Genomic DNA, 115,343 nt, shown 5'->3' on the forward strand with positions numbered 1-115,343 from the left:
TTGAGCGCCGAACAACTCATGACCCCGCCGTCGTGTTCTGCCAGCCACTGGCCCACGGCGGCCAACCAGGGAAATCGGTCGTCGTCGTCGAGCGGCGTACCGGCCGACATTTTCGCGACATTGGCCGCAGGGTGAAAGGTGTCGGCGTCGGCAAAAGGTACACCGAGGCAACCGGCGAGCGCCGCGCCGACGGTGGACTTGCCGGAGCCGGACACGCCCATCACCACGATGGGCGTACCTGCTGCACAGTACTTTTCGTCAGGCACCGGGCAGATTGCGGTTCCATTCCAGCCAGCCCACACCGGCCCGGCCGTCTGCGGTGCTCACCGTCGCCCACACCCGCGGAAATTGGCTGACCCGACCGTCTGTGGAGACCAGACGGAGCGGCCCGTGTCCCAGCACGTCGATGGTCGCCGTGATTCCGCCGGGATTGACGGCCAGCGTCGCGGTGACCGGAAGCCCGTCGGTGTCGAATGTCTGTATCGGAGAGATGGTTTCCAGTTCGGTGACCGTTCCGCTGCGGTCTTGGACGTATCCGACGCTCATCGGCGGAACGCCTGGGATTTTGAGGTCCACCCCGTGTACATGCGTGCCGTCGTCGAGGTGCAACGCACTCCAGAGCCAGTCCATACTCCACCAGTCGCGGACTCCCCACGAGTGGTCCCGCTGTCCGGGCACCGCGTCAAGGGTATAGCGGCGGCCGTCGACAGTCACCGATCCGGTTACGGTGCAAGGGATCTCGTATCGGGTGGCGATCCGGTACTGATAAGGCGTACCGTCGGTGACCCATTCGAGCTCGAGGGTGACGTCCGTTGGCTCGCCCTGTTCACCGCGTAGCAACGCTGCCGGGTCGAGGTAGGACTGGCCGCGCCCGGTCAGCGCCACCCGATAGGTGCGCAGCGGGTTGTCCGCCGAGTGCGTGAAATCGATTGTCCCGGTGCCTACCTGCCACGGATCGGCGGGCGACGGCACATCGAAGTCCACGACGGCGACGGTGGGGATCCCGGGCCCGCAGAACACGGCATGCAGCCACGCCGTCTGCTGGTTGGGGATCAAACCGAGCCGGATCCAGCCGCCGAATCCCTGTGCGGCGTCGACGAAGTCGGCATACCAGCTTTCGTTCCACAGCGACTCGTCGGTCGGGGTGTGCGCCGACTCGTCATCCGCCGACGGGCGAGTCGAGTCTCCCGTGGTCGGTTCCGCCAGAATCGCCAGTGCGTCGGTGTCCAGTACATGCTCGCAGTGCCGCTGCAGCATGGTCATGAACATCGCGTCACCGCGCTCGGTGCGCTCCACCAGCATCGACGAGACGATGGCCATCATCACCCCGAAGAAACTCTGCCGGCGTACGCCTTCGCGAACATCGGCGAGGCTGAGCGGCGTGTCCGGGCCGAGCGCACGATGGTAACCGTCGAGCAGCACGTCGTAGTGCTCACGCCGATCCGCCACCGGCAGCGCGCAACCGAGGAAGTAGGCCAGGTCGGTCATCGCCGGCCCCCAGGTGACCGTCTGCCAATCGACAACGGTCAGTGGACGATCGGCGCCTTCAGCGCCGAACAGCATGTTGTCCAAGCGATAGTCGCCGTGGACCAGTCCGTGAATGCGGTCCTCGGCTGCCTCGGCTGACAGGTAGTCGTCGAACCCGCCGACCAGTCGCTCGCACACCGTGTGATGTCGCGGGGAGATCTGGTCGCCGTAGCGGTCGACGAAGCCGGCGAACAGCGCGGCGATCAGACCCTGATTGACCGGCGTATCGCGATTGAGCCACGCGGCGTCGGCCAGCGTGGGGTCGCCCAGTAGCGGGCCTTGCAGACGGCCGAGTTCGGTGACGGCGGTGTGCGCCTGCGCCGTCGTCGCACCGCGGATCTCGTCACCGACCACCGCCGGGTCGGCGTCGCCGAGCAAGACGTCGAAGATTCCGGACTCCGCGTCGAAACCATTGTGGTAGCAGGGCGCAACCGGACCGTGCAGGCGCGGAGCGATGTCGCGATAGAAGCACACTTCACGCTCGTAGAGACCCAACGTCATTCCGGTCTGACGGCTCATCTGATCGGTGGCCGCGACCTTGAGCACCACCGAGTCCGGACGGCCGTCCGCTGCGGTGTCGGCATACGTCAGCTGAACCCGGTAGCACTCACTCATCTGGCCGGTGCCGATTCGTTCGGTGGTGAAGTCGGTGACGGTGCCGGCGCCGAGGGCGGCGGTCAGCCAGTCGGCGGTGAGGTCAGCCGGCCGCTCGACGACATTGTCGGGGTGAGATGTCATGGCTTGTTCACGAAATCACATCCACCGTCATCGCGCCAGCGAAAAGCCTTCCCAAGCCAGTCGCCGTTCGGGGTGCGGGTCGTACTCGAGATGGGACTTGCGGTCGAACACCAACACCGCGCGGTCGGCCTCGGTGTAGGCCGGCCAGTCGTCACCGGGGTCACCGGTGCGACTGAATGACCGCCAGCGCCTTTGCACTTCGCGGGTCACCCGCAGTGCCGAGCGTCGGTCGACGGGCGCTGTCAACAACGCGCCGACCCGGGTGCGGTAGAAACCGAAGACCGCGAGCAACTCGGTGGCGTGAGTGGCCCCCAGACCCGACCAGCGCAGCACCCGCGGCGCGTAGTCGTACCGATACAGGTAGGTCGGTGCGTACCGGCCGTGGGCCTCGGCCATCCCCCACGCCGCCGAGCCGAAGGCGAAGTCACCGCCCAGCCGGATGCACGCCGACCGCCCGGGGTAGTCCGGGTAGGCCCCGGTGATGCGTTCCCGCTCGGCCGGCTCGACCTCAGCCAGGAGTGCCTCGATCATCGGCTCGTTCGTCGGCAGCAACTGCAGGAAGCGGGTGAACAGGCGTCCCTCGTCGGCGTTGGTCCCGACGATCAGGGGAACGCGATGCGCTTTGCCCTGCTGCATGGCGTCGATGGGATCCAGTGGCAACACGTCGTCACCGAACACCGGGCCAATCGGGAACGCGCCCAACATCTCTCGCACGCCGTCGTTGATCAGCCGGTTCTGCGTCGCAACCAGCTCCGCCGGCGTCGCCGTCATCAGTCGCTGAGTGGCATCGCCAGCCCCGGCACCCAGCAGGGTGGCGAATCGACTGGCGAACTCCGCCGCGATATCGGTGGACCGGGTCATGCCACTGGCGGGACTCTCCGAAATTGCTTGCGCAAAAAGCCCTTCGGCATCGGGCGCAGTCAGCAACGCGCCGACGGCATGGGCCCCGGCGCTCTCACCGAAGATCGTGACATTGGCGGGATCGCCGCCGAACGCCGCCACGTTGTCCTTCACCCAGCGCAGCGCCAGGATCAGGTCGCGGAGGAACAGGTTGCTGTCGATCGACACGTCGGGTGTCGACAACGAGGACAAGTCGAGGCACCCCAGCGCGCCGAGCCGGTAGTTCACCGAGACGTAGACGCAGCCCCGCTTGGCCAGCGCGACCCCGTCGTAGATCGGTGTCGCCGAGCTGCCCATGATGTATCCGCCGCCGTGCACGAAAACCATCACCGGCAACGGCTCGGAACGCGGCGCCTCCGGCGCGGTGACGTTGAGGGTGAGGCAGTCCTCCCCCATCGCCTGATATTTGCCGACGCCGAGTATGGCGTAGCGGTGCTCCTGCGGGGAGCATTTGGTGAAGCCGTGGCAATAACGCACGCCCCGCCAGGGCTGGGCCGGCTCGGGTGCCCGGAATCGCAGCGCACCCACCGGCGGCTTGGCGTACGGGATGGATCGCCAGCGGTGAACGCCGTCGCGGGTGAAACCTTCGACGGTGCCCGCGGCGGTAGTCACGCGGACCGTGTGTTCGTGCATCTACCCGACGTTAGCGAACGTCAGGAGGTGACGCTCGGCAGGTACGATTCGAGGACCTCGATCGTCCCGGTTGTGCCGTCGACCTCGATCAGCGCGCCGGGCGGCAGCCGCCGGGTGGCGTCGTGCACGTCGACCACGCAGGGAATACCGAATTCGCGCGCCACCACCGCCGCGTGCGACATCGGCCCGCCGAGTTCGGTGACGACGGCGCCCGCGTAGGAGAACGCCGCGGTGTAGCCGACGTCGGTGACCTCGGCGACCAGGATCTCACCGGCTTGCAGGTCGTCGATGGTCTGCGGCCGGACGATGCGGACCCGGCCGCGGACCCGGCCGGCACTGACCCCGGCGCCGGTCAGGGTCTGCCCCGGCGACAGGACGGCCGCCGCGACCGATGTCGGCTGCCAGTCGCCGCTGAAGACGGCGGGCGGCAGCACGTCGGCGAGCCGGCGCTGATCGGCACGGCGGCGAGCCACCACGTCCGCGGTGTCGGGGGGCAGCGCATCGAGCTCGTCGACCAAGAGATAGAACACGTCGTCGACGGTCTCGATCGTCCCCGAATCCACCAGTCGTCGACCGAGCTCGCGAAGCAAGTTGCGCAGCAACCAGTTTGCCCGCACCAGACGGTCACGACGGATCTCGCGATCGCGAACCTGATGTGCGACGAGCAGCGCCAGCGGGCGTGCCTGCACCGGGATCGTCGGCCGGCTCGTCTCCGAACGCAGCGGCGTGTCAACGGCTTTCGCCACCATGCGGAGTAGCAACTCTGGGTCGTCGGCATAGCTTGACGACCGCATCTCCAGCTCGGCGGGCCCGCGGTGCCCACACGCTTCCAATTCGGTGAGCAGGGTCCGGTAGAACTCCGGCGTCTTGGTGGACAGCTCATCGAGGTGGTCGCCGGTCGCGCCAAGGATCCGCAGCACCTCGGGATCACGGCGCGCGGCGTCGGCGATGCGATAGACCGCGCTCAGCAGGCCCGCACTGGCCAGTTCCTGACCGACCGGCAACACCATGTCGCGCCCGCTCAGTCCGCGCAGGATCGTGTTGAGCGCCGCGAACGCCATGAACGACCCGGAGGCCAGCACCCAGCCGTCGATGACGTGGTCCCGCGCCAACAGGATGAGGCTCTGCAGGCGTGTTTCGGTGAGCTGCGAAAGATCGCCCTTGGCAATCTCTTCCAGCCACGCGACGTCGTCGACGAAGTCGTCGGTGTCCCGATTTGCGCCCGCTACCAGCCCGGCCAGGTTCACTCCGAAGACGCCGAGGTTGCGAATGGTGCGCAACGGGCCGGTGGCGCTGCGTGCTTCGGGGGGAAGCTGCTGCTCGCCGTGTATCGGCATGGCGGTCAGGCTCGGGCCGAAGAACTGGCTCTGCCGAACCACCGTCTCGGGTTTGACGAAGGGCACGACTTCGGCGGTGTAGTGCGCGGTCGTGATGGCGCCGTAGAGCCGGTGGCCGAACACTCCGACTGTGCGGGTAGCCATTTCGCGCTGGATCAGGCCGCCAGGACGAAGGCGTCGGGCGATGACGGCACCGGAGGCGCGCAGGCCTTTGACGGTCGCCGACGCCGACGACGGGGAAAACGGCCCGGGCAGGGCTTCGGAGAGATTGGTGGCCAGATACGTCGGGAAACGTGGGTCGATCGGGGTGTCGAACTCGCCGTTGCCGCCGTCCGGGCCGGCCAGCTGTGTCGCCTCGCCGTCGGCGGCCGGGATGTCGACCGCGGGGATGTCCTGGACATGGGTCAACCGCCACGGCAGCGATGTCGACCAGGGGCCGACGCTGACGTGACCGCGGACCGCCAGGGCGAGATCGTGCAGGCAGTCGCGTCCGGTCCAGCCGGGTTCGACGTTCCAGGTGTCCTGCAGCAGAGCGGTATCGAGCGACGGAGCGCTCAGCAGCAGGTCGAGTTCGGCCGCCGGGCTCAGCTTGCGGAGCAGCCGCGGTGTCAGCGGCCGGCCGAGTGTCTCGGCGATCTCGCCGAGGGTGAGTTCACCGGCCGCGGCGAGGTTCACCGCCCCGCTGACGACGTCCCGGTCGACGGCTGCGCGGACGAAGACGCGGTGCGCGTCGTCGGTGTGCACGACCTGCAGGGTGCGATTCGACGACTCGGGGAAAAACGCCGAGGCAAGCGCTCGTCGCACCCAGTTGTCGACGCCACGACCGACGATCGCCGCGGCACGGATCGTCACCCACTCCACGCCCGAGTCGGCGATCAGGTCCTCGGCGCGGGCCTTGTCCCGACCGAACGGCGACACCGGTTGCAGCGGTTGAACTTCCGTCAGCAGCCTGCCAGGACCGTAGACATGGGCCGACGACGCGAAGACGACACGCCGGGTGCCGCTGCGCGCGACGGCGTCGAGCACGTTCTGAGTACCACCGATCGTGACCTCGACGTCCGAGGGTCGATCGGCGGCCGGGTTGACGGCCCATGCGCAATGCACGACGACCTCGGCGCCCGCGACCGCTCGGCGTACCGCGGAGAGGTCGCGGATATCGCCTGGAACGAACGTCGCCTGGCTGGGCCAGCTTTCGGGCCGGCGACGAGCCAGCCCTGCGACGTCGTGACCCGCACTGAGCAGGCGCCCGACGAGGCCGCGGCCGAGCACTCCGCTGGCCCCGGTGACAGCAATCCTCATGGGTTAGTCGTCGTCGTCGAGGAACGCGGCATTGACCAGGTCGTCGAGATCCATTGTCGCGAGGTCTTTTTCCTTGTCCAGGTCGGTGTCGGCACCATTGGTCTCGTTGGCCAGGCCGAGCAGAAGGTCCAGGACTCCGGCTTGACGCAGACGCTTGACCGGAATGGACGCCACCACGCGCTGGATCTCCGCCTCCCCGGGTGCGGCTTTGGCCGTCACTTCGGCCGAGGCGCCGACCAATTCCTGGCGGAAGTAGCCGGCCAGGGCCGTCGAGTTCGGGTAGTCGAAGATCAGCGTCGGCGAAAGTGGCAGCCCGGTGGCGGCTTTGAGCCGGTTACGCATCTCGACAGCGGTCAGCGAGTCGAAGCCCAACTCCTGGAACGCCTTGTCCGGATCGATCGCCTCCGGCGTGCTGCTGCCCAGCACCGTCGCGATGTGCGAGCGGACCAGATCCAGCAGCACCGCCTGCTGCTCGTCCTCTGGCAGGCCGTCCAGGCGTTGCAGCAGCGCCGACTTCGACTTGGCCGCGGCCAACGAATCGTCGACCTGACGTCGTGCCGGCGCGTTGATCAGATCGACGAACATCGGCGGCAGGGTGCCACCGTCGAATTTCGTTCGCAGCGCGGCGATGTCGATGTGGGCCGGCAGCAGGAACGGCTCGTCGATCACCATCGCGGTGTCGAGCAGTTGCAACGCCTGCGTGGACGTCATCGCGATGATGCCGTCACGCGCGAACCGGGCGAAGTCGACGGCGCCGAGCTCACCGGTCATGCTGCTGGTCTGATCCCACAGACCCCAGCCGAGCGACAGCGCCGGCAGACCGCGGTTGCGGCGGTGCACCGCGAGGCCGTCCAAGAAGCTGTTGGCGGCCGCGTAGTTGGCCTGACCCGACGAGCCGACCAGGCCGGCCATCGAGGAGAACATCACGAAGGCCGACAGGTTCGTATCCTTGGTCAACTCATGCAGATTCCACGCTGTGTCCACTTTGGCCCGCAGTACCGCGTCCACCCGCTCGGGCGTCAGCGACGTGACCACCGCGTCGTCCAGGACACCCGCGGTGTGAATGACCGCCGACAACGGATGCTGCACCGGGATGTCGGCCAGCACCTTGGCCAGTGCCGCCCGATCGGAGGCATCGCAGGCGACGACCGACACCTCGGCCCCATCGGCGGACAGCTCCGCGGCCAGTTCGCCCGCGCCCGGAGCGTCCGGCCCACGGCGGCCGATCAGCACCAGGTTGCGCACACCGTGGTTCGCGACCACGTGCCGTGCCAGCGCCGAGCCGGCCATACCGGTACCGCCGGTGATCACCACCGTGCCCAGCGCCCACGCGTCCGGCATCGTCAAGACGACCTTGCCGGTGTGGCGGGCCTGGCTGAGGTACCGCAGTGCCGCGGGCGCCCGCCGCACGTCGAAAGTGGTCACCGGCAGCGGTCGTAACGTCGCGTCCTCGAACAGCGCCGTCAATTCGGTCAGCATCCGCTCGATGTGATCGGCGCCCGCCTCGAACAGGTCGAAGGCGCGGTAGCGCACACCGCTGTACTCCGCGGCGACCTCCGCGACCTCGCGGATGTCGGTCTTACCCATCTCGAGGAACACCCCGCCCGGGGCAACCAGCCGCAGCGACGCGTCGACGAAATCGCCGGCCAGCGAGTCCAACACCACGTCCACGCCGCGACCATCCGTTGCGGCCCGGAACTTGCCCTCGAAGTCCAGCGACCGGGAGTCGCCGATGTGAGCGTCATCAAAGCCCATCGCCCGCAACGTGTCCCACTTACCCTGGCTGGCGGTGGCGAACACTTCCAGCCCGAAGTGGCGAGCCAACTGCACCGCGGCCATTCCGACTCCGCCGGCTCCGGCGTGGATCAGGATCCGCTGGCCCGCCTGCACCTCGGCCAGCGCCGTGAGCGCGTAGTAGGCGGTCGCGAACACCACCGGCGCGGTCGCCGCTTCGGTGTACGACCATCCCGACGGAATGTCCATCAGCAGACGCGCGTCTGTGACGGCTTGGGTGCCGGTGCCCTCGGGGAACAGGCCGGTCACCCGGTCACCGACTGCGAAACGGCGGACATCCGGGGCGGTTTCGATCACGACGCCGGATGCCTCGACACCCATCACCGCGTCCTCGTCCGGATAGAGGCCGAGTGCGATCATGACGTCGCGGAAGTTGGCCGGCATGGTGCGCACGGCGATCCGCACCTGGCCGGCGTCCAGTGGCGCGTCGGCGTCGGGGATCGGCTCGAGCACCAGGTTCTCGAAGGTGCCCTTGCTGGACATGCCCAGTCGCCACGCGCCATCACCCGGCGGCACCAGCAGGGCGTCCACCGCCCGGCTGCCGTGCACCCGTCCCGTGTAGACGGTGTCGTCGCGCACCAGTACCTGCGGTTCGCCGGCCGCCAGCAGCGCCGCGATCGTCGTATCGTTCAGTGGCGCATCGGAATCCGCCAACACGATCCGGCCCGGATGCTCCGTCTGTGCGGAACGCACCAGACCCCAGACGGCGGCGCCGGCCAGATCGGTGACGTCCTCCCCCGGTCGTCCGACCGCGCCGCGCGTCGACACCACGAGAGTCCCGGAGTCGTGCTCGGCAAGCCACGTCTGCAACGCGGCCAGTGCCTCGTGCGTGCGAAGGTACGTGGACGCCAGCGCATCGTCGTCGCCGGGCTGAGATTCGAAAACGTCGTACGACGGTGTCTCGACGTGAGATCCGGCTGCCGCCGGCGCCCAGACCACTTCGAAGATCCGGTCGGGGCCGGAGCCGGAGACGGCGGCCATCAACTGCTGCCGCGACACCGGCCGCGCCACCATGGACGCCACCGACAGCACCGGAAGGCCCAGCGCGTCGGCGAGTTCCAACGACACCGAGGACGGGCCGGACGGCGCGATCCGTACTCGTACCGACGAAGCCCCGGACGCGTGCAACGACACGCCCTGCCACGAGAATGGCACCAGGACACCGTCTTTGCCGTCGTGGTCGGCTTCGGTCGCGACGATCACCGCGTGCAACGCCGAGTCGAGAACCGCGGGGTGGACCCCGAATCCGGTTGGCGACACACCGGCGTCGGCGGGCAGCGACACATCGGCGAAGATCTCGTCACCGCGACGCCACATCGCGGTCAGGCCCTGGAACGCCGGGCCGTAGCCGTATCCGCTCGCCGCCAGCCGGTCATAGAGACCGTCGATGTCGACCGATGTCGCGCCCGGTGGCGGCCAGGCGGCCAGGTCGGCATGCGGCTCGGCCGAACCGGGCCGCACGATGCCCTCGGCGTGCAGCGTCCAGCCCGAGTGCGCGTCGGCGCGGGAAAGCACCGACACCGCACGGCTGCCCGACTCGTCGGCACCGTCGACGACGACCTGTACCGCCACCGATCCGGTCGCGGGAATCACCAGCGGGGCGGCCAGCGTCAGTTCGTCGACGACCGAGCAGCCGACCTCGTCACCCGCGCGGATCGCCATCTCGACGAAGCCCGCTCCCGGGAAGATGACGACGCCACCGACCGCGTGATCGGACAGCCACGTCTGGGATCCCGCGGCGAGCCGACCGGTCAGCACGACGCCGCCGGACCTCGGCAGATCCACCACCGCACCCAGTAACGCGTGCTCGCTGGCCGACAAGCCCAAGCCCTCCGCGTCGACCGCGGCGTCGTCCGCGGACAGCCAGAAACGACGCCGCTCGAATGCATAGGTCGGCAACTCGACGAACCCCGCGCCGGGCAGCATGGCCTGCCAATCCACCCCGACACCCGATACGAATGCCTGCGCCACTCCGTTCGTCAGGCTGTCCGGTTCGGGACGGTCCTTGCGCAGCAACGGGACCGACGCCACGCCTGCCTCCGGCAACGACTCCTCGATGGATGCCGTCAGGCCGCCACCGGGTCCGACTTCGAGGAATCGGGTGGCGCCAGTCGAATTCGCGAAGCGGATGCTGTCGGCGAATCGGACCGCGGCGCGGATGTGCCGAGTCCAGTAGTCGGCCGAGGCGAAGTCGTCGCCGACGAGTTCGCCGGTCACGTTGGAGATCACCGGGACGGTGACCGGGTTGACCGTCAGTTCCCTTGCCGCCGCTTTGAATTCGTCGATCATCGGCTCCATCAGCGGCGAGTGGAACGCGTGCGACACCGCCAGCCGGTGAACGCGACGACCCTGTGCCCGCAGCTGCTCGCCGATCGCGGTGACGGCGCTCTCGTCCCCGGACACCACCACCGACGACGGGCCGTTGACCGCTGCGATGCCGACTGCCTCGCTCAGCAGCGGGGCCAGCTCGTCCTCGGTGGCCTGCACCGCGACCATGGCACCACCGGGCGGCAGTGCCTGCATGAAGCGGCCGCGGGCGACCACCAGCAGCGCGGCGTTCTCCAGCGACAGTGCACCGGCGACATGTGCCGCGGTCAATTCACCGACCGAATGGCCCATCACGAAGTCCGGTCGCACTCCCCACGACTGCAGCAGGCGGTACAGCGCCACCTCGACGGCGAACAACGCAGGCTGGGCGAATTCGGTGGTATTCAAGAGGTTTTCATCGTGGCCCCACATCACTTCACGCAGCGGGCGCAGCAGGTGGCGATCCAGCTCACCGACCACGGTGTTGAACGCCTCCGCGAAGACCGGGTAGGTGGCGTGCAGTCCCATGCCCATGCCGAGCCATTGCGAGCCCTGGCCGGGGAAGACGAAAACAGTCTTGCCCGGCAACGACGTGCCGGTGACCACCGATCCACCGGGCAGGCCGTCGGCCAGCTCGGCCAGACCGGCCAGCAGGTGGTCGCGGTCGGCCCCCAGCGCGACGGCACGGTGCTCGAACGCGGTGCGGCCGGCCAGTGACCAACCGACGTCGGTGGCCGCCAACTCGTCTCGGGCACCGATGAAGTGGGCCAACCGCGACGACTGCGACGCCAGCGCCGTCGTCGACTTGGCGCTGAGCACCCACGGGACGACCGCCGGCGGCGCGACCACGGGGTCGGCGGCCTGATCGGCCGGCGGAGCCGACTCGATGATCACGTGCGCGTTGGTGCCGCTGATGCCGAACGACGACACCCCGGCACGGCGTGGCCGGCCGGTGGCCGAGTCGGCCCGCCACGGCTGTGGTTCTGTGAGCAGTTGCACCGAACCCATCGACCAGTCCACGTGCGGGCTGGGCGCATCCACATGCAGGGTCGCCGGCAGCACCTCGTGGCGCATCGCCAGGATCATCTTCATCACCCCGGCCACGCCCGCCGCGGCCTGGGTGTGGCCCATGTTCGACTTGATCGACCCCAACCACAGCGGCTGGGGGCGGTCCTGTCCGTAGGTCGCCAGAATCGCCTGCGCCTCAATCGGATCGCCGAGCGTAGTCCCGGTTCCGTGGCCCTCGACCACGTCGACGTCGGCGCCGGTCAGACCCGCGCTGGCCAAGGCCGAGCGCACCACTCGCTGCTGCGATGGACCGTTGGGCGCGGTCAGCCCGTTCGAGGCGCCGTCCTGGTTGATCGCCGAACCGCTGACGACGGCGAGTACCGGGTGGCCGAGACGCTTGGCGTCGGAAAGGCGTTCCAGGACCAGCATTCCGCCGCCCTCGGAGAATCCGGTGCCGTCGGCAGCACCGGCGAACGCCTTGCAGCGTCCGTCGGTGGAGAGTCCGCGCCAGCGGCTGAATTCCACGTAGATGTCCGGCGTGGCATTGATCGTCACACCTCCGGCCAAAGCCAGGTCCGACTCTCCGGTTCGCAGTGACTGCGCGGCCATGTGCAGGGTCACCAACGACGTCGAGCAGGCGGTGTCCACCGACACCGCCGGGCCTTCCAGTCCCAGGACATAGGACACCCGGCCGGACGCGACGCTGGACAGCTGGCCGGTCAGGCGGAACCCTTCCACCGGCTTGGCGGAGAACATGCCGTAACCCTGTGTCATCAGGCCGGCGAACACACCGGTGGCGCTGCCCCGCAGCGTGGTCGGGTCGATTCCGGCCCGCTCCAACGCTTCCCAGGTCAACTCGAGGAACATCCGCTGCTGAGGATCCATCGCCAGCGCCTCGGACGGACCGATGCCGAAGAAAGCGGGGTCGAAGTCACCGACGTCGTCGACGAACCCGCCGACACGGGTGTAGCAGGTCTCGGCGACATCGGGGTCGGGGTTGTACAGGTTCGCCAGGTCCCAGCCGCGGTCGTTGGGGAATTCGGAGATGACGTCGCGGCCCTGAATGACCATGTCCCACAGGTCTTCCGGCGAGTTCACCCCGCCCGGGTACCGGCACGCCATGCCGACGATCGCGATCTGCTCGTCACCGGTGATCCGCATGGCGGGCACCTGCTTGACCTCTTGCGGAACGCCGGCGAGCTCGGTGCGGAAGTAGGACGCCAGCCGGCTCGGTGTCGGGTAGTCGAAGATCAGCGTCGGCGAGAGCGCCAGACCGGTGGCGGCCTTCAGCCGGTTGCGCATCTCGACTGCGGTCAGCGAGTCGAAGCCCAACTCCTGGAACGCCTTGTCCGGATCGATCGCCTCCGGCGTGGTGGTGCCCAGCACGGTGGCGATGTGCGAACGCACCAGGTCCAGCAGCACCGCGTGCTGCTCCTCCTCGGGTAGGCCGTGGATGCGTTGCGCAAGAGCCGATTTGGACTTACTGGCCGCCAGCGAGTCGTCGACCCGTCGGCGGGTGGGTGCATTGATCAGATCGATGAACATCGGCGGCACGACGGCGGCGTTGGCCCGCAGCGCGGCGGTGTCGATGTGGGCCGGCAGCAGGAACGGCTCGTCGATGACCATCGCGGTGTCGAAAAGCTGTAGCGCGTCGGCAGACGCCAGTGCCTTGACTCCGGTGCGGGCCAGACGGGCGCGGCCGGCGTCGTCGAGTCCGCCGGTCATCTCGCTGGCCTGATCCCACAGGCCCCAACCCAGCGAGGTGGCCGGCAAGCCGTGTGCCCGGCGGTGGGCGGCCAGGCCGTCGAGGAAGGTGTTGGCCGCGGCGTAATTCGCCTGGCCCGAGGACCCGACCAGACCCGCCATCGAGGAGAACATCACGAACGCCGACAGCTTCGAATCCTGGCTCAGCTCATGCAGATTCCAGGCCGCATCGATCTTGGCCCGCAGCACCGGGTCCACCCGCTCCGGCGTCAGCGAGGTCAGCACCGCGTCGTCGAGCACACCCGCGGCGTGAATCACCGCCGACAGCGGATGCCGAGCCGGGATGTCGGCGATCACCTTGGCCAACGCGGCGCGGTCGGCGGCGTCGCACGCCACCACCGACACCTCGGCGCCGGCGGCCGACAGCTCCGCCGTCAGTTCCGCCGCACCCGGCGCCTCCGGGCCGCGGCGGCCCAGCAGCAACAGGTTTCGCACACCATGATTGGCCACCAGGTGACGGGCCACCGCCGACCCGGCCATGCCGGTGCCGCCGGTGATCAACACGGTTCCGGACGCCCACGCGTCCGGCATGTTCAGCACCACCTTGCCGGTGTGACGCGCCTGACTGAGGTAGCGCAGCGCGGCGGGTGCGCGCCGGATGTCGAAGGTGGTCACCGGCAACGGGCGCAGCACGCCGGCGTCGAAGAGCTCACCGAGTTCCAGCATGTACTGATGCATCCGGTTACGGCCGGGCTCGAACAGGTCGAAGGCACGGTACCGGACGCCGGGGTATTCCTCGGCGATCTTCCCAGGATCGCGGATGTCGGTCTTGCCCATCTCGAGGAACACCCCGCCGGGCTTCACCAGGCGCAGCGACGCGTCGACGAATTCACCGGCCAGCGAGTCGAGCACGATGTCGAAGCCGCGGTCGCCGACGATGGCGCGGAACTTGTCCTCGAATTCCAGGGTGCGCGAATCGCCGATGTGATCGTCGTCGAAACCCATGGCCCGCAACGTGTCCCACTTGGGCCGGCTGGCGGTCGCAAAGACCTCCAGCCCGAAGTGGCGGGCCAGTTGTGCGGCCGCCATGCCCACACCACCGGTTCCGGCGTGCAGCAGTAGTCGCTGGCCCGGCTTGACGTCGGCGAGGTGGACGAAAGCGTAGTAGGCGGTGGTGAACACGGCCGAGATCGCGGCGGCTTCGGCATAGGACCAGTCCGACGGCATCGGCAGCAGCAGCCGGATGTCGCCGGCGACCAGCGTGCCGCTGCCGTCCGGGAAGAAGCCGTATACGTCGTCGCCGACCGAGAATTCGGTGACGCCGGGGCCGACTTCGACCACCACGCCCGCGCCCTCACCACCGATCAGCGCGTCGTGGGTGAACATCCCCAGCGTGATCATGATGTCGCGGAAGTTGGTGGAGATGGACCGCAGAGCGACCCGCACCTGCCCGGATTCCAGTGGCGCATCGGCGTTGGGCACCGGTTCCAGTTGCAGATTTTCGAAGGTGCCCGCGGTGGACAGGCCCAGGCGCCATGGCCCGTCGGCGGGTGGCACCAGCACGCTGTCGACAGCTCTGCTGCCCCGTACCCGTGCGGTGTAGATCGTCTCGCCGCGCACGACCAGCTGCGGCTCTCCCACCGCCAGCACCTCGGCGGCGGTCGAATCACTCAGTGGTGCATCCGAATCCACCAACACGATGCGGCCCGGGTTCTCGGTCTGCGCCGAGCGCACCAGGCCCCACACGGCTGCGCCGGCCAGATCGGTGACGTCCTCGCGCGGCAACCCCACGGCGCCGTGGGTCGACACGAGTAGGACACCCGACTCGTGTTCGGCCAGCCAGGACTGCAGCGCCGCCAGCGCGGTGTGCACCCGCTGGTAGCTTGCGGTGACGGAATCGACTGTCGTCGAGGCGGATTCGAACACCTCGTAGGACGGTGTCTCGGCGTGCGACGCGGACGACGCCGGCGACCACACCAGCTCGAACAGCCGGTCGCCGTTGGCGCCCGACATCGCCGCCGTCAACTGCTGCTGGGAGATCGGGCGCGCCACCATCGACGACACGGTCAGCACCGGCAGCCCCAGCCCGTCGGCCAGTTCCACGGAGACCGCCGACGGCCCCGACGGCGCGATCCGCGCCCGCACCGCGGACGCCCCCGCCGCGTGCAACGACACGCCCTGCCACGAGAACGGAAGCACCACGTCGGCACCGCCGGAGTGGGTGACCGCGGCCGCATGCAGCGCCGCGTCCAACAGCACGGGGTGCACACCGAAGCCGCTGACACCGCCGGCCGACTGGGGCAGAGTCACCTCAGCGAAGTACTCCTCGCCGCGCCGCCACAACGCGGTCAGGCCCTGGAATGCCGGGCCGTACTGGTAGCCCCGCTCGGCAAGCCGCTGATAGCCGTCGGTGACGTCGACAGCGACCGCCCCTTCGGGTGGCCACACCGACAGATCGGCGACCGGCTCGACCGTGCGTGAGGACAGGATGCCCGTCGCATGGCAGTTCCAGGCGGAATCTGTGGTCTCCCTGGAGAACACCGACATGGTGCGCTGACCGGACTCGTCGGCGGCGCCCACCACCACTTGCACTGACACCGATCCGGACGCGGGTAACAGCAACGGCGCTTGCAGGTTCAGTTCGTCGACACTCCCGCAGCCGACCTCGTCGCCGGCACGGATCGCCAGCTCCACGAAGCCGGCACCCGGGAACACCGCCACTCCGTCGACAGCGTGGTCGGTCAGCCAGCCTTGGGTGGCCGACGACAGCCGACCGGTCAGCAGCACGCCGCCGGAGTCCGGCAGTTCCACGACCGCACCCAGCAGGGCATGCTCACTGGCGCCGAGACCGAGTCCGGCGGCGTCCACCGCGGCACCGTCACCGGAAAGCCAAAAGCGCTTGCGCTCAAAGGCATACGTCGGTAACTCGACGAAGCCGGCCGCCGGCACGGTGGCGCGCCAGTCGATTTTGACGCCCGCCACGAAGGCCTGGGCGGCCGAGCTGAGGAAGCGGTCCAGGCCACCGTCGTCGCGGCCGAGGGTCGGGACGACGACTGCGTCCGCTCCCCCGTCGGTGGCGGTGTCTTCGATGCCGGCGATCAGCGCGGGGTGCGGGCTGGTTTCGATGAAGGTCCGGTAGCCGCTCTGAGCCGCGGTGCGCACCGCTTGATCGAACTCCACGGTCTGACGGATGTTGCGGAACCAGTAGTCGGCGTTGAGGTCCGCGGTGTCCTGGACGGCACCGGTCACGGTGGAGAAGAACACCGTGCGCGCCGATTGCGGTTGGATCCCGCGCAGCGCCTCGCCGAGTTCATCGCGGATCTCGTCGACAGCAATCGAATGCGACGCGTAGTCGACGTCGATGCGACGGGCGCGGGTTTCGCGCTCGAGGCACAGCGCCACGATCTCGTCGAGCGAAGCTGCCTCGCCGGAGAGGACGACGGCCGATCGGCCGTTGACGGCGGCGATGCTGACCCGATCGCCATACGGCGCCAACAGGTCTCGTGCTTCGTCGGCTCCGCATGCCAGCGACGCCATTCCGCCTCGGCCGGACAGTGCCAGCAGCAGCTTGCTGCGCAGCGTCACCACCCGCGCGGCGTCGCGCAGCGACAGCGCACCGGCGACGTAAGCGGCGGCGATCTCGCCCTGGGAATGCCCGATCACCGCGTCCGGGCGGACCCCGATCGATCGCCACAACTCGGCCAGCGAGACCATCACCGCGAACAACGCGGGCTGCACTACGTCAACACGGTCCAGCCCGGGTGCGCCCGGCGCACCGCGCAAGACGTCGATCAACGACCAGTCGACGAATTCGCTGAAGGCTTCCGCACAGGCGTTGATGTGCTCGGCGAAAACCGGTGCGGCGTCGAATAGTTCGACACCCATGCCGATCCACTGCGAGCCCTGGCCGGGAAACACGAACACGGTTTTGGCGGCCGGTACGGCCCGGCCGGTGATCACCGATGCGCCCGGCGCGCCGTGCACCACTTCACCCAGACCGGTCAGCAGTTGGTCGCGGTCGTTGCCGAGAACGACGGCCCGGTGCTCGAAGGTCGACCGCCCGGCCAATGACCAGGCCACGTCACCGGCGTCCAATTGCTCACGGCTGCTGACGAATTCAGCGAGACGCTGCGCCTGCGACTGAAGCGCCGCGGCGCTCTTGGCCGACAGCACCCACGGCAGTACGGACGGTTGCGGCTCCGCGCTCTGGAGCGTTTCGACCGACGGGGACTCCTCGATGATCACGTGGGCGTTGGTGCCGCTGATCCCGAACGACGACACCGCCGCACGACGGGCATGACCATTGGCCGCCCATGGCTGTTCCTCGGTGAGCAGGGATACCGAGCCGGCCGTCCAATCCACATGGGGGCTGGGCTCATCCACATGCAGCGTCGCCGGCAGCGTCTCGTGGCGCATGGCCTGCACCATCTTGATCACGCCCGCCACGCCTGCGGCGGCCTGCGTGTGACCTATGTTCGACTTGATCGAACCCAGCCACAGCGGTGCGTCGGCCCGGTCCTGGCCATAGGTGGCGAGCAGGGCCTGGGCTTCGATCGGATCGCCCAGAGTCGTTCCGGTGCCGTGGCCTTCGACCACGTCCACGTCGCCTGCGCTCAGTCCGGCGTTGGCCAGCGCGGTGCGCACCACCCGCTGCTGGGAGGGACCGTTGGGTGCGGTCAGCCCGTTGGAGGCGCCATCCTGGTTGACCGCCGTGCCGCGTACCACCGCGAGTACCCGATGTCCCAGCCGCTGGGCGTCGGACAGTCGCTCCACCACCAGCATTCCGCCGCCCTCGGACCAGCCGACGCCGTCGGCCGCGCCCGAGAAGGGTTTGCAGCGGCCGTCCGGCGACAGCCCGCGGTGTCTGCTGAATTCGACGAACACGGTCGGGGTGGCGTTCACGGTCGCGCCACCGGCCAGCGCGAGGTCGCACTCTCCGGATCGCAGCGACTGCACCGCCATATGCAGGGCGACCAGCGACGACGAGCACGCGGTGTCCACCGACACCGCCGGGCCTTCCAGCCCCAGCACATAGGCCACGCGACCGGTGGCCACGCTCGAGGTCATACCCGTCAGCCGGTAACCCTCGATCTCTTCGGCGAGCATGCCGTAGCCCTGCACGATGATGCCGGCGAAAACTCCGGTCGCGCTGCCGCGCAACGACGTCGGGTCGATTCCACCCCGCTCCAACGCTTCCCACGACAGCTCCAGCAGCATGCGGTGCTGCGGGTCGGTGGCCAGCGCCTCACTGGGGGCCACGCCGAAGAATCCAGCGTCGAACCCGGCCACGTCGTCGACGAAACCACCAGACCGCGCGTAGCACTTGTGCGGAGCGTCGGGGTCGTCGTCGAACAACCCACCCAGATCCCAGCCGCGATCGGTGGGGAACTCCGACATGACGTCCCGCTTGTCAGCCACCATGTCCCACAAGCTGTCCGGCGAATCGACGCCACCGGGGAACCGGCACGACATACCGACAATGGCGATCGCCTCACCGGAGCGCTCCAGCAGCGCGCGGTTCTTGGTCTTCAGCCGCTCGACCTGGACCAGCGCTTTACGCAACGCCTCGGTTGCGTGCTGGAGTTGGTCAGCCATGTCGTTACCCCTCGCCTAACGTCGGTCGTCGCTCACTCAGAAATGCGGGCCTGGATGAGGAGCAGTCACTCGCCGCGCGAATGGCGGCTTACCTGCCCTTCGGCCCGAGAACATCGTCGGCGGGCGCCGACTCGCCCACCCCGCCCATGGCCCGGCTCCGCACCCGATCCCGGTGCCCAGCGATCCATGGCGAGACTGTACCCGCCACAAGTCAGCCGAGCCTAAGCCCGGTCAGCGCCATCCGTCGGCTGCCGTGGCAGCCCGCATCAGGGCGGCACACAGCTCGCGGAGCTCCGGCGTGCCCGCACCTTCATCCAGGGCGGTGGCAACGTCTTCGGCAGCGCATCGCACCTGGTAGACCCGGTCGGACAGGTCGGCGGCCTCGTCGGCGGAGAGCACCACGGCATCGGCGGGCAGAACGGCGCCTTTGGCTCCGTTGATCGACGCCCGCTGCTCGTAAGCCCGCTGTCGGCAGGACTGTCGGCAGTACTGCCGGCGCCGGCCCAGCCCACTGTCGGCGACGTCACGGCCGCACCAGCGGCACGGCTGCGGGTGGGCACGGCGTGTCACGGGGCCGACTTTAGTCGGGGTGCCCGGCGAATCCCGGTAGCATGGACCGTTGGGTCACCCGCATGACTGGGAACTACCTTGCTGGGTCGAACGTTGATCACTGCGCCCAGCTACTGAGAAGACATTAAGAGGGAGTGCTAACCAATGGCCGATCGCGTCTTGAGAGGCAGTCGCCTTGGAGCCGTCAGCTACGAGACCGACCGCAACCACGACTTGGCGCCGCGACAGGTCGCGCGCTACCGCACCGAAAACGGCGAGGAATTCGACGTTCCGTTCGCCGATGACGCCGAAATCCCCGGCACCTGGCTGTGCCGCAATGGCCTGGAGGGCACCCTGCTCGAGGGTGACCTGCCCGAGCCCAAAAAGGTCAAGCCGCCGCGCACGCACTGGGACATGCTGCTGGAGCGCCGTTCGGTCGAAGAACTCGAGGAACTGCTCAAGGAGCGGCTCGAGCTGATCAAGACCCGCCGGCGCGGCAGCGGCGCCTAGGTCAGAACAAGAAGGACAACGTCGGCGGGATCAGGTCATCCATCGGGAATGCGCCGATGTCGAAGTAGTTCGGGTCGAAGACCTGGGCCGCCAGGCTCGCCCACGGTGACACGTCGATGTCGCCGAACGGTGTCTGCAGCCATGCTCCAATCGCATCGGTGGTGGTGCCCGCGGTGCCGGTGCCGGCCAGATCGAGGCCGATGGAGTCGTAGCTGAAGCCGGGTCCGAGGACCTGCGTTGTGATCACAGCGTTGTCGATGCCGGCGAGGTCGGACAGGAACAGCTGCTGTGACCCGAAGCCGTTACCGATACCGGTGTAGCTGAGGGTGTTGATGATGTTGGCCTGAGCATCGTCGTTCAGCGCAGTGCCGAAGGCCTGGACATTGACTCCGTTGTCTTCCAGGAAGTCCTTCGCAAAGGTCGTCAGGTTCTCAGGGTTGAACTCGACGTCCTGCGTGCCGTACGCGGTGTTGCCGAACACACCCGCGGTCTGATAGTCGAAGTCGGGAGTCCCGGTCACCTCGATGCCGAACGGGTTCTCCGGAGGGTTGGAGAAGTCGAACAGCTGGCTCTCCAGGTAGGCCAGGCCGCCGTAGTCACCGCCGTTTTCCACGTTCGACACGTCGAAGGTGCCGTAGGGGGTCACCAGGAAGGCGCCGACGGCATGGTCGACGCCGTTGCTGTTCAGCGACTCGAAACCGGGGCCGACCATGTCGATGTAGGCGTAACCGTAGCCGGCGCCGAAGTCATGGATGCCAATGACGCCGCTCTCGATATTGGTGTTCGGGATGGCATCGAAGATGAGCTGCTGCTGGGTTCCCATGCCGTCTTGCAGCTTGTTGACGATGTCGCCTTCGATGCTCGTGACCAGGGGGTTGCTGATGCTCAGCGGATCGCCGTTGACTTCCACGTACTTCTCGAAGAACTGTTGCACCGGGGCCGCGAGTTCTCCCGAATTCACGTCGATGGTGCCGTTGCCGTACGCGATCGACTGCATCGGCGTGAGCGCCTGGTAGGTGAAGTCCGGGTCGGTAAAGCCGAAACCGAACGGGTCGGGAACCATAAGAGTGGTCGGGTCCCCTGGCTCTGCGGCTGCGATGCCAGCGGACAGACACGTTGCTACCGCGGCCCCACCAACCACGACGGACGAGATCAAGCGCTTCATTACGGTCCTCCCCGATTTGCAGACCGCAAGTACGCAACACGGCTGAAAACTGAGATTACGGTATGAGCTGATAATTCTCTATGGGAAATCTCAGTTACCGAGTGACGGTGGTCACACTCTTGCGGTGCAGGCGCCCGTTGATCCCCCACTGCGCCACCTTGACCACGGCTTCGCGGATATTGGAGCCGCTCATCTTCGACACGCCGAGTTCGCGCTCGGTGAAGGTGATCGGTACCTCGGCGACGACGAAACCGTTGGTGATGGTCCGCCACGTCAGGTCGATCTGAAAGCAGTAGCCCTTCGAGTCGACGTGGTCGAGGTCGATCTTCTCCAGCACGTCGCGGCGGTAGGCGCGATAGCCGGCGGTGATGTCGTGGATGCCGATGCCCAGCGCCAGCCTGGCGTAGGTGTTGGCGGTCCAGGACAGTGCCCAGCGCCGCCAGGGCCAGTTCTTCACGTCGCCACCGTCGACGTAACGCGACCCGATTACCAGGTCGGCGCCGCCGTCGACGGCCTCGAGTAGCCGATGCAGTTGCTCGGGCGCGTGGCTGCCGTCGGCGTCCATCTCGACCAGCGTGGTGTAACCGCGGGAAAGACCCCAGGCGAAGCCCGCCAGATACGCCGCGCCGAGTCCGTCTTTGACGGTGCGGTGCATGACGTGGATCAGGCCGGAGTTGGCCGCAGACAAGTCGTCGGCCAGCTGACCGGTGCCGTCCGGGCTGTTGTCGTCGACGATCAACAGGTGCACCTCGGGGAGCGCCGCGCGGAGTCGCTGCACGATGAGTGGGAGGTTCTCCCGCTCGTTAAAGGTGGGGATGATCACCAGGGTGTGCAGGCTGGGGCGATCGCCCGCAGCCCGGGGCACCGAGTCACCGCCGCTCATGCGCGCCGCTCCTCCTCATCCCTCAGCTCTGCATCGTCGCCGGCGCCGCTCATAGGTCTCCTTCTTCTGGCCCTGTGCGGGCGGAATCTCTGCCGTCCTCGTCGACTCCGTGCTCGGACGGCGGGTCGTCACCGTCGGCCACCGCGTCGTCAGCAGGCGGGTCGTCGTCGGATTTCTCCGACGCGGGAGCGCCTCTGTTCGCCAACTCGGACAGCCGTCGGTGGATATCCGTTAGCCAACCATTGTGCAGTATCCCGGCTGAAAGGACCGCGAGAGCGGCGACGAGCAGGGCGCCCTGCAGCAGTGGACCCCACTTGGCAGCCGGTGTCATCGTCGTCTTCAGGCGGACCTGACTGTCCAGATAGCCCGGCGTGAAGAAGCGTGTCCGGTGTAGCTCGCGGCCATCGGGAGTAACCACCGCCGAGATTCCGACGTTGCTGGCGACAAGGGCGTAGCGGTCCAGCTCGACGGCGCGCAGCTTGGAGAACGCCAACTGCTGCTCGCTCATCGTCTGGTTGAAGTTGGCGTTGTTCGCCGGGACGGCGATCAGCTGAGCGCCGTTGCGGACCGAGTGCTGCAGCGCGCGGTCGAAACTGACCTCCCAGCATGTCGCGATACCGATCGGGGTGCCCGCGGCGTGCACGACACCGGAGCCCCGGCCGGGAACGATGTAGCCGGCCATGTCCGCCAATCCGGACAGGTGCCGGAAGAACCCGCGCCAGGGCAGGTACTCGCCGAACGGTTGCACGATCCTCTTGTCGTGCCGGTCGCCGGGACCCGAACCGGGGTTCCAGACGATCACGGTGTTGGTCTGCGCCGGCTCGCCGGACGGCCGGTTCGCGAGGTCGAGCACCGTGCCCACCAGGATCGGCGCCCCGATCGCCTCGACGGCAACGGAGATCTCTTGAGCAGCCTCGGGATTGGCGGTGGGATCTATTTCAGACGCGTCTTCGGGCCACACCACGAAGTCGGGGTGCGGGGCGCGACCGGCGCGCACGTCGTCGGCGAGTCGGCGGGTTTCCCGGAGGTCGTTGCCGAGCACAGCCAGGCGTTGAGCATTGAACTCCAGCCCCAGTCGGGGCACGTTGCCCTGCACCACGGCCGCGGTGACGGTCGGCTCGTTGCCCGACCCGGTCCCGGAGTGGCGCACCTGCGGCCACACCGCGGCGGCAAGGAAGAACATCAGGCAGATGCAGAGCGCCGGCAACACGACCGCGGGTGGGGCGTCAGCCGTGCGGGCGGCTTCGGCGTCATGCCGGCGCTGCGACGCCCGCCACCACGTCGCCGTCTCCAGCACCAACGCGGCTGCCGCGCAGCCGGTGAGCACGATCGCCAGCGAGAGCAGCGGGACACCGCCCAGCCGGGCCAGCGGCAGGAACGGCCCCGACGTCTGACCGGCGGCCACCACTCCCCACGGGAAACCGCCGAACGGGATGGTGCATTTCAGCCACTCCTGCGCGGTCCACAACAGCGCGAACCAGATCGGCCAGCCCGGCAGCCGCCGCACGGTGACCGCTGCCAGCCCGAACACTGCCGGGAAGAACGCACAGAGCAGCACCAGCGCCAACAGCGGAACGCCGCCCACCAGAATGCTGATCCAACGGATCAGCGGTAGGTAGAACACCACCCCGAACAGGAGCCCGTAGCCGAAACCGCCGAGGAGCGTGGTGGCCGGCCGGGTCAGCACCCAGGCCAGCACTCCGAAGGCGAGGATCGCCGCCCACCACCAGTTGAACCGCGGGTAGCTCGCGAACAGCAGCAGCCCGGCGACGACTGTCGCGCCCAGTCGCGTCAGCCGCGGCCGGAGCCACCGACCTGCCTGCGGCACCCGTACCCGCGTTTCGCGAGCCAACCAGAAGGCCAGCGCCGCGGCCAGGTAAGCCAGCCGCCGCCACAGATACTTCCCCGCCCGGGCGGCCCGGTCGCGGACCTCCGCCAGCCACTCACTGCTGCGCGATTCGGTCCCAGGGTCCGGCGGGGCGAGGTCGCTCACCTCGTCGTCGGCGTCGTCGTCGGCGCCGATCTCGTCGCCGGTGTCCGGGTCGACGTCGGGAATCGGCGGAATCTCCCCGGTGACCTCGGTCTCCGCCGGGACCGGGATTTCCCCGGTGACCGCCGCCTCCGGCACCGGGATCTCACCGGTGATCGCGTCGTCGTCCTTGACCGGATCGGTGATCGCCGGGATGACCTCGGTGCGCTCCCCCGGACGCTGCCGGCGGTCGAATCGCCGCAGTCCCTTAGCCATGGAGCACCGCGCCTCGATGCACGGTCTGCCGGCATCGCGGCAACCGGTCGCCGGCGTCCAGTCGCGGGAGCGCCGGTGTCCGAGACCGCGGATCGGTCGACCATCGCCGTGCGGCGTCGCTACTACTCGCAGTCGATTCCAGCTCGTCGACGTCCCACACCGCGTACGAGGCCGGAGCGCCTGGAACCAGCGTGCCCAGAACACCGTCGCCGGCCCCGCCGGCCCGCCAGCCGCCCCGGGTCGCGGCCGCGAAAGCCGCCCGTGCGGAGATCGAACTCTCGGGGGTGTGGTGATGGACGGCCGCCCGGATCGTCGCCCACGGGTCGAGGCCGGTCACCGGGGCGTCGGATCCGAACGCGAGGGCCACGCCTTGGGATGCTAGCAGCGCAAACGGGTTGAGCAGCGTCGCCCGATCGGTACCCAGACGACGCGCGTACATACCGTGCCGACCGCCCCAGAGGGCGTCGAAATTGGGTTGCATGCTGGCCAGCACTCCCCACCCGCCGAGCTTGGCCGCTTGCTCACCGGTGACCATCTCCAGGTGCTCCAGGCGGTGGCCGCAGCGGGCCACCGCAGGCACTCCGAGGTCATCGACGATGCGTTCGAGAGCGTCGACGACGGACGCGACCGCGGCGTCGCCGATGACGTGGAATCCGGCCGTCACACCGGCTTGGGTGCATGCGCGCAGATGCGCGGCGACGGCCTCGGCGTCGAGATAGCAGGTTCCGCAGTGATCGGGGGCGTCGTCGTAGGGGTTGTGCAGCCACGCGGTGCGCGACCCGACAGCTCCGTCGACGAACAGGTCGCCGGCCAGCCCGGCCGCGCCGGTGTCGTCGAGCAGCGCCCGGGCCTGGGCCGGGCTGGTGACCGCCTCACCCCAGTAGCCGGTCACCTCGACGCCGTGGTCGAGCGCGTGCACGGCCTTCCAGTCGTCCAGGCCGCCGATCTGCGGCCCGGCGCATTCGTGAACGGCGACAATGCCGTTCGCGGCGGCGGCACCCAGCGCGGCCAGCCGGGCGTCGGCGCGTTGGGCGTCGGTCAAAAGGTCGCGCGCAGCGGCGCGGACCCGGTGATGCGCGTCGGCAACCAGCGGTCGCTGTTCGTCGAATCCGGTGGCCGAGGCCAGCCCGTCGACCCGCTGCCGCAGACCGGTCGACGCCAGTGCCGAGTGCACGTCGACGCGGGCCAGGTAGGCGGGTCGGCCGCCGAGCACGGCGTCGAGGTCGGCGGTGCTCGGCGCGGCGTTGCCGGGCCACGACGACTCGTCCCAGCCGTGGCCCCAGACCGGTTCACCGGGACGGTCGGCCGCGTAGTCGGCAACCAGCCGCAGGCAGTGTTCCAGCGACGAGGCGGCGCGCAGGTCGAGGCCGGTGAGGGTCAGACCCGTCGCGGTGAGGTGGATGTGGCTGTCGACGAATGCCGGCGCGACGAAGCCTCCGGCCAGGTCGACGACGTCCGCCCGGGCGAACTGGTCGCGGCCGACGTCGTCGCTGCCCAGCCAGGCCACGGCACCGTCGCGCACCGCCATCGCGGTGGCGTCGGGATGGCTCGGGCTGTGCACCCTGCCGTTGATCAGCAGGGTGGTCGGGACGTCGGTCACGCCGATAGAACCTACGGGGTCGGGTGTGGTGACTATTCGGGCCGCAGCCGCAGGGCGGGCCGGTTGAGATCCTCGGTGACGTCGGAGACGTCCACGACCGCACCGTCGATGTAATCGGGCCGCGGCGGACGGCGATACCCACCGATGTCGGCGACGGTGATCAGCGGAATACGCCGGCCGAGGCCGCGGACCGCCATCGCGCCGAGCAGCGGACGCGCCGCGGCCCGCGTCGGCGGCAGCAACAGCAGCAGCCCCGCCACGCTGGTCAACAGGCCCGGCACCACGACGAGCAGCGTGCCCAGCGCGACGGCCATGCCGTCGGCGGCCAGCCTCGACTGGCTCCCGTTCACCCCGGACCGCAGCCGGTTCAGCTGCACCTTCAGCTGCGAGCCCGCCAGTGCGAGTCCGCCGGCGAACCCGACCAGCAGCAGCACCAGGGTCCAGCCGAGCCCGATCGTCGAGGCCAGCGCGACGACGACCGCCAGCTCGGCGACGACGTAGAGCAGAAACAGTCGCGACACCATGAGATGGAAACGTCGCGGACCGCCGCGAGAGTTCCGCAGACCGACACCGCGGGGTTAGATGGCGTGGTGACGACAATCGAGATCGACACCCCGACCGGCCCGATCGACGCCCTGCTGGACGTCCCCCCGGGGCAGGGCCCGTGGCCCGCCGTGGTGATCATCCACGACGCGCTGGGTTACCAGGCGGACAAAGAGTCGATCAACCGCCACATCGCCACGGCCGGATACCTGGCGCTGACGCCCAACCTGTTCTCCCGTGGCGGCTGGGCACGCTGCGTCACCAAGGTGATGCGCCAGCTGCAGAGCAAGCAGGGGCAGGCACTGGACGACGTGCTCGCGGCACGGGACCATCTGAAGTCCTTGCCGGACTGCACCGGCCGGGTCGGCATCGCCGGCTTCTGCATGGGCGGCGGATTCGCACTTGTCATGTCGCCCAAGGGTTTCGATGCCTCGGCACCGTTCTACGGCGCGCCGTTGCCGACGCACCTCAGCGAGACGCTCGACGGCGCCTGCCCGATCGTCGCCAGTTACGGCAGCCGCGACCCGATCGGTATCGGAGCGTCCAAGAAGCTGCAGCGGGTGCTCGACCACAAGGGCATTCCCAACGACGTCAAGGCGTACAAGGCCGGACACAGCTTCGCCAACAAGCTGCCCGCCCAGCCGCTACTGCGGATCACGGGATTCGGCTACAACGAAGAGGCCACCGAGGACGCCTGGGCGCGGGTGTTCGCGTTCTTCGGCGAGCACCTAGGAAGCAGCGCGTAACTCCAGGCCGACGTTGTTCGCCATTCCGCCGCGCAACTTGCTGAACAGTCCGAACACCCAGCCGACGATGCCGTACTCGTGCTTGATGGCGTCGTAGACCCGGCCGGTCTGTGACGAGTCGAGGATGGTGGCGGTCGCTTCGATGGCTTCGCTTTTCGGGTTTCCCCGCCGGTCGCAGATCGCCAGCGTGACTCGAGGCGTGTTACGAATCCGCTTGACCTTCCACGATTTTGCCTGCGTGATGACCAGCAGACGGTCCCCGTCGTCGGCGGCCCAGATTGCCGTGGGCTTGGGCCGGCCGTCTTTGGTGAAGGTGGTCAGCAGGACGAATTCAGCTTTGGCGACATCTGCGAAAGTGGTGGCCACGCCGCCAGTCTAGCGGCCGGAATCGGCGCAGCGGCCGGTCGAATCTGCCGCAGTGGCGCCGGGCCGAGAGCGGTCCGGAAGCGGCGGCTCGGTGACCCTCAGCCGGGTCGCACGTCGAAGTCGGCGAGTTGCGGTTGGCGCAGTAGTTTGTGGTGGGTCTCCGGGGTCCAGGGAAAGAGCTCCGGCAGACCGTCTTCGCCGAGATACCAACTGTTGCATCCACTCACCCAGATAGTTTGTGGCATAGCCTCTTTCATGCTTTCGTTGTATTCCTTCGTGGCCGCCTCCGTAGGCGCGGCAGCGCGCACCACACCGTCGCGGATCTTGGTGATCCACCACAACGCGTAGTCGGCCTGGTCCTCGGCAACGGGGATCAGCGATTGGTTGCCGATCGGCGAGTGGGGACCCATCAGCATGAACAGATTCGGAAAACCGGGCACCGCGACCGACCGGTAGGCCTTGGGGCCGCCGGCCCACGCCTCGGCCAACGTCAGCCCGCCCTCGCCGACGACCGCCAGCGGCCGCACATAGGCACGGGCATCGAATCCGGTGGCATAGACCAACAGATCCAGTTCGTGCAGGGTGCCGTCGGCGGTGACCACACCGCGGGGTTCGACGTGGTCGATCCGGTCGGTGATGACCTCGACTCCGGGTTGCTGCACCGAGCGGTAGAAGTGCCCGGCCATGATCATCCGCTTGCACATCGGCTGGTCCGCCGGCGTCAGCTTGGCTCGAAGTTCCGGGTTGCGCACCGACAGACGCAGATTCAGCCGGCACTCCGCCTGCACCAGGCGACGCCGCAAACCCGGACGGATCGGCGCGCGGCCGAAGATGGCCCTGAACAGCGTCCCCCAGAACCAGTACCCGAGTGCGTTCAACCGCGGCCATCGGGACAAGGCGGTCTTGGTCAGCGTCGAATACCGGACGTTGGGCAGCGGGTAGACCCACTGCGCAGTGCGCTGGAAGATCGACAGCTGGCGCACGGCGCCGCCCAATCGGGCAACGATCTGCACGCCGGTGGACCCTGTCCCGATCAAGCCGATCCGCTTGTCCGCCAACGAGATCGAATGATCCCACTGCGACGAGTGGAACGACGGGCCGGCGAAGGTCTCCAGTCCGGCGATGTCGGGATGTCGAGGAACCCGCAGGACCCCGGTGGCGGTGATCAGCACATCGAAGACCTCCTCGCCGCCGTCGGTGGTGAGCCGCCACTTCTCGTCGTCATACACAGCGGAGACGACTTCGACGCCGAACCGGATGTGCCGTCGGATGCCGTACTCGTCGGCCACCTGCTGGAAGTAGGCCTGTATCTCGGGTCCCGGCGGCAGCACGTGGGACCAACCGGGATTGGGCCGAAACGAGTAGGAGTAGTAGCGGGACGGCACATCACAGGTGAGGCCGGGATAGGTGTTGTCGCGCCAGGTGCCCCCGACGTCGTCGGCCTTCTCGAAGATCGTGTACGAATCGATGCCGGCCTGCTGCAACTTGATGGCCATGCAGAGGCCCGACATCCCGGCGCCGATGATCGCGACTTTCGGTGACTTCGCCTGCGTCATGAGAACCCTCCGGCCTCTCGCTGGCCAGGATGCTACGCCCGGCTGCGCAGCGGCGTCGGGGGTTGGCGTTTATCGCGGCATCCGGCGCCAGAAGAATTGCGGCAGCAGCCTGAAACCGAAGAACACCGGCCGCAATGTCCATGGGATCCACACCGTCCGTCTGCCCCTGGTCAGGGCACGCTCGGTCGCCGCGGCCACCTGTGCCGGGGTGCTCGACAAGGGAGCAGGCGTCATCCCTTCCGTCATTCGCCCGATCACGAAACCCGGCCGCACCAGCAGCAGCCGCACCCCGCTGCCGTGCAGCGAGTCGGCCAGTCCGCTGGCGAAGCCGTCCAGGCCCGCCTTGGCCGACCCGTAGACGTAGTTGGCACGACGCACCCGAACACCGGCCACCGACGAGAACACCACCAGCGCCCCATGACCGGATCGGCGCATCGCCGCGGCCAGATGGGTGAGCAGGCTGACCTGCGCGACGTAGTCGGTGTGCACGACGGCGACCGCATGGGCGGCATCCGTTTCGGCGCGGTGTTGATCGCCCAGAATCCCGAAGGCCAGCACCGCCGTGTCGATCGGCCCGTGCTCAGCGATGACCGAATCGACCAGCGGGCCGTGGGATTCGAGGTCGTCGGCGTCGAATTCGACGCATGCCACGCGCGCCGCGCCGGCCGCCCGCAGAGCCGCGACCTGTTCGTCGAGACGGTCGGCGTTACGGGCCGCCAGCACGATCGACGCCCCGGGGGCGAGCCGGACCGCGAGTTCGCTGCCGATTTCGCTGCGGCCGCCCAGAACAAGGACCGTCGGTGTGCCCGTGTCATCCACGGCTGCGATTATCTCCTGCGCTAGCGTGGCGGTGATGGCGAACTCCACAGCCCGGCTGACCAACGACGCGCTGGCATTTCTGACCGAGCGTCACCTCGCGATGCTGACGACGTTGCGGGCCGACAATTCGCCGCACGTCGTGGCGGTCGGATTCACCTTCGACCCCAAAACGCATATCGCCCGGGTCATCACGACGGGTGGCTCACAGAAGGCGGTGAACGCCGACCGCGGCGGGGTCGCCGTTCTCAGTCAGGTGGACGGCGCCCGATGGCTGTCGCTGGAGGGGCGGGCGAGCGTCAACGGGGAGACCGATGCCGTCCGTGACGCGGAACTCCGGTATGCGCAGCGCTACCGCACGCCGCGGGAGAACCCGCGACGCGTCGTGATCGAAGTCCAGATCGAAAGGGTGCTCGGATCTTCGGATCTGTTGACCCGCAAAGCGGACTAGCCCGCTAGACCAGCGTGGCGCCGGGCGCGCGGATCACCAGCGGTACTGCCGGAAAATACGCCGCGAGCTCCGGACGCGACTTGGACAGCGCCGCAGTGCCGTAACCACGGTGCCGGTAGTCCGGGTGAATCCAGATACGCACGTGCACCTCGTGGCCGTCGAGCTCGCCGAACACCATACCGACCTTCTCCTCGCCGTCGACCGCGACGAACCAGGCCGCCTCTTCGGCCTCGAATCGCTCTTGCGCGGCACGGATTTCGTCCTCGAGGCCGCCCGCCGGCGCGCCGGAGCCGTCGCCCTTGGCGCCGATCTCCTGGGTCCGCGCGGCGAAGATGTCTTGGTCGGACTCGCCGGAGAAGGCGCGCAGCGCCATGCTCTCCCCCGAGCTGGCCGGCCGGTCCTTGAAAGTGAAGCTCAGGATGTTGTTGAGGTCTTCGAGTTCCGCGGCGATGATCTTGCGGGAATCCTTGGTGAGCTGATCGAACGACATGCCGATGACTGCTTCGGCTCCCAGCCGCGAAGTGTCCAGCAACTCGACGATGCCGTTGACCGCTGAGGGCCGATCGTCGGCTTGCACGATGAGGTCCAGCACTTCGTGTCGACGTTCCAGCGCGGTCATCAGGGCGTTGGTGATTTCTCGGCGGGCGGCGGTGCGATCGTGATCGGTCATCGCCTGAGCCTAATACTCAAAGCGGTCCCAGCGCTTGACTTGTTACGGCCTGACAGGGACCACGATCAGCTCGTGCGGGCGGTGATTCACCGACTCCGCGCCGCCTTCGCCGACCACCACGATGTCTTCGATGCGGGCACCCCATTGACCCGGAAAGTAGATCCCCGGCTCGACCGAGAACGCCATGCCCGCCTGCAGCACGAGATCGTTGCCCGCGACGATGTAGGGCTCCTCGTGCACCGACAGCCCGATGCCGTGGCCGGTGCGGTGGACGAAGTATTCGGCCAGCCCGGCCTCGGCCAGTACGTCGCGCGCGGCAGCGTCGACCTGTTCGGCGGTGACTCCGGGACGCACCGCCTCGACCGCCGCCCGTTGCGCCCGCTGCAGCACCGAATAGTGCTGCGCTACCTCAGGACTCGGCTCGCCGATGCTGTAGGTCCGCGTGGAGTCGGAATTGTAGCCGGGGGCGTATGGGCCGCCGATGTCGACGACCACGACATCACCCGTCTGGAGCTCGCGGTCGGAGTATTCATGGTGCGGGTCGGCACCGTGCGGCCCGGACCCGACGATGACGAACGCCACCTCCGAATGTCCTTCGGCAACAATGGCTTCGGCGATATCGGCCGCCACGTCAGCCTCGGTGCGGCCGGGCGTCAAGAACTCGGGAACCCGGGCATGCACCCGGTCGATCGCCGCGCCCGCCTTGCGCAGCGCGTCGACCTCCGCGGCGTCTTTGACCATTCGGAGTTCGCGCAACACGTCCGTGGCCAGCACCGGCGACACCCCGAGCACCTCGGCCAACGGCAGCAGATGCAGGGCCGGCATGGAATCGGTCACCGCCGTCGCCGCCGGAGCGCCGCCTACGGCCTCGGCAACCCAGAGGTAGGGGTTTTCGCCGTCGACCCAATCCCGCACCACCACGCCGAGATCGGCGACCGCGGACTGCCGCAACGCGGCCAGCTCCAAGCGCGGCACGACGATGGTCGGGTCGCCGGAGACCGGCAGCACCAGCGCGGTGAGACGTTCGAAGGTCTGTGCGCGCGAGCCGATCAGATAGCGAAGGTCGTAACCCGGTGTGATCACCAGGCCGGCCAGACCCGCCTTCTCGGTGGCGGCGACAGCGGCGGCCACGCGGCGGCGATAGACCTCGGCATCGAAGCGGTCAGCACCCATGAGGTTCAGGCTACTGGGACGTGTCGTCTCCGCGCTCTGGGCGAAGAAGTTCGAGTTGCACACGCCTTCGACACAGGATCGACGACGCATATGCTCACGGTCATGTCTGCACCGGTGCTGCTGCTCGACGGCGCCAGCATGTGGTTCCGCTCGTTCTTCGGCGTCCCGTCATCGATCACCTCGCCCGACGGTCGGCCGGTCAACGCGGTCCGCGGCTTCATCGACTCGGTCGCCACGGTGATCACCCGGCACAAACCGGGCCGGCTGGTGGTGTGCCTGGATCTGGACTGGCGTCCGCAATTTCGGGTCGACCGCATCCCGTCCTACAAGGCGCATCGGGTCGAGGAGGAAAACCCAAGCGGGCAAGCCGATGTCGAGGAAGTACCGGACGATCTGTCGCCGCAGGTCGACATGATCATCGAGATCCTGGAGGCGTTCGGCATCTGCACGGGCGGCGCAGAGGGATACGAAGCCGACGACGTGATCGGCACGCTGGCCGCCCAGGAGCGACGCGATCCGGTGATCGTCGTCAGCGGTGACCGCGATCTGCTGCAGGTGGTCCGCGACGAGCCGGTCGAGATCCGGGTGCTCTATCTCGGCCGCGGTCTGACCAACGCGACGCTGATGGGCCCGGTCGAGGTGGCGGAGAAATACGGCGTACCCGTCGAGCGCGCCGGCGAAGGCTACGCCGAGCTGGCGTTGCTGCGCGGTGATCCGTCCGACGGTCTGCCGGGCGTTCCCGGTATCGGCGAGAAGACCGCCGCGACGCTGCTCGCCCAGCACGGCTCACTGGAGGCGATCCTCGCCGCCGTGCCCGAGCCGAAATCCGCACTGGCCAAAGGGGTGCGGAACAAGCTGCGATCAGCGGCCGACTACATCGAGGTGGCCGGGCCGGTGGTGCGGGTGGCCACCGACGCCCCGATCACATTCTCGACGGCCGACGACGCGCTGCCACTGGTTGCCGCTGACCCGCCGCGGGTCGCCGATCTCGCGACCCGACTCGGCGTCGGGTCCTCGATCGCCCGGCTGCAGAAAGCGCTCGACGCCCTACCCGGCTCGTGACCTACTTGGGCCGGCCGACCTCGTAGGTGCCCTTGTTGTCCTGGAACGTCACCGTCACCGACCGCTTGGTGCCGTCGATGCTGACGTCGCAGTCGAAGCTGGCACCCTTTTTCACCGTCGGGTTCTGGCCGTTGTTGCACTTGACGTCTTTGACGTTCTTCGCGCCGTAGCCGTTGGTGCCGTCAGTGAGGATCTGCTGCACTCCGGCCTCGGCCTTGCCGACATCCAGCTTGGTGGTGACGAAGAACCCGGGGGCCCAGAAGCCCAGCACCAGGATCACCGCGACGATGGCGGCGGCCACCAGCCCGACGACCGTGCCGATGGTCTTCTTCGACCGCGCCGGGCGGGCCGGCGGCTGACTGTAGGGCCCGGGGTACTGGCCGTACTGACCGGGCTGCGGGTACTGGCCCGGCTGGCCGTATTGGCCTGGCTGACCCGGTTGGCCCGGCTGACCATATTGACCCGGCTGGCCCGGCTGACCGTACTGTCCCGGCTGCTGGCCGTAGGCCGCGGTTTGATCGGGGTACTGCCCCTGCTGCGGGTAGCCCTGCGGGTACGACTGCGACGGCGGGTAGTACTGCGCGGGCGGCTGCTGGTACTGGCCGTACTCGGTCGGCGTGTACGCCGGCGCCTGCCAGGTCTGCTGCTCGCCGCCCGAGGCCTGCCAGCCCTGCTCACTGCCCGGTTGATGCTGCCACGGTGAGGCCTGCTGGGTCTGATCCTCGCCGGATTTCTGACCTTCGCCCTGAGGCGGCTGCCACCCCTGCGTCGGGTCGGATCCTTGCGGTCCGCTCATCGTGTCTCAGTCCTCCTGAATTGAAGTCCTCGCATCGGTCGCCGTAGGCAACCGTAACCTCGGCTCAGCCTACCCGGCATCAACTGCCACGACGCCGCGCCGAATCGCGTCGATCGCCCGCTTGGCGGCCGCCCGCAGCTCCGGCTGCGGGGCCGCGTTCCGCACCTGGTCCAGCAGGTCAAGCACCTGACGGCACCACCTGACGAAATCCCCGGGCGACAGCGTCGAGCCGGTGCCCTCGTTGTCGGCGGCCGCCAGCGCGGTGACCAGGTCGCCGCTGCTGGCCCACCGGTAGATGGCGGCGACGAAGCCGTCGTCGGGCTCGCGGGTCGGGGTGATGCGGTGACGATGCTCGTCGGCGCGCAACTGCCCCGACAGGCGTCGCGTCTGCGCCAGCGCCTGCCGCAACCGTGGGGTCGGGATCTGCTCGTGCCGCGGCGCCCCCGGGCCATCGCTGCCGCGGGTCTCGTAAAGCACGGCCGAGAGCACCGCGGCCAACTCGGCGTCCTTGAGTCCGGTCCACGCGTCGGTCCGCAGGCATTCGGCGACCAGAAGGTCGCTCTCGCTGTAGATCCGGGCCAGCAACCGCCCGTCGTCGGTGACAGTGGGAGTGCCGTCCTGGACAGCGATGTAGCCACGCTCGGTCAGCAGCCCGACGATGCGGTCGAAGGTGCGGGCCAACGAGTTGGTGGCGGCGGCGACCTTCTTCTCCAACGCCGCGTTGTCACGCTCGATCCTCAGGTACCGCTCGGCCACCCGCACGCGGGTCTCTCGATCGGCGTCGCGGTGGGCCGGGTGGCGGCGCATCTTGTCCCGCAGCGCCGCCAACTCCGGGTCGGCGTCGCGGCCTTCGGCGTGCTTGCCGCGACGGTCACCGGATGCCGACAGGCCGGCCGCCGCCGAGCGCAGCGCCGACGCCAGGTCACGCCGCACCCGGGGTTGCCGGTGTTCGATGCGCTTTGGCAGCGTCATCGATCCCACCGGTGCCGACTCACCGGAATAGTCCGCCGAGGAAATCCTTCCGGCCCAACGATTTTCAGTCAGCACCAGCGGCCGCGGGTCGGATTCGTCGCGGGCCGGCTCCAAGACGACGGCCAGCCCGCCGCGCCGGCCGTGGGTGATCGTGATGATGTCACCCTTACGCAGAGCCGAGAGCGCAGTGTTGATCGCCTGCCTGCGCTGCAGCCGCGACGCCCGGGCCTGCGCGCGTTCCTGCTGGCTGATCTGGTCACGCAGCCGGGCGTATTCGAGGATCGGTGCCCGGTGGCCGCCGAATTCGGCGGCGACTTCGTCGAGCATCTGCCGCCCCCGCTCGACCCCGCGGACCAGGCTCACCACCGACCGGTCTGCCTGGTATTGCGCGAACGACTGCTCCAGTAGCCGGTGCGCCTGCTGGGTGCCCACCCGGTTCACCAGGTTGATCGTCATGTTGTAAGACGGCGCGAACGAACTGCGCAGGGGAAAGGTTCGGGTCGATGCCAGGCCTGCGACCTCGGCCGGCTCGGTGGTCTCGTCGCCGGGGCTCCACAGCACCACGGCGTGACCTTCAACGTCGATGCCGCGCCGTCCGGCCCGCCCGGTGAGTTGGGTGTACTCCCCGGGCGTCAACGGCAGATGCTGTTCGCCGTTGAATTTCACCAGCCGCTCCAACACCACGGTGCGGGCCGGCATGTTGATGCCCAAAGCCAGTGTCTCGGTGGCAAATACGGCCCGGATCAGGCCGGCCGTGAAGAGCTCTTCGACCGTGTGACGGAACACCGGCAGCAGGCCGGCATGGTGGGCCGCGATGCCGCGCATCAACCCCTCACGCCATTCGTAGTAGCCGAGCACGGCGAGATCGGAGTCCTCCAGATCACCGCAGCGGTGATCAATCACCTCCGCGATCTGCGCCCGCTCCTCCTCGGTGGTCAACCGCAGCGACGACCGCAGGCATTGCGATACCGCGGCGTCGCAGCCGACGCGGGAGAAGATGAAGGTGATCGCCGGCAGCAGACCGTCCGCATCCAGCATCTGGATCACGTCCGGCCGTGACGGCGGGCGGTAGAAGCCGCGATGATCCGAACGCCCCGGCCCTCCCCGGCCCCCGCCACGGCGCGGGCCGCGCCAGTCGGACAGCCGATCGGCCTCACGGCGATGAGCGATGTGCCGCAACAGGTTTGGGTCGACGATCGCGTGCCGCCGATCCCCCGGCTCGTGAGCGTCATAGTCGAACAGGTCGAACAGTCGCTTGCCGACCAGCATGTGCTGCCACAGTGGGACCGGCCGGTGGTCGTCGACCACCACCGAGGTGTCGCCGCGCACGGTCTGGATCCAGCCGCCGAACTCCTCGGCGTTGCTCACCGTCGCGGACAGGCTGACCAGTCGCACGTCGCCGGGCAGATGCAGGATCACCTCTTCCCACACCGCGCCCCGCATCCGGTCGGCGAGAAAATGCACTTCATCCATCACGACGTACGAAAGTCCGCGCAGCGCAGGGGAATCGGCGTAGAGCATATTGCGCAGTACCTCGGTGGTCATCACCACCACCGGGGCGTCGGCGTTCACCGACAGGTCACCGGTGAGCAACCCGATCTGTTCTCTGCCGTAGCGCGCCACGAAGTCGTTGTGCTTCTGGTTGCTCAGCGCCTTGATCGGCGTGGTGTAGAAGCATTTTCCGCCGGACTTCAGGGCCAGGTGGACGGCGAATTCGCCGACGATGGTCTTGCCGGCGCCGGTCGGCGCGCACACCAGCACCCCATGACCGCTCTCCAGCGCCACACAGGCCCGCAGCTGGAAGGGGTCGAGTTCGAACGCCAATTCCGCGGCGAATCCAGCCAATTCGCCCGCAGCGGGTGCTCCCCCGCTGGGCGCCTCAGGTGATGTCGTCATGAGGTCCGGTGATGCTCGACGGCGCACCGACCGTCGACGGCGAGTCCACGGCGGACGGCGGATCGATCACCGAGGCTTCGTCGTCGTCGAGGGCGGTCAGGGCTTCGCGCCTGGCTTTGCGTCTGTCGTGCACGCGGGCGATCTGGATGGCCAGTTCCAGCAGTAACGTCAGTGCCAGACCCAGCGCCGTCATCGAGAACGGGTCGGAGCCGGGCGTGAAAACGGCGGCGAACACGAACATCGCGAAGATTAGGCCGCGCCGCCACGATTTCAGGCGCTCGTAGGGCAGCACGCCGACGAAGTTGAGCATCACGACCAGCAGTGGAAATTCGAAGCTGGCCCCGAACACCAGCAGCAGGTTGATCAGAAACCCGAAATAGCGGTCGCCGGACAGGGCCGTCACCTGCACGTCGCTGCCGACGGTCAGCAGGAAGTGCAGCGCCTTGGCCAGCACGAGATAGGCCAACACCGCGCCGGTGACGAACAGCAGCGCCGCCGGCACCACGAATGCGACGGCGAAACGCTTCTCCTTCTTGTACAGCCCCGGAGTGATGAACGCCCAGACTTGGTACAGCCACACCGGGCAGGCCATCACCACGCCCGCCGTCAGCGCGACTTTCAGCCGCAGCATGAACTGGTCGAAGGGCGCGGTGGCCAGCAGCCGGCACTGGCCGTTCGCGATGTCCGCCCGCGCGGACGGCGGCAACGCGCAGTACGGGTGGCGCAGCCACTCGCCCAAGCTTTCCATGCCGAACAGCGGGTGCGAGTACCAGACGAACCCGAGAGCGGTGGTCAAGGCGATGGTGGCCAGCGCGGTCAGCAGACGCGTCCGCAGCTCGGTGAGATGAGCGACCAACGACATGGTCGCGTCCGGGTTGGTGCGGCTGCGGCGGGAACGCGGATCGAACCGCCTGAATAGACCGGTGGTGCGCACAGTGAATAGGCGCTCGGGCGCCGTGGCGGCGGGGCCGGGCTAGGCCGAGCGACCGTCAGCCGCCGGCGGCTCCACCCGCTCGGAATGCACCGGCTGTGCCGGAGCGGCTTGGGTGGCGGACGCGTCGGGCTTGTGGTCGCTCTGCAGCTCGCGGACTTCGGACTTGAAAATCCGCAGCGACTTGCCCAATGAGCGCGCGGCGTCGGGCAGCCGCTTGGCACCGAACAAAACGACCACCAGGACCGCGATGATTGCCAGGTGACCCGGAGTCAGAGCATTCACTTTTGTTTACCTCCAGATGTCTTCACGATGCTACCGCAGCATGGGGTTCATCAGCTGGACCGCGCCGCGGCCTGGTAAGCCTCGAGCGCGGCCTCGGCATTCCCGGCCACCCGGGCGGCCAGCGAATCCGGACCCAGCACCTGCACGGCGGACCCCATCCCCAGAACCTGGCGGGCCATCCAGTCTTCGGAGGCATACGTCATGGCGGCTTCGCAGTAGCCCTCGGGCAGTTCCTGCAACAGCCGCATCGGGTAGTACTCGAACATCCACGACGCCGCGGGTGACAGCCGCAGGGTTGCCGACGGCAGCGCCGGGTCCGCGTCGAACAGGGAGGTGTCCGGCGGCGCCTGGATCGCGGGTTCCGGTGGCGCAGAAGGCTCGTCGAGCACCGAGGCGTCGACGATGCGGTCGAACCGGAACAGCCGCACACCCTCGGATTCGCGCGACCACGCCTCCAGGTAGCTCTGGTCGCCGACCAGCACGATCCGGATCGGGTCGACGAGCCGGGTGGCCAACGTGTCGTGCGAGGCGGCGTAGTAGTCGATGCTCAGCGCCCGGTTGTCGCGGACCGCTGCCCGCACGGCTGCCGACGCCGCACTCTCGACCGGCGCCGGTTCGTCGACCGCGGAGACGTCGTTGCCGTGCCCGGCAGCGCCCGCGGCGGTCTCGATCTTGGCGATGGCGCTCCGCGCCGCTTCGGGATCCAGCACGCCGGGGATGTCGGCGAGTGCGCGCAACGCCACCAGAAGGCTGGTGGCCTCGGGCGAGGTCAGCTGCAGTGGAGTGTCGATACCGGCGGAGAACGTCACCTCGATGGTGTCGCCGGTGAATTCGAAGTCGATCAGGTCGCCGGGTCCGTAGCCGGGCAGCCCGCACAGCCACAGCTGGTCGAGGTCCTCACCCAACTGCTTGACCGAAACGCCCAGCTCAGAGGCGGCCTGTGCGCGGGTGACCCGCGGATTCGCCTGGAAATACGGGACCATGTTCAGCAGCCGGACCAGCCGCGTCGAGACGGGGGTCATCTGCGCCACTCCTCCTCATCGCTTCGCTCTGCATCGTCGCCGGCGCGTGTCATCCGCGCCACTCCTCCCCCGCGTGGGCGCGCAACAGCGTCAGCACGTCGTCGCGCAGCGACTCGGGTTCCAGCACCACCGCGTCGGCGGCATACCCGGCAATGTCGCGCGTCAGCCGTCCGGTGGAGCCGATGTCGACTTCGATGACCTCGCCGTCGCGGCCGCCGATCTGCCGGGCACCCAGCGAAGTTCCGGCGCGCCGCAGCGCGGTGGCCCGCCCGTCGGCCACCCAGACCTGGGCCCGGACTCCGGTGGGCGCGTCGCCGACGGCCTTGGCGACGATCTCGCGCAGGTCGGTGTTCTGGGGCCGGGAGACCGCCCCGGCCGGACCGGTGAGAGTGACCTCGGCGCCGATACGGGACAGCCGGAACGTCCGGGTGGCGTCGCGGTCGCGGTCATGGCCGACGAGATACCAGCGGCCCTTCTCGGTGATCACTCCCCACGGCTCGACGGTCCGCGTGGTGTACGGCTCACTGCGCGACGGCCGGTGCTGGAACTGCACGGCCTGGCGTGCCGTCACCGCGGCGAGCAGCGCGTTCAGCACGTCCTCGGATCCGCGCAGCCCGACTCCCCCCGCCGGCGATGCGATGGCGATCGGGGCGTCCGGGTCGACGTCGACGCCGGCCGCGCGCAGCTTGAGCAGCGCGCCCTGCGTCGCGGTGATCAACTCGGGTGACTCCCACAGCTGGGTGGCCACCGCGACCGCGGCCGCCTCGTCACCGGTCAGCCCGACAGCGGGCAGCGCATAGGCATCGCGGTTGATCCGGTAGCCCTCCACCGGGTCGTAGGACGACACCCGGCCGGTTTCCAGGGGGATGCCCAGATCGCGGAGCTCGTTCTTGTCGCGCTCGAACATCCGCGAGAATGCCTCGTCGCTGGTGCTGTCCGCGTATCCGGCGACACTGGACCGGATTTTCTCCGCGGTGATGAAGCTGCGGGTGGACAGCAGTGCGATGACGAGATTCATCAACCGCTCGACTTTGGAAACCGCCACTCGTAACAGGTTAGGGCAACGGGTGACGCGCCACCGTCATCGGCACGGCGTCGACGCCGACCACTGCGGACAGCGACGCGACGATCGCGTCACTCGCCGAGATCTCGCTTGCCGTGAGCGACGAGGGATCGCAGCTGACGCATCGCGAAGGTGCGACCGCGTCCGTATTCGGGAATGTGCACCCCCGACCACATGCCCTGGGCGTGCGGGGTGTCCAACGCTTCCTCGGCGCAGAGCCAACGCCGTGGGCACGCGCGGCACAGCGCCTTCAATTCGGGGTCGTCCCCGCCGTCGAGCCAGCGGTCGGCGTCATCGAGGCACGGCGGAGACGTCAGTGTGCGCGAAGTGTCGAGCATCGCTGGCACGGAAATCCTTTCGGGTCGTGACGTGCAACGGTATGAACCTACCGAACAGCAATATGGTCGTATTGTCACACCGTACTGCTAAATTGCGTTCATCGCCGACACAGCCCCGCAGCAGCTCTTCGCGCCTCGCCCTGCCCTTCCGCCCGAGCCGTCCAGCAGGGAACGAATACGCGCCGCCGCGCTGCGCTGCTTCGCCGTCTCGGGCATCGCGGCGACGTCGCTGCGGACGGTCGCCGAGGCCGCCGGCGCGTCGATTGGATTGCTGCAGCACTACTTCGGCACCAAAGCGGCGCTCGTTGCCGAGGTCGACGACCACGTCATCCGCGTGTTCAGTGATGCGCTCGAATCCGAACCGCTGCCCGACGCACCCCAGGACGCGCTGGCCGAAATGGGCCGAAGGTTGATCGGGGTCATGGCCGAGCAGGACGACGTCGTCGCCTACATAGGTCGCGCGCTCGTCGAGGGTGACTCGATCGGCACCGAGATCTTCGACGCTCTGCTCAAGATCAGCACCTCACAGCGGGATCTGCTCGTCGAACGCGACCAGGCCCGACAGGACCTGGACCTGGTCTGGGGGGCGCTGAATCCACTGATACTGCGCTTGGGGCCGATGATCCTGCGCTCGCACATCGAGCGCCACCTGCCCGCGCCGTTCGGTGCGCCGAGCCAACTCCAGCGCTGGAACAACGCGGTGACCGGGCTCATCCACCACGGCCAGATGCAGCCCAAGCCAACGGCGTAGCCACCGGGGCGGGATTCGATCGCGACGGCGGCGCCGTCGAGCTACATGCTGGCGATCAGGCGCTTGACCCGCTCGTCCACCGAGCGGAAAGGGTCCTTGCACAGCACCGTGCGCTGGGCTTGGTCATTGAGCTTGAGGTGCACCCAGTCGACCGTGAAATCGCGCCCGGCCGCCTGCGCGGCGCTGATGAACTCTCCGCGAAGCCGGGCCCGGGTGGTCTGCGGCGGCTGGTCGACCGCGGCGTCGATCTCTTCGTCGGTCGTGATCCGGGCGGCCAAGCCCTTGCGTTGCAGCAGGTCGAAGACACCGCGGCCGCGCTTGATGTCGTGGTACGCCAGGTCGAGTTGGGCGATCTTAGGGTCGGACAGCTCCATGTCGTAGCGATCCTGGTAGCGCTGGAACAGCTTTCGCTTGATCACCCAGTCGATTTCGGTGTCGACCTTCGCGAAATCCTGGCTCTCCACCGCGTCGAGCTGGCGACCCCACAGGTCGACGACCTGCTCGATCTGCGCGTTGGGCTCGCGGGTCTGCAGGTGCTCGACGGCCCGCGAGTAGTACTCCCGCTGGATGTCCAGTGCGCTGGCCTGACGCCCGCCGGCCAGCCGGACCGGGCGCCGTCCCGTCGAATCGTGGCTGACCTCGCGGATGGCGCGGATCGGGTTGTCCAGCGAGAAGTCGCGGAACGCCACGCCGGCTTCGATCATCTCCAGCACCAGCGCGGCGGTGCCCACCTTGAGCATCGTGGTCGACTCGCACATGTTGGAGTCGCCGACGATGACGTGCAGCCGCCGGTACTTCTCCGCGTCCGCATGCGGCTCGTCGCGGGTGTTGATGATCGGCCGGCTGCGCGTGGTGGCCGAGGAGACGCCCTCCCAGATGTGCTCCGCGCGCTGCGACAGGCAGAAGGTGGCGGCCTTGGGTGTCTGCAACACCTTTCCAGCCCCGCAGATCAGCTGCCGGGTGACCAGGAAAGGCAGCAGCACATCGGAAATCCGCGAAAATTCGCCGGCCCGCACGATCAGGTAGTTCTCGTGACAGCCGTAGGAGTTGCCGGCCGAGTCGGTGTTGTTCTTGAACAGGTAGATGTCGCCGCCGATGCCTTCGTCGGCCAGCCGCTGCTCGGCGTCGATCAGCAGGTCCTCGAGCACGCGCTCGCCGGCGCGGTCGTGGGTGACGAGCTGGATCAGGCTGTCGCATTCGGCGGTCGCGTACTCCGGATGGCTGCCGACATCCAGGTACAACCGGGCGCCGTTACGCAGGAAAACGTTGGAGCTGCGCCCCCAGGAGACCACCCGTCGAAACAGGTAGCGGGCTACTTCGTCGGGCGATAGCCGACGGTGGCCGTGGAATGTGCAGGTGACACCGAATTCGGTTTCGATGCCCATGATTCGCCGCTGCACAATTCGAGCGTACTTGCTGAACGCGCAACCCGTGCGCAACCCCCGCCGATGGGTCGGCAAGCTGCCGCATCAACCACGTCCCCGGTGCGGTCGCCGGATCGACGGCGGTGCGAAACCGGTTGCCGTCGAAATAGTTCACGCCTCGGAAGGCTCGGGCGCCTCCCCGAACCGGCTCAGGGCCAGCGCCGCGATGACGGCGACGACGAATCCGACCTCGACCATCCAGCCCAGGCCGGGACGGGTCTGGTCGCCCAGCCAGAACACGCCGACCAGCGCGGGGCCGACCGTTTCACCGATCACCATTCCGGCAACCGCCGTGGTCACCGATCCGCGGCTCAGCGCGGACGTCAGCAACATGAACCCGGCCGCCCCGCCGGCGATCAATGCGTAGACGGCCGGATTGGTCCAGAATGAGGCTTCGGTCAGGTCGATCGAATCGATCAGCCGCACCGCGATCTCGTCGACCCCGAATCCGGCGCCGGCCCCGAATCCCAGCACCAGCGCGCGGGTTCGGTCACTCAGCCGGCCCGCCGCCGCACCGGCGACGAACACGACGGCGACGATCACCAGCAGCGCCCAACCCAGCCCGGGCGGGCCGTGCCCGGTGCCCTCGGGCCCCGCGGCGATGCCCAGCATCGCCAGGCTGGCGCACACCACGGCGACGGCGGCCCACTCCATCGCCGACAACCGGGTGGACAGCACCCAGGCGGCCACGATCGCCGTGACCGCCAGCGACGCGGCGATCGCGGCGGCGACGACGTAGATCGGAACCAGACGAAGCGCGGCGACCTGCAGCAGGAAGCCCACGCCGTCCAGGGCGATTCCCACCAGGTACCGCCACTGCTGAAGGGCCCGCAGCACCAACGCGGCATTGACTCCGGAATTGCTGTCGCCGGTATCGACCGAACGGGTCGCTGCGGCTTGCAGCACAGTCGCGGTGCCGTAACAGACCGAGCAGCCCAGCGCGAGCAGTAATCCGATCAGCACCGGATGTCGCCTAAGTCGACGATTTCTCCGCTGAGTCGTCCGCCGACTCAGCGACCGTGCGTTCGGGCAGCAGATGCTCCAGCGCGGCGCCGGCGATACGACGGAACGCCCGCCGCGGCCGGTTGGCGTCGAGGATCGCGACCTCGAGGTTCGACACCCCCAACGGCGGCTGGTCGTTGTTGGGGCCCTCGGCGCGACCCACCTCGAGCGCGTTGACCGCGATGTGCACCGCATCGGCCAAGTTGGCGTTCTCGGCGAAGGTGTCCTTCAACGCGGTGCTGATCGGCTCGGTCGTCCCGCCCATCACCACGTAGTGCGGCTCGTCGTTGATCGACCCGTCGTAGGTGATCCGGTACAGCTCAGGCGCTTTGGTCTCGCCGTGGTGAGCCACTTCGGCGACACACAACTCGACCTCGTACGGCTTGGCCTGCTCGGTGAAGATGGTGCCCAGCGTCTGCGCGTAGACGTTGGCCAGCTGCCGGCCGGTGACGTCGCGGCGGTCATAGGCGTAGCCGCGGGTGTCGGCGAATTGGATACCGCCGCGTCGCAGGTTCTCGAACTCGTTGAACTTTCCTACCGCGGCGAAGCCGACCCGGTCGTAGAGCTCGCTGATCTTCTGTAGCGAGCGCGACGGGTTCTCCGCGACGAACAGCACCCCGCCGGAGTAGGCCAGGGCCACCACGCTGCGGCCGCGGCCGATGCCTTTGCGCGCGAGCTCACTGCGCTCACGCATCGCCTGCTCAGGCGAGATGAAATACGGAAAACTCATGAGTCACTTCCCGCACGATCGGCGTCGGGTCCGAAAGTGTCTGCCCGGGAACGTCTTTGAACGACCTCCCGGGCCAGCTCGGCGATGCGCGGCTCGGCCACGTGGATCGCGCCGTCGGCGCCGATGGTGACGGCGGTCGGGAAGATCCCACGCACCAGGTCCGGGCCGCCGGTGGCCGAGTCGTCGTCGGCAGCGTCGTACAGCGCTTCCACCGCCACCCGCAGTGCCGAATCCGCGTCCGTCACTTGCGAATACAGCTTCTTGACCGACGACTTGGCAAAGATCGAGCCGGAGCCCACCGATTGATAGCCCTCTTCCTCGAGGTTCCAGCCGCCCGCGGCGTCGAACGAGACGATGCGACCGGCCTTCGTCGGATCGGGATCGTCGATGTCGAAACCGACGAGCAGCGGAAGCGCCACCAGACCCTGCATCGCCGCAGGGAGGTTGCCGCGCACCATGATTGCGAGCCGGTTCACCTTGCCCGCGAACGTCAGCGGGACACCTTCGAGCTTCTCGTAGTGCTCGAGTTCGACGGCGTAGAGACGGGCGAACTCGACCGCGATGGCCGCGGTCCCGGCGATCCCGGTCGCGGTGTAGTCGTCGGTGATGTAAACCTTCTGCACGTCGCGCCCGGCGATCATGTTGCCCTGGGTGGAACGTCGGTCGCCGGCCAGCAGTACGCCGCCCGGATACTTCAGCGCGACGATCGTGGTGCCGTGCGGCAGTGCCGAACTCGGCGTGATCGCGTCGCCGCCGCCGGCGCTGACGGGAAGCAGCTCCGGCGCCTCGCGGCGCAAATAATCAGAGAAAGAGGAAAGTCCGCCAGAGGCGGTTCCGGGAAGGACAGAGTGGGTGGCCAGGCGATCGCGGTCAGGCCAGGTCACTGTCCGCCCTTTTGGACGTATGCGCGGACGAAGTCTTCGGCGTTCTCTTCCAGAACATCGTCGATTTCATCGAGCAGGTCGTCGGTCTCCTCGGTCAGCTTCTCGCGACGCTCCTGGCCCGCGGCCGTGCTGGAGGTGGGGTCGTCGTCATCGCCGCCGCCACCACCGCGCTTGGTCTGCTCTTGGGCCATTACTGCCTCCTGCATCGTCATCGGACGTGAGACACGTCCGTCGTTTCTCCACCCTACCGGTCGACGCCGGTTATGCCCTGGCTTGAACGCTCATGTCCGGGCGCGGCCGACGCCTCAGTTGGTGAGCTGTTCGACCAACTCCACGGCGCTGTCCACCGAGTCCAGGAGCGCCCCGACGTGCGCTTTGCTACCGCGCAACGGCTCCAGCGTGGGGATGCGCACCAACGAGTCACCACCGAGATCGAAAATCACCGAGTCCCAGCTGGCCGCGGCGATGTCGGCACCGAAGCGCCGCAGGCATTCGCCGCGGAAGTAGGCACGGGTATCGGTCGGCGGGTTGTCGACCGCGTCGATCACCTGCTGCTCGGTGACCAGACGCTTCATCGACCCGCGGGCCACCAGCCGGTTGTAGAGGCCCTTGTCGAGCCGAACGTCGGAGTACTGCAGGTCGACGAGGTGGAGTCGCGGCGCCGACCAGCCCAGGTTCTCGCGGTGTCGGAAGCCCTCGAGCAGCCGCAGCTTGGCCGGCCAATCCAGCAGCTCGGCGCATTCCATGGGATCGCGCTCGAGCAGATCCAGCACGTGCGCCCAGGTTTCCACCACCTTGATCGCGCGCGGGTCGGGGTCGCGGCTGTCCACCAGTTTCGCCACCCGGTCGAGGTAAATCCGTTGCAGCGCAAGGGCCGTCAATTCACGGCCGTCGGCCAGTGCAACGGTCGCGCGCAGTGCCGGGTCGCGACTGACCGCGTGCACGGCGTGCACCGGCCGGGCCAGCGCCAGATCGCTGAGATCAATTCCCTGTGCCGGCCCGTCCTCGATCAGGTCGAGCACCAGCGCGGTGGTGCCCAGCTTCAGGTAGGTCGACGTCTCGGAGAGATTCGCGTCGCCGATGATGACGTGCAGCCGCCGATAGCGGTCGGCGTCGGCGTGCGGCTCGTCGCGGGTGTTGATGATCCCCCGCTTCAGCGTGGTCTCGAGCCCGACCTCGACCTCGATGTAGTCGGAGCGCTGCGAGAGCTGGAAGCCGGGCTCGTCGCCGGACGGCCCGATGCCGACCCGGCCGGAGCCGGTGACCACCTGGCGCGACACCAGGAACGGGGTCAGCCCGGCGATGACCGACGAGAACGGAGTCTGACGGCTCATCAGGTAGTTCTCGTGCGAGCCGTAAGACGCACCCTTGCCGTCGACGTTGTTCTTGTACAGCTGCAGCTTGGCCGCGCCGGGAACGCTCGCGACGTGGCGGGCGGCGGCCTCCATCACCCGCTCGCCGGCCTTGTCCCAGATCACCGCGTCCAGGGGGTCGGTGCACTCGGGCGCGGAGTACTCCGGGTGCGCGTGGTCGACGTAGAGCCTCGCCCCGTTGGTCAGGATCATGTTGGCGGCCCCGACCTCGTCGGCGTCCACCACCGGCGGCGGGCCCGCCGAGCGGCTCAGGTCGAAGCCGCGGGCATCCCGCAACGGGGATTCCACCTCGTAGTCCCAGCGGGTGCGCTTGGCCCGCTGGATCCCGGCGGCGGCGGCGTAGGCCAGTACTGCCTGCGTCGAAGTCAGGATCGGGTTGGCGGTCGGGTCCGACGGCGACGAAATACCGTATTCGACCTCCGTACCGATAATTCGTTGCATCCCTCGAGCTTAGGCGCGGTGGCCGAAGCGCCGCGCCGCGGGCGCTGCCGAAGTGGGGTGAGACGGAGCGACGGAGGTGCTGCGAGAAGGCGATTGCCGGGTCACAGCCGGCCGCATTGCGGGCAGGTGAACTCGGCTGACCGGCCATTGACGCAGGTGACGGAAGTCGTTACCTTCACCCTGGTGTCTGCCGAACCCCTCACCGGCCTGTCCGGAAAGCGCTACGGCGAAGTCCTTCTGGTGACGCCGGGCGAGGTGGGACCGCAGGCCGCGGTCTACAGCAGCTTCGGTCTCAACGACCTGCCCGCCGAATTGTGGTCGGCGCTCGACGCGAAAGCCGTCGCAACCGAAAACGGTGCTGCCACAGCCTTACTCGACGGCCCGCGGTACTGGCTGATGAACGAGATCGAGCGCCCGGCCCAGGGCATGAAGATCGTGAAGAACTTCGGCGGGATCGACATGGCGCTGCAGTCCCAAACACTGCTGCCGGGCCTGCACCCGGCGCCGTATACCGCCAATCAGGTGCACCGACACAGCGTCTCGACGTTCGACACCGGCGAAGAGGTCTACGAGCTGCACGATCCGGCGATGCGCCGCTGGGTGATGCAGACGTGGAGCCAGATCGTCGACCCGAACCTGTCCAGAGCAGATCTGCCGGGGCTCGGCAGCCGACTCGAGTTGCCGGACGGGTGGACCTATCAGACCCGGACGCTCACCAGCCCGCTGCGCATCGACACCACGACGCACGCCGCGCAGGTGCTGCAGGACGACCTGACCAACAGCTATTCGCTGCTGGCCGGCTGAGTCTGGCTCTGGTCGCCGGCCTGTGGCTACAGGTACTGGCCGAGGTTGGACTCGGTGTCGATCGCCCGTGAGGCGCTCGAGCTCTTGCCGGTGACCAAGGTCCGGATGTAGACGATCCGCTCGCCCTTCTTGCCCGAAATCCGCGCCCAGTCATCGGGGTTGGTGGTGTTGGGCAGGTCCTCGTTCTCGGCGAACTCGTCGACGATCGAGTCCAGCAGGTGCTGGATCCGCAGACCGCGCTGGCCGCTTTCCAGCACCGCCTTGATGGCGTTCTTCTTCGCGCGGTCGACGACGTTCTGGATCATCGCGCCGGAGTTGAAGTCCTTGAAGTACATCACCTCTTTGTCGCCGTTGGCGTAGGTGACTTCGAGGAACCGGTTGTCGTCGATCTCGGCGTACATCCGGTCGACGACCTTCTCGATCATCGCCTTGATGCACAACGAACGGTCGCCGGAGAATTCGGCGAGATCGTCGGCGTTGACCGGCAGCGCGTCGGTCAGGTACTTCGAGAAGATGTCCTGAGCCGATTCGGCGTCCGGGCGCTCGATCTTGATCTTCACGTCCAGACGACCGGGTCGCAGGATGGCGGGGTCGATCATGTCCTCGCGGTTGGAGGCGCCGATCACGATGACGTTCTCCAAGCCTTCGACACCGTCGATCTCGCTCAACAGCTGCGGGACGACCGTGGTCTCGACGTCGGAGGAAACCCCGGTGCCACGGGTGCGGAAGATCGAGTCCATCTCGTCGAAGAACACGATCACCGGCGTGCCCTCGGATGCCTTTTCACGGGCCCGCTGGAAGATCAGCCGGATGTGCCGCTCGGTCTCACCGACGAACTTGTTGAGCAGCTCGGGACCCTTGATGTTGAGGAAGTACGACTTGGCTTCGCGCGCATCGTCGCCGCGGACCTCGGCCATCTTCTTGGCCAGCGAGTTGGCGACGGCCTTGGCGATCAAGGTCTTTCCGCACCCGGGCGGGCCATAGAGCAGCACACCCTTGGGTGGCCGCAGCGCGTACTCGCGGTAGAGGTCTTTGTGCAGGAACGGCAGCTCGACCGCGTCGCGGATCTGCTCGATCTGGCGGCCGAGGCCACCGATGTCGTTGTAGGTGACGTCGGGGACCTCTTCGAGCACCAGGTCCTCGACCTCGGCCTTGGGGATGCGCTCGAAGGCGTAGCCGGCCTTGGTGTCCACCAACAGCGAGTCACCGGGACGCAGCTTGCGGGGACGCAGGTCGTCGTCGCTCGAGTCGTACACGCCCTCGGGCAGATCCGGCGCCACCAGCGGCTCGGCGAGCCACACGATGCGCTCCTCGTCGGCGTGGCCGACCACGAGCGCGCGGTGACCGTCGGCCAATACCTCACGCAGCGACGAGATCTCGCCGACCGATTCGTAGGTGCCCGCCTCGACGACAGTTAAAGCCTCGTTGAGGCGAACCGTCTGGCCTTTGCGCAACGAACTCACGTCGATGTTGGGCGAGCACGTCAGGCGCATCTTGCGTCCGGAGGTGAACACGTCGAGGGTGTCGTCCTCGAAGGTGGCCAACAGCACGCCGTAACCGCTGGGCGGCTGCCCCAGCCGGTCGACCTCCTCGCGCAGCGCCAGCAGCTGCTGGCGAGCTTCTTTGAGCGTCTCCATCAGTTTGGAGTTACGCGACGCCAGCGAGTCGATCCGCGCCTCTAGCTGGTGAATGTCACGTGGACTGCGCGCGGCGCCGTGCGATCCCGCAGCGGTGTCCAGCTGCTCGCGCAGGACGGCGGCTTCGCGTCGAAGCTCTTCCAGCTCGGCGGCGTCCTCACTGGACAGGTCCGGCTCGCGTGGGCTGCCGAACGGTTCGCGCTCAAATTCACCCATGTTGCGCCCCTTTCCCGCCCCGAGACGGTCGTGCGGTGGATACCTCAACGCTACCGGCGATTTCCGAATCATGCGGGAACTCGAAATGGGGCACACAGGCAACAGCGTTAACATCTTGTTTAGCCAGCTTTACCGAGAGGACGCTCGTGACCATGAAATCCCTAGCCACAGGCATGGCGGCGTTCGCCGCCATCAGTGCGGCCGCCGCGGGTGTGACCTGTATTGCATCGGTGGCCTCCGCGGCACCGGGCGTCCAACCCGCCGCCGTCGGTGCGCCGCTGCCGCTGGACCCGCCGCTGCCCGCCACCGTCGACGTGCCCACCGCCGCCCAATTGGCGACCGTTCTCAACACGTTGCAGGACCCGAGCGTGTCGTTCGCCAGCAAGGGCGACCTCATCGAGGGCGGCATCCCGGTTCCGATCGGTATTGCCGACCACGAGCTGCAGAAGGCCGCGTCCAAGGGCAGCTTGCCGTTGACGTTCGACATCACCAACATCGTGCCCTCCGGACCCGGTGCCGCGACGGCCACCATCACCGCATCGGGGCCGCGGCTCAAGCCGACCCCCGAGTACCTGCGGTTCGTCAATCAGGGCGGCTGGAAGCTGTCGCACGACTCGGCGAACACGCTCATCTCGGCCGTGCGTTCGTCAGGGCACTGACGGCCGCTGAATGCGCCATCGCCTGACCGCTGTCCTGAGCACCGCCGCGATTGTGGCGGTGCTCGGTCTTCCGGGGTGTTCGAACGACGACGACGATGCCGCGCCGCCGCCGCCGTCGGCGGCGCCGTCCACCACATCGGCGGCGCTGAGCGCGGCGGCCCCGCAAGCCGCCCCCCTACCGGCTCCCGACGCGCTCGCGGGGGTGCTGTACCGGCTGGCCGACGCCGCGGTTCCGGGCCAGCAGAAGTTGAGTTTGGTCGAGGGGTCCACCCCGGAGAGCGCCGGCGTCTTCGACCAGTTCGCCAACGCGTTGATCAACGGTGGGTACGCGCCGGTGAAATTCGATGTGCGCGATGTCAATTGGTCTGACCGCGACCCTGCCGACGTGGTGGCCAACGTCGACATCAGTTCGACCAACGCACGCGGTCCCCACTTCGGCTTCCCGATGGAATTCAAGCCGATTCAAGCGGGTTGGCAGCTCTCGGCGCGAACCGCCGACGTCCTGCTGGCCTTTCGTTCCGATGCCACCGAACCCCCGACCCCACCGGGTCGCTGACTTCGCGTGTGGATCGGCTGGCTCGAGTTCGACCTGCTGCTCGGTGACGTGCATTCGCTGAAGCAGAAGAGGTCGCTGGTTCGGCCCGTAATCGCCGAGCTGCGAAGGAAGTTCAACGTCTCGGCCGCCGAGACGGGATCGCAGGACCTGCACCGGCGGGCCGGGATCGGTGTCGCGATGACCGCCGCCGATCGCGCGCACGTGGTCGAGGTGCTCGATGCTGCCGAACGCTTGGTCGCCGGACGCCCGGAACTCGAATTGCTCTCGGCGCGAAGAGATCTGCGCCGCAGCGATGACTAGTCGTCGATCATGCCGGCGACGACGGCTGGGTCGGACGCTGCTTTCGGTTCAGCGGCGTCGGCGGGACCGCGCCCGGAGCCAGCTTGCGGGTGAACACCAGAAAAGCCGTGTGCCCGCGCATATTGTGCTGCGGGCGCACCGCCAGACCAACGACGTTCCAGCCGCGCTGCATCGTCTCCCACGCGCGCGGCTCGGTCCAGCACTGCTGAGCGCGCAGCGCCTCCACCACCTTGGACAACTGAGTCACCGTCGCCACGTAGACCATCAGAACACCGCCGGCGACCAGCGCCCGCGAAATGCGGTCCAGTACGTCCCACGGCGCGAGCATGTCCAGCACCACTCGGTCGATCGAGCCGTCGGCCAGATCGGCGTCGACGACGTCGGCGACCACCAGCTGCCAGTTCTGCGGAAGGTGGCCGAAGAAGGTCTCCACGTTGCGACGCGCGTGCTCGGCATGGTCGGCCCGCACGTCGTAGGAGATGACCCGTCCCTCCGGTCCGACCGCGCGCAGCAGCGAACAGCTCAGGGCTCCGGACCCGGCGCCGGCCTCCAACACGCGAGCACCCGGGAAGATGTCTCCTTCGTGCACGATCTGCGCGGCGTCCTTCGGGTAGACCACCTGCGCGCCGCGCGGCATCGACAACACGTAGTCCACCAGTAGCGGTCGCAGCACCAGGAATTGGTCGCCGTTGGCGGATTTGACCACGCTGCCTTCCGGCTGCCCGATCACCGTGTCGTGGGCGATCGCGCCGCGGTGGGTGTGGAACTCCCCGCCCGCGCTGAGCACCATCGTGTAGTGCCGGCCCTTGGCGTCGGTGAGCTGCACGCGATCGCCGCTGACGAACGGGCCGGTTGCAGACACAGCGGACAAGCCTGCCAGCAGACGCGCCGCCGAAGGTGCGCGGGGTTGTCCGACCCTCCTTCTAGGCTGCGGAATATGAGCGACCCGTCCGGCACACCCGCCAGGAGGCGGCCGGCCCTGTCACCATCGCGGGCGGCCGACTTCAAGCAGTGTCCGCTGCTCTATCGCTTCCGCGCCATCGACCGACTCCCCGAACCTTCGTCCACCGCTCAGGTCCGCGGGTCGGTGGTGCACGCGGCACTGGAACAGCTCTACGGCCTGCCGGCAGCCGAACGCGGCCCGCAGACCGCCGACGCGCTGGTCGGCCCGGCCTGGGAACAGGTGATCTCGGCCGAACCCGAGCTGACCGAACAGCTGGATGCCGCGCAGCAGACGCACCTGCTCGACGAGGCGCGCAAGCTGCTGTCCGGTTACTACCGTCTGGAAGACCCGACCCGCTTCGACCCGCAGAGCTGCGAGCAGCGAATCGAGGTCGAACTCGCCGACGGGACGCTGCTGCGCGGGATCATCGACCGCATCGACGTCGCGCCCACCGGCGAGTTGCGGGTGGTGGATTACAAGACCGGGAAGGCCCCGCCCGAGGCGCGGGCGCTGGCCGAGTTCAAGGCCATGTTCCAGATGAAGTTCTATGCGGTCGCGTTGTTGCGCTCGCGGGGAGTGCCGCCCACCCGGCTGCGACTGATCTACCTGTCCGATGGGCAGCTGTTGGACTACTCCCCCGACGAGGCCGAGCTCATCCGCTTCGAAAAGACATTGATGGCCATGTGGCATGCCATTCAATCTGCAGGCGCCACAGGCGATTTCAGGCCGCGTCCGTCGCGGTTGTGCGACTGGTGCGCGCATCACTCGCACTGTCCGGTCTTCGGCGGTACGCCGCCGCCGTACCCGGGCTGGCCGGATGTTCCGGACGAAGGCAACGCCGACACGGTCTTGCAGCACACGGCCGAACCGGCCGCCTGAGCCGGTCGCTACTTCAGTGGCGACATGTCCTGCAGCATGGTGGGAATCAGCTCGCTGACGGTCGGGTGGATGTGCATGGTGCGGGCCAGCGTGGTGTAGGGCGCCTTGGCCGACATGATGTCGAGGATGCCGTGGATGACTTCGTCGCCACCGACCCCCAGGATGGCCGCACCGAGGATCTGCTCCGTCTCGGCGTCCACTATGACCTTCATAAAGCCTTGCGTCTCACCCTTTTCCACCGCTCGTCCGACGCGGGTCATCGGTCGCTGACCGACCAGTGCGGGGCGACCGGACGCACGCACCTGTTCGACGGTCATCCCCGCGCGGCCCAGCGGCGGGTCGATGTAGAGCGCGTACGTCGTGATCCGGTCGCTCACCCGGCGCGGGTCGTCGTCGAGAAGGTTGGCGGCGACGATCTCGAAATCGTTGTACGAGGTGTGCGTGAACGCACCTTTGCCGTTGCAGTCGCCCAGCGCCCAGATGTGCTCGACGCTGGTCTGCAGCTGATCGTCGACGACGATGTTGCCGCGGTCGTCGGTGTCGACCCCGGCGTGCTCGAGGCCGAGGTCGTCGGTGTTGGGGCGGCGGCCCACCGCGAGCAACAGGTGACTGCCCTCGACGGGCGCGTGACCGGCTTGAGTTGTCAGTTCGAAGCCGTTGTCGCGCGCAGAGATTCGGATGTCACCGGCTTCGACGATGATGTCGATGCCTTCGTTCTCCAGGATCGACCGGATGGCGTCCGAGATGTCGTGATCTTCGCGCGACGCCAGGCGTGGGCCTTTTTCGACCACCGTCACCCGGGCGCCGAAGCGGCGGTACATCTGCGCGAATTCGAGCGCGATGTAGCTACCGCCGACCACGACGAGATGTTCGGGCACCGTGTCGAGTTCGAGAATCGAGACATTGGTGAGGTAGTCGACGTCGGCCAGCCCGGGAATGTCGGGCACCACCGCGCGACCACCGACATTGAGGAAAATCCGGTCGGCCTGCAGCGTGTCGTCACCGACCTGCACGGTGTGCGGGTCGACAAACTGCGCGTGGCCGCGAAACACGGTGCAGCCGTCCATGCCGTCGAGCCAGTCCTCGATGCCCGCACGGTCGTCGGAGACAATACTGTCCTTGCGCGCCTTGACTTTTGACATGTCGACACTGACCGGGCCGGTGCTGACGCCGAAATCCGCGCCGCGCCGGGCCAGATGCGCTGCGTGCGCACTGGCCACCAGCGTCTTGGTCGGGATGCAACCGGTGTTGACGCAGGTGCCGCCGAAGAGTTTGCGCTCCACCACCGCAACGGTCTGGCCGGCAGCGGTCAACCGTCCGGCCAACGGGGGCCCGGCCTGACCGGCCCCCACGATGATCGCGTCGAAACGCTGTGTCACAGAGCGGCAGTGAGAGCGGCGAGCGCGAATCCACCGCCGACCGCGACAACGTCTTCGATCAGGGCGGCCGGCAGGTCGCGACCGAAGGACGTCGCCAGCCGGGCGCGTGCCTGGTAGCCGCCGAGGGTGCCCAGGACCGCACCGACCACACCGGCACCGAGCGCACCCCAGGTGACTCCCCAGGCAGTCCCGATGACCGCACCGGCGAACCCGCCGGAGATGAGTCGTCCGATGAATGCCGGCGGTGCGGTGCGGGGCGGCGTCTTGGGCTGCTGGTCGAGATAGAGCTCACCGACCGCCAGCACGGTGAACACGACGGCGGTGATGGTGTTGCCCACCCAGGATGCCCACGTGCCGTTCAGGTTGATCCAGTGCAACACCGCGGCCCACGCGACCACAGTCGGAGCGGTGAAGGTTCGCAAACCGGCGATCACGCCGATTCCGAGAGCAAGAAGCAGAACATAAAAGTGCGTCATGTGCGACATTGCTACCCCTCCTCAGGGTCAGGCAAACAACCGCTGCTGTAGCCGGACGCTAACACAGCCCGGCCGCCTGAGGGAGGCGGGCGAATCAGAATCGGAAGAAGCGGACGTTCGATGCCAGGATCGCTTTGGCGCCGATGGCCGCCAACTGGTCCATGATCGCGTTGACGCCGCGGCGCGGCACCAGCGCGCGTACCGCCGCCCAGTCGGGGTCGGCCAGCGGAGAGATGGTGGGCGACTCCAAACCCGGCGTGATCAGGGTCGCGTCGTCGAGAACCGAACGCGGACAGTCGTAGTCGAGCATCAGATACTGCTGCCCGAACACCACGCCCTGCACTCGCGCCACCAGCTGATCGCGGGCGGCGGCATCCGGGCGCTCGGCGGCGCGCGGATCGATCTGCTCGATCAGGACTGCTTGTGAGTCACACAGCGTTTCGCCGAACGCGACCAGGTTGTGCAGGTTCAGCGTGCGCCCGGAGCCCACCACGTCGGCGATCGCGTCTGCGACTCCGAGCTGCACCGAGATCTCGACCGCGCCGTCGAGCCGGATGACTGTCGCCTCAATACCGCGGGCCGCCAAGTCTTCTCGGACGATGTTCGGGTAGGCGGTGGCGATGCGCCGTCCTGCCAGGTCGTCGATGGTCCAGTCCCGTCCGGCCGGAGCGGCGTAGCGGAAAGTGGAGGAGCCGAAGCCCAGCGCGAGCCGCTCGTGGACGGGCGCACGGGACTCACGCGCCAAATCCCGTCCGGTGATACCGAAGTCGAGTTCACCGGAGCCGACATAGATGGCGATGTCTTTGGGCCGCAGGAAAAAGAACTCGACGTTGTTGTGCGGGTCGATGACGGTGAGGTCTTTGGGATCGGTGCGACGCCGGTAACCGGCCTCGGAGAGGATCTCGACGGCCGTCTCGCTGAGCGCACCCTTGTTGGGGACGGCGACGCGCAGGTTGTCCGAGCCGTCGCGGTTCGAGGTCATCAGAGTTTCCGGTAAACGTCGTCGAGGGTGAGGCCGCGGGCGATCATCAGCACCTGCGCCCAGTACAGCAACTGGCTGATCTCTTCGGCCAGCGCCTCATCGGACTCGTGCTCGGCGGCCAGCCACACCTCGCCGGCCTCTTCGAGGATCTTCTTGCCCAGGGTGTGCACACCGCTGTCCAGCGCGGCGACGGTGCCGCTGCCGGGCGGACGGGTGCGGGCGCGTTCGCCGAGTTCGGCGAACAAATCCTCGAAGGTCTTCACGGCCAGGGATTCTGTCATGCGTAGCTGGTCGAAGTCACGGCGGTTTCAGTCCGTCGCGGATGAGCCGGCGGCCGGAGACACCTCGTCGGGCATGTCTTCCAGCGACACCCCGTTGGTCTCCCGCACCCATCGCCAGACGAAAACAAACGACAGCACGGCGCACAACGTGTAGATGGCGTAGGCCACCGGCAGCGCGTGCCGCAGCGCCGGAAACGACACCGCGATGGTCCAGTTGGCCATCCACTGGACGCCGGAGGCCAAACCCAGCGCGGCCGAGCGAATGCGATTAGGGAACATCTCACCCAGCAGCACCCACAGGACCGGCCCCCAGGAGACCGCGAAGGAGACCACGAACAGATCGGCCGCCACCAGCGCGACGATCCCGGATGGCCCGTCGAGTTCAGGGCGACCGTTGTGGACCGACGCGCCCGCGAACACCACCGTCATGGTGACGAGCATCAGCGACATTCCCGCCGATCCGGCCAGCAGCAGCGGTCGGCGACCGAGCCGGTCGATCAGCGCGATCGCCACCAGCGTGATCAGCACGTTCACCCCGGTGGTCACCAGACCGATGGTGAACGACGACTTCTCGCCGAATCCCACCGCCTCCCAGAGCAAATCGGAGTAGTTGAAGATCACGTTGATGCCGACGAACTGCTGAAAGACGGCCAGCCCCAGCCCGACCCAGACGATGCCGTACAGGCCACCGCCCGGTGCGCGCAGATCGCGCCACGACTGCGGCTTCTCCCGCTCGAGCGTGTCGGCGATCCGGGCGACGGTGTGCTGGGCGTCGCGTTCACCCAGCAACGTTGTTAGCACCTGGGTGGCCTGCGAAAGACGTTGCTTGGCAACCAGATAGCGCGGCGATTCGGGAATGGTGAACAGCAGCACGAAGTAGAGCAGCGCCAGGAGCAACTCGCAGAGAAAGGTCCAGCGCCACGCCGCCAGACCCAGCCAGAGCGGCTTACTCGCCCCACCCGCGATATGAAACGGCACCCAGGTCAGCGCGACCGCGCCGAACAGACCGCAGACAATGGCGAGCTGTTGCAAGGAGCCGAGCCGGCCGCGGAAGCGTGGCGGTGACACCTCGGCGATGTAGGCGGGCGCCGCGACCGACGAGAAGCCGATGCCGATACCGCCGATCAGGTGGAAAACGATGAACATCCAGATGCTTGGCGCCAGCGCGGTACCGAGTCCACACACGAAAAACGAAGCCGCGGACAGCTTCATGATCGACAGGCGGCCCAGGCGGTCACCGAGCCGGCCGGCCCACACCGCGCCGATGGCGGCACCCAGCACACCTGACGCGGTCGCGAAACCCAGTAGCCCGTTGCCGATCTGGAAGGTGGCCTGCAGCGCCTTGACCGCGCGGTTGGTCACCGAGATGTCGAAACCGAAGAGCAGGCCCCCGATAGCCGCCACCGAGGCGAATCGAACGGCGGACAAGAACGCGCGGCGCGCGGCGCGCGGGTCGACCGGCAGATCCTCGTGCGACGGCGGCTGCGGGTGTGCGAACTCAACCAAGTTCGGCTCAGTCCTCCGGGTTGTAGCCGAGGTTGGGGCCCAGCCAGCGCTCGGCTTCCTGCAGGGTCCAGCCCTTGCGCTTGGCGTAGTCGGCGACCTGGTCCTGGGCCATCCGGCCGACCACGAAATACTGCGACTGCGGGTGGGAGAAGTACCAGCCGCTGACGGCGGCGCCGGGCCACATCGCCATCGACTCGGTCAACTCGATGCCGGTCCGCTCCTGGACGTCCATCAGCTTCCAGAGGGTCGCCTTCTCGGTGTGCTCCGGGCAGGCCGGATAGCCCGGGGCGGGGCGGATTCCCCGGTACTTCTCACCGATGAGCGCCTCGTTGTCCAGGTGCTCATCGGGCTGAAATCCCCAGAACTCCTTGCGAACCCGTTGATGCATCCGTTCGGCGAAGGCCTCCGCCAGCCGGTCGGCGAGCGACTCCAGCAGGATCCCGTTGTAGTCGTCGTTGGCTGCCTTGAACTCGACGATCTTGTCGTGGCTGCCGAGTCCCGTGGTGACGGCGAACGCACCGACGTAGTCGGCCAGGCCGGTGTCCTTGGGCGCGATGTAGTCGCCGAGTGACCGGTGCGGGATGCCGGCCCGGTGCTCACCCTGCTGGCGCAGGTTGTACAAGGTCGTCAGCACCTCGGTACGGGTGTCGTCGGTGTACAGCTGGATGTCGTCGCCGATCGCGTTCGCCGGGAAGAAACCGATCACGCCGTTGGCGGTCAGCCATTTCTCCTTGATCAGGGTGTCCAGCATCTCCTGGGCGTCGTCGTAGAGCTTGCGGGCCGTCTCGCCCGACACCGGGTTGTTGAGGATGTCGGGGAACCTGCCCTTCATCTCCCAGGCGTTGAAGAACGGCTGCCAGTCGATGTACTCGCGGAGCTCGGCGATGTCGTAGTCGAGAAACTCCCGCACGCCGAGACCCTGGGCCGGCACCGGCGGCGTGTAGCCGTCCCACTCGATCGGCGTCCGATTCGCGCGGGCCTTCTCCAGCGTCAGCATCGGCCGCTCACTCTTCTGGGCGTGCCGTTCACGCAGGGCGGCGTAGTCGGTTTCGGTGGCCTCCAGCAGGGCTGGACGCTGCTTGTCGTCGAGCAGCGCAGCGGCGACCGGCACCGAGCGGGAAGCGTCTTTGACCCAGACCACCGGACCGCTGCGACGCGGCGACACCTTCACCGCCGTGTGGGCGCGTGAGGTGGTCGCGCCGCCGATCAGCAGTGGGATCTCCAGCCCCTCGCGTTCCATCTCGACGGCGAAGTTGACCATCTCGTCCAGCGACGGGGTGATCAGGCCGGACAACCCGATGATGTCGGCGTTGTGCTCCCTGGCCGCGTCCAGGATCTTCTGGGCGGGCACCATGACGCCGAGGTCGATCACTTCGTAGTTGTTGCACTGCAGCACAACTCCGACGATGTTCTTGCCGATGTCGTGGACGTCGCCCTTCACCGTCGCCATGATGATGGTGCCGTTGGTGTCCTTGCTCGCGGCGGCCCCGGACTCTTCCTTCTCCTTTTCGATGTACGGCAGCAAGTAGGCCACCGCCTTCTTCATCACCCGGGCCGACTTCACGACCTGGGGCAGGAACATCTTGCCCGCACCGAAGAGGTCACCGACGACGTTCATGCCGTCCATCAGCGGACCTTCGATCACCTCGATCGGGCGACCACCGGCCGCGGCGATCTCGGCCCGCAATTCCTCGGTGTCCTCGTTGACGTTGGCGTCGATGCCCTTGACCAGGGCGTGCGTGATCCGCTCGCGGACCGGGAGGCTGCGCCATTCGGCCGCCACCGGGTCCTCGGCCTTCTCCGAGCTGTTGAACCGCTCAGCGATCTCCAGCAGCCGTTCGGCCGCGTCCTCGCGTCGGTTGAGCACGACGTCCTCGATCCGGTCGCGCAGTTCGGGGTCGATCGAGTCGTAGGGCACCAGCGCGCCGGCGTTGACGATGCCCATGTCCAGGCCGGCCTTGATCGCGTGGAACAGGAACACCGCGTGGATCGCCTCGCGGACCGGGTTGTTGCCCCGGAACGAGAAGGACACGTTCGAGATACCGCCGGAGATGTGCACGCCGGGAAGGTTTTCCTTGATCCAGGCGCAGGCCTCGATGAAATCGATCCCGTAGGTGGCGTGTTCCTCGATACCGGTCGCCAGCGCGAAGCAGTTCGGGTCGAAGATGATGTCCTCGGCCGGGAAGCCGACCTCTTCGGTCAGGATCCGGTAGGCGCGCCCGCAGATCTCCTTGCGGCGCTCCAGGTTGTCGGCCTGACCCTGCTCGTCGAAGGCCATCACGACGACGGCGGCGCCGTATTTGCGGCACAGCCGCGCTTCGCGGACGAACTTCTCCTCGCCCTCTTTCATGGAGATCGAGTTGACGATCGGTTTGCCCTGGACGTTCTTCAGGCCCGCCTCGATGACATCCCACTTGGAGGAGTCGATCATCACCGGGACGCGGCTGATGTCGGGCTCGGCGGCGATCAGTTTGGTGAACCGGTCCATCGCGGCGATGCCGTCGATCATGCCCTCGTCCATGTTGATGTCGATGACCTGCGCACCGACCTCGACTTGCTGCAGGGCGACCGACAGCGCGGAGTCGTAGTCCTCGGCCTTGATCAGGTTGCGGAACCGGGCGGATCCGGTGATGTTGGTGCGCTCACCGATGTTCACGAACAGCGATTCGTCGTTGATGTTGAGCGGCTCCAGCCCCGAGAGCCGGGTGGCCACCCCGATCTCCGGCACATCGCGCGGTGCCTTGCCCTCGACGACCTTGGCGATCTCCGCGATGTGCGGCGGCGCCGTGCCGCAGCAGCCACCGACCAGGTTGACCAGTCCGGCCTCGGCGAACTCGGCGATGTAGCTGGCCTGCCGCTCCGGGGACTCGTCGTATTCGCCGAAAGCGTTGGGCAGCCCGGCATTCGGGTAGCAGGAGACGAAGGTGTCCGCGATCCGGGCCACCTCGGCGATGTAGGGCCTCATCTCCGGCGCGCCCAGGGCGCAGTTGAGGCCGACTGCGATCGGCTTCGCATGCCTGATCGCGTTCCAGAAGGCTTCGGTGACCTGACCGGACAGTGTCCGCCCGGAAGCGTCGGTGATGGTGCCCGAGATGATCACCGGCCAGCGGCGACCGCGCTCCTCGAACAGCGTCTCGACGGCGAACACCGCCGCCTTGGAGTTCAGCGAATCGAAGATCGTCTCGATGATGACGAGGTCGGCGCCGCCGTCGACCAGGCCGTTGGCCGCTTCGAGGTAGGCGGCGACGAGCTGGTCGTAGGAGACATTGCGGGCGCCGGGATCGTTGACGTCCGGCGAGATCGACGCGGTCCGCGTCGTCGGCCCGAGTGCGCCGGCGACGTAGCGGGGCTTCTCCGGGGTGCTGAACTCGTCGGCAGCCTGGCGCGCCAGCGCGGCGCCGGCGTAGTTCAGCTCGTACGCCAAATCCACCATGTCGTAGTCGGCGAGGGAGACCGCGTTCGCATTGAACGTGTTGGTCTCCAGGATGTCCGCGCCCGCCTCGAGGTACTCCCGGTGGATCCCCTCGATGATCTGCGGCTGCGTGAGGGTGAGCAGGTCGTTGTTGCCCTGCAGGGCGGTCGGCCACTCCGTGAACCGGTCGCCGCGATAGCCGGCCTCGTCGGGCCGGTCGCGCTGGATCGCCGTGCCCATCGCGCCGTCGATCACCATGATCCGCTGGCGCAGCGCAGTCGTCAGTTCGTCGGTGCAGTCGGGGCGGATGTTGGGCTCGAAACCATTCGGCTCAGGGGCGCTCACATGCAGTCCTTCCGTAACGGAAGGCGTCCTTGACTCTGCCGAGCGTGGCGGATACCGGCGGGGCCGGAGAACCGTTGCAACGCCTCTCGACCAGAAAAGTCTACGTCGTCATCCGACGTCTGGACGCCCAGCTCGACCCGACCCGCTCGTCGATCGTGGTGCCGCTGAGCACCAGCTCACGGATCTTGTCGGCAATGTCGCAATTTTCAGATTTAACGAGATTGCCGCCGAACATATTTCGTCTCGGGAAAGTGAACGTCATGGGCCATTGCGTGTCCGGCGGATTCGTCGTGGCAAGCATAACCGGACTGCGCGAAACGGCCGCTGCTCTGCGCGCCGCGACCGTGATCACGTCGTACGCTGATTGCGTGAGCTCGCCCGACGTCAGCGCCTCGTTCCCCGAACTGCACAACACGATTGTGGTGGCTGCGTTCGAGGGCTGGAATGACGCCGGCGACGCGGCCAGCGACGCCCTCGAGCACCTGGACGCCATCTGGGAGGCGGACCCGATCGTCGAGATCGACGACGAGGCCTACTACGACTACCAGGTGAATCGCCCGGTGATCCGGCAGGTCGACGGTGTCACGCGCGAGCTCGTGTGGCCGTCGATGCGGATTTCGCACTGCCGCCCGCCCGGCGCCGATCGCGACATCGTGCTGATGCACGGCGTCGAGCCGAACATGCGGTGGCGCACTTTCTGCGCCGAGCTGCTGGCCGTCGCCGACAAGCTGAACGTCGACACGGTGGTGATCCTGGGTGCGCTGCTCGCCGACACGCCCCACACCCGGCCGGTACCGGTCTCCGGGGCGGCCTACTCCCCCGAGTCGGCGCAACGTTTCGGCCTGCAGGAGACCCGGTACGAGGGGCCGACCGGCATCGCCGGGGTGTTTCAGGACGCCTGCGTGATGGCCGGGATTCCGGCGGTCACGTTCTGGGCCGCGGTGCCGCACTACGTGTCGCAGCCGCCCAACCCGAAGGCGACCGTCGCGTTGTTGCGCCGCGTCGAGGAGGTACTCGACATCGAGGTGCCGCTGGCCGACCTGCCTGCGGAGGCCGAGGAGTGGGAGCTGGCGGTCACCGAGATGACCACCGACGACGACGAGATCGCGGAGTACGTGCAGTCGTTGGAGCAGCGCGGCGACGCCGAGGTCGACATGAGCGAGGCGCTGAACAAGATCGACGGCGACGCGCTGGCCGCCGAGTTCGAGCGCTACCTGCGCCGCCGCCGACCGGGTTTCGGCCGCTAGCCGGCTAGGACTTGTCGAACTCCGCGTTGTAGGAACTGGTGGAGCGGCCGAGGGCCTTGACTTCCTCGTCCATCCGGGGCAGCAGGTCCTTCGCCGTCTTGGAGACCGCGTTCTCCCCGACCGGGGTCGACAGCAGCGGCTTGAGCCAGCGGAAATAGCCGACCCAACCCGGGCAGTAGACCCGTCGCTTGCGCTGCTCGATGCCCTTGACGAAGGCCGCCACGCAGTCGTCCACCGACGTCGTCTTGTTCAGCGGCCACGGCAGCTTGGACAGCAGCTCGGTGAACGACGGCAGGTCGGCCTTGCTGTCGCGGACCAGCGCGGTGTCGATCCAGGACATGTGCGCCGAGCCGACGGTGACGCCGTGCCCGCCGACCTCCAGCCGCAGGGCATTGGCCAGGTGCTCCACCCCCGCCTTCGACGCGTCGTAGGGACTCATGCCGGGCGCGGCCGCGAACGCGGCCAGCGACGAGACGATCAGCACGTAGCCTTTGGTCCCGATCACCGCGGGCAGGGTGGCCCGCACGGTGTGGAAGACACCGGTCAGGTTGACGTCGATGACCCGTTTGAACGCTGCCGGGTCGACCTGCAGCACCGACCCGTAGCTGGCGATCCCGGCGTTGGCCAGCACCACGTCGATGCCGCCGAACCTGGTGACGGCCTGCTCAGCGGCCCCTTCCATCGCGGCCAGGTCGCAGACGTCGGCGACGACGGTGAGGACCCGCTCGTCGCCGAGTTCGTCGGTGATGCTCGACAGCGCGTCCGCGTCCAGATCGGTCAGCACCAGCTTCGCGCCCTTGGCATGCAGGCGGCGGCCCACCTCGGCCCCGATTCCGTGGCCGCCACCGGTGATGAATACGACTTGCGAGTTCACTGACGTCATGGCGGCAACCTACCTGCTAGGAAGGAGCCGGCGACAATTCCACTCCCAGTAGCGCGTCGATCAACGCCGCGACCGCCGATGGGGCTGCAGAGTCGTGGCCGCCGTATTCCAGCGCGTCCGTTGTCCAACCATCAAGTGCGGCAAGCGCTTTGGGCGTGTCGAGGTCGTCGGCCAGATATTGGCGGACCCGCGCGATCACGTCACCGGCGTCGGGGCCGGCAGCCAGACCGGTGGCCGCCCGCCACCGCTGCAACCGCGCCCGGGCATCGTCGAGCACCTGCGGCGTCCACTCGCGATCGGCCCGGTAGTGCCCGGCCAGCAGACCCAACCGGATAGCCGCGGGTTCGACGCCCTCGGCGCGCAGTCCGGACACCAGAACGAGGTTGCCGCGGCTCTTGGACATCTTGTGGCCGTCGAGTGCGATCATGCCGGCGTGCACGTAGTGACCCGCGAATCGCCGTTCGCCGCTGACGGATTCGGCGTGGGCGGCGGTGAATTCGTGGTGCGGGAAGATCAGGTCACTGCCGCCGCCCTGGATGTCCAGGCCGCTGCCGATGCGGCTGAGTGCGATCGCCGCGCACTCGACGTGCCAGCCCGGCCGCCCGGGGCCGAACGGTGAGGGCCAGCTCGGCTCGCCGGGCCGCGCGGCCCGCCACAGCAACGCGTCGAGCTGATCGGTCTTGCCCGCGCGGTCCGGGTCGCCACCGCGTTCGGCGAACAGCGTCAGCATGGTCTTGCGGTCGTAACCGGACTCGTAGCCGAACTGCGCGGTGGCGTCGGAGCGGAAGTAGACGTCGGGGAACTCGGCATCCTCGACGACGTAGGCAGCACCGGAGGCCAGCATTTTCTCGACGAGCTCGACGACCTCGTCCACCGCGTCGGTGGCGGCGACGTATTCGCGGGGCGGCAGCACCCGCAGCGCGGCCATGTCCTGGCGATACAGGTCGACTTCGCGGGCCGCCAGGTCGCGCCAGTCGATGCCGTCCCGCTCCGCCCGCTCGAAAAGCGGGTCGTCGACGTCGGTGACGTTCTGCACGTAGTGCACGTCGTGGCCGAGGTCTCGCCAGATCCGGTGGATCAGGTCGAACGCTAGGTAGGTGGCGGCATGGCCGAGGTGAGTCGCGTCGTAGGGGGTGATGCCGCAGACGTACATGGTGGCCGTCGGCCCGGCCGACACCGGGCGTACCTGCCTGTCGGAGCTGTCGTACAGCCGCAGCTCCGGGCCGCGTCCCGGCAGCGTTGGGAGGGGTGCCGACGCCCACGACTGCATACCGACGACTTTAGGGCTCGACATGACAGCGGCAACCGCCGGAGGCCCGGTGGAAATTCCTGCGGGCAGTGAGCGGCTAGCTCGCCACCCGGATCGCGCCCAGCAACAGGTCGGCGAGTTCGGCGCGACACATCAGGAAGTCGGGCAGATACGGGTCGGGCCGGTTGTAGATCATCTCCGAGCCGTCCAGCCGCGAGGCGTGCATGCCGGCCGCCAGGATGACGCCGGCCGGCGCAGCCGAGTCCCACTCCCACTGGCCGCCGGCGTGGATGTAGGCGTCGGCATCGCCGCGCACCACCGACATCGCCTTGGCGCCGGCCGAGCCGATCCGGACGAATTCCACGTCGAGCTGCCGGGCCAGGTAATACAGCACGGCGGGCGGGCGGTTGGAACTGGCGGTGATCCGGATCGGGCCGGAAAGCTCTGTGGTGGGGCCGATTACCGTGTCGCTGCGGTGCACCTCCCCCATCGCGGGCAGGGCGACCGCGGCGTCGGTGATCGCACCGTTCGGTCCGCCATGGCGCTGCCACAACGCGACGTGCACGGCCCAGTCGTTGCGGCCCTCCCAGGAGAATTCGCGGGTCCCGTCGAGCGGGTCGACGATCCACACCCGATCGGACTGCAGCCGGGTCAGGTCGTCGTAGGCCTCTTCGCTGAGCACGGCATCATCTGGCCGCTCGGCGTGCAACCGCTCCAGCAGCAGCGCGTTGGCCTGACTGTCGCCCTCGTCGCCGAGCAGCCACGGATAGCCGAATCCCACCCTCTCGCGCACGGCCAGCAGTAGCTCGCCCGCCTCCTGCGCGAGGTCGGCGGCCAGCGCGGCATCGCTGACGGGCTCGTGAGTCACCGGTCCAGTATCCCTGACGACCTCAGCGGTTCGTCACGATCCAGGTGTTGGTGAAGCGCTGGACAGCGCTGATCTCGTCGCCCAGCCGGTTGACGATGAAGCTCTCCACCTGGCCTCCCACCAGCGGGATGTTCACCCGCACAGTGGTATTGAAGTCCAGCCTCGAACCGCTGCCCACCGGCACCAACGACACCGAGCCGACCGCGGACACCGGCGCACCGGGAACCTGGACGTCGATCGTGCCGCGCGCGTGGCCGTCGGCCGCCGGCTGCCACGCTTCGGTGCGGGCCATCTCGAAATCGCCGGGAACCAGAGCGGTGACGACTTTCGGCAACCGGTTCGCGAACAGGCTGACGGTGAGCACCGCCGTCACGCTGCCGTCCGGGTCGACGGTCAGCGAATCCAGCGTCGCGGTGCCGCTGTCGAACGCGGCCAGCCTTGCCTCCCAGTAGTCGTGATCGGCGAAGGCCGCCAGAATCTCGCCGACGGCGACGGGCGCCTCGAGCGACAGCGTCAGTGATCGGGACATCGGCGCCTAGAACGCCGGCCACGGAATGGGGCGATGCCGGTCAGGCCCGGGCATCACGGGATGGGCGAGCAGCACGCGGGCGCGCATCCGCAAGGCGGCGATCTCGGCGCTGGTGATGTGTTCGGCCAACGCCTCCCCGAGTGAGTCACCCAGTCCGTCGACCAGACACGACACCTTCTCCAGTGTCTTGTCGTCGATCTTCTTGCCGGCCCACCCCCACAGGACGGTGCGGAGTTTGTCCTCGACGTGCAGGCTCACCCCGTGGTCGACGCCGTAGACGCCGCCGTCGAGACCGCGCAGCACGTGCCCACCCTTGCGGTCGGCGTTGTTGACCAGCACGTCGAACACCGCCATACGCCACAGCCGGACGTCGTCGGCGTGCACCAGCTCGACGGGGTCGCCGGCGTAGTCATAGGCGCGCAACACCGGCAGGTAGCCGCGCGGGCAACGATCGGCTGGGACCAGGTCGACGAGGTCGAGGTCCGGGCCGGGTTCCGAGTCGGGGGTGTCCCCCGGCTGGTCCACCCACAGCTGCAGCATGCCGTCACCCGCCGGGCCGTGCCGAATTATGGTGTACGGCACGATGTTCCAACCCAAGTGCGCCGACACCAGGTAGGCGCCGAGTTCGCGGCCGGCCAGCGTGCCGTCGGGGAAATCCCAGAGCGGCTGCTCGCCGGAGACGGGTTTGTAGACGCAGTGCACGGTGTGGTCGTCCTGCGTCGCCTCGCACAGAAAGGTGGCGTTGCTGGCGGAGCGGATGCGTCCCAGGACCGTCAACTCGCCGGTGCGCAGGGCCTCGCGATCGTCAGGCCTCGGCGTCATCGTCCGGCCCGAGCAGCGCGCTGCGACGGTAGCCATTTGTCCGCGCGCAGATGTGGCCCTCGGAATCCAGCGGCTCCTCGCACAGCGGGCACGGCGGCCGGCCGGCGGAGATGACGGCGTTGGATCGGGTGGCGAACTCGCGGGCCGACTGCGGCGACAGGAACACCCGGACGGCGTCGGGTCCCTCGTCGGTGTCGTCGAGCACGACCGAGGCGTCGAATTCGGTTTCGCTGACGGCCAGCAACTCGACCACCACCGTCTGCGCCTCGGAGTCCCAGCCCAAACCCATGGTCCCGACCCGGAATTCGGCGTCCACCGGCGTCACCAGCGGGCTGAGGTCTTCGACCTTGTCGGTCTCCGGCGGAACGGGGGTGCCGAACCGCCGGTTGACCTCGACCAGCAGCGCGTCGATGCGTTCGGCGAGCACCGCGACTTGCTGTTTTTCCAGAATCACCGAGACCACGCGGGCGTCGTGCACGGCCTGCAGGTAGAAGGTGCGATTTCCGGGCTGCCCAACGGTCCCGGCGACGAATCGGTCGGGTGAGCGGAAGACGTGGATCGCGCGAGACATGACATGTCCAAAATACCGGCAGTTGCGGCCGAGCTGTGAATCCAGGCTCGGCCGGCCCGCTCAGTCGGTCGAGCCACCGACCACGGCGTCGTCGTCCGGCGTCTTTTCCTCGGTGGCAGGCGGTGGCGTCAACGCGGACGTCAGCCGCGCGCCGGTGTGGTTGGAGTGCAGCACGAACGGCCGGAGCCGTGTGTAACGGATCACACTGACCGACGCCGGGTCGGCGGACACCCGCTGGAAACCGTCCATGTGCAAGCCCAGCGCGTCGGCGACCACCGCCTTGATGACATCGCCGTGAGTACAAGCCAGCCACAGCACGTCGCCGCCATGCTTATCCGCCAGCCGCGCGTCGTGCTCACGGATCGCGGCGACGGCACGGGTCTGCACCTCCGCCAGACCCTCGCCGCCCGGGAACACCGCGGCGCTGGGGTGGGCCTGGACCACCGCCCACAGCGGCTCCTTGACCAGCTCGCCGAGTTTGCGGCCGGTCCATTCGCCGTAGTCGACCTCGGCGAGCCGGTCGTCGAGTTCGGGTTCGACACCGAGTGCGCTCGCGAGTGGCTCGACGGTCTGCCGGCACCTCAGCAGCGGCGAGCTCACCACCGCGCGGATCGGCAGGTCGCCGATCCTCGTCACCAGTTCAGCGGCCTGTTCGCGTCCCTTGTCGTCGAGTTCGACGCCCTCGGAGCGGCCGGCCAGCACGTGCGCGGTGTTCGAGGTGGACCGGCCGTGCCGGAGCAGGATGACGGTCATTGGCGCCGCTCCTCAGCGGGACCGCCCGCATCGTCGTTGGCGGTCATTGGCGCCGCTCCTCAGCGGGACCGCCCGCATCGTCGTTGGCGGTCATTGGCGCCGCTCCTCAGCGGTCACACCGCGTCGCTCCTCAGCGGTCATACCGCGCTCACCGCCCCCGTGGCCAGCAGGATCAGCACGCCGACACCGGCGGCCACGCGATAGCCGACGAACCAATACATGTTGTGCCGCAACAGGAATCGCAGGAACCAGGCCACCGCGGCCAGACCGACGACGAAGGCGATCACCGTCGACACCAGCAGCTGCGGCCCCGTCGCGCTCATCCCCTCCAGCACCGGATGGAACGCGTCCGGCAGCGAGAACAACCCGGACGCGAACACCGCGGGAATCGCCAGCAGAAACCCGAAGCGGGCGGACAGTTCGCGCCGCTGGCCGAGGAACAAACCGGCGCTGATCGTGGCCCCGGATCGAGACACCCCGGGGACCAGCGCCAGGGTCTGGGCGATGCCGACGACCACGGCGTCGCGCCAGGTCAGTTGCTCGACGTCGCGGTTCTGCTTGCCCACCCGCTCGGCCAGGGCGATGACGGCCGAGAAGACCACCAACGCGGTCGCGATCACCCAGAGATTGCGCACGCCCGAGCGAATCTCGTCCTTGAACAGCAGTCCGAGCACACAGATCGGAATGGTGCCGATGATGACGTACCACCCCAGCCAGTAGTCGGCGGTGCGCCGTGCCGCGTCGACAAGACCCCGGAACCAGGCCGCCAGAATCCGCGCGATGTCGCGGGAGAAATACACCAAAACCGCTGCCTCGGTGCCCAATTGGCTGACGGCGGTGAACGATGCGCCCGCGTCGTCGGCGAAGAAGACCCGCGACACGATCGCCAGATGGCCCGAGGACGACACCGGAAGGAATTCGGTGAGGCCCTGTACGACGGACAGGACGACTACCTGCCACCACGACATCGCCTGCACCGCATGCACGACGACGACCGTACCGGGTGCCCGCCTCCGGGGAGCCAGACAGCCCTCCGGCCGGCCCTACGTCGACGCGTCCGCCAGGGCTACCGCGTCACGCACGGCGGCACCGAGGCTGCGCTCGTCCCTGATATCGACGCCAACCACATTCCGCTCAGCGGTGGCGACAATGTCTTCGGGGTGCGGCACCGGGCCCTTGAGTCGTGGCCGGTACACCTCGACCAGCAGCTTCTGACCTTCGATGGAAAACGCGAAACTTCGGCCGTCACCAACCTGCCCGAAGCCGCTGGCCAGGATTTTGGTGGAGAAAACCCCCACCCACATGTCCTCGATAGCAAACTCTCCGTCTGAGAATTGGCCGCGTTCGGCAACGCTCATACGGCGACCATACCCTGCGGTCTGGTGCGGGCGATCGTGGCCGACCCGAGCCTGCGCGGAGGATATTCAATAAGATCGGACTCCAATCGGACCACCTCTTCGACACCCAGCCAGCCCTTTGAGTACATGAGAGTTACCCCATGCCAGCAAACCGCAAACGCGACGCATCCCTCCGTCGGCTAATCGCGGCTGGGCTGCTGGTTTCGCTATGCCTTGCGACCGCGTGCTCGAAGAAGCCGCTCGACGGGTTGCCGGCTTCCATCCCGTCCGCTCAGGCCGCGCAGTCTCCGCCGGTCACGACGGCTCCAGCCGGAGTGACCCGTCCTCTACCCGGCGGGCTGCGGTCCGCGGTGTTCGACCGTCGTACCGGCCAGCTCGCCGTCCTGGTCTCCGGGCCCACCGACACCGCGCCCGCAAGCCTGGTCCTGCTGGGCAGCCAGCAAACATCCGAGCGGACCATACCGCTGCCGGGGCCGGTCAGTGGGCTCACCGGTGACGACGCCGGCCATGCGTATCTATCCGCGCGCGGAGGTTACCTCGCGGCCGACCTGGCGACCGGTCGTGTCACGACGGTGGGCGTCCGGGGTGCCGAACACGTCGATTTCAGCGCTGTCACCCGTCGCGCCGACGGTGCGGTGCTGCTCGGCACCGCAGACGGAACCTTGTACGCGTTGGACGAACACGCGACCGAGCCCCGCCGGATAGCGGTGCACGCACACATCGATTCGCTTGTCGCTCAAGGTAATACAGTTGCGGTGCTGGACCGGGGACAGACGTCGATCACCACCGTGGAAGCCGACGGCGACGTCGGACAGTCGCTGCGCGCGGGCTCGGGCGCCACCACAATGGCAGCAGATCCCGCGGGCCGGTTGCTGGTGAGCGACACCCGTGGCGGGCAGCTTCTGGTGTTCGGCGTGGACCCGCTGATTCTGCGCCAGTCGTTCCCGGTCGCGGATTCGCCGTGCGGCGTTGCCGGATCGCGCGGGCTGGCCTGGGTGTCGCAGACCTCGGCGAACACTGTTATTGGTTACGATCTCTCAACCGGCATACCAGTGGAAAAGGTTCGGTACCCATCCGTGCGGCAACCCAACGCGCTGGCCTTCGACGATGACGCGGGCACGCTGTTCGTGCTCTCCGGCGCCGGCGAGGGCGTCCAGGTCATCGAGCATGCGGCGGACCCTCGGTGACGGCCGCGCGACCCGGCAGGATGCCCGCCGGCTGGGACACCGAGATGTCCGACGAATACGAATGGGCGCCTTTGCGTTTGCCGCCCGACGTCACGCGGATCAGCGCGTCCACCAGGCTGTCCATCGAAGCCGAGTACCGGGGCTGGGAATTGACCCGGGTGCGGCTGTACACCGACGGCAGCAGGCGGGTGTTGTTGCGACGCAAGAAATCTCGCGCCGACAACGCCCAAAACACCCGGCTTGATCAGCCGGATACGTGACGGTGGCCTCCGACGGAGCGGCTTCGTATGCGGCGCTACGCCGTCTGCTGTTCCTGGTACCTGCCGAACGAATCCACACGCTGGTGTTCGCCGGCCTGCGCGGCGCCACCGCGGCCGGTCCGCTCCGCCGTCAACTGAGCCGTCGGCTGGCACCCATCGACCCGGCGCTGGCCAGCACCGTGTTCGGTGTGCGTTTTCCCGGGCCGCTGGGCCTGGCCGCGGGCTTCGACAAAGACGGCACCGGCCTCAACACCTGGGGCGCACTGGGTTTCGGCTACGCCGAAGTCGGTACGGTGACGGCGCAGGCACAGCCCGGTAATCCGCCTCCGCGACTCTTCCGGCTGCCCGACGACCGCGGGTTGCTCAACCGGATGGGTTTCAACAACCACGGCGCCGCCGCACTGGCGGCCAAACTCGCCGACCACCGGTCTGACGTCCCGATCGGGGTCAACATCGGCAAGACCAAGATCACCGCCGCTGCCGACGCCGCCGAGGACTACCGGGCCAGCGCCCGACTCGTCGGTCGGCACGCCGCGTACCTCGTCGTCAACGTGAGTTCGCCGAACACGCCGGGGCTACGCGATCTGCAGACCGTCGAGTCGCTGCGCACGATTCTGTCCGCGGTGCTGGCCGAGACGTCGACACCCGTCCTGGTGAAGATCGCCCCCGATCTGGCCGACAGCGACATCGACGAGATCGCCGACCTGGCAGTCGAACTCGGCTTGGCCGGCATCGTCGCCACCAACACCACGGTGTCGCGCGACGGGTTGGCCACCCCGGGTGTCGACGCGCTCGGCAGTGGAGGCGTCTCCGGGCCGCCGCTGCGCGACCGCGCCACCGAGGTGCTGCGACGGCTGTACGGCCGCGCCGGCGATCGTCTCATCCTGATCGGCGTCGGCGGCATCGAGACCGTCGACGACGCCTGGGATCGCATCACCGCCGGAGCCTCGCTGCTGCAGGCCTACACCGGGTTCGTCTACGGCGGCGGCCTGTGGGCCAAGCACATTCACGACGGGTTGGCGATCCGGCTGCGCGAAGCCGGCTTCAGCTCTTTGAGCGAGGCCGTCGGCTCCGGCACCAGGTGAGTCAGGCGGAGAGCTGCTCCGTCACGAAGTCGGTGGTGAGGCGATGCCATTCCTGCCATCGTCGCACCATGTTGTGACCGACGCCGTCGATGCCCACCCACGTCGCGTCGAGACCGCGCTGGCGAGCCCGCTCGGTTTGGGCGCGGGACTCGTCCGGGTCGGTGATGATGTCAGCGGTGCCGTGGACGGCCAACAACCGGGTCGACGCCGGAATCAGGTCGCCGTCGCCGTGCTCCCACCAGGGCGCAAGAGCCACCACCGCCCCGACCCCACCACCAGCGGCCAGATGGGCGGCGACGCGGCCACCCATCGAATGACCCACCACCACAATGTTGTCCGGGCGGCACCGCTGGCGGATGTCCTCGAGTACCTGCTCGGCGTCTCTCAACGGGTCCAACTGCGGGCTGTTCCATCCGCACAGCCGGTAATGCACCTGCCGCACCTCGACCTCGGGACCCAGCTGCCGCCGCAGCGCTTGCGTGACGAAACCCATCCGCACGTTCGCCGGCTGCCAGCTCCGGAACTGTCGTTGGCTGCGCACGAGCCCGCCCGGCAGCACCAGAACGCACCCGCGCGGCGCGGTGCCGGTCACAGTCGGTGCGACGGTCTGGGCATCGGCCCGCCGCCTTACTTCTGCTCGTAGGTCGCGTGGATGACGGCCCGCGCGATCGCTTGCTGAAAGAGGTTGAACCCCAGGAACGCCGGACTCGCGTCTTCGGGCAGGTCGAGCTTGTCGACTCCGACCGCGTGCACGGCGACGTAGTAGCGGTGCGATCCGTGACCGGCCGGCGGCGCCGCGCCGATGTAACGGCGCTGTCCGGCATCGTTGACCAGCGTCAGGGCTCCGCCGGGCAGGTCGCTGCCGTCACCGGCGCCCGCCGGCAACTCGGTGACCGACGCGGGCAGGTTGGCGACGGCCCAGTGCCAGAAGCCGGAGGCGGTCGGCGCGTCCGGGTCGTAGACCGTCACGGCGAAACTCTTTGTCTCCTCCGGAAATCCGGACCAGGACAGCTGCGGGCTGACATCCTCGCCACCGGCGCCCATGATCCCGCTGACCTGGGCGTTGGCCAGCGCCTGCCCGTCACCGAAGGATGACGACTCCAGATGAAACGACGGCAACTCCGGCAACGCGGCGTACGGGTCGGGCGTGGTGGTCATGGTCGATCCCCTCTCGTGTGGCGAGCTAGCAATGCGTCAGAAAATGTGCCAGCACCTCGGTGCCGAACTTCAGCGCGTCTACGGGTACCCGTTCGTCGATGCCGTGGAACAAGGCGGCGAAGTCGAGGTCCGGGGGCAATCGCAAAGGCGCAAAGCCGAAACAGCGAATACCCAAGCGCTCGAAAGCTTTTGCGTCTGTTCCGCCGGAAAGCATATAGGGCACCGTGCGGGCGTCCGGGTCCACGGCGAGCAGGGCGGCGTTCATCGCGGCGACCAGTTCCCCGTCGAACGTCGTCTCATACGACGGCAGGGTGGTGATCCATTCGCGCGTCACGTCCGGCCCGATCAGCTCGTCGACCTCTGCCTCGAACGCGGCCAGGCGCCCGGGAAGCACCCGGCAGTCCACCACCGCCTCGGCGGTGGCGGGCACCACATTCGTCTTGTAACCGGCCTTCAGCATCGTCGGGTTCGCGGTGTCGCGCAGGGTGGCCTTCACGATGCGCGCCAACGGCCCCAGCTTCTCGACGGCACCGTCCAAATCGGGTGAGTCGGTGTCGAAGGTGAAGCCGGTCTCCTCGCCGACGGCGGTGAGGAATTGCACGACGCTGTCGGTCGGCACCACCGGAAATTGATGGCGGCCCAAGCGCGCGACCGCCTCGGCCAGCGTGGTGACCGCGTTCTGGTCGTGCACCATCGAGCCGTGGCCGGGCCGGCCGTGCGCGGTCAGCCGCATCCAGTGCATGCTTTTCTCCGCTGTCTCGATCAGGTACAACCGCCGCTCGCCGCCGTCGCGGCGGGGCACCGTCAGCGAGAACCCGCCGACCTCGCCGACCGCCTCGGTGATGCCCTCGAACAGGTCGGGCCGGTTGTCCACCAGCCACTGCGAGCCCCACTTGCCCCCGTTCTCCTCGTCGGCGACGAAAGCGAACACCAGGTCGCGCGGCGGGACGATGCCGCTCCGGCGAAAATGGCGGGCCAGCACGAGCATCATGCCGACCATGTCCTTCATGTCGACCGCGCCGCGGCCCCAGACGTAGCCGTCCTCGATCGCACCGGAGAACGGGTGCACACTCCACTCGGCCGGCTCGGCGGGCACCACGTCCAGATGTCCGTGGATCAGCAGCGCACCGCGCGAACGGTCCGCGCCCTCGAGCCGGGCGAACACATTGCCACGACCGGGAGCGCCGGACTCCAGGTACTCGACCTCGTAGCCGACCTCTTCGAGCTGGGCGGCCACCCAGCGGGCGCACTCGGCCTCTCCCCTGGTGGTGTCGAGCTCGCCGGTGTTGGTGGTGTCGAACCGGATCAGCGTGCTGACCACATCCACGACGTCGTCGATGGGACTCTCGGCGGGTGGCGTCACAGTCACCTTTCCTACCATTGCCGCCGGCGTAGGTGCGCGGCGCGCAAGGCGGCGGGCAGGTTTGGGCGTGGGCCGACCCATCCGATAGCCTTAGCTGCCAATTCATTGGCGTCGGTCCGAGTGGCGGAATGGCAGACGCGCTAGCTTGAGGTGCTAGTGCCCTATTAATGGGCGTGGGGGTTCAAGTCCCCCCTCGGACACCCGATTGAGGCGAGCGAAACGAGAGTTCACTCTCGTTTCCGAGCCGATTGACGATGGTGAGCGGCGCAGCCGCGATCACACCCCTATCGTCGAAAGTGCAACTAGCGAGGCAAATCCCGAGTAACTCGGTCGGTAGTTGCACTTTCGACGTGGCTCGGCACCGCCAGGTCCACACTCGAATCATGCGCACCTTTCGCGACCGCCGGGATGCCGGCCGGGTGCTCGCCGGGCACTTGGAGGCGTACCGGGGTCGCGACCGGCTGCTGGTCCTGGGGCTGGCCCGCGGCGGCGTGCCGGTCGGCTGGGAGATCGCCGCGACACTCGGTGCGGACCTCGACGTGTTCCTGGTGCGCAAGCTCGGGGTGCCGCAGTGGCCCGAGCTGGCGATGGGGGCACTGGCCAGCGGCGGTGGTGTCGTGCTGAACGACAGCGTGGTGTCGAGCCTGCAGATCAGCGACGAGCAGGTTCGTCAGGTCATCGATCGGGAGAGCGCCGAACTACGTCGCCGCGAAACCGCCTACCGGGGTGCCCGAGCGCCGGCCGACCCGCGCGACAAGACCGTGATCGTGGTGGACGACGGAATCGCCACCGGCGCAAGCATCCTGGCGGCGGTTCGGGCTCTGCGAGCCGGCGGTCCCGAGTCGATCGTGGTCGCTGTTCCGGTCGGGCCGCAGTCGGTGTGCCGGCTGGTCGCCGAGGAGGCCGATGCCGTGGTGTGCGCGACGATGCCCGACGATTTCGAAGCGGTCGGCCAGGTGTTCGCCGACTTCCGTCAGGTCAGCGACGACGAGGTTCGCGAATTGTTGACGCTGCCGACCGGCGGCCGGTCCTAGCGGGTGCGGTGGTCGTCGCTGACGCTGTCGTCGGCGGCATCCTCGGAATCCGGGTGCGCCGAAGTGCCGTCGGATTCCTCGGAGGCGTCGGCCGGGTAGTCGGCGGCCGGCTCTTCGTCGGGGATGTCGGCCACCTCGTCGTCGTGGACGGACGGACCTGCCTCACGACGCTGCCGCTCCTGCAGCGCATCGATGATCAACAGCACCACACCCAGCACGCTGGCGCCGATGCAGACCCACGCCACCAACTCGTTGCTCGTGATGACCGCGAAAACAAGCGCGGCAAGACCGATCACCGCTAGCACGAGCGAGATAATCAGCACCGGTACAACCTTCCAGCCGACGGGGCGACACTGCCAACTGTGCAGCTTAGCGACCGACGCCGCCAGTATCGCCGACCGACCTAGTTGTTACCGCGATTGAACTGGTTGAACCCTGCCGCGTCGTTGGTCGCGCTGGAATCCACCGGCGCTGCCGAGCCTCGCTGGCCGAGCTCTTCGAGCTGCGACTCCAGGTAGGTCTTGAGCCGGGTGCGGTATTCGCGCTCGAAGGTGCGAAGTTGCTCGAGGCGACCTTCCAGCACCGTGCGTTGCTGGTTGATGGTGCCCATGATCTCGGAGTGCTTGCGCTCGGCGTCGGCCTGCAGTGCGTCGGCCTTCTCCTGCGCCTGGCGCAGCTGGGTCTCCGACCGGGTCTGTGCGTCGCTGAGAAGCGCGTCGGCACGCTGACGGGCCTCGGAGACGGTGGTCTCGGCCTCGCGGCGCGCGTCGCCCACGATCTGTTCGGCGTTCGCCCGGGCGTCCGAGAGCAGCTTGTCCGACTCGGCCTGCGCGGTGCTGGTCAAGCGGTCGGCGGTGTCCTGCGCCAGGCTGAGGACACGGGCGGCCTTCAACGCACCCTCTTCACCCAGCGGCTGCGAGACGGCCGGGGCCGCGGCCACCGGAGCGGGCTGCGGCGGCTTGACCGGCTCGGGCTCGGGCTCGTAGACCGGAATCGTCTGTGTGGCTTGCACACTGGTGCCGCCGCCGGCGCGTGCACCGGCCAATTCCTGGTCCAGCTCGGCAACCCGCTGACGCAGGTCGGAGTTCTCCTCGATGAGGCGAGTCAGCTCGTTCTCGACCAGATCGAGGAAGGCGTCGACCTCATCCTCGTTGTAACCACGCTTGCCGATCGGCGGCTTGCTGAACGCCACATTGTGGACGTCTGCGGGTGTCAGCGGCATTCCTAGCCCCCTTGAGTGTGGACGGTCGAACCGACCAGGAAAGTGTAGAACGGGATGAACGGTGTCGTAGCCATGGTGCAACTGCGGCCCATCCTGTCACACCAGACCCGCCGGTTGCCGAATCGGTCGATAAATAAGACCGAATTTCAAAGATTAAGAGGTAACAAATCGACCTCTTGCGTGACCTTTAGTTAGGCGCCAGCAAACTGTCGCACGGTGACAATCAGTGCGGCGCCGCACGGCCAGGGCCGGGTCAGGCCTGATAGTCCAGCGCCATGGTCATGCCGACGAAAGCCACCAGCAGCAGCACCATGATGGACAGGTCGAAGCGGACCGCACCGACGGTGAGCTGCGGGATCAGCCGCCTCAGCAGGTTCACCGGCGGATCGGTGACCGAGAGGATGATCTCCAGGATCACCACGGTCAGGCCGCGCGGATGCCAATCCCGGCTGAAGGACCGGATGAACTCAACGACGACGCGCGCGATCAGCAATAGCCAAAAGGTGAACAGCGCAAAACCAATGATGTGCACAAACAGCGTCAACGAGAGCCCGACCTTAGTGATGAAGATGTGACCTTGGCGACTGCCCACGCTGCGATCCAGCGGGGCGGAAGTCAGCCTACCGGCTGGGACGCTGACCCGCCGTGCGGCTACTGGTAGGCGTAAAACCCGGTCTCGGCGATGCGTCGACGCTCTTCAGGCGAGACGTCGACGTCAGCCGGTGAGAGCAAGAACACCTTGGTGGCCACCTTGTCGAATGAGCCACGCAGCGCGAAGGCCAGACCGGCGGCGAAATCCACCAGCCGCTTGGCGTCGGCGTTGTCCATCGAGACCAGGTCCATGATCACCGGAGTGCCGTCGCGGAAGCGCTCGCCGATGGTGCGGGCCTCGCTGTAGTCCTTGGGCCGCAGCGTGGTGATCTTCGACAGCGGGCTGCTCTCGTCGAACAGCATCGCCATCCGCCGGGGGTCCATCGCCAGGGCGCCGCGGGTGGGACCGCGCAGCGAGCCGAAGCGCTGCCGACCCATCTCGCCGCGGTCGTAGTCGGGTCCGCGGAATCGCGGCTCTTCGGTGTAGCCACCGCGATAGCCGCCCGCTGCGTAGTCGCCGCCCTCGCCGCGCGGGTCGTCGTACTCGCGACCCTCGAACCGGCTGCCGTACCCGTCGTCGGCGAACCGCTGCCGCGGGTAGCCACCCGTCCGCGCCGGAGCGTGGTCGTCGTAGTACTCGTCGTCGTAGTCCTCCATAGGAGCCATCCCGAAGTAGGCCTTGACCTTGTGCAGTGTGCTCATCGCTTGACCCTTCTACAGCTCTCGGGATTCCGGTGTCTGTGATGAAGATGTGACTGGAGTGACTATTGACGGTGACGGTAGCGGGCGTTGGCCCAACAATGCGGTACCGACACGCACACACGTCGAACCATGTTTGACCGCTGTTTCGAGGTCGTTCGACATGCCGGCCGACAATCCCGCCGCTTCCGGGTGCGCCCGGCGCACCCGTTGGTGTTCGGACTGCAGACGGGCGAAGGCCTTCTCCGGTTCCCAGTCCAGCGGCGGGATGCCCATCAGGCCAACCAGTTCCAGAGACTCCGAGTCGTCGACCCGGGCGCAGATCTCGTCCACGGCCCCGCTGTCGGAGACGTCGACGCCGCCGCGCGACACGTCGCCGTCGAGGCTGATCTGGACGTACACCCGAAGCGGTTCAGCCCGCCGCCCGTCGCCGAGTGCGCCCTCGACGGCCCGGTCCAGCGCATTCACCACGCGGGCGCTGCTGACCGAATGCGCGGTGTGCGCCCAGGTGGCCAACGAGCGGGCCTTGTTGCGCTGGATCGTGCCGACCATGTGCCACTGCCGCGCAGCGTCCACCGAATCGCCCGCTTCGACACCGCTCAGCAACTGATCGACTTCGTCGACCTTCGCCGCCGCTTCCTGGTCGCGGGATTCGCCGAAGGCTACGCAACCCAATCGCGCCAAAATCGCGACATCGGTTGCCGGAAAGAATTTGGTAATAGGCAGGAGCTGAATTTCGTCGAGTTTGCGGCCGGCCGCTTCGGCGGCCGCGGCAAGCCGCGCTTGCAACGCCGTCAAAGAATCGGCCAATTCCATTTCTCGCCCCGCTCGGGGTAAAAGGTTTACCGCCACAGTCATTCCATCCACACCACCGAAGCCAACCGTCCGGTCGGTGCCCCACGGCGGTGGCTGAACAGATTGGCGTCATCGACCGTGCAGCGCGGGTCGACGTCGATGGCACTGATACCCAAAGTCTTGAGCTGGCAAGCGATTCCGGCGCGCAGGTCCAGCCCGGGCGTGCCGGCGGAGGTGGTCGTCCGACTGCCCGGCAGCGCCGCCTCGACCTCGTCGGCCATCGCCGCGGGCACCTCGTAGTTACGGCCGCTGACGGCCGGACCGAGCAGCACCGAGATGTCGGCCGCACGCGCACCCAGACCCACCATCGCCTCGACCGCGCGGGCCACCACGCCGTCACGCGCACCGACCCGGCCCGCGTGCACTGCCGCCACCACACCCGCGCGCGCGTCGGCCAACAGCACCGGAACGCAATCGGCGGTGACCACCGCCAACGCCAATCGCGGTGTGCGAGTGACCAATCCGTCGGTGTTGTCGAAGGAGGAGCTGCGGGGGCCGTCGACCACCTCGACGTGGTCGCTGTGGACCTGGTTCATCCACACCACCCGGCCGGGACCGAGCCCGATGGCCGAGCCGAGGCGCTTGCGGTTGGCGGCCACCGCCGCCGGGTCGTCGCCGACGTGGTCGCCGAGATTGAAGCTGTCGAAGGGCGGTGCCGAGACACCGCCGGCCCGGGTCGTGCTGACCCGTCTGATGCGAACGCTCACCCGTCCAGTATCCGTTGGAAGCAAGGCCGCGGCCCGCGTCGTCGTCCCGGGAAGCCGATGGCCGCTCTCCCCTTCCCGCCGCACGGCGGTCCGCATCGTCGTGGGGCTAGCGCCGCATGAAGGGCGGCACGTCGACATCGTCGTCCTCACCGCCGATGTCGAAGGTCGCGCCGTTGGTCGGCACCGACACGCTGACGGCGTCGGCCGGCTCGAACAGGCTCGAGCTGATCTTGCCGTGCTTGCCCGAGGCAACCGTGGTGGTCGCGGCGGCAGTGGCGTTGCTGACCACCGGCTTGCGCCCCGGCCCGGCGGCGTCGAAGCCCGCCGCGATCACCGTCACGCGCACCTCGTCGCCCAGCGAGTCGTCGATCACCGTTCCGAAGATGATGTTGGCGTCCTGGTGCGCGGCGTCCTGGACCAGCGAGGCGGCCTCGTTGATCTCGAACAGCCCGAGGTCACTGCCGCCCGCGACCGACAGCAGCACGCCCTGCGCACCCTCCATCGACGCCTCGAGCAACGGCGAGTTGATCGCGATCTCGGCGGCCTTCAGCGCGCGACCGTCGCCCCGCGCCGAGCCGATACCCATCAGCGCCGTACCGGCTCCGCTCATGACGCCCTTGACGTCGGCGAAGTCGACGTTGATCAGGCCCGGCGTGGTGATCAGGTCGGTGATGCCCTGCACGCCGTTGAGCAGCACCTCGTCAGCACTGCGGAAGGCGTCCATCAGCGACACCGCGGCGTCGCCCATCTGCAGCAGGCGGTCGTTGGGAATCACGATCAGCGTGTCGCAGCTTTCGCGCAGCGAGGAGATGCCGTTCTCCGCCTGGTTGCTGCGGCGCTTGCCCTCGAAGGAGAACGGGCGCGTCACCACACCGACGGTCAGCGCGCCGAGCTTGCGGGCGATGCTGGCCACCACCGGCGCACCCCCGGTGCCCGTTCCACCGCCTTCGCCGGCGGTGACGAAGACCATGTCGGCACCGCGTAGCAGTTCTTCGATCTCGTCTTTGGCGTCTTCGGCAGCCTTCCGGCCCACCTCGGGGTCGGCACCGGCGCCCAGACCACGGGTGGAGTCGCGACCGACGTCGAGCTTGACGTCGGCATCGCTCATCAACAACGCCTGAGCGTCGGTGTTGATGGCGATGAACTCCACGCCTTTGAGGCCTTGCTCGATCATGCGGTTGACGGCGTTGACACCGCCGCCGCCTATCCCCACGACTTTGATGACGGCCAGGTAGTTGTGCGGCGGGGTCATCATTCTTGTTCCTCCCTGGTGGGACTGCTCCGGTGCGAATCGCCTCGGCAAACCTCAACCTCAACTAGAGATTTAGAGTTATGTCAAGTTGATTCGCGCAAACAGAACGGTATGGCCGCCGCGGACACGATCGGTGCAGGCGCGCCGACGCGCCGCAAGCGAATTTCGCGAATTTCGGCGGACGGCCGCAGCACCGGGTCCGGACTACCTGACGGTCGGCAGATCCGGGCTGGACACGTCGTAGGTACGGCCCGGCCGGGTCAGCAGGGCCGCCAGCTTCTGGGCTTTCTCCTCGGTCCGGTCATTGGTCCCCCAGATCACCGTGCGCCCGTCACCGAGCGTCAGCGTGATCGAGGCGACCGAGGGTGCGGCGATCCGGCTCACCTGCGCAACCACTTCGGGCCGCAGCGCCGTCAGCACCGCGAGCGCGGCCTTGGTCGCGGGGTCGGCTGGGCCCGGATTCTCGACGTCGAGGTAGGGCAACGCCGGTGGTGGCGGCGCCGTTGCGAAGTCGACGCCGTCACGGTCGAACAGATGCGGTCCGTCGGGGAGGTCTTTGACCACCACCGGGATTCGTTCGACGACGGTGATCATCAGCGCCGACGGGTAGTCGCGCTGCACGTGCGCGCTGGCCACCCGGCGGATCGCGGCCACCCGGTCGGCGACGCGGTCGGTGTTGATCTGCAGAAGCGGAGTGCCGGGCTTGACGTGCGCGGCCTCGAGCACCTCGTCGCGGGTGACGGCGCCGATGCCGTTGACGACGATGCCGCGGGCCGACATCAGCGGCGTGAAGTACAGGACGAGGCCGACGCTGGTCAGCGCCACGATCAGCAGCAGCGACACCAGGAACAGCTTCAGCCCCCGAACCGCGCCCCGCGCAGCGGGTTTGGATGCTGACGTGCCGCGACCGCGGGCCGCGCGTTTGGCGTCGCGGCGGGCTTGTTCGATCGCCACCGCGCGGGCCTGGGCCTCGCGACGCTCGGCGCGTTCGCGGCGCTCGCGTCGTCGGGGACCCTCGATCGGCTCCTCGGACTGCTCGGCGTCTGCGACATCACCGTCGTCGTCACCGGCGTCCACGATCGGCTCGGCGGCGATGGGCTCGTCGTCGGTCCCGGCCGGCGTCGCGCCGTCGGGCCCGGTCATCGCGGTGTCCTCCGGCCCGGTGCGCTTCGGTTGGCCCGCAACCGCAGCGCGGTGACGATCTCCGGCGCGAGCATCGTGACGTCGCCGGCACCCATGGTGACGACGACATCGCCGGGCTCAGCGGCGGCCGCCACCGCCTCGGCAACCGCCGACAGGTCCGGCAGGTACTGCACCGGTACGCTCACGTGCTCGGCCACGCTGGCTCCGCTGACTCCGGCGATGGGCTGTTCACGGGCCCCGTAGACGTCGAGCACGAAGACGTGGTCGGCCGCATCGAGTGCGACGCCGAACTCAGCGGCGAAAGCCTGTGTCCGCGAATACAAGTGCGGCTGGAACACCACCAGCGACCGGCCGGAGTCGGCCTGCTCGAGTAATGTCCGCACCGCTTCCAGCGTCGCCGCGACCTCCGTCGGGTGATGCGCGTAATCGTCGAAAACCTGGACGGCCGCGGCGGTTCCGATCAATTCGAAGCGGCGGCGGACGCCCTCGAACCCGGCCAGGCCGTCCAGCACGCAGTCCGCGGGGGCACCGATCTCGACAGCGGCCAGCAGCGCCCCGAGCGCGTTGAGCGCCATGTGACGCCCAGGAACCGACAGCCGCATCACCCACGGGTGGATTTCGCCGTCGAGCTTGATGTGCGCCACCGCCTCGGTGCCCAACTGCTCCCAGGACAGCAGTGTTCCGGCCAGCCGGTCACCGGACGAGCCATACCGAAGGACCCGAATGCCCAGTGCTGCAACGCGTTCGGCCAACGCTGCCGCGCCGGGATCGTCGGTGCATACGACCAGCGCTCCACCCGGGGCAATGCGCTCGGCGAACGCGTCGAACACCGCGATGTAGGCGTCGGCGCTGCCGAAGAAGTCGAGATGGTCGGCCTCGATATTGGTGACCACCGCGACATTCGGGGTGTATTCCAGCAGTGAGCCGTCACTTTCGTCAGCCTCGGCGACGAAGCAGTCCCCGCTGCCATGGTGGGCGTTGGTGCCGGCCTCCCCCAGCTCACCGCCGACCGCGAACGAGGGATCGCGACCGCAATGTTGCAGCGCCACAATCAACATCGACGTCGTGGTGGTCTTGCCGTGCGTCCCGGTCACCATCAGCGTGGTCCGCCCAGCCATCAGCTTGGCCAGCACCGCCGGGCGCAACACCACCGGAATGCCGCGGCGGCGGGCTTCGACGAGTTCAGGATTGGTCTTCGGGATGGCGGCGTGGGTGGTGATCACCGCGGTCGGGCCGCCCGCCAGCAGATCCAGCGACGACGCGTCGTGGCCGATCCGGATCTTTGCGCCGCGCGCCTGCAGCGCCCGCACACCGCGCGACTCCTTGGCATCGGAACCCGAGACCTCACCGCCGCGGTCCAGCAGGATGCGGGCGATCCCCGACATGCCGGCTCCGCCGATGCCCACCATGTGCACGCGCTGTAGTTCGGGTGGCAGCGCCTGCGTCATCGGCGAGGTCATTGCCGCCGCTCCAGCCGGGACACTTCCAGGGCACTGCGCCGCTTTCTGCCGCCCCTGGCGTCTCGCGCCGCCCGCGCGACATCCAGCGCACTGCGCCGTTTCTTCGGACGCCGACCATCACGCGCCCGGCGCGCCACCTCCAGTGCGACCCGCGCCACCTGGCGCGCCGCTTCCGGGTGGCCGGTCAACACCGCCGCCGTCGTCATCGCCGCCAACCGTGCCTGATCGGTGAGCAGACCGGCCACCTGTTCGGCGACGAACCCCGGCGTCAGCTCGGCGTCGGCGATCAGCATGCCGCCGCCGGCTGTGACCACCGGCAGCGCGTTGAGTCGCTGCTCGCCGTTGCCGATCGGCAGCGGCACGTACACCGCGGGCAGTCCGACCGCGGTCACCTCGGCCACCGTCATCGCGCCCGAGCGGCAGATCGCCAGGTCGGCCGCGGCGTAGGCCAGGTCCATCCGGCTGAGATACGGCACGGCGACGTACGGCGGGTCACCGGGTTCCTGGGCGCGCAGGTCGATGGTGTTCTTGGCGCCGTACGCGTGCAGCACCGCCACCCCGGCGGCGGCCAGATCGCCGGCCGCGGCGGCAACCGCCCGGTTGATCGACGCGGCTCCCTGCGAGCCGCCGAACACCAGCAGCACCCGGGCGTCCTCGGCGAAGCCGAAGTGCGCGCGAGCCTGCGAACGCAGCGCGGCGCGGTCCAGCGAGGTGATCGCCGCCCGCACCGGCACGCCGACCACCTCAGCGTGCGGCAGGCCCGGATCGGGCACCGCGGACAGGACGCGTTGTGCGCTGCGCGCGCCGACCCGGTTGGCCAGGCCGGCACTGGCGTTGGCCTCGTGAATGACCACGGGCACCCGGCGACCGAGGCTCACCCCGCCGCGGGCGGCCAGATAGGCGGGCAGCGAGACGTAGCCGCCGAACCCGACGACCACGTCGGCGTCGACTTTGTCCAGCACGGCGCGGGTCTGGCGGACCGCACGCAGCACCCGGGCCGGCAGCCGGGCCAGGTCACCGGTGGGTTTGCGGGGCAGCGGCACCGGGGTGATCAGCTCGAGCGCGTAGCCGCGTTCGGGAACCAGGCGGGTCTCCAGGCCGCGCGCGGTGCCGAGGGCGGTGATGCGAACGTCGGGATCAAGCTCGACAAGGGCGTCGGCGACGGCCATTGCGGGCTCGACGTGACCGGCTGTGCCACCGCCCGCAAGCACAACCGACAACGACGAATGCCCGGTCGGCGTGATAGCCGATGACCCCGTGACCGAGTCGCTCACCCGTAGCGCTGACCTTCCAGTGCTCGACGGCCCGGCGCCTGACGCTGGCCGGTGTACCGCTGTCCGCCTACATGATGCCCTGCGCGCGCAGCCCGCTTATCGACGGCGGGTGGTCGGGGTGGCTTGCGCTTGGCGGCCCGCGGGGGCTGGCCGGGCTGCGGCTTGGCGCGCAACCGGTCGCGCAACGCCTCGACCCGGGTCGGCGAATACGGCTCCGGCAGCGGCAACCGCAGGATGCGGGTCATCCGGTCGTCCCGGCCGGCCCGCAGCGCGGCGACGGCCTCGGGTTCGTGCCGGGCCGCGTTGGCCATCATGCCGATCATCAAAAGTGTTGTGGCCGTCGATGTTCCACCAGCCGAAATCAAGGGCAGCTGGATGCCGGTGACCGGCAGCAGGCCGATGACATAGCCGACGTTGATGAACGACTGGCCGATCACCCACAAGGTGGTGGTCGCGGTCAGCAGGCGCAGGAACGGGTCGGCCGAACGGCGGGCGATACGCATGCCCGTGTAGGCGAACAGCCCGAAAAGTCCGAGCAGCCCGAGTGCGCCGACCAGGCCCAGTTCCTCGCCGATGACCGCGAAGATGAAGTCGTTGTGGGCGTTGGGCAGGTAGTTCCACTTCGCGGTGCCCTGGCCCAGACCATCGCCGAAGACACCACCGTTGGCCAGCGCGAATTTCGCCTGCCGGGCCTGATACCCGGAGTCCATCGGATCCTGGCCAGGATCCAGCCACGAACGCACCCGGTCGGATCGGTAGCCCTCCGACACCGCCAATACCCCGGCCGCGACGATCGCCAGCCCGAGCGAGCTCAAGAAGATCTGCAGCGGCAACCCCACATACCAGAGCAAACCGAGCAGGATGATGACCATCGAGACCGTCTGCCCCAGGTCGGGCTGGGCCAGAATGAGGGACAGCGCGATGATCGCGGCCGGCAACAGCGGAATCAGCATCTCGCGCAGCGACGCCCGCTCCATGCGTCGCGCCGCCAGTAGATGCGCTCCCCAGATCGCGAAGGCGATCTTGGTGAGCTCCGAAGGCTGCATCGAGAACCCGGCGATGACGAACCATCCCCGGGATCCGTTGGCCTCCTTGCCGATTCCCGGAATCAGCACCAGCACCAGCATCGCGACGGTGACGGCGAAGCCGGTGAACGCCAGCTTCCGCATCAACCGGACCGGCAGCCGCAGCGCCAGATAGCAGGCGAACAGCCCGACGATGGTCCACAGCACCTGGCGACCGAAGATCGTCCACGCCGACCCGTCGTCGTCGTAGGAACGGACACCGGAGGCCGACAGCACCATGATCAGGCCGAGGGAGGTCAGCAGCGCCGATACCGCGATGATCAGGTGGAACGACGTCATCGGCCGGTTGAGCCAGGCCCCGAATCGAGTCCGGGGCTCCGCGGCAGTCGCGACGGTCGCCTTGGCGGGCTTGTCGTCGCCGGTTGATTCGGCGTCCGCCGGCTGGTCACTCTTGGTTCCCCGGCGCACCAGCCGGGCCAGTGCGTTCTTCACCCGGTGCTACCGCTGTGCCGCACGGACCGCGGCCGCGAACGCGTCGCCGCGATCCGCGTACCCGGTGAACTGGTCGAATGACGCCCCGGCCGGCGCCAGCAGCACCGCGTCCCCGGGCCCGGCGAGGTCGCGAGCGGCCGCCACGGCGGCGTTCATCACACGGGTGCCGACCGCCTCGTCCAACGACAAACTCACGCGTGTCACACGGGTAGCAGGAGACTCAGCAGTCGCAGGCATATCAGCATCTTCGCTTGTGAGGACCTGGACAACGGGCACATCCGGTGCGTGTCGCGATAACGCCTCGGCAACCACGGCCCGGTCCCGGCCGATCAACACCGCTCCGACCAGCCGCGACGCCGCCCGCTGGACGGTCTCGTCCACCGATGCGCCCTTCAACAGCCCGCCGGCGATCCAGACCACCCGCGGGTAGGCCAGCAGCGACGCTTCGGCCGCGTGCGGGTTGGTCGCCTTGGAGTCGTCGACGTAGCTGATCTGGTCGACGACGGCGACCAGTTCGGCGCGATGCCGGCCCACCCGGAACGACGACAGCGCCGTGGCGATCGCCTCGCCGGGCACCCCGATGCTGCGGGCCAGCGCCGCGGCGGCCAGCGCGTCGAGCACGCCGACCGTACCCGGCACCGGAATGGAGGACACCGGCGCCAACGGCGCGTCGTCGGCGAACGCCCGGTCGACCAGCCTCCCGTCGCGGACGCCCAGTTCACCAACACCGGGTTCGCCGAGCCGGAAGCCGACCCGGACCGGCGCGGGCGCGGCTGAGAGCAGCTCCGCGGCCCGCTGGTCGTCGAGGCCGGCCACGGCGACCTGGCCGCGCAGCACCCCGGCCTTGGCGGCGGCGTAGTCGGCGAGGGTGCCGTGCCAGTCGAGGTGGTCTTCGGCGATGTTGAGCACGACCCCGGCCTCGGGCCGCAGCGACGGTGCCCAGTGCAACTGAAAGCTGGACAGTTCGACGGCCAGCACGTCGGCGGGCTCGGTCAGTTCGTCGAGCACCGGGTCGCCGATGTTGCCGCACAACCGGGCCCGCACGCCGGCGGCGACGAGCATCGCGTGCAGCATCGACGTGGTGGTGGTTTTGCCGTTGGTGCCGGTGACCGTCAGCCAGCGCCGCGGCGGGCCGTACAGGCCGGCCTGATCGAGCCGCCAGGCCAGCTCGACATCCCCCCAGACCTGAACTCCCGCGGCCGCGGCGGCCGCCGGAATGGGCGTGCTCGGCGCAAATCCAGGGCTGACGATCACCAACGCGTAGTCGGCGATGCCCTGGACGGCGGTCGCCGAGTCGACGACCGCGGTGCCCTCCTCGGCGAGTTGCTGCCGGGTGGCCGGGTCGTCGTCGAACACCGTCGCCGCGGCGCCGAACTCGGTGAGCGCCCTCAGCGCCGCGCGGCCGGTCACCCGGCCACCCGCGACCAGTACCCGCGCCCCTGCCGCCAACGGCTCGAGCGAGGGCGTCACATCAGCCTCCGCCGGTTGCCGCGAGCCACTCGCTGTAGAACAGCGCGACACCCAGTCCGCAGCTGATCGCGGTGAGCAGCCAGAACCGGATGATCACCGTCGTCTCAGCCCAGCCGGCCAGCTCGAAGTGGTGATGGAAGGGCGCCATCCGGAACACCCGTCGACCGGTCGTCCGGAACGCCAGGATCTGCACGACCACCGAGACGATCTCGGCGACGAACAGCGAGCCGAGCACCACCGCGAGGATCTCGGTTCGGCTGGTGACCGAGATGCCGGCGATGATGCCGCCCAGCGCCAGCGATCCGGTGTCGCCCATGAAGATCTTGGCCGGTGCGGCGTTCCACCACAGGAATCCGATGCAGGCGCCGGCGGTGGCGGCGGCGATGATCGCCAGATCCAGCGGGTCGCGCACGTTGTAGCAGCCCAGGCCCGGCGCCGTCGCACAGGCGTTGCGGTACTGCCAGAACGTGATCAGCACGTAGGCCGCGGTCACCATGGCCATCGAGCCGGCGGCCAGCCCGTCCAGTCCGTCGGTGAAATTGACCGCGTTCGACCAGGCGCTGACGACGAGCACACAGAACAGCACGAACAACGCGGGAGCCAATGTGACAGTGGCGATTTCCCGCACATAGGAGAGATCCGAGGTGCCCGGAGTCAAGCCGGCCTCGCCGCGGAACTGCAGCACCAGCACCCCGAACAGCACCGCGGCGATGATCTGGCCGGCGGTCTTGGCGGTCTTGTTCAGGCCCAGGTTGCGCGACCGCCGGATCCCGATCAGGTCGTCGATGAACCCGACCGCACCCAGCGTGGTGGCCAGGAACAGCACCAGCAGACCCGAGGCTGACGGGCCGTTGCCGTTGAACGCCAGGCCGGCCAGGTGGGTGCCGAGGTAGCCCGCCCAGATACCGGCCACGATCGCCACGCCGCCCATCGAGGGCGTGCCGCGCTTGGTCTTGTGGCTCGGCGGCCCGTCTTCGCGAACTTCGTGGCCGAAGCCCTGCCGATTGAACAACCGGATCAACATCGGCGTCAGCAGGATCGACACCGCCAGCGAGATCGCGACGGCAAGCAGAATGTCGATCATCGAATATCGCCCTGGCCGTCGGCGGTCAGGGAATCCGCCAGCGCACCCAGCCCCGCGGCGTTGGAGGCCTTGACCAGCACCACGTCGCCGGGCTGCAACTCCGCCCGCAGGACGGCCAGCGCGGCGTCGGTATCGGCCACGAGGGCGGCCTCTGGGACATCGGTACCCCGTGCCCCCTCCATGACGGCGCCTTGGTGCATGGCGCTCATAGACCTCCCCGTTCCGACGACAATGAGTCGAGAGACATCTAATCGCACCGCCAGCCGGCCGATGCGGTCGTGCTCGGATATCGCGTCGTCGCCCAGTTCGCCCATCTCGCCCAGTACCGCCCAGCTTCGGCGCCGTTCACCGCCGCTGCCGGCCGAAATCCAGGCCAGCGCCTGCAGCCCGGCCCGCATCGAATCCGGGTTGGCGTTATAGGCGTCGTCGATCACGGTCACCCCGTCGGCGCGGGTGTTCACCCGCATCCGATGCCCCGACACCGGGCCGGCGGCGGCCAACGCCTCGGCGATCTGCGCGGCGGTGGCACCGCATTCCAGTGCGACGGCGGCCGCGCAGAGCGCGTTGCTGACCTGGTGGTCGCCGTGCACGGCCAACCGGATGTCGACCGCGGTGTCGCCGGTGTGCAGAGTGAACTCGGGCCTGGCCAACTCGTCGAGCGTGACCGGTCCCGCCCACACATCGGTCTCCCGGTTTCGGCTGATCCGCACCACCCGGGCCGCGGTCACGTCGGCCATCGCCGCCACCGCGGGGTCGTCATCGTTGAGCACCACCACGCCGCTCGCCGGAACAGACTGTGGCAGTTCACTTTTCGTCTGAGCAATGACTTCGCGCGAGCCGAATTCGCCGAGGTGGGCGGTGCCGACGTTGAGCACCACTCCGATGCTGGGCGGTGCGATCGCGGCCAGCGCCGCGATGTTGCCGAGGTGTCGTGCCGACAACTCGAGGATCAGGTAGTCGGTGCTCGGGGTGGCGCGCAACACGGTCCACGGGTGGCCGAGTTCGTTGTTGAACGATCCGGGCGGCGCGATCACCTCGCCGAGCGGCGCAAGCACCGCGGCGAGCAGGTCTTTGGTTGACGTCTTGCCCGACGACCCGGTGACGCCGACGATCGTCAGTCCCCCGGCTGCCAGTTCGGTGGCGACGGCAGCGGCAAGCTTGGCCAGCGCGGTCAGCACCGCCGCGCCCGAGCCGTCGGTGTCGTGCTCGAGTACACCGGCGCCGGTGTCGGCGAGGTGCGCGCTCGGGGCGACGACGATCGCGGGGACGCCGACCGGCCGCGCGGCCAGCACCGCGGCGGCTCCGGCGGCCACCGCGGCCGCGGCGTGCTCGTGCCCGTCGACGCGGGCGCCGGGCAATGCCAGGAACAGTCCACCGGAAGTGACTCTGCGCGAGTCGAATTCGACCGTGCCGGTGACGTGCAGGCGGGCTGCGTCCTCGGCGGAGATGTCGGTGAGTTCGCCGCCGACGATCTCTGCGATCTGCGCCACGGTGAGGTCGATCATTTAGCGCCACTCCTCCAGCGCCGCGGCCAACTCGACCCGGTCGTCGAAGGGTTGAGTCTGACCGTTGCGGGTCTGACCCGTCTCGTGGCCCTTGCCGGCGATCAGCACCACATCGCCGGCCGTCGCCCAGGCCACGGCGTGGGCGATCGCGGCACGCCGGTCCCCGATCTCGATCAGTTCGGAGCCGGCTTCGGCCGCGCCGGAGACGATTTCACGACGAATCGCCGCCGGATCCTCGCTGCGGGGGTTGTCGTCGGTCACCACCACCAGGTCGGCCAATTCCGCTGCGATGCGGCCCATCTCGGCGCGCTTACCCGGGTCGCGGTCGCCGCCGGCGCCGAAGACGACGGCCAGCCTGGCTCCCGGGCGGCGCAGCGTGCGCAGCACCTCGTGCAGCGCACCGGGCTTGTGGGCGTAATCGACCAGCGCGAGGAAATCCTGGCCGCGGTCGATCTGTTCGAGCCGCCCCGGCACCTGAGTGTTCCGCAGGCCCGGCGAGGCCTGCTGCGGGGACACCCCGACGGCGTCGAGAACCGCCAGCGCGACAAGGCAATTGGCGACGTTGTAGTCGCCCGGCAACGCGATGCCGATGCGGTGGTGCACGCCCGCGGGATCGACCGCGGTGAACTCCTGCGAACCGGCGTGTGCGGTGACGGCGTCGGCACGCCACTCGGCCGGCCGGCCCTTGGTGCTGACGGTGACCGCAGCTCCAGCGCGGTGGGCCATCGCCCGGCCGGCATCGTCGTCGACGCACACCACGGCGCGGCGCGCGTGCCGGGGCGACGCCGGATCGAACAGCTGCGCCTTGGCCTCGAAGTAGTCCTCCATCGACCGGTGGAAGTCGAGGTGGTCGCGGGACAGGTTGGTGAATGCGCCGACCGCGAAGTCGATGCCGTCCACCCGTCCCAGGGTCAGGGCGTGACTGGACACCTCCATCACCACCGTGTCGACGCCGCGCTCCGCCATCGCCGCCAGCAGCGCCTGCAGCGCCGGTGCCTCCGGCGTGGTCAGCGCGCTGGGGATGTCCTCACCGTCGATCCGCAGGCCGACGGTGCCAATCAGGCCCACCGAACGTCCCGCCGACCGCAGGCCGGCCTCGATCAGGTAGGTCGTGGTGGTTTTGCCCGAGGTTCCGGTGACACCCACCACGGCGATGCGCTCCGACGGACGCCCGTAGACGGTTGCGGCGATCTCGCCGAGAACACTGCGCGGCTCGGGGTGCACGAGCACGGCCACCGCCCCGGCGGCGCGGTCCAGCTGCGCCAACCCGTCGGCGTCGGTGAGCACCGCGATCGCTCCGCGCTCGACCGCCTCGGGGTAGAAGCGGGCGCCGTGGGTCGACGCGCCCGGTAGCGCGGCGAACAGATCGCCGGGCTCGACGTCCTGGGCCCGCAAGGTCACGCCGGTGATCTGCAGCTCAGATCCGGTGCTCCCGCCGCCGGGAACCGCGCCCACTTGCGCGGCCAAGTCCGACAGTGGCACACCGGTGACGGACGTAGGACGCAGCACGTCACCACCTCCCACGCTGCCGAAACGGACTGTTTGATCGGCCATGACACTACCCAGCGCACACTCGCTGACCGTCGCTGGAACCGAACGCGTCGCGTAGGTCCACTGTCGCGGGGGTAGCCCGAAAGGCATGGATGCATCGGGACTGATCGTGGTGGGCAGTGGTCCGGCGGGCGTGAGCGCGGCGGAAGCCTTCCGCGAACACAATGCGCACGACCCGGTTCGCATCCTGACCGACGACCCCGATCTTCCCTACCAGCGGCCGCCGCTGAGCAAGGAGTTTCTGCAGGGCGACGCCGAGCGCGCCGACGCCGAGCTGCATCCCGCGCAGTGGTTCCGGGACCGCGACATCGAGCTGGTGGCGGCGGCCGGGGTCGACGAGATAAATCGCACTCAGCGGTTCGTGGCGGCGGGCGGCCGGCGCTATCCATTCCAGTCGCTGGTGCTGGCCTGCGGCGCCAAACCCGCTCCGTTTCCCGTGCCCGGCGGTGCGAAAGCGTTGCAACTGCGATCGCTGGCGGACGCGACGACACTGCGCGACGCGGCGGAACGGGCTGATTCCGCCGTGGTGATCGGCGCCGGCTTCATCGGCTGCGAGGCGGCGGCGTCTCTCGCTCTGCGCGGAGTGACGACCACGCTGGTGGCCCCCGATTCGACGCCGCAGGCCAAGCGGCTCGGTGAGGACGCCGGATCGCGAATCGTCGGGTTTCTCCGCGATGCCGGCGTGCGTTTCGTCGGCTCGACGGCGGTCAGCTCGCTCAGCGACGGCGCCGTCCACCTCGAAGACGGCGGCGTGATCGATTGCGAGCTGGTCCTCGCGGCCACCGGTGTCACGCCGCAGTCGACGTTGGCCTCCGATGCCGGCATCACCGTCAGCGACGGTCGAATCGTCGTCGACGCGGGTCTGCGAACGTCAGCCGAAAACATTTATGCCGCAGGCGATGTCGCGTTCGCCCACAATCAGGCCGCCGGACGTCCGATCGCCGTCGAACACTGGCAGGACGCCATGGACCAGGGTGCGATTGCCGGTGCCGCGGCGGCGGGCCGGGCCGGGCAGTGGGACTCGGTGCCTGGTTTCTGGACGACCATCGGCGACGCGACGTTGAAGTATCACGCCTGGGGCGACGGGTTCGACCGAGCGCACTTCGTCGGACACCACGGCGGCTTCACGGTGTGGTACGAAAAAGACGGCGCGGCGGTCGGTGTTCTCACCCACGACGCCGACGACGACTACGACCTCGGCGAAGACCTGATTCAACAGCACAAGCCGATCCCGCGGTGAGGCCGTCGCGGGCCGTGACGTGTTTCCGCCGAACCTTTTTCAGCCGTCGCCGCGGTGTCGGGCCGCGAGTTCTCCGAGGGCTGCGAGGTCGCGTTCGGCGTGGCTCTGCCGGATGTACACGGTCAGATCGGCGACCGCCTGCGCGTGCCGTTCATCGGTGCACAGTGGTCCGGGGCCCAGCGCCCGGTCGGTGCGGACGAGTACCTCGTCAACCGTGCTCTCGACGATTGCGCGTACCCTTCGTGCCGTCAATTCGGCTGCGCCGGAACGGTTGTGGGGGTCGTGATCGACATGGTCGGCGGCGACAGTCAGCGCCGACTCCGCTGCGGTGAGTGCCGCGTCGACGGCGCCCAGGTGCGCGAGGTGGTGAACGTCGGCCGAGCCGTCGGCGGCTCGCCGGTACAGCGGCTCGGCGACCGCGCGGGCCCCGCCCAGCCAACAGGCCGCGACGCCGATGGCGCCGAACCAGAATCCGGGCCGGCTCAGGTAATCGCCCGGGCGACCGACCGGGATCGCCGGAACATCAGCGAATGAGACTGGCCTGGTGTCACTTTCGGACATGCCCGCGTTGCGCCAACTCGATTCCCCGGGCCGCACGGAATCATGCCGCAGGTCCACCGCGAACAACCCACGGGATCCGTCGGCCAGCAGAGCGGTGACGAGCGCGTGCGTGCACAGCCCTGCGCCGGAACACCATGCTTTGGTGCCGGCGAGAACGGTCACATCTCCCGCGCCGCGGGCGTGCACGACGGCATTGGGCGCCTCCGCGGCCCATACCCCCCAGAATCCGTCGCCGGCCCGGCCGCCGAGTTCGGCCAGGATCGCGACGGCGTCGGTGTGCGCCTCGGCCAACCGCCCTGCGACCAGGTCGATTCGGGCCAGCTCGGCGAGTCGGCGCCACCGCTGCGCGGTGTCACCAGAGCCGGGCAGCGGCAATGTCAGTCGGCCGCCCGCCTGCCAACCGAGCACCAGGTCGGCCGTCATGACGCCTCGACGTCGTGAGCGACCTCGTCGAGATACTCGGCGAAACCGCCCGGCGCCCGGCCGTTGCTGCGGTCGGACGTGGTCACCCACAGCGACTCGTCCCAGAAGACGCGGTATCCGGCCGACTGGAACCGCCGCACCAGGTCGACGTCCTCACCGCTGGCGTGTGCGGCGAATCCGCCGACCCGCCAATAGGCCTGCGGGTCGAACCCCATGTTGGCGCCGTGAATGTGTTGATGGCGCGACGCTTCGGCGCGATAGCGCGCCTCGTACTCCGATGCCACTTCCTCGGAGTGATGCCGCCACTCTCCTACCCGCACCAAACCCAGCACCATGTCGGCATCCGCGGCCAGCTGGCGGGCCAGCCAATCGCTGTCCACGTGGGTGTCGGCGTCCGTGGTCGCGTACCACGACGGTGGCGGTGTCTCGGCGAAGACCGAACTCGCGTAGCGAAAGCCGGCCGCGCGCGCGGCACCGACATTGCGTTCGTTCACCGCGAGGAAATGCACATCCGACCCGAATTGCCCGGCGAGGCTGGCACTGTCGTCCTCACACGCGTCGAGTGTCACCACCACCGCGGTCTGGACGGCGGCGATTGCAGCGGCCGTCCTGATCGCCTCGATGCACCGAGTCAGCGCCGCAAACTCGTTATGAGCAGGCACGACGACAACCACGTCAGGATTTGTTGTCATTCATGGGAAGTGCCCGTTAGCGACTGGTTTGACACCCGCCGTCATCCGCGGCCGCCGATGTGACGCTCAGGCCAGGTCGGCCGATCCGCCGGTCTGCGGATGGATTGCGCGCAACCGCTCGACGTTGTCCCGCTCGAGCGTGGTGAAGCTGATGCCGTCGTTGTTCAGCGTCAGCGCATGATCCCCGACGTTGGTCAGCAGGCGCCGCGACGTCTCCAGCCATGCGGCGGTGCGGGACTGCAGCGCGGCAGCCGAGCTACCCACCCAGCCGGATTGCGCCGTCGCTATGCGATCGTCCGAGGACATGTGCGCCGTCGCCAGATCTTCACCCTGGCCGACCACGTGCGCTGCCGAGCCGGCCAACGCCTCGATGTCGACCCGAATGCCGTTGCCTGCCGCCATCACCGTCACCTTCCGCTTGCTGTGTCCTTCTCTCTAGCAGCAGCGGGAGGGCCGCACAATTCAGTCGAGTCAGCCCGCCTGCAGGAGCAGCGGAGGGCCGGGATCCGCCGACAGCGGCACGTTCCCGCGCTGCAACAGCCAGCCGGCGATGTTGTGGAACAGCGGAGCCGCCGAGTGGCCCGGGGTGCCGTCGGCGTTGCGGGAGGGGTTGTCCATCATGATGCCGATGACGTAGCGCGGATCGTCGGTAGTGGCCATGCCCGCGAAGGTGATCCAGTAGACGTTGTCGTAATAGCAGCCGCACGCCGGGTTGATCTGCTGTGCGGTGCCGGTCTTGCCGGCGATCTGGTAGCCCTCGACCGCGGCGGCCGGCCCGGTCCCCTGCTGCACTCCGGTGGGATCACGTTGCACCACGGCGCGCAGCATGTTGCGGACCGTTCGCGCGGTCTCAGGCGACACCACCCGGACGCCCTCGGGGCGCGGCTCGTCGGTGCGTGTGCCGTCGGCGCCGACGGTGGATTTGATGATCCGCGGCGGCATCCGCACGCCGTCGTTGGCGATCGCCTGATACATGCCGGCCATCTGAATCAAAGTCATCGAAAGGCCCTGTCCGATCGGCAGGTTGGAGAACGAACTGCCGGACCATTGACCGATCGGCGGAACCAGTCCCGCACTCTCGCCGGGCAGGCCGATGCCGGTGCGCTGACCGAGGCCGAACTTCTCCAGCATGTCGAAATAGCGTTGCGGCCCGACCCGTTGCGCCAGCATCAGCGTTCCGACGTTGGACGACTTTCCGAATACACCGGTCGTGGTGTAGGGCGCGACGCCGTGTGCCCAGGCGTCGTGGATATTCACCCCACCCATGTTGATCGACCCCGGAACCTGCAGCACCTCAGCGGGATTGGACAGCCCGTACTCGATCACCGAGGACGCGGTGATGATCTTGTTCACCGAACCGGGTTCGAATGGCGAGGACACCGCGGGGTTGCCCAGTTGCTTGTCGCCCTGGCGCCCGATGTCCTGGGAGGGGTCGAAGGTGTTGTCGTTGGACATCGCCAGCACTTCGCCGGTCTTGGAATCCATCACCACCGCAGAGACATTGCGGGCACCGGACAGGTTCTTGGCCTGTTGCACCTGCTGCTGGACGTAGAACTGGATGTCGTCGTCGATGGTGAGCTGAATGGTTGCGCCGTTGACCGCGTGGTGCTGGTTGCGGTAGCTGCCCGGGATCACCACGCCGTCCGAGCCGCGGTCGTAGGTGACCGATCCGTCGGTGCCGGCCAGTTCGGCGTCCATGGAATCTTCCAGACCGAGCAAACCGTGTCCGTCCCAGTCGATTCCGCCGACGACGTTGGCGGCCAACGAGCCGCCGGGGTACTGACGCAGGTCTTGACGCTCGGCACCGATCTCCGGGAATTTGCGGGTGATGGCGGTCGCGATCGCGGGGTCGACGGCACGGGCAAGGTAGACGAATGAGTCGTCGCTGCGCAGCTTCTTCAGGACGGTGGCTTTGTCCGGCTTGTTGTTCAGCCGCACCGCCACCTCTTTGGCGATCTCGTTCAGTCGCTTCTGTGGGTCAGGCGCTTTCGCGTTCTTCTGCTTGGCCTCGGTCAGCTGCTTCAGAATCCGCTTCGGCTGAAACGTCAGTGCACGCGCTTCGATGGTGAACGCCAGTTGGTTGTTGTTGCGGTCGACGATGCTGCCGCGGACCGCTTTCGAGACGTCGGTGACCTTCAGCTGTCCCGCGGCCTCGGCGCGCAGCCCGGCGGCCTTCGGCACCTGGAGATAGAACAACTGGGCGCCGGCGATCAGCAGGGCCAGGAAGATGACGCCGTTGCCGACCCGGTGCCGGAATACGAATGACGTACCGCGGCTTCCGAGTTCGACGGCCTGACGGGTCCGGCGTTCGCGTGCCGAGCGGGCCGGCACCCCGCCCTTGGGCCGTTTCGACTTGCCTGGCGGGGTGGGTCTGTTCATCGCGGCGCGCCTGGCGGGGTAACCGTCAGGGGGCCGAACTGTTCACCGACCATAGGGCCGCCGGGAGCGAGGTGATGCGGCATACCTGGTAAGTCTGCCGGCGAGGGTGCGACTGCGGGTGGTGCCACGCCGGCGGGCGGGCCGGGTGTCGCGTTGGGCGGCGGGATGACCGGCGCGACCAGGGGCGCGGGCGCGGCGGGAATCGCGGGCGCCAGCCCGGGGACTGGTGTAACCCCCGGAGCCAGCGGGCCTCCCGGCACCGGGATGCCCGGTACCGGCGCCGGCGCCGCGCCGGGCATCGGGAGCGGGCCGTCGGGTGACGGCAGGTGCTGGGTACCGAGCGTGGTGGCGCCGTCGGGGCTGCGGACCATTCCGTCGGGACCGGGTGCCAGCGGAACGGGAACGCCGTTGCCGGGCAACACCAGCGCGGGCACCTCGACCGGATTGGCCGGCGGAGCCTGGGGCGCTACCGGCTTCTCGTCGGGCAGCTTGCTGTTCAGTGGGGGTGGCGGAACGCCTTGCGCGGGTTTGGGAGTGCCGACGACCACCCAGTTGCCCGCCGGGTCCTGTACCAGGTGCGCGGTGTCGCGGGTCGGAATCATGCCCAGCCCGCGGGCCGCCTCGGCCAGGGCCGGTGCGGACTGCGCTTCTTGCACGTCGCGCTGGAGCGCCTCTTTCTCCTGCTGCAGCAGCTCGGTGCGCTGGCGGGCACTGCCGAGCTGATAGGACCGCTCGGCAGCGTCGGTGGACAGCCACAGGGTGAGGCCGAGCCCTGCGCCCAACGCACCGATGACCAGTACGACGAATGGGACCTTGGCCGCCAGCGTGCGCGGCCGCAGGTCGACTGAAGCGATCCGGTTGAGCAGGCGTTCCCGCAGGGGCGGACGAACGACCTTGGGCGCCTTGGCTTTGCGGGCCTTCGCGCGCGCCTTTGCCTGGTTCGCGCTTTTGGCGCGGACCGGACGATCGACCGGCCGGGCGACCGGCGAGGTTTGCGGGGCCGACCGCGCGGTGCGTGGCTCGCGGGCCGGGGCGGTGGGCTTTGCGGCGCGCTGACGCCCGCGGCGGGCGGGCGCCGAATCGGCGGTTCGCTGACCCGGCGTGCGGGAGGTACTGGTCTGGCCGCTTCGCCGTTCGCCGGCGCGGGGCGGTTGCGCTGGGCGCTTGGCTTTCATGAGCCTCCCTTCCTCATTGCGGGTGACGTCGACAGCACACGCGCAACGGCGCGCAATCGCACCGCCGCACTGCGCGGGTTCCGCCGCACCTCCGCGTTGTCGGCGCGTTCGGCGCCGCGGGTCAACAATGTGAATCTCGGTGCATGCCCGGGCAATTCGACCGGCAGGTCCGACGGCGTGCTCGATGTCGTCGCCGCGGCGAAGGCCCGCTTGACGATGCGGTCTTCCAGCGACTGGTAGGCCATCACCACGATGCGCCCGTCGACAGCGAGGGCCTGCAGCGCGGCGGGCAGCATGTCACCCAGGGCGTCGAGTTCGCTGTTGACCGCGATGCGCAGGGCCTGGAATGTCCGCTTCGCCGGGTGTCCCCCGGTGCGCCGCGCCGGCGCCGGGACCGCCTGGTAGATGACCTCGACCAACTCGGCCGTCGAGACGAAAGGCGAACGCGCGCGCCGCCGGACGATGTGCGTCGCGATCCGGCGGGCGAGCTTCTCCTCGCCGTACCGACGCAAGATGTCGCTCAACGCGGCCTGGTCGTAGGTGTTGAGGATCTCGGCGGCCGTCAGCGACGAGGTGGGATCCATGCGCATGTCCAGCGGCGCGTCCTGCGCGTAGGAGAACCCACGCTCGGCGCGGTCCAGCTGCATCGACGAAACACCCAGGTCGAAGAGCATGCCGTCGACGGATTCGGTTGCACCGCAGCCTGATTCGGCCAACGCCGCCTCGATGTCGTCGTAGCGGGTCTGCACCAGGGTGAGCCGGTCGGAAAATCGCGCGAGCCGGGTGCGGACGATGTCGAGAGCGGTCGGGTCACGGTCGACACCGATCAGTCGCAGACCGGGCAGCTCGGTGAGAAAGCGCTCGGCATGCCCGCCCGCGCCGACGGTTCCGTCTATCAGCACCGCGCCCGAGCCGTCGGGGTGATGGCGTGTCAATGCCGGGCGCAATAATTCGACGCAGCGGTCGAGCAGGACGGGCACATGACCGAAATCACCGGTGGCGCCAGGCATCAGAGCACCTTCCCGACGTGAGACATGGAGGGCGGCCGCTGCATCGAGGTCCCTGTCCGACGGTACGAACCTGGCGTTGGGGAAGTACGTCAGGGTCGGTTCGGACAGAGGCCACGTTGCACGGGCACGCGCCTCAGATAATGTCGCCGAGTGCTTCATCGCTGGCTGCGGAGAAGTTCTCTTCGTGGGTCTCTTGGTACTGCTGCCAGGCCGCCGCGTCCCAGATCTCCAGGTAGTCAATCGATCCGATGACGACGCAGTCCTTGGACAGGCTGGCGTAGCGGCGGTGGTCTGCCGACAAGGTGATCCGGCCTTGCGCGTCGGGATGCTGTTCGTCGGTGCCGGCGGCCAGGTTCCGCAGGAACGCCCGAGCCTCCGGATTGCTGCGCGATGTCTGGCTCGCCTTGCGGGCAAGATCCTCGAACGCCGTTCGCGGGTAGACGGCGAGGCTGTGGTCCTGACTCTTGGTGACCATCAACCCCCCTGCCAGTGCGTCGCGGAACTTGGCCGGCAGCGTGAGCCGCCCCTTGTCGTCGAGTTTTGGCGTGTAGGTGCCGAGAAACATCTGGCCACCTCCATGCCTTTCGACTTCCGCCACGATACCCCACAATCCCCCACTTCGCTCCATTTAACGACGCGAATGTCACCGGTAGGTGTCGTTTCTGCAGGATCTCGGCCACCAGTTGGGCCAGACGCTATCCGACCGGATTGTCAAAGCCACGCTGAAAATGGCCTTGAACTGCGGCTATTGGCCACGGTGGGGCGTAGTGGGTGAAAATGTCGGCATGTCCGCGTCAGGGCGCCGCCGGTGGGGCACAAAAAAGGGCAGCCCGGCTGGCTGCCCTTTTTTTGATTCGCGCGCTACTCCTCGAAGCGGCGGCGGAACCGGTCTTCCATGCGACTGGTGAACGAGCCGGCATTCTTGCCGCGACGCTGCCGCGCGGCCGCGGCCGGCCCGGGTCGTTCGCCGCGGCCGGCGAGGCGGGGACCGGTGATGGCGAAGACCACACCGCCGAACATCACCACGAAGCCGAGCACCGACAGCACCGGGAACGTTCCGATCATGGTGGCCTTAAAGGCCACTCCTGAGACCAGCATCGCGAGTCCGAGCACGAACAGGGCGGCACCCTGCAGCCGCCGTCGTGCCGTCGGCGCGCGCAACCCGCCACCGCGAACGCTCGAGGCGAATTTCGGGTCCTCGGCATACAGAGCGCTCTCGATCTGGTCGAGCATCCGCTGCTCATGATCGGAGAGTGGCATTCGTCCCTCCTTGCCGAAAACCTGTCACGTTGATACCGGTAGCACGTCTGCGTCCCGCTGCGGGGACAACTAATAAGAATGATACGAGGTCAATCTGCCCGTTACCACCGCTTCGCCCGCTGATTGTAATAGCGACCGGTCGGCGTTCGGTGTTTCGCCGCCGTCCCGATAATGGGAACAAGTACCGCACCGGACCACCGAGGAGGAGACCGCACGTTGGTGACGTTCCTCATCAACCTGCCGCCGCAGGACATGCAGCGGCGGCTTTCCGATGCTCTGGGCGTGTACGTCGACGCCATGCGCTACCCGCCCGGCACCGAGAATCAGCGCGCCGGGATGTGGCTCGAGCACACCCGGCGGCGCGGCTGGCAGGCCGTCGCCGCGGTCGAGGTCGACACCCCGGCCGGGACGGAACCGTCATCGGCCGAGTTGAGCGATGCCCCGTTCCTGGGCGTGGCGTACGGCTACTGCGGCGCGCCTGACCAGTGGTGGCAGCAACAAGTGGTGTCCGGCCTGCAGAGCAGCGGGTTCCCCGACATCGAGATCACCGCGCTGATGACCAGCTATTTCGAGCTGACCGAACTGCACATCCTGCCGCGAGCGCAGGGCCGCGGGCTCGGCGAGGCGCTGGCCCGACGGTTGCTGTCCGAGCGCAGCGAATCCAATGTGCTGCTGTCGACGCCGGAAACCAACGGGGAGGCCAATCGCGCGTGGCGGCTCTACCGGCGACTCGGCTTCATCGACGTCATTCGCGGTTACCACTTCACCGGCGACCCGCGGGCATTCGCGATTCTGGGGCGCAAGCTGCCGCTGTAGTGGCACCGGCGCGGTCCCCGTCTGGCACGATGACCTGGTGCGCGCCAGCGGTATACAGCTCTTGCCCCGGAGTCTCCCAGGACGGTCGGTGGGCCGCCGTCTCACCGCGTACGCGTTGCTGTTGCTGCTGATACCCGCGCTCGCCGGGTGCGTGCGGATCAAGGCGTCGATCACCATCTCCCCCGACGATCTGGTGTCCGGCGACATCATCGCGGCGGCCAAGCCACGCAACGAGAAGGACACCGGTCCGCAGCTCGACCCCAACCTGACATTCGGTCAGAAGGTCGCAGTCTCCAAGTACGACCGCGACGGGTATGTCGGTTCGCAGGCCACCTTCTCCGACCTGACGTTCGCCGAGCTTCCTGAACTCGCGCGGATGAACTCCGACGCGCAGGGCGTGAACCTGTCGCTGCGCAGAGCCGGCGACCTGGTGATCCTCGAAGGGCGCGCCGACCTGACGTCGATGAACGATCCCGACGCCGACGTCGAACTGTCCGTCGCCTTCCCGGGGCCGGTGACCTCCACCAACGGCGACCGCGTCGACGACCAGACCGTGCAGTGGAAATTGAAGCCCGGCGTGGTCAGCATCCTGAGCGCGCAGGCTCGGTACACCGATCCGAGCACCCGCTCGTTCCAGGGCGCGGCGCTGTGGCTGACCCTCGCGTCGATCGTCGTGGCCGGTGCCGTAGCGGGATTGGCCTGGTACAGCCGTGACCGCTCGCCGCGAGTCGCCGAGCCGAGCGACTCGTCGTCCAGCTGACCGTCAGGTCGTCGGCGACCAGTAATCCAGCATCTCGGCGAACGTGTCGAAGGCCGGCGAGGAGTTGCCGTAGGTCGCCTCGAGATGGATGCTCAGCGGATATCCCAGGTCGACGACACCGTCGATGACCCGCTTGTAGAGGTCGAGAATCAGCTTGCGGCGCTGCACCGGTTCGGTGTTGGCCAGGGTCGTGACGAACGCCTGCTCCTCGGCGACCGCGGCGTTGCCCGGGTCCTGGATCAGCCAGTTGATGAAGCCGATCTTCTCTTCGAGCTTCGGCACGAACCCGAATCCCAGCAGGATCTCCGGCCGGTGATCGGTTTCCTTAGCGAAGTCGGTCAAAAAGCCCACGATCGCATCGGAGTAGAGCAGCTGGGTCTGCGCGAAGGTGGCGCCCTGGTTGCACTTGAAGTTCAGCCGGCCGATCTCGCCGTCGCGGGTGGGAATCAGGATGACGCCCCGGTTGTGCACCAGCTCCTGATAGATCGACAGGGCATCGGTGGGCGCGACGCCGGATCCTTCGCCGTCGGCCATCGTGCGTGGCACACCGACGAACACGATGCCGTCGATGCCGGCTCCGACGAGCTGTCCGAGCCGTTGACGCAGGACGTCCTCATCCATGAAAGCGGTGACCTGGCTGCACAATCCGCGCACACCGGGCAGTTCAGGCTTAATGGTCGACCAGAAGTCCAGCACGTCCAGCTTGGGCTTCATCTCGATCGGGCGGTCGTCGTCCTCCTCGATCAGGCCGGGCATCATCACGTGCCCGATCCGTCCTTCGATCCCGGTTTTCGCCGCCAGCTGCACCACCTTGTGCGCATCCTCGAGAGCCTGCTCGCTACCGCGATCGACGTTCGGCGGCACCAGCTCGAGCGCGATGGTGTTCAAAGTCAACGAGCTGCTCCTCATTCAACGACTAGTTCCCCCGCCGCAGCGCACAGCTGCTGCGAACCCACGTCGGCCGGCATGCGGCGCTGGCCAGGCGGCCTTCGCCACGCATCACGACAGCATAGTGAGGCCACCGCGGCAGTTACCCGGCGACGGTCGGTCGCACCGCCGGGCGGGTCCGGGGCGGGCAAAACCCGCTGGACAATGCCGCGCCGAATAGACTTGGCGAGCCATGATTGCCAGTAACCCGGAAGGGGTGTCGCGCTGAGCGCAGGAGCCACGGCAACCGTTGAGTTGGCCGACGCCGTCACCGACCAGCTGCGCAGGTATCTGCGCGGCCGCCGGGGCGAAGCGGCCCACATCGGCAGCGACTACGACGCGCTGACCGCGAGCCTGGAGGATTTCGTGCTCGGCGGCGGCAAGCGGCTGCGGCCGGTGTTCGCCTACTGGGGTTGGCGGGCGGTGTCGAGCGTGGACGCCGACGAGCAGGCACTGCTGTTGTTCGCCGCGCTGGAACTGCTGCACGCCTCGGCGCTGATCCACGACGACGTCATCGACTGCTCCGCGACTCGGCGCGGGCGTCCGACCACCCACATCCAGTACGCCTCGCTGCACCGCGATCGCGGATGGCGCGGACCGGCCGATCAGTTCGGCATCTCGGCGGCGATCCTGCTCGGTGATCTCGCGCTGGCGTGGGCCGACGACATCGTCGCCGGCGCCGATCTGCCCCCCGATGCCTGCAAGCGGGTGCGCCGGGTGTGGGCGGACATCCGTACCGAGGTGCTTGGGGGCCAGTACCTCGACATCGTGTCCGAGGCCAGCGCCGCGGAGTCGATCGCCTCGGCGATGGCGGTCAACACCTACAAGACCGCGTCCTACACCGTGGCGCGCCCGTTGCAGCTGGGCGCCGCCGCGGCGGCGGATCGCCCGGACGTGCAGGCGCTCTTCCACGAGGTCGGCAATCAACTGGGCGTGGCCTTTCAGTTGCGCGACGACGTGCTGGGGGTTTTCGGCGATCCGGCGGTGACCGGTAAACCGTCCGGAGACGACCTGCGCTCCGGCAAGCGCACCGTGCTGCTGGCCACCGCGCTGGAGTTGGCCGATGCGTCAGACACCGCCGCCGCGAGCCGATTACGGTCATCCGTCGGTACAGACTTGAGCGATCGTCAGGCCCGGGAATTGAGCGCTGTGATCGAGGGGGTCGGTGCGCTGGCCGCCGTGGAGGACCGGATCGCCACGCTGACCCGGCAAGCGCTGGAGGTGGTGGCCGACGCCCCGATTCACGACGCCGCCAAGACCGGCCTCGCCGAACTCGCCACACTGGCCAGCAACCGGTCCGCCTGACGCCCATGGCCACCCCGACACCCGTCTCCGACACCTCGACTATCGGTGCGTCCCAACTGCTCTCACGACTGCGCCGATTCGCTCACACCCCCGACGGCCGCCCGGCGCTGCTCGGATGCCTGGGCGCCGCGCTGATCACCATCGGCGGCCTCGGGGCCGGCAGCACCAAGCAGCACGATCCGCTGCTGGAGACGTTGCACCTGTCCTGGCTGCGCTACGGCCACGGCCTGGTGCTGTCCTCGATCCTGCTCTGGATCGGTGTGGCGCTGATGCTGAGCGCGTGGCTGTGGCTGGGCAGGCGCGTACTCGCCGGAGCCGCAGACCAATTCGCCATGGTGGCCACCACCGGCTTCTGGCTGGCTCCACTGTTGCTCTCGGTGCCGGTGTTCAGCCGGGACACCTATTCGTATCTGGCGCAAGGGGCGCTGCTGCGGGACGGCCTGGATCCCTACGCGGTCGGGCCTATCGACAACCCGAATCCCCTGCTGGACAACGTCAGCCCGATTTGGACGATCACCACCGCCCCCTATGGACCGGCGTTCATCATGATCGCCCGGCTGGTGACGATGCTGGTCGGCAACCACGTGATCGTCGGGACGATGCTGCTGCGGTTGTGCATGCTGCCCGGCTTGGCGTTGTTGCTGTGGGCGACACCACGTATCGCACGCCACGTCGGTGCGAATGCGTCCATCGCGCTGTGGGTGTGCGCGCTGAATCCATTGGTGATCATCCATTTGATGGGTGGCGTGCACAACGAGATGCTGATGGTGGGCCTGATGGCCGCCGGCATCGCGCTGACCCTCGAGCGACGCGATTCCGCCGGGATCGCGGTGGTGGCCGTGGGTACGGCGGTCAAGGCCACTGCGGGACTGGCGCTGCCGTTCCTGGTCTGGGTGTGGATGCGTCATCTGCGTGAACGGCGCGGATATCCACCGCTGCGGGCCTTTTCGGTGGCAGCGGGGACGTCGGTGGCCATCTTCGTCGCGGTGTTCGCGGTGCTGTCCGGCGTGGCGGGCGTGGGGCTGGGCTGGCTCACAGCGCTGGCTGGGTCGGTGAAGATCATCAACTGGCTGAGCATTCCGACGGCGACGGCGAATGTGATCCACGCTGTCGGCGGGCTGCTTTTCTCGGTGAATTTCTATGGGGTGCTGCAGGTTACCCGCGCGGTGGGGATCGGGATCATCGCGATCGCGCTGCCACTGTTGTGGTGGCGGTTCCGTCACGACGACCGGCAGGCCATCGCCGGCATCGCATGGGCCATGCTGGTCGTGGTGTTGTTCGCGCCGGCCGCCCTGCCGTGGTACTACTCGTGGCCGCTGGCGGTGCTGGCGCCCCTCGCCCAGTCGCGACAAGCGGTGGCGGCAGTCGCGGCCTTCTCCACCTGGATCATGGTGATCTTCAAACCCGATGGGGCACATGGGATGTACTCGTGGCCGCACGTTCTCCTGGCGACCGGTGTGGCCGTGTTCGCGTGGCGCACGCTGATGCGGCCGGAGTCACCCGTCCGGGCGGTCGATCAGTAGGCCATCGCCTGGGCGCGGCGCAACACCTCGCGGGCCTGATGCGAGTGCAGCGCGTCGACCGGCCGCGCGTTGGTCAGCGCGTCACGCGAGCCGTCCCGCCGCACCGTCAGCGACGGGTCGGGGGTGAACAGCCACCGCACGATCTCGGTGTCGCGGTATCCGCCGTCGCGCAGGACCACCAGCAGCCCCGGCAGGCTTTTGACCACTTCCCCGGCGCTGGTGAAAAAAATCTGTGGCACCACCACGTCACCCGCACGGCGCACCGCGACCAGGTGGCCTTCCTTGAGATGCTGCTGCACCTTGGTCACCGACACCCCGAGCAAGTCAGCGACAACCCGGAGATCGTAGGTCGGTTCATCGGGGTCGATCACATCGTCCCCGGCCGGAATCCTGCTCACCGGACCAGTGTACGACCGCTCCCGTCCCGAGTTCGGGCTCGCGACGAGTTCGGTTTCGGCGTCCGGAGCGGGCTGCCGCCTACGATGGGCGCGTGGCTGCAGCGGCAGGTGAAGACTCCCTCGAGGGCGCATTGCTGGACGGGCGCTATCGCGTCGCGACCAAGATCGCCACCGGCGGCACCTCGACGGTGTACCGCGGCGTCGACACCCGACTGGACCGTCCGGTCGCGCTCAAGGTGATGGACGCCCGCTATGCCGGCGACCAGCAATTCCTGACCCGCCTCCAACTCGAGGCCCGCAGCGTTGCGCGACTGAAGGATCCCGGCCTGGTCTCGGTCTACGACCAAGGCCTCGATGCTCGCCACCCGTTCTTGGTGATGGAATTGGTCGAAGGCGGCACCTTGCGCGAACTACTCGCCGAGCGCGGTCCGATGCCACCGCACGCCGTCGCCGCGGTACTGCGTCCGGTGCTCGGCGGCCTGGCCGCCGCACATCGGGCCGGCCTGGTGCATCGCGACGTCAAACCCGAGAACGTGTTGATTTCCGATGATGGCGAGGTGAAGATTGTCGACTTCGGCCTGGTGCGCGCCGTCGCGGAAGCCGGAATCACCTCCACCAGCGTCATTCTCGGCACCGCGGCCTACCTTTCGCCGGAGCAGGTCAAGGAGGGCCACGCCAGCCCGCGCAGCGATGTCTACAGCGCCGGGATCGTTGCCTACGAGTTGTTGACCGGGCAGACACCGTTCACCGGTGACACGGCGCTGTCGGTGGCATATCAGCGTCTGGACACCGATGTGCCGGCACCGAGCAGCGTGATCGGCGGAGTCCCTGCGCAATTCGACGAGCTGGTCGAGCGCGCGACCACCCGCGACCCGGCCGGGCGTTACGCCGACGCCCAGGACATGGGCGCGGAGCTGGCCGCGATCGTCGATGAGTTGCAGCTCCCCGATTTTCGGGTGCCCTCACCGCGCAACTCGGCGCAACATCGCTCCGCCGCCGAACACCGCAGTCAGGTCACCACCGACCAGAACCGCACCGCGGACCTGCGTCAGCCATCCCCATCACGTCCGCCGGTGCACCAGCCGACCCGCCAGCTGACCCGGGATCCCCGGGAAATGGCACCCGAGCACGATGACGGCGAAAACCTGGACATCGCAGGGCAATTCGCCGGTATCGACCTGATCGAGTTCGCGTTCGAACGTCAGCACGCCCGCCGGATGATGCTGATCTGGATCGCGATCGTGCTGTCGATCACCGGCATGGTGGCGGCCGGGGCGTGGACGCTCGGCAGCAACATCGGCGGACTGCTCTAGTCGGGCAAGTCTTAACCAACCCGGCCCGTCTTGGTTTGTGCCTGAACCTATTTGGTTCTAGTTGTTGGTTGGTGGCGCTTGGGGTTGGTATGGGTCGTACCACCACCAGTCGGTGCGTTCGCCGGTCGGCCCTGGGCACGGTGGGACCGCGGGCGGAGGCGTTGTCGGTGGGCGCGCTAGTGAGTTTGAGGTCAGTGGTTGTCCGTCGCTGTCGGTGACGGTGAGCTGATCTGCGGGCCCGGTGATGGTGAGGCCGCCGCGGTGATGTAGCCGGTGGTGATACGGGCACAGCAGGACCAGGTTGGCCAGCTCGGTGGGGCCGCCGTCTTCCCAGTGCCGCAGGTGATGGGCGTGCAGACCGCGGGTGGCCCCACAGCCCGGGACCGCGCAGCAGCGGTGGCGGTGTTCCAGAGCGCGGCGCAGCCGCCGGCTGATCGTGCGCGTGGTGCGACCTGCGCCGATCGGCTCACCGCCGCGTCGAAACCACACTTCGCAGGTGGCGTCACAGCTGAGGTAGCGGCGGTCAGCGTCGGTGAGTGCGGGACCCAGATGCAGTGCGGCCAGACGCTGCTGCACCTCGACGTGCATCACGACCGTCGTGTGCTGCCCGTGGGGCCGGCGGGCGGCTTCGGCATCCCAGCCGGCGTCCACCAGGCGCAGGAGGGCATCAGCGGTGTCGGGGAACGGTGGCGCGACGTCTGCGGCGGACGCGCTGGGGCCGTGATCCTGCTTCCACTCAGCGACCATCGCATCCAGGTGCGACTGCAGTGCCGCGTCGAACTTCGCCGCGTCCAGCAGCGGCAAGGTGATCCGCCAACAGCTGGACGTCTCGCCGGAGGTTTTGGCGATCGAGCGCCGCGGTCCAGGGAGCGGGTCGGGCTCGGGTCGCGGTTCCAGCTTGACCGCGGTGCGCAGCTGGTTAACCGTCGCAACGGAGGCCAGCTCGGCGTAATGCTCATCAAAACCCTCACCGGCGCCCGCGGCGATCACTCCGACCTGGTCCAGCGATAACCGCCCCTCCCGCATTCCCGCCGCGCAGCGCGGAAACTCCTCCAACCGGCCCGCGACCGTGGTGATGGTGTGCGCGTTGCCCGACGACGAGCCCAACTTCCAAGCCACCAACGCTGCCACCGACCACGCACCCGTAGCCCCACAGAGCTCATCGCGATCCATCTCGGCGACGATCTCCACAATCCGACCGTCAATCGCATTGCGCTGACCAGAAAGCTCCGCCAACTCCTCGAACAACACCTCAAGACGAGGGGCAGGACTCACCACATCGGCGCCGGCAGATGGGAACGATGACATACAACGATCATCCCAGCCGGGTCCGACACGTTTTAGTCGCGCAGCATCTCCGCGACCAGGAACGCCAGCTCCAGCGACTGCTGGGTGTTCAGTCGCGGGTCGCACGCCGTCTCGTAGCGCCCACTGAGGTCGGTGTCCGAAATATCCTGCGCCCCACCGAGACACTCGGTGACGTTCTCGCCGGTGATCTCGACGTGGATGCCACCGGGGTAGGTGCCCAGCGCCCGGTGCACCTCGAAGAAGCCCTGCACCTCGTCGACGATCCGGTCGAAGTGCCGCGTCTTGTATCCGGTGGACGACTCGTGGGTGTTGCCGTGCATCGGGTCGCACTGCCAGATCACCTGATGCCCTGTCGCCTGGACCTTTTCGATGATCGGCGGCAGCAGTTCGCGGACCTTGTTGTTGCCCATCCGGCTGACCAGCGTCAGGCGGCCCGGCTTGTTGTGCGGGTCGAGACGCTCGACGTACTCGACCACCTGGTCCGGTGTGGTCGACGGCCCGATCTTGACGCCGATCGGGTTGGCGATCACCTCGGCGAACGCGATGTGCGCGCCGTCGAGTTGACGGGTCCGGTCGCCGATCCACAGGTAGTGCGCCGACAGGTCGTACAGCTCGGGCTCGCCGTCCTCCGGGTCGGACAGCCGCAGCATGGCCCGCTCGTAGTCGAGCACCAAAGCCTCATGGCTGGAGTAGATTTCGGCGGTCTGCAGGTTACTGTCGGCCACCCCGCACGCGCTCATGAATTTCAGGCCGCGGTCGATCTCAGACGCCAGTGCCTCGTAGCGAGCGCCGGCCGGCGAGGTCCGGACGAATTCGCGGTTCCAGTCGTGCACCTGGTGCAGCGACGCCAGGCCGGACGACGTCAGCGCGCGCACCAGGTTCATCGCGGCGCCGGCGTTGGCGTAGGCGCGCACCAGCCGCGACGGGTCGTGCTCGCGCACCGCGGCGTCGGGGGCGAATCCATTGACCATGTCGCCGCGGTAGGACCGCAGGCCGAGGGCGTCGGTGTCAGCGGATCGCGGCTTGGCGTACTGCCCGGCGATGCGGGCCACCTTGAGCACCGGCATGCTGGCGCCGTAGGTCAGCACGACGGCCATTTGCAGCAGGGTGCGGATGTTGCCCCTGATGTGCGGCTCGGTGTTGTCGACGAACGTCTCGGCGCAGTCGCCGCCCTGCAGCAGGAATGCCTCACCGCGGGCGACCTGGGCCAGCATCTCCTGCAGCCGCAGGACCTCCGACGGCACCGTCACCGGCGGGACGCTCTCGAGAACCGTTCGCCACGGCTCGACCTGCTCGCGCGTCCAGCTCGGCTGCTGCGCGGCGGGTTTGGCCAGCGCGGCGTCCAGGCGGGCGCGCAGCTCCTCCGGCAGTGGAGGCAGCGCGGGGAGCTGCTCGATGGGAAGGTCGACGGTCGAGTTCACCAGTCCATGGTAACCGGGTATTTCCGGCGCTCGCACACCCCGCTAGCAGGCCCGACAGGCCTGTTGAGCATCGATCTGATGTGGCCGACTTCTCAGCGCGCGACCGCGCCGTCCGCGTCGCCGGCCGTGATCACCTGGTAGCGCGTCAGCTGGTCGCGAGCGTCCACCAGGGCGTCGTGCACGTTGGCCGAGCGGCGCGGCATTTTCGGGCTGCCGCGCTCCTCCCAGAGCTGTCGTAACTCGTGGGTGAATCGCGGAATGGGCGGTGGGAGATGGGTCATCGGCCCCCACAACTGGCACAGCGCGACGTGGTCGTATGCGCCGACCCAGGCCCACAATTCGATCGGCTCGGGCCCGTCCACGTCGAAGAACGTCTCGAGGTCGGCGCGGATCTGTGCGCGTGAACGCCACAGCTTCGAGGCCGGCGACGGCAGCTTGGGCAACACGTTGGCGCGCACCCAGCTACCTGCTCGGTCCGGGTTGAATTCGGTTGAGATGCCGTAGTATTCGCGTCCGTCTTCGGCGACCACCCCGATCGAGATCAGCTCGATGGTGTACCCGTCGTCGATGAATTCGGTGTCGTAGAAATATCGCAAGCCGGCTACCCCACACCGAGCCCGTTGGCGAGCACGCTCGGCACCTGATCCGGCGGCGGAGCGGGATGCACTTCGCGGTCGAGCTGTGCGTCGACCAGGCGGGGCGACGGTAGCCGCGGCGTGCCGGCGACGGCGTACTGCAACCACAGCTTGGCCCGCACCACCGGACGGCGCAGCTGGCGTTCGCGCTGCAGCGCGCGGCTCATCTTGTTCAACCTGCGCATGTAGACGTAGCGGGCCCACGGAGCCTGCGGCCGGGACAACCGAATCGCCCCGATCAGCAGCAGCGGGACGAAGAACATGCCGATCAGCCCGGTCCACACTTTGCCCTTGAGCATGACCAGCGTCGCCAGTGGCAGCGTCAGCGCCATCGCGAACACCAGCGCGGCGCGTAGCACGGTGGAATGAGTGGTGTCCCGCCAGAGACTGAGGAAGAACATCAGCGGATGCAGGCCCAGCACCAGCAGCCCGCCCACCGCGATCGCGGCGAAGACGGCGTCGACCGAGGTTCGGCCGTCTTCCTCCCAGTAGACGTCGGACACGTGCAGAATCAACGCGTACTCGTCGAGCACGAGCGCGGCACCGATACCGAAAACGATTGCCACGGCGGTGAATTGCGGCTCGGTTCCGTTGACCGACATGGTCACCAGGGTCACACCCGAGATCATCACCAGCACGACGCCGATCACCACGTGGTGGATGTGCTTGGAGCCGATGTGGATGTTGCGCGGTTCCCACCATTGCGGCGGCCGACCGATGCTCTTGCGTCGGCGGATCACCCGGACGAACGTTCGCGTCACGAAGAAGGTGAGGATGAAAGCGATCAGGCAGCACAACAGCGGCAGCCGGCCGCGGCCGATGATGTCGTGCTGGAGCCAGTAGAGCACCTTAGAAAAGCTACGCGCATCTTGCCAGGATGGCCGTCCGCGACACCGAATGAGGCGCACGCACCGATAGGCTGTTCACCGACATGACTAGATGGCGCTTGCCCGAAGCGGGCAGTTCGCGTGGGCAGGTCGCCACAGCACAGCCCGCCAGCTGGCGAAATGCCTGCTGGGTGGTGCTGCAGTTGGCGGCACTGGCCGCGCTGGGCTACGCCGGATGGCGAGTGCTCGGGAGCACGGTCTACCGCATCGACATCGACGTGTACCGGATGGGTGGGCAAGCCTGGCTGGACGGGCACCCGCTGTACAGCCACGACGTCAAGTTCCACACCCCGATCGGGCTGAATCTGCCGTTCACCTATCCCCCGCTGGCCGCCGTGATGTTCGCGCCGTTCGCCTGGCTGGGGATGCCGGCCGCCAGCGTGACGATCACGCTGATCACGCTGGTGCTGCTGCTGGTCTCGACGATGATTGTGCTGACCCGGCTGGACGTCTGGGCCGAATCCCGGGTGGTGCCGGGCCCGGCGTGGCTGCGCCGGTGGTGGCTGACCGCGCTGGTGGTGTCCTTCGCGACGCTGCACTGGGAACCCATCGCGGCGAACTTCGCCTTCGGGCAGATCAACGTCGTGCTGATGACGCTGGTGATCGCCGAGTGCGTGCCGCGCCGCACGACGTGGCCCCGCGGAGTGCTGCTCGGACTGGGTATCGCGCTCAAGCTCACACCCGCGGTGTTCCTGCTGTATTTCGTGCTGCGTCGTGACCGGCGCGCCGTGCTGACGTCGCTGGCCTCGGTGGTCGCCGCGATTGCGGCGGGGTTCGCGTTGGCCTGGCAGGACTCGTGGGAGTACTGGACCCACACCGTGCGCAACACCGACCGGATCGGGTCGGCCAGCTTGAACACCAACCAGAACATCGCCGGAACACTGGCCCGGCTCGGCCTGGACGACCATCAGCGGTTCTTGCCGTGGGTGGCAGCCTGCTTCCTGGTGTTGGCGCTGACGGTGTGGGCCGCGCGCCGGGCGCTGCGGGCCGACGAGCCGGTGCTGGCGGTGATCTGCATCGCGCTGTTCGGGTTGGCGGTGTCGCCGGTGTCCTGGTCGCACCACTGGGTGTGGATGCTGCCCGCGGTGCTGGTGACGGCCACGCTGGCGTGGCGGCAGCGCAGTGTCGCGCTGGGCCTGGTGAGCGCTGCCGGGGTGGCCGTGATGATGTGGACGCCGATCGACCTGATGCCCAAGCACCACGAGGTCACCGCATCATGGTGGCGACAGTTGGTCGGTGCGTCCTACCTGTGGTGGGCGCTGGCGACCATCGTGGTGGCCGGTGTCACCGCTGCCGTGCGGGTAATCGCCACGGATTCGCCGCGGCCGTCGGTCGTGACCACGCCGGTGTCGGCGGTCAGCTGATACCGAGGTTGGTTCGCTACCCGGCTGCCGTCTCAGGAATCCGAGACGGCGGTACTTTTCCCGCCGGCGGCGGACTGTCGTTGTTCTTCAGGGTCGCGGCGTAGATGTCGACGTACTCCTGGTCGGAGAGTCCCATCAGCTCGTAGATCACCTCGTCGATGACGGCTCGTTCGATGAAGCGGTTGCCGGCCAGACCCTCGAACCGGGAGAAGTCCATCGGCTTGCCGAACCGGACGGTGACCTTGCCGAATCGCAGCATGGAGGTGCCGGGCGGGTTCACCTTGTTGGTACCGATCATCGCGACCGGAATCACCGGGACACCGGTCTCCAGGGCGAGGCGTGCCAGTCCGGTCTTGCCCTTGTAGAGCCGTCCGTCGGGCGAGCGGGTGCCTTCGGGGTACATGCCGAGCAACTTGCCCTGATCCAGAACCCGCTTGGCGGTGTCGAGGGCGGCCTGGGCGGCATCGGCGCTGCTCCGGTCGATCGGCACCTGGCCGACGGCGGTGAAGAACCACCGGCTCAACCAGCCCTTGAAGCCGGTTCCGGTGAAGTATTCCGATTTGGCCAGGAACGTGATCCGCCGGCGCACCACCAGCGGCAGATAGAAGCTGTCCATCACCGCCAGGTGATTGCTGGCCAGAATGGCCGGGCCGGATTGCGGGACGTGTTCGAGGCCTTCGATTTTCGGCCGACCCAGCAACGCGAGCAACGGGCCGAGGAAGATGTACTTCAAAAGCCAGTACGCCATGAGGCTCCCTTCTCAGCCGCGCCAACAGTGTTTCGCCAAGAGTACCGACCGAGTGTGTGTGCGACCACATGACATGGGTGACTCGCCAACACCGCGACACCGGGAAGACCGATGTGGTAGGCGGCCAGCGCGATCACTCCTCGACGGTGACGACGATCGGTTGGTAGCGGCTCGTCGGCGCCGGCACCTCGGGTGCGTGCTCCGGCCCTGCTCCGTTCGGTGAGCCGTCCGGCGGTGGTGGCGTCGGCTGACCGGCCGGCTCGACGATGGCGCGGATCACCGCCAGCAATGCCACGCTGTGCTCGGCGATGACGGTCACCAGGGGATGCTCGTCGCCGCTGACCACGGCGGCCAGCGCACACACCGGGCACCAGACCTGCTGGCAGGCACCGGTACCGGCGCCGTTTCCGCCGGCGCGTGCGGCCGCCACCCGAATCGCGGGGTCGAGCTGGTCGAGGATCTTCTGGGCGAGTCTGCGGAGTTCCGGTCCGATGTCGGAGTGCGTGGTCACTTCGGCCACACCTCCGGATCAGGTTGAAAACGCACCGTCAGTTCGCCTCCGCGAAGATGCGCGTCGACAACCGTGCACCGTCGTAAGACCGACGCCAGGCGCACTCTGCGTCGCATCCCACCGGCGCCGACGATCAGGTCGTCACCCACCCGGCCCAAGGTGAGGGCGCCGGACTCGATCTGCGGCAACTCTAGCCGTAATCGGTAGATCGACTGCAGTCCGGATCCTGATTCCAGATCGACCACCGGGCGCAGCGGGCCTGGTGGCGCCGACCCGTCCCGGCGACGCGCGCTGTCCAGCAGTTCAGCCAGGGCCTTGACCCCGATCGGTTCACCGGCCAGATGCGGCGTGAGCACCAGGGCCACGTCGCCGATCGCGGTGCCGAGTTCATCCAGGACGGTCCGCTGCTCGCTGATTCGCTCCGAGTACCAGTCGAAAGCCGGATGCGCCGGCAGATTTCGGTATTCGTACGAATCGTCTTGCATCAGAATTTGGTTGACGATCAATTCTTCGACCCGCACGCCCATCAG

At 68.1% G+C, this 115,343-nt stretch carries 103 protein-coding genes, 1 tRNA gene and 1 pseudogene (2 of these 105 running past the window's edge); 23 read left to right on the top strand and 82 right to left on the bottom strand.

What is annotated here, in order from left to right; all coding sequences use genetic code 11:
• The 6 genes from ACZYW1_RS19740 to ACZYW1_RS19765 all read right to left on the bottom strand — a co-directional run.
• Nucleotides 1-221: the 5' portion of a gluconokinase gene (locus ACZYW1_RS19740; protein WP_463788804.1), read on the bottom strand. Its footprint begins 253 nt before the window's first position; the window shows 221 of its 474 coding nt (coding positions 1-221); it begins with the start codon at nt 219-221; its stop codon lies off the left edge, out of view.
• A gap of 37 nt (nt 222-258) precedes the next feature.
• Nucleotides 259-2,265: a DUF7064 domain-containing protein gene (locus ACZYW1_RS19745; RefSeq protein WP_463788167.1), complete on the bottom strand. Its 2,007-nt coding sequence runs from the start codon at nt 2,263-2,265 to the stop codon at nt 259-261.
• 27 nt (nt 2,266-2,292) lie between these two features.
• Nucleotides 2,293-3,798, bottom strand: a complete 1,506-nt coding sequence (locus ACZYW1_RS19750) for a carboxylesterase/lipase family protein (protein WP_463788168.1) — start codon at nt 3,796-3,798, stop codon at nt 2,293-2,295.
• 20 nt (nt 3,799-3,818) lie between these two features.
• Nucleotides 3,819-6,434 (bottom strand): NAD-dependent epimerase/dehydratase family protein, encoded by a 2,616-nt coding sequence (locus ACZYW1_RS19755; RefSeq protein WP_463788169.1) that lies wholly within the window; start codon nt 6,432-6,434, stop codon nt 3,819-3,821.
• 3 nt (nt 6,435-6,437) lie between these two features.
• On the bottom strand, nt 6,438-18,842 hold the full coding sequence (locus ACZYW1_RS19760; RefSeq protein WP_463788170.1) for a type I polyketide synthase: 12,405 nt from the start codon (nt 18,840-18,842) through the stop codon (nt 6,438-6,440).
• 231 nt (nt 18,843-19,073) lie between these two features.
• A complete protein-coding gene (locus ACZYW1_RS19765) occupies nt 19,074-19,412 on the bottom strand; it encodes a hypothetical protein (RefSeq protein WP_463788171.1) in 339 nt (112 codons plus the stop codon).
• Between the two features lie 144 nt (nt 19,413-19,556).
• On the opposite strand from ACZYW1_RS19765, the gene ACZYW1_RS19770 reads away from it, so the two are divergent.
• On the top strand, nt 19,557-19,901 hold the full coding sequence (locus tag ACZYW1_RS19770; RefSeq protein WP_463788172.1) for an RNA polymerase-binding protein RbpA: 345 nt from the start codon (nt 19,557-19,559) through the stop codon (nt 19,899-19,901).
• A gap of 1 nt (nt 19,902) precedes the next feature.
• Here the strand turns inward: ACZYW1_RS19770 and ACZYW1_RS19775 are convergent, their stop codons facing one another.
• From ACZYW1_RS19775 to ACZYW1_RS19795, 5 genes are all read right to left on the bottom strand, one after another.
• Nucleotides 19,903-20,964: a hypothetical protein gene (locus ACZYW1_RS19775; protein ID WP_463788173.1), complete on the bottom strand. Its 1,062-nt coding sequence runs from the start codon at nt 20,962-20,964 to the stop codon at nt 19,903-19,905.
• 196 nt (nt 20,965-21,160) lie between these two features.
• Nucleotides 21,161-21,949, bottom strand: coding sequence for a polyprenol monophosphomannose synthase (locus ACZYW1_RS19780; protein WP_463788174.1), 789 nt, complete (start codon nt 21,947-21,949; stop codon nt 21,161-21,163).
• Between the two features lie 49 nt (nt 21,950-21,998).
• Entirely contained in the window at nt 21,999-24,194 is a 2,196-nt protein-coding gene (lnt, locus tag ACZYW1_RS19785) for an apolipoprotein N-acyltransferase (RefSeq protein ID WP_463788175.1), read from the bottom strand.
• Complete coding sequence (locus ACZYW1_RS19790) at nt 24,187-25,722, bottom strand: amidohydrolase (RefSeq protein ID WP_463788805.1); 1,536 nt, start codon at nt 25,720-25,722, stop codon at nt 24,187-24,189. The genes lnt and ACZYW1_RS19790 overlap by 8 nt, the downstream gene beginning before the upstream one ends.
• A gap of 104 nt (nt 25,723-25,826) precedes the next feature.
• Entirely contained in the window at nt 25,827-26,318 is a 492-nt protein-coding gene (locus ACZYW1_RS19795) for an FxsA family protein (protein ID WP_463788176.1), read from the bottom strand.
• A 66-nt stretch (nt 26,319-26,384) separates the two neighbouring features.
• Here ACZYW1_RS19795 and ACZYW1_RS19800 point away from each other — a divergent pair, with 66 nt between their 5' ends.
• Nucleotides 26,385-27,083, top strand: coding sequence for a dienelactone hydrolase family protein (locus ACZYW1_RS19800; protein WP_463788177.1), 699 nt, complete (start codon nt 26,385-26,387; stop codon nt 27,081-27,083).
• Here ACZYW1_RS19800 and ACZYW1_RS19805 read toward each other — a convergent pair.
• From ACZYW1_RS19805 to ACZYW1_RS19815, 3 genes are all read right to left on the bottom strand, one after another.
• Complete coding sequence (locus ACZYW1_RS19805; protein ID WP_463788178.1) at nt 27,066-27,449, bottom strand: PPOX class F420-dependent oxidoreductase; 384 nt, start codon at nt 27,447-27,449, stop codon at nt 27,066-27,068. The genes ACZYW1_RS19800 and ACZYW1_RS19805 overlap by 18 nt on opposite strands.
• A gap of 98 nt (nt 27,450-27,547) precedes the next feature.
• Nucleotides 27,548-29,005 (bottom strand): flavin-containing monooxygenase, encoded by a 1,458-nt coding sequence (locus tag ACZYW1_RS19810; protein ID WP_463788179.1) that lies wholly within the window; start codon nt 29,003-29,005, stop codon nt 27,548-27,550.
• A gap of 69 nt (nt 29,006-29,074) precedes the next feature.
• Entirely contained in the window at nt 29,075-29,824 is a 750-nt protein-coding gene (locus ACZYW1_RS19815) for an SDR family NAD(P)-dependent oxidoreductase (RefSeq protein WP_463788180.1), read from the bottom strand.
• A 34-nt stretch (nt 29,825-29,858) separates the two neighbouring features.
• Here ACZYW1_RS19815 and ACZYW1_RS19820 point away from each other — a divergent pair, with 34 nt between their 5' ends.
• Complete coding sequence (locus tag ACZYW1_RS19820; protein WP_463788181.1) at nt 29,859-30,272, top strand: F420-dependent biliverdin reductase; 414 nt, start codon at nt 29,859-29,861, stop codon at nt 30,270-30,272.
• 4 nt (nt 30,273-30,276) lie between these two features.
• Here ACZYW1_RS19820 and ACZYW1_RS19825 read toward each other — a convergent pair whose 3' ends face one another.
• Both ACZYW1_RS19825 and ACZYW1_RS19830 read right to left on the bottom strand, forming a co-directional pair.
• Nucleotides 30,277-30,942 (bottom strand): GNAT family N-acetyltransferase, encoded by a 666-nt coding sequence (locus ACZYW1_RS19825; protein ID WP_463788182.1) that lies wholly within the window; start codon nt 30,940-30,942, stop codon nt 30,277-30,279.
• Nucleotides 30,943-30,984: 42 nt separating this feature from the next.
• Nucleotides 30,985-32,115, bottom strand: a complete 1,131-nt coding sequence (locus ACZYW1_RS19830; protein WP_463788183.1) for a M24 family metallopeptidase — start codon at nt 32,113-32,115, stop codon at nt 30,985-30,987.
• 102 nt (nt 32,116-32,217) lie between these two features.
• Here ACZYW1_RS19830 and ACZYW1_RS19835 point away from each other — a divergent pair, with 102 nt between their 5' ends.
• Nucleotides 32,218-33,177 (top strand): 5'-3' exonuclease, encoded by a 960-nt coding sequence (locus tag ACZYW1_RS19835; protein WP_463788184.1) that lies wholly within the window; start codon nt 32,218-32,220, stop codon nt 33,175-33,177.
• A 1-nt stretch (nt 33,178) separates the two neighbouring features.
• Here ACZYW1_RS19835 and ACZYW1_RS19840 read toward each other — a convergent pair whose 3' ends face one another.
• From ACZYW1_RS19840 to ACZYW1_RS19870, 7 genes are all read right to left on the bottom strand, one after another.
• Nucleotides 33,179-33,973 carry a DUF4333 domain-containing protein gene (locus ACZYW1_RS19840; RefSeq protein ID WP_463788185.1) on the bottom strand — a complete coding sequence of 265 codons (795 nt, stop codon included), beginning with the start codon at nt 33,971-33,973 and terminating at the stop codon, nt 33,179-33,181.
• A 69-nt stretch (nt 33,974-34,042) separates the two neighbouring features.
• Nucleotides 34,043-36,841: a DEAD/DEAH box helicase gene (locus ACZYW1_RS19845; RefSeq protein WP_463788186.1), complete on the bottom strand. Its 2,799-nt coding sequence runs from the start codon at nt 36,839-36,841 to the stop codon at nt 34,043-34,045.
• Nucleotides 36,825-37,775, bottom strand: a complete 951-nt coding sequence (gene tatC, locus ACZYW1_RS19850) for a twin-arginine translocase subunit TatC (protein WP_463788187.1) — start codon at nt 37,773-37,775, stop codon at nt 36,825-36,827. The genes ACZYW1_RS19845 and tatC overlap by 17 nt, the downstream gene beginning before the upstream one ends.
• A gap of 39 nt (nt 37,776-37,814) precedes the next feature.
• Nucleotides 37,815-38,057 carry a Sec-independent protein translocase subunit TatA gene (tatA, locus tag ACZYW1_RS19855; RefSeq protein WP_292975832.1) on the bottom strand — a complete coding sequence of 81 codons (243 nt, stop codon included), beginning with the start codon at nt 38,055-38,057 and terminating at the stop codon, nt 37,815-37,817.
• 50 nt (nt 38,058-38,107) lie between these two features.
• Nucleotides 38,108-39,079: a helix-turn-helix transcriptional regulator gene (locus tag ACZYW1_RS19860; protein ID WP_463788188.1), complete on the bottom strand. Its 972-nt coding sequence runs from the start codon at nt 39,077-39,079 to the stop codon at nt 38,108-38,110.
• A 49-nt stretch (nt 39,080-39,128) separates the two neighbouring features.
• The gene (locus ACZYW1_RS19865; protein ID WP_463788189.1) at nt 39,129-40,124 is read right to left on the bottom strand and encodes a helix-turn-helix transcriptional regulator; all 996 of its coding nucleotides are present in this window, start codon (nt 40,122-40,124) and stop codon (nt 39,129-39,131) included.
• Between the two features lie 89 nt (nt 40,125-40,213).
• The gene (locus ACZYW1_RS19870) at nt 40,214-40,480 is read right to left on the bottom strand and encodes a WhiB family transcriptional regulator (RefSeq protein WP_463788190.1); all 267 of its coding nucleotides are present in this window, start codon (nt 40,478-40,480) and stop codon (nt 40,214-40,216) included.
• Between the two features lie 175 nt (nt 40,481-40,655).
• On the opposite strand from ACZYW1_RS19870, the gene ACZYW1_RS19875 reads away from it, so the two are divergent.
• Complete coding sequence (locus ACZYW1_RS19875; RefSeq protein ID WP_463788806.1) at nt 40,656-41,231, top strand: TetR/AcrR family transcriptional regulator; 576 nt, start codon at nt 40,656-40,658, stop codon at nt 41,229-41,231.
• 41 nt (nt 41,232-41,272) lie between these two features.
• On the opposite strand, the gene pafA is transcribed toward ACZYW1_RS19875, so the two are convergent.
• From pafA to dop, 6 genes are all read right to left on the bottom strand, one after another.
• Nucleotides 41,273-42,631: a Pup--protein ligase gene (gene pafA / locus ACZYW1_RS19880; RefSeq protein WP_463788191.1), complete on the bottom strand. Its 1,359-nt coding sequence runs from the start codon at nt 42,629-42,631 to the stop codon at nt 41,273-41,275.
• A 135-nt stretch (nt 42,632-42,766) separates the two neighbouring features.
• Nucleotides 42,767-43,618 carry a DMT family transporter gene (locus ACZYW1_RS19885; RefSeq protein WP_463788192.1) on the bottom strand — a complete coding sequence of 284 codons (852 nt, stop codon included), beginning with the start codon at nt 43,616-43,618 and terminating at the stop codon, nt 42,767-42,769.
• 10 nt (nt 43,619-43,628) lie between these two features.
• Complete coding sequence (prcA, locus tag ACZYW1_RS19890; protein ID WP_463788193.1) at nt 43,629-44,387, bottom strand: proteasome subunit alpha; 759 nt, start codon at nt 44,385-44,387, stop codon at nt 43,629-43,631.
• The gene (gene prcB, locus ACZYW1_RS19895) at nt 44,384-45,271 is read right to left on the bottom strand and encodes a proteasome subunit beta (RefSeq protein WP_463788194.1); all 888 of its coding nucleotides are present in this window, start codon (nt 45,269-45,271) and stop codon (nt 44,384-44,386) included. Before prcB ends, prcA begins: the two co-directional genes overlap by 4 nt.
• Nucleotides 45,268-45,462: a ubiquitin-like protein Pup gene (locus ACZYW1_RS19900; RefSeq protein WP_292975848.1), complete on the bottom strand. Its 195-nt coding sequence runs from the start codon at nt 45,460-45,462 to the stop codon at nt 45,268-45,270. Before ACZYW1_RS19900 ends, prcB begins: the two co-directional genes overlap by 4 nt.
• 114 nt (nt 45,463-45,576) lie before the next feature.
• A complete protein-coding gene (gene dop, locus ACZYW1_RS19905; protein ID WP_463788195.1) occupies nt 45,577-47,085 on the bottom strand; it encodes a pup deamidase/depupylase in 1,509 nt (502 codons plus the stop codon).
• Nucleotides 47,086-47,265: 180 nt separating this feature from the next.
• Between dop and ACZYW1_RS19910 the strand changes: the two genes are divergently transcribed.
• Entirely contained in the window at nt 47,266-47,889 is a 624-nt protein-coding gene (locus ACZYW1_RS19910) for a hypothetical protein (protein ID WP_463788807.1), read from the top strand.
• Between the two features lie 26 nt (nt 47,890-47,915).
• On the opposite strand, the gene arc is transcribed toward ACZYW1_RS19910, so the two are convergent.
• Nucleotides 47,916-49,742, bottom strand: a complete 1,827-nt coding sequence (gene arc / locus ACZYW1_RS19915) for a proteasome ATPase (protein WP_463788196.1) — start codon at nt 49,740-49,742, stop codon at nt 47,916-47,918.
• 152 nt (nt 49,743-49,894) lie between these two features.
• Here arc and ACZYW1_RS19920 point away from each other — a divergent pair, with 152 nt between their 5' ends.
• Genes ACZYW1_RS19920 through ACZYW1_RS19930 form a run of 3 tightly spaced genes read left to right on the top strand, consistent with a single transcriptional unit; the run spans nt 49,895 to nt 51,257 of the window.
• Nucleotides 49,895-50,401, top strand: coding sequence for an MTB12 family secreted protein (locus tag ACZYW1_RS19920; RefSeq protein ID WP_463788197.1), 507 nt, complete (start codon nt 49,895-49,897; stop codon nt 50,399-50,401).
• A gap of 10 nt (nt 50,402-50,411) precedes the next feature.
• The gene (lppK, locus tag ACZYW1_RS19925) at nt 50,412-50,957 is read left to right on the top strand and encodes a lipoprotein LppK (protein WP_463788198.1); all 546 of its coding nucleotides are present in this window, start codon (nt 50,412-50,414) and stop codon (nt 50,955-50,957) included.
• Between the two features lie 6 nt (nt 50,958-50,963).
• Nucleotides 50,964-51,257: a DUF503 domain-containing protein gene (locus ACZYW1_RS19930; RefSeq protein WP_463788199.1), complete on the top strand. Its 294-nt coding sequence runs from the start codon at nt 50,964-50,966 to the stop codon at nt 51,255-51,257.
• Nucleotides 51,258-51,264: 7 nt separating this feature from the next.
• Here the strand turns inward: ACZYW1_RS19930 and ACZYW1_RS19935 are convergent, their stop codons facing one another.
• Nucleotides 51,265-52,119 (bottom strand): tRNA (adenine-N1)-methyltransferase, encoded by an 855-nt coding sequence (locus tag ACZYW1_RS19935; protein WP_463788200.1) that lies wholly within the window; start codon nt 52,117-52,119, stop codon nt 51,265-51,267.
• A gap of 75 nt (nt 52,120-52,194) precedes the next feature.
• On the opposite strand from ACZYW1_RS19935, the gene ACZYW1_RS19940 reads away from it, so the two are divergent.
• Nucleotides 52,195-53,079 carry a RecB family exonuclease gene (locus tag ACZYW1_RS19940; RefSeq protein WP_463788201.1) on the top strand — a complete coding sequence of 295 codons (885 nt, stop codon included), beginning with the start codon at nt 52,195-52,197 and terminating at the stop codon, nt 53,077-53,079.
• A gap of 8 nt (nt 53,080-53,087) precedes the next feature.
• Here ACZYW1_RS19940 and ACZYW1_RS19945 read toward each other — a convergent pair whose 3' ends face one another.
• The 7 genes from ACZYW1_RS19945 to ACZYW1_RS19975 all read right to left on the bottom strand — a co-directional run bounded on the left by ACZYW1_RS19945 (nt 53,088) and on the right by ACZYW1_RS19975 (nt 61,812).
• Nucleotides 53,088-54,458, bottom strand: coding sequence for an FAD-containing oxidoreductase (locus tag ACZYW1_RS19945; RefSeq protein ID WP_463788202.1), 1,371 nt, complete (start codon nt 54,456-54,458; stop codon nt 53,088-53,090).
• Entirely contained in the window at nt 54,455-54,934 is a 480-nt protein-coding gene (locus ACZYW1_RS19950) for a DUF4126 domain-containing protein (protein ID WP_463788203.1), read from the bottom strand. Before ACZYW1_RS19950 ends, ACZYW1_RS19945 begins: the two co-directional genes overlap by 4 nt.
• A 94-nt stretch (nt 54,935-55,028) precedes the next feature.
• Entirely contained in the window at nt 55,029-55,916 is an 888-nt protein-coding gene (hisG, locus tag ACZYW1_RS19955) for an ATP phosphoribosyltransferase (RefSeq protein ID WP_463788204.1), read from the bottom strand.
• On the bottom strand, nt 55,916-56,197 hold the full coding sequence (locus ACZYW1_RS19960; RefSeq protein WP_292975873.1) for a phosphoribosyl-ATP diphosphatase: 282 nt from the start codon (nt 56,195-56,197) through the stop codon (nt 55,916-55,918). Before ACZYW1_RS19960 ends, hisG begins: the two co-directional genes overlap by 1 nt.
• Before the next feature lie 27 nt (nt 56,198-56,224).
• Nucleotides 56,225-57,661 (bottom strand): sugar porter family MFS transporter, encoded by a 1,437-nt coding sequence (locus ACZYW1_RS19965; protein WP_463788808.1) that lies wholly within the window; start codon nt 57,659-57,661, stop codon nt 56,225-56,227.
• A gap of 49 nt (nt 57,662-57,710) precedes the next feature.
• Entirely contained in the window at nt 57,711-61,373 is a 3,663-nt protein-coding gene (metH, locus tag ACZYW1_RS19970; protein WP_463788809.1) for a methionine synthase, read from the bottom strand.
• Between the two features lie 187 nt (nt 61,374-61,560).
• A complete protein-coding gene (locus tag ACZYW1_RS19975) occupies nt 61,561-61,812 on the bottom strand; it encodes a hypothetical protein (RefSeq protein ID WP_463788205.1) in 252 nt (83 codons plus the stop codon).
• A 16-nt stretch (nt 61,813-61,828) separates the two neighbouring features.
• On the opposite strand from ACZYW1_RS19975, the gene ACZYW1_RS19980 reads away from it, so the two are divergent.
• On the top strand, nt 61,829-62,707 hold the full coding sequence (locus tag ACZYW1_RS19980) for a PAC2 family protein (protein ID WP_463788206.1): 879 nt from the start codon (nt 61,829-61,831) through the stop codon (nt 62,705-62,707).
• A gap of 4 nt (nt 62,708-62,711) precedes the next feature.
• Here ACZYW1_RS19980 and ACZYW1_RS19985 read toward each other — a convergent pair whose 3' ends face one another.
• The 9 genes from ACZYW1_RS19985 to ACZYW1_RS20025 all read right to left on the bottom strand — a co-directional run bounded on the left by ACZYW1_RS19985 (nt 62,712) and on the right by ACZYW1_RS20025 (nt 69,740).
• Nucleotides 62,712-63,590, bottom strand: coding sequence for an SDR family oxidoreductase (locus tag ACZYW1_RS19985; RefSeq protein ID WP_463788207.1), 879 nt, complete (start codon nt 63,588-63,590; stop codon nt 62,712-62,714).
• 16 nt (nt 63,591-63,606) lie between these two features.
• A complete protein-coding gene (gene mshC, locus ACZYW1_RS19990) occupies nt 63,607-64,860 on the bottom strand; it encodes a cysteine--1-D-myo-inosityl 2-amino-2-deoxy-alpha-D-glucopyranoside ligase (protein WP_463788208.1) in 1,254 nt (417 codons plus the stop codon).
• A 76-nt stretch (nt 64,861-64,936) separates the two neighbouring features.
• Complete coding sequence (locus ACZYW1_RS19995; RefSeq protein WP_463788209.1) at nt 64,937-65,707, bottom strand: 3'(2'),5'-bisphosphate nucleotidase CysQ; 771 nt, start codon at nt 65,705-65,707, stop codon at nt 64,937-64,939.
• Nucleotides 65,708-65,729: 22 nt separating this feature from the next.
• A complete protein-coding gene (locus tag ACZYW1_RS20000) occupies nt 65,730-66,236 on the bottom strand; it encodes a DUF2505 domain-containing protein (RefSeq protein WP_463788210.1) in 507 nt (168 codons plus the stop codon).
• 6 nt (nt 66,237-66,242) lie between these two features.
• A complete protein-coding gene (locus ACZYW1_RS20005; RefSeq protein WP_463788211.1) occupies nt 66,243-67,058 on the bottom strand; it encodes an SCO1664 family protein in 816 nt (271 codons plus the stop codon).
• Nucleotides 67,042-67,629 (bottom strand): DUF3090 domain-containing protein, encoded by a 588-nt coding sequence (locus tag ACZYW1_RS20010; RefSeq protein WP_463788212.1) that lies wholly within the window; start codon nt 67,627-67,629, stop codon nt 67,042-67,044. The genes ACZYW1_RS20005 and ACZYW1_RS20010 overlap by 17 nt, the downstream gene beginning before the upstream one ends.
• 60 nt (nt 67,630-67,689) lie before the next feature.
• Nucleotides 67,690-68,382, bottom strand: coding sequence for a histidine phosphatase family protein (locus ACZYW1_RS20015; protein WP_463788213.1), 693 nt, complete (start codon nt 68,380-68,382; stop codon nt 67,690-67,692).
• 137 nt (nt 68,383-68,519) lie between these two features.
• Nucleotides 68,520-69,350 (bottom strand): undecaprenyl-diphosphate phosphatase, encoded by an 831-nt coding sequence (locus ACZYW1_RS20020; protein ID WP_463788810.1) that lies wholly within the window; start codon nt 69,348-69,350, stop codon nt 68,520-68,522.
• 75 nt (nt 69,351-69,425) lie between these two features.
• Nucleotides 69,426-69,740 (bottom strand): hypothetical protein, encoded by a 315-nt coding sequence (locus ACZYW1_RS20025; protein WP_463788214.1) that lies wholly within the window; start codon nt 69,738-69,740, stop codon nt 69,426-69,428.
• 140 nt (nt 69,741-69,880) lie between these two features.
• Between ACZYW1_RS20025 and ACZYW1_RS20030 the strand changes: the two genes are divergently transcribed.
• The 3 genes from ACZYW1_RS20030 to ACZYW1_RS20040 are packed head-to-tail and all read left to right on the top strand — an operon-like array spanning nt 69,881 to nt 72,272.
• Nucleotides 69,881-70,927, top strand: a complete 1,047-nt coding sequence (locus ACZYW1_RS20030; RefSeq protein ID WP_463788215.1) for a YncE family protein — start codon at nt 69,881-69,883, stop codon at nt 70,925-70,927.
• Nucleotides 70,924-71,187, top strand: coding sequence for a DUF5703 family protein (locus ACZYW1_RS20035; protein WP_463788216.1), 264 nt, complete (start codon nt 70,924-70,926; stop codon nt 71,185-71,187). The genes ACZYW1_RS20030 and ACZYW1_RS20035 overlap by 4 nt, the downstream gene beginning before the upstream one ends.
• Nucleotides 71,188-71,189: 2 nt before the next feature.
• Nucleotides 71,190-72,272, top strand: coding sequence for a quinone-dependent dihydroorotate dehydrogenase (locus ACZYW1_RS20040; RefSeq protein WP_463788217.1), 1,083 nt, complete (start codon nt 71,190-71,192; stop codon nt 72,270-72,272).
• A gap of 1 nt (nt 72,273) precedes the next feature.
• Here the strand turns inward: ACZYW1_RS20040 and ACZYW1_RS20045 are convergent, their stop codons facing one another.
• The 3 genes from ACZYW1_RS20045 to ACZYW1_RS20055 are packed head-to-tail and all read right to left on the bottom strand — an operon-like array spanning nt 72,274 to nt 74,811.
• Nucleotides 72,274-72,864 carry an alpha/beta hydrolase family protein gene (locus tag ACZYW1_RS20045; protein ID WP_463788218.1) on the bottom strand — a complete coding sequence of 197 codons (591 nt, stop codon included), beginning with the start codon at nt 72,862-72,864 and terminating at the stop codon, nt 72,274-72,276.
• Between the two features lie 35 nt (nt 72,865-72,899).
• Nucleotides 72,900-73,430: a YbhB/YbcL family Raf kinase inhibitor-like protein gene (locus ACZYW1_RS20050; RefSeq protein WP_463788219.1), complete on the bottom strand. Its 531-nt coding sequence runs from the start codon at nt 73,428-73,430 to the stop codon at nt 72,900-72,902.
• A 25-nt stretch (nt 73,431-73,455) separates the two neighbouring features.
• Nucleotides 73,456-74,811, bottom strand: a complete 1,356-nt coding sequence (locus ACZYW1_RS20055) for a M20/M25/M40 family metallo-hydrolase (protein ID WP_463788220.1) — start codon at nt 74,809-74,811, stop codon at nt 73,456-73,458.
• Between the two features lie 96 nt (nt 74,812-74,907).
• Between ACZYW1_RS20055 and ACZYW1_RS20060 the strand changes: the two genes are divergently transcribed.
• Nucleotides 74,908-74,993 (top strand) — tRNA-Leu (locus tag ACZYW1_RS20060).
• A gap of 186 nt (nt 74,994-75,179) precedes the next feature.
• Nucleotides 75,180-75,827: pseudogene (locus tag ACZYW1_RS20065) on the top strand (phosphoribosyltransferase); the annotation flags it as partial.
• Here the strand turns inward: ACZYW1_RS20065 and ACZYW1_RS20070 are convergent.
• The 15 genes from ACZYW1_RS20070 to ACZYW1_RS20140 all read right to left on the bottom strand — a co-directional run bounded on the left by ACZYW1_RS20070 (nt 75,824) and on the right by ACZYW1_RS20140 (nt 92,160).
• The gene (locus tag ACZYW1_RS20070) at nt 75,824-76,150 is read right to left on the bottom strand and encodes a hypothetical protein (protein WP_463788221.1); all 327 of its coding nucleotides are present in this window, start codon (nt 76,148-76,150) and stop codon (nt 75,824-75,826) included. The pseudogene ACZYW1_RS20065 and the gene ACZYW1_RS20070 sit on opposite strands and share 4 nt — an antisense overlap.
• Nucleotides 76,151-76,230: 80 nt before the next feature.
• A complete protein-coding gene (gene wag31, locus ACZYW1_RS20075; RefSeq protein ID WP_463788222.1) occupies nt 76,231-77,049 on the bottom strand; it encodes a DivIVA-like cell division protein Wag31 in 819 nt (272 codons plus the stop codon).
• A 253-nt stretch (nt 77,050-77,302) separates the two neighbouring features.
• Nucleotides 77,303-77,593 carry a YggT family protein gene (locus tag ACZYW1_RS20080; protein WP_292991042.1) on the bottom strand — a complete coding sequence of 97 codons (291 nt, stop codon included), beginning with the start codon at nt 77,591-77,593 and terminating at the stop codon, nt 77,303-77,305.
• Nucleotides 77,594-77,700: 107 nt separating this feature from the next.
• Entirely contained in the window at nt 77,701-78,342 is a 642-nt protein-coding gene (locus tag ACZYW1_RS20085; protein WP_463788223.1) for a cell division protein SepF, read from the bottom strand.
• A gap of 12 nt (nt 78,343-78,354) precedes the next feature.
• A complete protein-coding gene (locus tag ACZYW1_RS20090) occupies nt 78,355-79,197 on the bottom strand; it encodes a YggS family pyridoxal phosphate enzyme (protein ID WP_463788224.1) in 843 nt (280 codons plus the stop codon).
• Nucleotides 79,194-79,901, bottom strand: a complete 708-nt coding sequence (pgeF, locus tag ACZYW1_RS20095; protein ID WP_463788225.1) for a peptidoglycan editing factor PgeF — start codon at nt 79,899-79,901, stop codon at nt 79,194-79,196. Before pgeF ends, ACZYW1_RS20090 begins: the two co-directional genes overlap by 4 nt.
• A gap of 106 nt (nt 79,902-80,007) precedes the next feature.
• A complete protein-coding gene (gene ftsZ, locus ACZYW1_RS20100) occupies nt 80,008-81,153 on the bottom strand; it encodes a cell division protein FtsZ (protein ID WP_292991365.1) in 1,146 nt (381 codons plus the stop codon).
• 204 nt (nt 81,154-81,357) lie between these two features.
• Nucleotides 81,358-82,296 carry a cell division protein FtsQ/DivIB gene (locus ACZYW1_RS20105; protein ID WP_463788226.1) on the bottom strand — a complete coding sequence of 313 codons (939 nt, stop codon included), beginning with the start codon at nt 82,294-82,296 and terminating at the stop codon, nt 81,358-81,360.
• Nucleotides 82,293-83,744 carry a UDP-N-acetylmuramate--L-alanine ligase gene (murC, locus tag ACZYW1_RS20110; protein ID WP_463788811.1) on the bottom strand — a complete coding sequence of 484 codons (1,452 nt, stop codon included), beginning with the start codon at nt 83,742-83,744 and terminating at the stop codon, nt 82,293-82,295. Before murC ends, ACZYW1_RS20105 begins: the two co-directional genes overlap by 4 nt.
• Nucleotides 83,745-83,752: 8 nt before the next feature.
• Nucleotides 83,753-85,030, bottom strand: coding sequence for an undecaprenyldiphospho-muramoylpentapeptide beta-N-acetylglucosaminyltransferase (gene murG / locus ACZYW1_RS20115; RefSeq protein WP_463788227.1), 1,278 nt, complete (start codon nt 85,028-85,030; stop codon nt 83,753-83,755).
• Nucleotides 85,027-86,547 (bottom strand): putative lipid II flippase FtsW, encoded by a 1,521-nt coding sequence (gene ftsW, locus ACZYW1_RS20120; RefSeq protein ID WP_463788228.1) that lies wholly within the window; start codon nt 86,545-86,547, stop codon nt 85,027-85,029. Before ftsW ends, murG begins: the two co-directional genes overlap by 4 nt.
• A 6-nt stretch (nt 86,548-86,553) precedes the next feature.
• Nucleotides 86,554-88,017, bottom strand: coding sequence for a UDP-N-acetylmuramoyl-L-alanine--D-glutamate ligase (gene murD / locus ACZYW1_RS20125; protein WP_463788229.1), 1,464 nt, complete (start codon nt 88,015-88,017; stop codon nt 86,554-86,556).
• Between the two features lies 1 nt (nt 88,018).
• The gene (mraY, locus tag ACZYW1_RS20130) at nt 88,019-89,101 is read right to left on the bottom strand and encodes a phospho-N-acetylmuramoyl-pentapeptide-transferase (RefSeq protein WP_463788230.1); all 1,083 of its coding nucleotides are present in this window, start codon (nt 89,099-89,101) and stop codon (nt 88,019-88,021) included.
• Nucleotides 89,098-90,606 carry a UDP-N-acetylmuramoyl-tripeptide--D-alanyl-D-alanine ligase gene (locus tag ACZYW1_RS20135; RefSeq protein WP_463788231.1) on the bottom strand — a complete coding sequence of 503 codons (1,509 nt, stop codon included), beginning with the start codon at nt 90,604-90,606 and terminating at the stop codon, nt 89,098-89,100. Before ACZYW1_RS20135 ends, mraY begins: the two co-directional genes overlap by 4 nt.
• Nucleotides 90,607-92,160: a UDP-N-acetylmuramoyl-L-alanyl-D-glutamate--2,6-diaminopimelate ligase gene (locus ACZYW1_RS20140; protein WP_463788232.1), complete on the bottom strand. Its 1,554-nt coding sequence runs from the start codon at nt 92,158-92,160 to the stop codon at nt 90,607-90,609.
• 85 nt (nt 92,161-92,245) lie between these two features.
• Between ACZYW1_RS20140 and ACZYW1_RS20145 the strand changes: the two genes are divergently transcribed.
• A complete protein-coding gene (locus ACZYW1_RS20145) occupies nt 92,246-93,397 on the top strand; it encodes an NAD(P)/FAD-dependent oxidoreductase (RefSeq protein ID WP_463788233.1) in 1,152 nt (383 codons plus the stop codon).
• Nucleotides 93,398-93,436: 39 nt separating this feature from the next.
• Here ACZYW1_RS20145 and ACZYW1_RS20150 read toward each other — a convergent pair whose 3' ends face one another.
• From ACZYW1_RS20150 to ACZYW1_RS20185, 8 genes are all read right to left on the bottom strand, one after another.
• Nucleotides 93,437-94,381: an acyl-CoA dehydrogenase gene (locus ACZYW1_RS20150; protein WP_463788234.1), complete on the bottom strand. Its 945-nt coding sequence runs from the start codon at nt 94,379-94,381 to the stop codon at nt 93,437-93,439.
• Nucleotides 94,378-95,043: a glycosyltransferase family 2 protein gene (locus tag ACZYW1_RS20155; RefSeq protein ID WP_463788235.1), complete on the bottom strand. Its 666-nt coding sequence runs from the start codon at nt 95,041-95,043 to the stop codon at nt 94,378-94,380. The genes ACZYW1_RS20150 and ACZYW1_RS20155 overlap by 4 nt, the downstream gene beginning before the upstream one ends.
• 96 nt (nt 95,044-95,139) lie before the next feature.
• Nucleotides 95,140-95,475, bottom strand: coding sequence for a WXG100 family type VII secretion target (locus tag ACZYW1_RS20160; protein WP_463788236.1), 336 nt, complete (start codon nt 95,473-95,475; stop codon nt 95,140-95,142).
• A gap of 69 nt (nt 95,476-95,544) precedes the next feature.
• Entirely contained in the window at nt 95,545-97,452 is a 1,908-nt protein-coding gene (locus ACZYW1_RS20165; protein ID WP_463788237.1) for a peptidoglycan D,D-transpeptidase FtsI family protein, read from the bottom strand.
• Nucleotides 97,449-98,627, bottom strand: coding sequence for a cell division protein FtsL (gene ftsL / locus ACZYW1_RS20170; protein WP_463788239.1), 1,179 nt, complete (start codon nt 98,625-98,627; stop codon nt 97,449-97,451). The genes ACZYW1_RS20165 and ftsL overlap by 4 nt, the downstream gene beginning before the upstream one ends.
• Nucleotides 98,624-99,637: a 16S rRNA (cytosine(1402)-N(4))-methyltransferase RsmH gene (gene rsmH, locus ACZYW1_RS20175; RefSeq protein WP_463788240.1), complete on the bottom strand. Its 1,014-nt coding sequence runs from the start codon at nt 99,635-99,637 to the stop codon at nt 98,624-98,626. The genes ftsL and rsmH overlap by 4 nt, the downstream gene beginning before the upstream one ends.
• Before the next feature lie 133 nt (nt 99,638-99,770).
• Nucleotides 99,771-100,202: a division/cell wall cluster transcriptional repressor MraZ gene (mraZ, locus tag ACZYW1_RS20180; RefSeq protein ID WP_463788241.1), complete on the bottom strand. Its 432-nt coding sequence runs from the start codon at nt 100,200-100,202 to the stop codon at nt 99,771-99,773.
• 296 nt (nt 100,203-100,498) lie between these two features.
• Nucleotides 100,499-100,897, bottom strand: coding sequence for a DUF3040 domain-containing protein (locus tag ACZYW1_RS20185; protein WP_463788242.1), 399 nt, complete (start codon nt 100,895-100,897; stop codon nt 100,499-100,501).
• A 216-nt stretch (nt 100,898-101,113) separates the two neighbouring features.
• On the opposite strand from ACZYW1_RS20185, the gene ACZYW1_RS20190 reads away from it, so the two are divergent.
• Both ACZYW1_RS20190 and ACZYW1_RS20195 read left to right on the top strand, forming a co-directional pair.
• Nucleotides 101,114-101,713, top strand: a complete 600-nt coding sequence (locus ACZYW1_RS20190) for a GNAT family N-acetyltransferase (RefSeq protein ID WP_463788243.1) — start codon at nt 101,114-101,116, stop codon at nt 101,711-101,713.
• Nucleotides 101,714-101,801: 88 nt separating this feature from the next.
• Complete coding sequence (locus ACZYW1_RS20195; protein ID WP_463788244.1) at nt 101,802-102,473, top strand: LppM family (lipo)protein; 672 nt, start codon at nt 101,802-101,804, stop codon at nt 102,471-102,473.
• A gap of 3 nt (nt 102,474-102,476) precedes the next feature.
• Here ACZYW1_RS20195 and ACZYW1_RS20200 read toward each other — a convergent pair whose 3' ends face one another.
• Nucleotides 102,477-103,367 (bottom strand): mycobacterial-type methylenetetrahydrofolate reductase, encoded by an 891-nt coding sequence (locus tag ACZYW1_RS20200; RefSeq protein ID WP_463788245.1) that lies wholly within the window; start codon nt 103,365-103,367, stop codon nt 102,477-102,479.
• A gap of 288 nt (nt 103,368-103,655) precedes the next feature.
• Here ACZYW1_RS20200 and idsA2 point away from each other — a divergent pair, with 288 nt between their 5' ends.
• Nucleotides 103,656-104,705, top strand: coding sequence for a bifunctional (2E,6E)-farnesyl/geranyl diphosphate synthase (gene idsA2 / locus ACZYW1_RS20205; RefSeq protein WP_463788246.1), 1,050 nt, complete (start codon nt 103,656-103,658; stop codon nt 104,703-104,705).
• A 5-nt stretch (nt 104,706-104,710) separates the two neighbouring features.
• Nucleotides 104,711-106,228 (top strand): alpha-(1->6)-mannopyranosyltransferase A, encoded by a 1,518-nt coding sequence (locus ACZYW1_RS20210; RefSeq protein WP_463788247.1) that lies wholly within the window; start codon nt 104,711-104,713, stop codon nt 106,226-106,228.
• Here ACZYW1_RS20210 and ACZYW1_RS20215 read toward each other — a convergent pair.
• Entirely contained in the window at nt 106,222-106,626 is a 405-nt protein-coding gene (locus ACZYW1_RS20215) for an Rv2175c family DNA-binding protein (protein ID WP_463788248.1), read from the bottom strand. The two genes, ACZYW1_RS20210 and ACZYW1_RS20215, sit on opposite strands and share 7 nt — an antisense overlap.
• Nucleotides 106,627-106,757: 131 nt before the next feature.
• Between ACZYW1_RS20215 and ACZYW1_RS20220 the strand changes: the two genes are divergently transcribed.
• Nucleotides 106,758-107,939: a protein kinase domain-containing protein gene (locus ACZYW1_RS20220; RefSeq protein ID WP_463788812.1), complete on the top strand. Its 1,182-nt coding sequence runs from the start codon at nt 106,758-106,760 to the stop codon at nt 107,937-107,939.
• Nucleotides 107,940-107,996: 57 nt separating this feature from the next.
• Here the strand turns inward: ACZYW1_RS20220 and ACZYW1_RS20225 are convergent, their stop codons facing one another.
• The 4 genes from ACZYW1_RS20225 to ACZYW1_RS20240 form a co-directional block, all read right to left on the bottom strand.
• A complete protein-coding gene (locus ACZYW1_RS20225; protein WP_463788249.1) occupies nt 107,997-109,247 on the bottom strand; it encodes an HNH endonuclease signature motif containing protein in 1,251 nt (416 codons plus the stop codon).
• A 32-nt stretch (nt 109,248-109,279) separates the two neighbouring features.
• On the bottom strand, nt 109,280-110,668 hold the full coding sequence (locus ACZYW1_RS20230) for a class II 3-deoxy-7-phosphoheptulonate synthase (protein ID WP_463788250.1): 1,389 nt from the start codon (nt 110,666-110,668) through the stop codon (nt 109,280-109,282).
• A 92-nt stretch (nt 110,669-110,760) separates the two neighbouring features.
• On the bottom strand, nt 110,761-111,264 hold the full coding sequence (locus tag ACZYW1_RS20235; protein WP_463788251.1) for a polyadenylate-specific 3'-exoribonuclease AS: 504 nt from the start codon (nt 111,262-111,264) through the stop codon (nt 110,761-110,763).
• Nucleotides 111,265-111,269: 5 nt separating this feature from the next.
• Entirely contained in the window at nt 111,270-112,151 is an 882-nt protein-coding gene (locus ACZYW1_RS20240; RefSeq protein WP_463788252.1) for a hypothetical protein, read from the bottom strand.
• An 83-nt stretch (nt 112,152-112,234) separates the two neighbouring features.
• Between ACZYW1_RS20240 and ACZYW1_RS20245 the strand changes: the two genes are divergently transcribed.
• Nucleotides 112,235-113,554, top strand: coding sequence for a glycosyltransferase 87 family protein (locus tag ACZYW1_RS20245; protein WP_463788253.1), 1,320 nt, complete (start codon nt 112,235-112,237; stop codon nt 113,552-113,554).
• Nucleotides 113,555-113,570: 16 nt separating this feature from the next.
• Here the strand turns inward: ACZYW1_RS20245 and ACZYW1_RS20250 are convergent, their stop codons facing one another.
• From ACZYW1_RS20250 to ACZYW1_RS20260, 3 genes are all read right to left on the bottom strand, one after another.
• Nucleotides 113,571-114,302, bottom strand: a complete 732-nt coding sequence (locus tag ACZYW1_RS20250) for a lysophospholipid acyltransferase family protein (RefSeq protein WP_463788254.1) — start codon at nt 114,300-114,302, stop codon at nt 113,571-113,573.
• 133 nt (nt 114,303-114,435) lie between these two features.
• Complete coding sequence (locus tag ACZYW1_RS20255) at nt 114,436-114,822, bottom strand: hypothetical protein (RefSeq protein ID WP_463788255.1); 387 nt, start codon at nt 114,820-114,822, stop codon at nt 114,436-114,438.
• Nucleotides 114,810-115,343 carry the 3' portion of an ArsA family ATPase gene (locus ACZYW1_RS20260; RefSeq protein ID WP_463788813.1) on the bottom strand. Its footprint extends 720 nt past the window's final position, so 534 of the gene's 1,254 nt are visible here — the last part of the coding sequence; the start codon falls outside the window, past its right edge — the gene reads right to left on this strand; it ends in the stop codon at nt 114,810-114,812. The genes ACZYW1_RS20255 and ACZYW1_RS20260 overlap by 13 nt, the downstream gene beginning before the upstream one ends.

This window comes from Mycobacterium sp. IDUB_36, from assembly GCF_055419225.1.

Excerpts from the sequence above, each read along its gene's own strand:
- prcA (WP_463788193.1), bottom strand. The coding sequence starts at position 44,387 with ATGAGTTTTCCGTATTTCATCTCGCCTGAGCAGGCGATGCGTGAGCGC.
- ACZYW1_RS20135 (WP_463788231.1), bottom strand. The coding sequence starts at position 90,606 with ATGATCGACCTCACCGTGGCGCAGATCGCAGAGATCGTCGGCGGCGAA.
- ACZYW1_RS20010 (WP_463788212.1), bottom strand. The coding sequence starts at position 67,629 with ATGTCTCGCGCGATCCACGTCTTCCGCTCACCCGACCGATTCGTCGCC.
- ACZYW1_RS20020 (WP_463788810.1), bottom strand. The coding sequence starts at position 69,350 with ATGTCGTGGTGGCAGGTAGTCGTCCTGTCCGTCGTACAGGGCCTCACC.
- ACZYW1_RS20140 (WP_463788232.1), bottom strand. The coding sequence starts at position 92,160 with ATGGCCGATCAAACAGTCCGTTTCGGCAGCGTGGGAGGTGGTGACGTG.
- metH (WP_463788809.1), bottom strand. The coding sequence starts at position 61,373 with ATGGTGATCGACGGCGCGATGGGCACGGCGATCCAGCGCGACCGGCCC.
- ACZYW1_RS20245 (WP_463788253.1), top strand. The coding sequence starts at position 112,235 with ATGACTAGATGGCGCTTGCCCGAAGCGGGCAGTTCGCGTGGGCAGGTC.
- ACZYW1_RS20150 (WP_463788234.1), bottom strand. The coding sequence starts at position 94,381 with ATGACGGCCGACCTGGTGCTCGGTTGGCAGGCGGGCGGCCGACTGACA.
- ACZYW1_RS20005 (WP_463788211.1), bottom strand. The coding sequence starts at position 67,058 with ATGACGCCGAGGCCTGACGATCGCGAGGCCCTGCGCACCGGCGAGTTG.
- ACZYW1_RS20000 (WP_463788210.1), bottom strand. The coding sequence starts at position 66,236 with ATGTCCCGATCACTGACGCTGTCGCTCGAGGCGCCCGTCGCCGTCGGC.
- wag31 (WP_463788222.1), bottom strand. The coding sequence starts at position 77,049 with ATGCCGCTGACACCCGCAGACGTCCACAATGTGGCGTTCAGCAAGCCG.
- ACZYW1_RS19825 (WP_463788182.1), bottom strand. The coding sequence starts at position 30,942 with ATGACCGATCACGATCGCACCGCCGCCCGCCGAGAAATCACCAACGCC.
- ACZYW1_RS20160 (WP_463788236.1), bottom strand. The coding sequence starts at position 95,475 with ATGGCGGCAGGCAACGGCATTCGGGTCGACATCGAGGCGTTGGCCGGC.
- ACZYW1_RS19790 (WP_463788805.1), bottom strand. The coding sequence starts at position 25,722 with ATGGCGGTGCGCGACGGTGCCGTGGCCTGGCTGGGCAGCGACGACGTC.
- murC (WP_463788811.1), bottom strand. The coding sequence starts at position 83,744 with ATGACGCAGGCGCTGCCACCCGAACTACAGCGCGTGCACATGGTGGGC.
- ACZYW1_RS19900 (WP_292975848.1), bottom strand. The coding sequence starts at position 45,462 with ATGGCCCAAGAGCAGACCAAGCGCGGTGGTGGCGGCGGCGATGACGAC.
- ACZYW1_RS19810 (WP_463788179.1), bottom strand. The coding sequence starts at position 29,005 with ATGACGCAGGCGAAGTCACCGAAAGTCGCGATCATCGGCGCCGGGATG.
- dop (WP_463788195.1), bottom strand. The coding sequence starts at position 47,085 with ATGCAACGAATTATCGGTACGGAGGTCGAATACGGTATTTCGTCGCCG.
- ACZYW1_RS19960 (WP_292975873.1), bottom strand. The coding sequence starts at position 56,197 with ATGACAGAATCCCTGGCCGTGAAGACCTTCGAGGATTTGTTCGCCGAA.
- ACZYW1_RS20090 (WP_463788224.1), bottom strand. The coding sequence starts at position 79,197 with ATGACTGTGGCGGTAAACCTTTTACCCCGAGCGGGGCGAGAAATGGAA.
- ACZYW1_RS19840 (WP_463788185.1), bottom strand. The coding sequence starts at position 33,973 with ATGAGCGGACCGCAAGGATCCGACCCGACGCAGGGGTGGCAGCCGCCT.
- ACZYW1_RS19780 (WP_463788174.1), bottom strand. The coding sequence starts at position 21,949 with ATGAGCGGCGGTGACTCGGTGCCCCGGGCTGCGGGCGATCGCCCCAGC.
- ACZYW1_RS19950 (WP_463788203.1), bottom strand. The coding sequence starts at position 54,934 with ATGACGCACTTTTATGTTCTGCTTCTTGCTCTCGGAATCGGCGTGATC.
- ACZYW1_RS19795 (WP_463788176.1), bottom strand. The coding sequence starts at position 26,318 with ATGGTGTCGCGACTGTTTCTGCTCTACGTCGTCGCCGAGCTGGCGGTC.
- ACZYW1_RS19745 (WP_463788167.1), bottom strand. The coding sequence starts at position 2,265 with ATGACATCTCACCCCGACAATGTCGTCGAGCGGCCGGCTGACCTCACC.
- ACZYW1_RS20105 (WP_463788226.1), bottom strand. The coding sequence starts at position 82,296 with ATGACCGGGCCCGACGGCGCGACGCCGGCCGGGACCGACGACGAGCCC.
- lppK (WP_463788198.1), top strand. The coding sequence starts at position 50,412 with ATGCGCCATCGCCTGACCGCTGTCCTGAGCACCGCCGCGATTGTGGCG.
- mraZ (WP_463788241.1), bottom strand. The coding sequence starts at position 100,202 with ATGTTTCTCGGCACCTACACGCCAAAACTCGACGACAAGGGGCGGCTC.
- lnt (WP_463788175.1), bottom strand. The coding sequence starts at position 24,194 with ATGGCTAAGGGACTGCGGCGATTCGACCGCCGGCAGCGTCCGGGGGAG.
- ACZYW1_RS19770 (WP_463788172.1), top strand. The coding sequence starts at position 19,557 with ATGGCCGATCGCGTCTTGAGAGGCAGTCGCCTTGGAGCCGTCAGCTAC.
- ACZYW1_RS19775 (WP_463788173.1), bottom strand. The coding sequence starts at position 20,964 with ATGGTTCCCGACCCGTTCGGTTTCGGCTTTACCGACCCGGACTTCACC.
- ACZYW1_RS19920 (WP_463788197.1), top strand. The coding sequence starts at position 49,895 with ATGAAATCCCTAGCCACAGGCATGGCGGCGTTCGCCGCCATCAGTGCG.
- ACZYW1_RS19835 (WP_463788184.1), top strand. The coding sequence starts at position 32,218 with ATGTCTGCACCGGTGCTGCTGCTCGACGGCGCCAGCATGTGGTTCCGC.
- ACZYW1_RS19870 (WP_463788190.1), bottom strand. The coding sequence starts at position 40,480 with ATGCTCGACACTTCGCGCACACTGACGTCTCCGCCGTGCCTCGATGAC.
- ftsL (WP_463788239.1), bottom strand. The coding sequence starts at position 98,627 with ATGAAAGCCAAGCGCCCAGCGCAACCGCCCCGCGCCGGCGAACGGCGA.
- ACZYW1_RS19860 (WP_463788188.1), bottom strand. The coding sequence starts at position 39,079 with ATGACCCCCGTCTCGACGCGGCTGGTCCGGCTGCTGAACATGGTCCCG.
- ACZYW1_RS20145 (WP_463788233.1), top strand. The coding sequence starts at position 92,246 with ATGGATGCATCGGGACTGATCGTGGTGGGCAGTGGTCCGGCGGGCGTG.
- ACZYW1_RS20185 (WP_463788242.1), bottom strand. The coding sequence starts at position 100,897 with ATGCCACTCTCCGATCATGAGCAGCGGATGCTCGACCAGATCGAGAGC.
- rsmH (WP_463788240.1), bottom strand. The coding sequence starts at position 99,637 with ATGCCTGGCGCCACCGGTGATTTCGGTCATGTGCCCGTCCTGCTCGAC.
- ACZYW1_RS19940 (WP_463788201.1), top strand. The coding sequence starts at position 52,195 with ATGAGCGACCCGTCCGGCACACCCGCCAGGAGGCGGCCGGCCCTGTCA.
- ACZYW1_RS20165 (WP_463788237.1), bottom strand. The coding sequence starts at position 97,452 with ATGAACAGACCCACCCCGCCAGGCAAGTCGAAACGGCCCAAGGGCGGG.
- ACZYW1_RS20210 (WP_463788247.1), top strand. The coding sequence starts at position 104,711 with ATGGCCACCCCGACACCCGTCTCCGACACCTCGACTATCGGTGCGTCC.
- ACZYW1_RS20085 (WP_463788223.1), bottom strand. The coding sequence starts at position 78,342 with ATGAGCACACTGCACAAGGTCAAGGCCTACTTCGGGATGGCTCCTATG.
- ACZYW1_RS19820 (WP_463788181.1), top strand. The coding sequence starts at position 29,859 with ATGGCGAACTCCACAGCCCGGCTGACCAACGACGCGCTGGCATTTCTG.
- ACZYW1_RS20025 (WP_463788214.1), bottom strand. The coding sequence starts at position 69,740 with ATGAGCGTTGCCGAACGCGGCCAATTCTCAGACGGAGAGTTTGCTATC.
- ACZYW1_RS20030 (WP_463788215.1), top strand. The coding sequence starts at position 69,881 with ATGCCAGCAAACCGCAAACGCGACGCATCCCTCCGTCGGCTAATCGCG.
- ACZYW1_RS19750 (WP_463788168.1), bottom strand. The coding sequence starts at position 3,798 with ATGCACGAACACACGGTCCGCGTGACTACCGCCGCGGGCACCGTCGAA.
- ACZYW1_RS20015 (WP_463788213.1), bottom strand. The coding sequence starts at position 68,382 with ATGACCGTCATCCTGCTCCGGCACGGCCGGTCCACCTCGAACACCGCG.
- ftsZ (WP_292991365.1), bottom strand. The coding sequence starts at position 81,153 with ATGACCCCGCCGCACAACTACCTGGCCGTCATCAAAGTCGTGGGGATA.
- ACZYW1_RS19845 (WP_463788186.1), bottom strand. The coding sequence starts at position 36,841 with ATGACGACATCACCTGAGGCGCCCAGCGGGGGAGCACCCGCTGCGGGC.
- ACZYW1_RS20055 (WP_463788220.1), bottom strand. The coding sequence starts at position 74,811 with ATGGTAGGAAAGGTGACTGTGACGCCACCCGCCGAGAGTCCCATCGAC.
- ACZYW1_RS20050 (WP_463788219.1), bottom strand. The coding sequence starts at position 73,430 with ATGACCACCACGCCCGACCCGTACGCCGCGTTGCCGGAGTTGCCGTCG.
- ACZYW1_RS19760 (WP_463788170.1), bottom strand. The coding sequence starts at position 18,842 with ATGGCTGACCAACTCCAGCACGCAACCGAGGCGTTGCGTAAAGCGCTG.
- ACZYW1_RS19755 (WP_463788169.1), bottom strand. The coding sequence starts at position 6,434 with ATGAGGATTGCTGTCACCGGGGCCAGCGGAGTGCTCGGCCGCGGCCTC.
- mraY (WP_463788230.1), bottom strand. The coding sequence starts at position 89,101 with ATGATCGACATTCTGCTTGCCGTCGCGATCTCGCTGGCGGTGTCGATC.
- mshC (WP_463788208.1), bottom strand. The coding sequence starts at position 64,860 with ATGCAGTCGTGGGCGTCGGCACCCCTCCCAACGCTGCCGGGACGCGGC.
- ACZYW1_RS20225 (WP_463788249.1), bottom strand. The coding sequence starts at position 109,247 with ATGTCATCGTTCCCATCTGCCGGCGCCGATGTGGTGAGTCCTGCCCCT.
- ACZYW1_RS19830 (WP_463788183.1), bottom strand. The coding sequence starts at position 32,115 with ATGGGTGCTGACCGCTTCGATGCCGAGGTCTATCGCCGCCGCGTGGCC.
- arc (WP_463788196.1), bottom strand. The coding sequence starts at position 49,742 with ATGGGTGAATTTGAGCGCGAACCGTTCGGCAGCCCACGCGAGCCGGAC.
- ACZYW1_RS20250 (WP_463788254.1), bottom strand. The coding sequence starts at position 114,302 with ATGGCGTACTGGCTTTTGAAGTACATCTTCCTCGGCCCGTTGCTCGCG.
- ACZYW1_RS19985 (WP_463788207.1), bottom strand. The coding sequence starts at position 63,590 with ATGACGTCAGTGAACTCGCAAGTCGTATTCATCACCGGTGGCGGCCAC.
- hisG (WP_463788204.1), bottom strand. The coding sequence starts at position 55,916 with ATGACCTCGAACCGCGACGGCTCGGACAACCTGCGCGTCGCCGTCCCC.